Here is a 115,343-nt window from a genome sequence, read left to right on the forward strand (position 1 = left end):
TTCAAGCATCTGGTCATTGGCTTAAGCTCAATGAAGCAGCTCAACTCTTACAGACCTCTGAGATAACCTTGAGGAGGAAAGTTAAGTCAGGAAAAATCAAATCAGAGTTCAGAGATGGAAAATATTATATTTTTATTAAAGATGATTTATATAAAGAAAAAAAAGAGGAAATAATTCACTTTGAAAGCTATCTAAAGGATAAAGAAATAGAACTTCGTGAACTTAAAAAACAAATTATTGATCAAAAAATCCTTATAGAGATTCTTGAAAGAAAATTAAATTTAATATAAATCAACTCTCTTGACAAACTTTAATTACTTTGCTAATAACTCAATAAGTTTGTATAATAGTACTTTATTTTGTTAGAATTAATTTTTCCTAAATAATTACTTTTTAATAATTTAATATTAAATTAAAACAAGTATTATATAAAATTCCATTCTAAAATATTGCAAGAATATTATGAATAAAGTATTTTTCCACTTGAAAGGCATTGGTATTTCTAAAGATTATGATTTCACTAGGAGATGTAACCTGCTACTATGCAATTTAAAAAATATAATATTATAATAATTTTTTCATTTTTAATAACAACTATTTGTCATGCTCAAAAACCAATGGATAATAATTCCATTTCCAATCTCACATTAGATCAAGTTATGGAAATTGCAGATAAAAACTCAATGGATGTGAGATCCGCTGCAACTGAATTAAATTATCTAAAAGATTCTGAAGTTCTTACTTACTTTAATCTTGGTCCAAGCCTAAATGCGAGAGCAAATTTAAGTTTTGCGCCGGGACAAACTGAAAGCACGAATACAAATCAACCGAGTCAATCTGAAAATATCACTTTAACACTCACCCAGCCCATCACAGAAATTGTTCAAAATTCATTTAAAATTAATCAGAAAGCAAAATTAAGAAAAGCGGCTGAATTCGATCTTATAAGCGAACGTATTAAAGCGAGAGAAAAAGCGGCTGAACTTTATATTAACTCACAGCAAGCATATAGAAATATTGAAATAAAAAGAACAGAACAAACTCAGGTGGGTGAGCAACTAAACGAAACAAAAACACTTTACGAAAGTGGCGATGAAAATAAAACGAAAATTGATCTCCTACAATTACAAGCAAAATATATTGAAAGTGAGATAAGCCTAAGCCGAGCTGTCGTTGACTTGCAAAATAAAACAGCAGAATTAAAATCATTTTTAGCTCTTAACTCTAATATCACCCTTGCATTTGAAGATAAATCATATTGGGAAGCAAAAAATAAAACAATTGAAAATTTAAATGTCTTAATTGAAAAAGGAAAAAATGGTCGTTTTGAAATTAAAAACTTAGAAAATAAAATAAGTGCTGAAAAAAGTAATTTTATTCAATCTTCATTTGAATATCTTCCTAAAATTAATTTCTTTGCCTCATACGCATATGATAATTCTTCGCAAAGTAATAGTTCTGAAAACCCCAGTGTCTCTTTTTATCCGCAAAAGACCATTAAATATGGCTTAAATTTTAATTGGAATATTTGGGATGGTGGTATTGTGGCTGACTCCCAAATGTCTTCTCTTAATAAGAAAAGAAAGCTTATTATAGAAAAAGAAAAAACTGGATTTAAAATTAATCAAGAAATAGTGTTAGCATATAATGATTTTAAAAATTATAATACAAATTTATCTAAAGCAAAGTCCGTTGTAGAGGTTTCTGAAGAAGCATTAAAGCTTTCTCAAATAAAATATAAGTCAGGTGATTTAACTGCTTCTGAACTTATTTTAGTACAAAATGCACTGACAAATTCAAAAATAAATTTAGCACTCCTACGGAGTAATCTCGATATAACATGGGTTAAGTTACAAGCTTCCTTAGGCGAAATTCCTAAGATAAACTGACAAGGTGAATTATGAGACACAAAAAACATAAATTATTAGTATTACTTGTTTTACTTGGTATACTAAGCACTCATTCCTGCAAAAAATTTAGTAGCTCTGATAAAGTTTCACTACCAACGGATCTTCCCAACAAAGAAAACCTCGAAAAACAAAAGCTAGACGATATTAAAACAGATAATATAATTCAAGATAATAAGAGCAGCACAATCGATACTTCAATTGATTCAAACTCTGCTCCACGCATTCCTGCTTCAGTTAAAGCAGAAAACCAAAGTTCAATTGGTTTTTTAACTTCAGGAACAATTAACAATATTTATGTCAAAGCAGGCGATGAAGTAAAACAGGGTCAATTATTGGCTTCTTTAGCTGAAAAGCAAGCATCTATTGATGTGCGCTCAGCTCAAATTGATGTAGAAAATAAAAAACTCCTACTTGAGCAGCAAGAAAAAAAATTATTACGCATAACTCAACAGCAAAAAAATGGTATTGTTAATTTAGTTACGCTTGAAAATGAAAAAATAAATACAAAAGCTGCTATATTAAATTTAAAAAATGCTCAAACAAATCTTGAAAGCAAAGAATTTATTCTAAAATCAAATAAGCTTTATGCTCCATACTCTGGAGTCATTTCTAAATTATTTAAAAATGTTGGTGATTTTCTTTCCGAAGGCACTCCTGCTCTGCAAATTACACAAATGAGAAATCTTATGTTATTTGCTCAAATGCCCATAACATATTTTAATCAAATGAAAGTTGGATTACACTTTGAAGTTATAAATCCTATATCAGGTGACAAAGGCATTGCAGTCATAAAAAGAATTGTTCCTGTAATCGATCAAAGTACAAGAACCTTTGATGTTTATGCAGAAGTCAAAAATTATTCAGGACGACTTGTGCCAGGATCTTTTTTAGAAATAAATCTTAAATCAAATTAATACAATGAGAAATTTTTTATGCTTTTATCAAAAGTCTCTATTAAAAGACCTTTCTTTGCTTCAATCTTAAATATTTTAATTATTATTTTTGGGCTAATGGCATACCCTAAACTTGGTATCGAACTCGATCCCAATGTTGAATCATCGTATGTCGTTGTAAAAGTCATCTACAATGGATCAAATCCTTCTACCTCTGAAGAACTTTTACTAAAACCTATGGAAGAAAGTTTAAAAGGAATATCTGGAATAAAAAATATGTATGGCTCTGCATTTCAAAATGGAGCATATGTTCAGCTTGAATTTAACCTAGATATTAATATTAATAAAGCTGTTGAAGATGTAAGAAATAAAGTCAGTCAGATTTCTTTTCCAAAAGACTCTGAAACTCCAATGGTAGAAAAAGCAGAATATAAATCAGATTCATTCATGGGTTTATCAATAGCATCAAACAAACTAACTAAAAAAGAACTTTCAAATTATGCTATTTTTGATTTAAAGCCATTACTACAAAAAATTGATGGAGTTGGTGAAATAACTATTATAGGTGCACAAGAACGTGAGATTCATATTGAGCTAAACTCTGGATTAATCAATTCAATGAAACTTTCACCTCTTAAAATCAAAAATGAAATTCAAAATCAAATCGTTACTTTACCGGCAGGTATGTTAAGAACACCTACTAGCATCACAGGTGTTTCTACTTATAATATTCCAAATAATTTAGATAGTATTGCAAAAATGCCTTTAACTTTAGGTAGCAATAATATTATTCGCGTTGAAGATATTGCAAATGTAAACGACTCAGTTGTTGAAGCAAACTCTTATGGAGAATTCAATGGAAATCAATCTATTTTTATTTATATAAGCAAACAATCACAAAGTAATATGGTTAATATATCAAAAAATATCCGTGATCAAATCGAAAAATTAAATATTGAAAATGGTGAAAGACTCCATTTTTCAATTAATTATGATGAATCTCTTTTTATTAAAGATTCACTTTCTGCTGTAGAATTTGATTTATTTCTCGCCGCGATTTTAACTGTGCTTGTTGTGTTTATTTTCTTACACGATTGGCGTAACACTTTAATATGTGCGGTCGCTATTCCTACTTCAATTATTGGTACATTTATTGTTGCTAACTATCTGAACTTTACTTTAAATAGACTGACTTTGCTTGCTCTCACTCTCTCAATTGGAATTTTAGTTGACGATGCAATAGTTGTCATTGAAAATATTCACAGACACCGTTTACAAGGAAAAAGTGCATTAAGAGCGGCAAATGATGGAACGAGTGAAATAGGCGTTGCAGCTATTGCCGTTACTTTGGCAATTGTTTCAGTATTCATTCCAGTCGCATTTATGGATGGTATCGTTGGTAAATATTTCTATGAATTTGGAATAACTGTAACGACCTCTGTTCTTATATCACTCTTTGTTGCATTTACTCTTGTTCCAATGATGAGCAGTCGCATGCTAAAAAATATCGATCACAGTCAATCAAAAAGAAATAAATATGCAATTTTATTTGATAATAAATTCCTTCTTATACAAGAAAAATATCAAACTTTATTAAAATATTTATTGAATTATAAAAAGTCAACATTATTTGCAGCTCTTATAATTTTGATTGCAAGTGTTGTATTGCTTAAATTTGTCCCAATGACATTAAATATTGATACAGATGATAGTTTCACTCGCATTAATTATTCACTTTCTAAAGACACTCCATTGCAAATTTCAATTCAAAGAGGGCAAGAAATTCAGAAATATATTCGCTCTTATCCAGGTGTTGAAAGTGTTCTTATGAGAGTAGGTGGAAATCAAGCAGGCACAGCGAGTGATCTTAATTTCAATATAAAATTAATTGATCCCAAAAAGAGAGATTTTACTGAATCGCAATTTATGCAAAAAATCTCTGAAAGTCTTAAACGATTTATTCAAAATTCCGATGAAAAAGTTGGTTTTGGAAATAGAGATTATCCTGTACAAATCAGTCTACTTTCAAGCAACGGCCAAGCACTTGAAAAGTATTCAAAAGAACTTATACAATTTGTGAATACACTTCCAGAAATTAAAGATGCTTCAAGTAATGCAGAAAATACCACCTATGAATATAAAGTTATTCCAAACCGAATAAAGGCTGCTAATTTAGGAGTTACTTCAACAGACATTGCTAATACTTTAAAATATTTATACTCTGGAGAACAAGTTGGTAACTTTTATAGCGATGGACGTAATTATAATATTAAACTCATGCTACCAAATACAAATACTCAAAGTATTAATTCATTAGCAAGTGTCTATATACCTACTCAAAATGGTGATTCTGTTTTACTTTCAACAATTGCAACTATTGAAAAATCTAAGATTGATTCTGTCATTAATCACATTAATGGAGAAAAAGAATTAACCATTAAAGCAAAATATTTTGGGAAAGATCTATCTGGAATTACAAAAAAAATAGAAAGTTATATTGGAAAGACAAAACCATTTGGAATAAAAAATGAATTTGGTGGTAATTCAGAAATGCTAAAAGAAATGGTTAAAACTATTTCTTCAACTTTATTGCTTGCAGTTCTTTTTATTTTCTTGGTTTTATGCGCTCAATTTGAAAATTTCACTGGACCTTTTTCAATAATGCTGAGCGTTCCACTTGCATTTTCAGGCGCTTTCATTGCGCTTTTACTGATGGGTCAGCCTCTCTCCATAAATTCAATGATTGGTATTATTATGCTCATGGGGCTTGTAACAAAAAATGCAATTCTTTTAATCGAATTTGCACAACAGAGAATTAGTGAAGGCTTGAGTATTCAAAATGCATTATTAGAAGCTGCATATGTTCGCTTTCGTCCCATTATGATGACAACTTTAACAATGATAGTAGGAATGTCTCCACTTATATTTGGTACTGGAGCAGGCCATGAAGCAAGAACAAATATGGGTATAACAGTGATTGGCGGTCTTATCTCTTCGACTATTTTAACTTTAATGGTTGTTCCGTGCTTTTATAGTATTTTAGCTGATTCAAAATTAAAAATTAGAAACATATTTAAGAAAAAAAATTTACACACCTCTTTAAGTTAGGATAAATTCTTAAATATGGATTCATAAAGTTTAGAAAACATATTAGAAAAATATAAATATTATTTACAAAAATAATATTTATATTTTTCTAATATAGCCAATATATCCAGACATAAGTGAGTTTGACATTACAAATTCAAAGTCATCATTTACTTCACCACTAAATACTAATTTTGCGAAAGATTTTGAAAATATTTTTGGATTAAGCCCTTTTATCTCAATAATTTTGCAATTTAAATTACTAAATGCTTCTATAATTTCATTTGGCTTTATAAAAAAATTATATACATGCAAATATTTCGGAGTATTTTTTACAAAATATTCCATTCCCTTAATAACAAATAGTTTTGTAAACAAATTTCTATTAAAAGTATGAAAAAATATGAGACCGTTTTTCTTTACGCAGCGAGAGCATTCACTTAATACCTGTAAATAATCATCGACATGCTCCAATACATCTAAGGCGCAAATTATATCAAAATGCTCATTAGGAAATGGCAATGAGTGCGCATCTCCACATAAATAATCTACATTTTTAGATTCATTATATTTTTTTGCTATATGTAAAACTTCATTATGTATATCCATTCCAGTCACTTTAAAATTATGTTTTGCCAATTCATTTGTTAATAAACCTCCTCCACACCCCACATCAAGTATGGAAGGATATTCATATTTAATATTTTCATTTATTTTTTGTACTATCCATGGATTACGCGCCCGAGATTCTGCTCTTAACATTGCAATATAGTCATTACTTTCATACCAATCATTATTAAAATACTTATATATTTCATTATTAATTTGTATTTTTTTTGCCATAAACTTTACCTTTCCAAATAAAATTCCAAAATATTATTTGATAAAATAAAAATAATTTTATTGATACGAACTGAAAAATAATTAAATATTTTAGAAAAATCATATCACTTATAATCAGAAAACTGAAATAAGACTTTGAAAAAGTTGACCATGAAACAAAAATTAAAATTAATAAAATGGGGTGACATACAAATAAAAATGCATGTAAAAGATGCTCAACCTTATCACAATACTTTGCATGTACAAACTCATCTTTTGTAATAAGTACACACGAAACTAAAGCAATTATAATATATAAAATCATATTTGCTTTTGTCATAGGCAAAAATATAACTATGTAATAGCATATTAGGGTAAACAACGTATCAAATGGATGACCAATCCTTTCCCACTTATTCAAACCCCTCTTTTTATGAAAATAGAACTCATCGTAAAGAATAAGAAAAGAGTGAAATAAAATGAATATAAAAAAAATAACTTCAAGCATTTTATATAACTCTCATAACTGATCCTGAAATAGTTAACCCTGGGCCAAATGCAAGACTTACAATAAGAGTATCTTTTAGCACATTTGAACGAGAAATCCTTTCCCAAATATGCGGAAGAGTTGCAGATGACATATTTCCAAATTCGAATAAAATCTCTTGACTAAAACTAATTTGATCATCCATTAAATTTAAAATATCTCGAATATACTCTATTATTTTTGGGCCACCTGGATGAATTGCAAAAATAGCATTTTCTTTCTCTTCTGAAAATATTAATGAGGCTTTAATAAACATATTTTCAAGAAATTTTTCGATATTTTCTGCTATTATAGAAGGAACTCTTCTCGATATGGCCATTTGAAATCCAAAATCTGACAAACGCCAAGTCATAGCATCATGTGATTCCGAAAAAATAACTTCGTTTTGTGTTAATAATTCAAATGCACAATTTGAACTTTTTAAATTATAATCATTATAATCGCAAAGTGTATATTTTATATGCCCATCTGAAAATAAACTTTGCACAACTATTTGTTCAGGATCATGTAATGATGGGTTGAAATGCAAAGTACACATTTCGGTGTGGACAATATCAACTCTACTTTCTTTTTTTATATTATTTAGCAAAATATTTCGACTCTCATTTAAAAGAAAGCCCTCTGCCATTCGCACCGCAGGTAAAGATGCATAACAACCCATATGATATGCATTGGTCACTTGACATAAATTTCCCCAATCTTTATTTGCAACTAATTTTTGTGGTGCCGAAGGTGAAATATATCCAGTGCAAGAAACATGAATTAGATTTTGTGGGGGATCAAAAATATTATCATAAAATGTATTTATTAAATTTTGAGCTTTAGCGTCAAAGAATTGCATGCGCTGGTTCATATAAGCACCAGAAATTCCCTTATTAAGGTTGAATATTTCCATACTATCCCAATTAATATGAAGAAAATCTGCAATATCTGAACCCCGACTCCTTATTTTATCCGATTTGCATGCAAAGCGTTGAACTATTTTCCTCATTTGTTCGAAATATTCTTCATAACTTTTTCTATTTTCTGAAGAAAGATTTTCTTTATATTTAGAATAAGCATGTGCATGAACAATCCAATTTAAAGCATCTTCCTGCCTAGATTCATACTGTGGACGTAAAATACGAAAATCGCACATAATGAATCGCATAGAAACACCTCATGTAAATATTTCTGGAACTAGCGCTAAAACTGAGTCTACCAAATAATTAGATTTCAGGTCACTCATACAGCGAAAATGTTTTTGTGGACAAACCTTATGCCCATGCTTAGAACAGGGTTGACATGAAAGCGACTTATTAAGTGCATTTTTATAAGAAAGCACTACATTTTTCTCTGAAGCAGGTGCAAAACCACTTTCCCAATCCGTTGGACCAAAAATTCCAATTGAAGGTGTATTTGTACCTGAAGCAATGTGAAGAGGTGCAGAGTCATTGGCAATTATAAATTGAGCACGCGCAGTTAATGCAACGAGTTCATTTAAAGGTAAACAATCTAATGTATTATAAATTCTTTCTGATATTTCTTTATTACTATTTAATAATTCAATAAATTTTTCAATATCTTTTTTATCTTGTTCTCCGCCACTTACAATACAAGCAATTTCAATATTCATATTCATTAGAGTTTTTACAGCACTGAATAAATATTCTAAAGGATATTTTTTAGTTGCCCAAACAGAACCTGGATTCACAATAAAAAAATATTTATGTACTTTAAAAAAATTAGGAAATTTATTTAAAAAACTATTTAAATTATCTGTGGGTCTTAAAATTGGTCTATTGATTCTCATTAATTCATTTCGAATTTTTTCTGATATGAGCCATTCAGGAGCAAGATCTAAGCATCTAACAGACTCGTGATGCTTTACATTAAACTCTCTCAATTCTGTATAAAGAAATTTAAAGGAATTTTTATTATATGAAATTCTTTTTTTAATTTTTGAAAGAAAAGTTGAAAATGCACTTGTAGCCGATTGATGAGGAACTAAAATAACATCTAAATTTAATTTTTTTATTTCATCTGCAATATGTGAAATAGAACTTAGTTTTTTCAAACCTCTTTTTTTTTGAATAGATATAATATTCGTTAAACGAGTATCATTTTTATATAAAATAGCGCTTGGCTTCTTTACAATCAAATAAATTTCATGTTTTTCTAGGTATAACCCTTCAATTAATAATCCACATAGAGCTAGATCTCCAATAAATGCTGAATGAAAAATACCGACCTTCACAGAATTTTCTCCATTACAAAAGCATTTTCCATATTTTTATAATATTTGTTTCTTACAGCAATTTTTAAAAAGCCTAACTTCGTATAAAACGATGATGCAGCAATATTATTTTCACCAACCTCTAAAATAATTTTATTAACTTGAAAGTTTCCTAAATATTTATTTGAGTATTCAAAAATATTTAGTAATAATTCAGAGATACCCCTTCTTCTATAATCATTATTTACAAAGAGATAATCCATCTCAGATTCATTCATAATAATATTCATATTTAAAAATGCAATTAATTTATTTTCTTCAAAAATGGCATAAAAATTAGAGAAATATTTTTCGTTATTCACATGAATACATTGATTAAAAAAGTTTTCAAATGAATTTAATGATTGAGAATATGCATCTGCTAATGAAATTTCATACATTTTTTTTGCAATATGTTCTTCATTATCATTTATAAATAATGGATTATTTTCAACAAATGAAAGTTGAGCAAGATTTGAAATAAATGAATCAAAATATTCTTGATTTATTTTCTCTCCATCAATTTTTAAAGTTGCAGTAAAAATATTACCGCACCAAGAAAAAACTATATTCTTAATAATACTCTCCTATCCATTATTAGATTCTTTTTCACTTGTAGTGTTTATCATTCTCCAAGTAAAGGGAGTCGACCAAAGAGTTGGATTTTTATTAAATCCACCTTTAATAGATCTATAAACTTCTGAACGCAAAACAACATTAACAAAATCTCTAATAGTTTCTTCTGAAAAATTATTAAGTTGTTTTGCATCTTCTGCATTTAAATCTTGCCAAGGTTTTTGTTTCTTTACATTGCTTGTAATATTATCAATCGCAGCTTTTGGAATTTGAAAAAGCTTTAATTGAAAACTTTCATTCCAGGTCGTACAAATGTATAAGATTCTTTTTACATCATCTGGAAAATTTAATATATCTTTGTCATTTAACCCTGATGAAGAGGAATTATATTTCATTGGTAAAAATGAATGCCAATCAGTCGTCATTTTCACTTTTTCATCAGAGAGAAAATTTGAAATAGATAGTATTGCTTGAATATCAAGTGATGAATAAATATATAAACCCGATCTATCACCACAGCTCATAATAGATTTATTAATCGAAATAATTTTATGTTCAGGTATTTTTTCTCCCACAGGATTTGAAATAATACTTGTTTGGGCATTAGACTGAAAATGAGGAAGCAATAACACAAATATTAATTTAAATATTATCAACATCTCCAAACACAAGTTCCATGCGATACATTTGAGCATGGTATTCAGATGATTGAATACCCCGCCACCTTTCAAATGAAAATTTAAGCGCAATCGATTTTGGAAATGTAACACGAAAACCAACTCCATATGTTGCAGAAATTTCACCAAATGCAGATTTTGCTCGAGCAGCAAACCAAGATCTGTCATCAAAAAATATAGTATAACCTATTCCACCTGCAAAATAAGGGCGAAACATATTTCCTAAATCATTTCCAAGTAAATAATCTAAGCGTGGTGTACCTTCGATTTTTGAAAAAATAGACAATGGACTCGTATCTTGATTGGTAGAGCTCTGATTTTGTGCTGAATTATTCCCAAGCCAATCAGACCACCGTAAATCTATGCCTCCACTCCAAAAACCACGAATATGATGCTGCATTCCTAAAGAAAATCCATAACCTGACGCTCTATAAGAGTTAGCAGTCGAGTTAAGAACCTTTTCATTAAAAATTCCAAAGGAAAAAACAGTGCGCGGAAAAGTCATATTTTCATTTTTTTGTGGCACAAGTTGTGCAGAGATCCCATCGGTCATGGGATATGTCTCAATATGATTATTTTGAACGGGTGGCATTTCAGCTAGCATTCGAATATTCTTTCATGTCAACATTATTAAAAGCAATTGCATAACTTTCTGCATTGGCTTTTAGAGAGCAGAGTTCATATGACTTCACACGTTACACTTTACACAGATGGTGCATGTTCTGGAAATCCTGGCCCTGGTGGTTGGGGCTGTGTTCTACTTTATGCAGAGCATAAAAGAAGAATTTCTGGTTATGAGAGTCATACAACAAACAATAAAATGGAACTCATGGGAGTCATCAAAGGACTAGAAAGTTTATTACGCCCTATGCCAGTTCTTATTATCACTGACAGTCAGTATGTCAAAAATGCTTTTACAGAAGGTTGGCTTGAAAACTGGCAACGAAATGGTTGGAAAACAAAAAATGGCAAGCCAGTAAAAAATCAAGAAGAATGGATTCGTTTGAGTCTTTTACAAAGAAAACATGTTCTTTCATGGCAATGGGTTAAAGGGCATTCTGGTGATAAGTTCAATGAAATGTGTGATGAGCTGGCACGCAATGCAATCACTCAAAAAAAGGGTATTGATGAAAAGTTTTAATTAAGTATCACTTTTTTCATCTCTATATAAAAAATCCAAAGGAAGGCTCTCATCAATTTGATCGGGATCTTTATTAGGAATTAGGCATAAATCATTAACATTCACTCTATTAAAAAGATTATTAAATCCTTCATAAGAGCCTTCTAAATAAGAGAGATATAAATTTGCAGTTAACTTTTTGATAATATCGTTATTCCAATAATTATCTAGCTCATAATCATAACTTTGGACAAAATTTTCATTATTTTTCCAATTCGAATTTACAATATAAACAAGGCTCGAATCAAATTCGACATCAGCAGATTTTATATCTTCATCCTTATTTATCTCATCAATAATTACTTGTGTTTTATTTGGAACTGATTGAATAAGTGCTGTATAAATAATAAAATTATTCTGATTATTGATTACAAAAAGTTGATAAAACCCAATTGGAACATTATAAAAAAAACCGACTAAATCATTTACAAATTTATTTTCTACTGAAAAAAATTTTATATTATTATTTCCAGAAAAATCCCTTAGAAAAACAGATATTTTATCAGATCGTATTGTGCCTTGTAAATTCAACCCCAAGAAAACAGATCCTAAATCTTGAGTTTTAAGTGGGTTAAGATACTCTTGATTTTCTTTCATGAGATTAGGATTGAATATTTTTAAAATCACTGGAGAAAGTTTATCAACATAAACTTGTCCTGGCTGATAATCTTCCTTGAGATTTAACAAATTTCTTGTATAAAATTCTGAATTCATTTTCAAAATATAAAACCTACCGCTTTTCTCATATGGTAATTTATAATCAATTGTTAAAAGGTCATTGCCAAGCGGAAAATACACTAACTCATTTTTTAATTTATTTGAAACACTTACTGATGAGTAATTTGGAGATGTTTTTAATGATAATTTTGCCGGATTTGAATATGCAAAACTTCTTCCTCCAACAAGCTCCTTCACTTCAACAGGGCGAAATATTGAAGAATTCAAATCGAAAAATAAATCATCTGAAAATGAAAATGCAGACAATAAAACATCAAATGTATAAGATGCGCCAGTCCTTAAATTAAATTGTAACCTAAAATTATCGGACTCTAAATTACAATTAAACTCATTTTTTAGGCAAGAATTAACATTAAAAAAACAAAAATGTCCGCTTTGAGTCATCGCATTTAATTCACGAGATGGGAGATCATCTACAGTAAAGTATTTTGCAAAAAAACTTTTCCCATAATTATTTTTTAGAGTAACTTTTCCACCTTCTAAATCTACTGGTGAAACTCCTTGGGCATATCCACAAAAACCTGTGTTTTCAAAATACTGTTTTTTATCCTCACTAAATAATTGGGCTAAAGTAGAAGTAAAGCCATGACTTTTTAGTATTACATTATAAAAATTTGCATTTTCAGATACATAGACTGGCAAAATTCTTTTATTTAACAAACCACTTTGATCCCAAAAGTAGAGACTAAAAGAACTCCCAACGGGAACAACGTTTTTTGGAATTGAAAAACAACCATTATTATCAGGATAAAATTCAAATTCGTCACTATTTTTTCCTGAATATTGAATCCCACCAAACCGAATTACAATATTATTGTTGTATTTTTTAAAGTAATTATCGTCTTCTGGAATAATTATTTGTCCAGCAAGAGCTCCATCTCTTGAACAGTTATAAGTATTATAATCTATATTATTTTCGTTATCATTTAATTGATTTGTTTCTTTTATAAATGACCAAGATATACAACTAGGAAAAAAGGGGATAAGAAATAAAAATATTTTAATAAAACATTTTAAATTCAAAATTCATTACCCTTCAATGTTCTAAAATAATTTCTAAAGTACTTGAAAAAACATTTTCAAATGCTTTCTTTTCAATTGCTGCTTCATACATTTCAAGTTCAATATCCTGTCCTGCTCTCATATGCACCGATAAACTCATTTTAGATGTAAAAAATTCATTGAGTTTTATTTCATGAATTTTACCTTGCCGACCCCTGTCTAAGCTAACTGCTAAGCGTAAAATAGCTGCACAAATATTAACAGCTCGTTGCATATCTTTATCAAAATCACAATACACTTCGTCATTTTCTCTAGGCATACGCTTACGATGATAACGAACTATTGTTGCAATAATCTGCATCTCACGAGTTGTAAATCCAGGCAAGGTTGCATTGCGAATAAAGTAAAAGGTGTGCTTGTGATGTCCTGTATGCCCAATAAATAATCCACATTCATGTAAATATGCAGCAGATCGTAAATATTCACGCCATGAATTTGAAAGATTATGTTTTTCAATTAATTGATCAAATAAACTAACAGAAAAAGACGTAATATGAAAAGCATGGGCTTCATCTATATGAAATTTTTGTCCGAATGATCTTACTGAGCGCCAACGAACATCACTCGTGTCACCTTGTAACCACACACCATCACGTAACATCGTGTCGTATAATATGCCTTCACGAATTGCAGTTAATGATATTATCCATTCACGGATTCCAAGTATTTTAGTAATTGAACTTAATACAAATAAGCCCGCTACAATAATATCTGCACGCTTTGCATCTAATCCTGGTAACTGTCTTCTCTCTCTAAGAGAACGTGCTCTTAATATTGCTTCTTTCGCAATCCAAATTTCTTTCGCTGATAATACATTGCCATGCAATGATATAGGAATTTCAGAGTTTGTTAAACCTAATACTAAAGATTTAACTGCTTTTATCGTTCCGGATGAACCTACGGCACAATCAAATCCAATTCGTTCTACTTCTGATAAAACAGGCTCTAAGCGTGTGTTAATATAAAGCTCTAATGATCTTAAGTTCTCATCATTCAATGGGTCTGATTGTACAAAACCTTGTGTCAAACGAACACAGCCTAATTTTAATGAAGTTGCAAATCTTTCTTCACCCCACTGCCCCACGACAATTTCTGTGGAGCCTCCACCAATATCAACAATTAATGTCGACTTATCTTGAATTGGCAATCCCTGTTGCACACCTAAATAAACCAATCGTGCTTCTTCTTGGCCAGAAATAATTTCAATATCAATCCCAGTTTTTTTATAAATTTTAGCAACAAAGTCGATTCCATTTTTTGCTTCACGCAGAGCACTTGTTCCAACAGCACGAATGTGAGCCCCTCGAAAATCAGCAATTTCTTTCATTTTTTTCAGAACAGAAATTAGTCTATTTAGGGCATCATTATTTAAATTTCCATCGGAATCAAAAGATGCAGCTAAACGTACCTGATCTTTTTCTGAATCAATAATTGTGAAAGTTTCTGGAGATTCCATTTCAACAACAAGCATATGTACACTATTGGAACCAACATCAATTGCAGCAATTCTTTTTTTTTCAAAAATTTTTTTGGGAGGCAGATTAAACATTACTTTTTCTTCTTTTTCTTTGCCACGTTTTTTTTCTTCTCTTCAACAACCAAAGAAGGTATGAAACGCTCAGGAATGCGTTCAAAATCTTTTTTGTCAAAAAGCGGCTTTATTGCTTGATCATACGCAATAGATTTTACCCCATAACGTCGAGCTTCTTCAATAAATTTTTCTTGACATCGGAAGAGCGGCTCTCCATTTTGTGTTTGACTTTTTATATAAGAACCATTGCTTTGCATATAGTGGCTCTTACAGTTATCATTTAAGAAATTATTTAAAATTCCTGTAACTTTAGCTTTTAATTCTATATGATCAATAGGCCAAACAATTTCAATTCGTTTATCCATATTGCGCTGCATAAAATCAGCACTTCCACAATATATTAAAGGATCTCCTTTATTTTTAAACCAAAATATTCTAGAATGCTCTAAAAATCTATCAATAATACTAATGACTTTAATATTTTCTGAGACTCTTTTAATACCAGGCCTTAAAATACAAACTCCTCTAATAATTAAATCTATTTTTACACCTTTTTGACTTGCTTTGTAAAGTGCTTGGCAAAGTTTCGTATCAACCAAAGAATTCATTTTTAAAATAATATGAGCAGGGTTTTCAGGTGAATGAAGTTTTTTTTCATGCTCTATCAATTGAATAATTTGCTCTCTTAATCGAAAAGGAGCTACTTTTATTTTTTCGAAATCAGGGGCGCGAAAACGCGTCTTTTCTTGATCTCTTAAAATATTAAATCCAGTCAAAAAATTAAATAAATTTGCAACATCGTCACACAGTGCAGCATCTGCTGTTAAATGTCCAATATCGGTATATAATTTAGCTGTCGCGCTATTGTAATTACCTGTTGAAATATGCACATACTTTTGTAGATAATTATTTTTTTCTTTACGAATAACAAGTGTACATTTTGCATGCGTTTTTAAATCAATAAAACCAAAAACAACATGTGCTCCAGCGCGTTCAAGTCTTTTTGCCCATTCAATGTTATTGGCTTCATCAAATCTTGCCTTTAGCTCTACCACAACAGTAACTTGCTTTCCTCTTTCTGCTGCATTGGAAAGTGCTTCAATAATTGGAGAATCTCCACCTGAGCGATACAAAGTTTGCTTTATTGCAAGAACCTTTTCATCTTTTGCGGCACTTCTTAAGAAATCAAGCACACTAGCAAATGAATCATAAGGATGATGCAATAAAATATCTTTTTCTCTTATTATATCAAAAATATCCCGATTTTCATCTACAAGTACGACATTTAATCTTGGATTAAATGCGGGGTCTTTTAAAATAGGATCGACTCTTTCTACTTTTAGGAGCGGAACTAAATCACGATAATTAATTAATCCTTCAATTTCATATAAGTCAGAAGAGTCAAGCTCTAGAACTCCTGCAAGTTTATTTCTTAACCAATCAGGCATATTTTTTTCATATTCAAGTCGCACAACTGTTTTTTGTTCTCGATCTTTTAATTCATATTCAATTGATTTCATTAAATCTTTAACTTCTCCTTCAAGAAGTTGATAATCAAGATTTCGTGTCACGCGAAATGAATGGGCACCCGTAACTCGAGTCCATGGAAAAAGAGCTGGCATATAACTTTTAATAAGCTCTTCTACTAGAAAAAACCGATGTTTATTTGTTTTAATTGTTATAGGAATGAGTCTCTGTATTTTTTGTGGAATTTCAACCAAAGCAAGCAGTGGCTCTCCATTTTCAGAAATACCTTCAAAAGTTACGGCTAAATAAAGTGATAAATTAGATAAATAAGGAAATGGATGTGCGGGATCAATCGCTAATGGAGTGAGAACTGGAAAAATCTGACTTTCAAAATGTGCATCTAGTTTTTCTTCATCAGAACGAGTTAAATCTTCAATATTTGCAATTGAGATATGATGATTTGATAAAGCTGGAAATATTTGTGAGTATAAACATTTTTCAGCCCGCTTTATTAAACCACGAACTTTAATAGCAACTTCATCAAGTGTCTCATCAAATTCTTCTTCATCAAGATAAATATTATTAGGCTTAACAACAAGTTTTAATAATCCTGATAATCTTACCATAAAAAATTCATCTAAATTTGATGCAAAAATTGTACAAAATTTAAGTCTCTCAAATAAGGGAACACTCTTATTCTCAGCTTCTGTTAAAACTCTCTCGTTAAAAGAAAGCCAAGCAATTTCTCTATTTAAAAATAAATCATGATCATCTAAATGAATTTGCTTTAATTGAACAAGTTCTTTTATTTGATTTTGACTCGAATAAGGTATTAAATTTTTGTTTTTTTTTAATTCTGAACTAGATATTTTGCTCATTTTGGTCATCCATAAAATAAGATCTTGTTTTTTGGACGTCCTTTGCAATTTGTTCTTTCAATTGTTCCATTCCATTGAATTTCATTTCACCTCGTATAAATTTCTTTAGATGAAATTTGATTTTACGGGTGTATATATCATCAGAAAAATCGAGGATATGTGCTTCAATTTGTAACATTAAACCACTTGCAATTGTAGGACGAACACCACAGTTCATAACGGCTGGCAATAGTTTTCCACTAGAATCTAACTCAACATAACATGCGTATACACCATACTTTGGGACCACAAGTATATCATCAAGTAAAATATTAGCGGTTGGAAAACCAATTAATCGGCCGCGCTGATCTCCTTTTACTACCATGCCTGACAAAAAATAGGAATGGTCTAAAAGCTTCTCTGCGTATTCGGCATCACCTTGCAGTAAGGCTTCGCGCACTAAAGATGAGGAAACAATTTTTTCATTTGATAATTTATGGGCGGATGCTTGCTTAATTATCCATCCTACATTTTCAGCAAAATTTTTCATATGACTAAAATTGCCTTTTCTTTGCTTCCCATAACAAAAATCATGACCAATTAAAATAGTATTAATTTGAAAATGATTTTTAAGCCACCCACAAAAATCATCCGCCGTTAAAGAAGAAAATTCTTTTGAAAAAACTTGCACCATAACAAGATCTACTCCCGCATTTAATAATAATGCGGTTTTTTCTTTCAGAGATGTTAAAAGTGGCTTTGGGGAATCTGGTGAAAAAAATGTAGCTGGATGAGGATCAAATGTAATAACAGCAATTTTAGTATTCGGAGAATATTTTTTTAATTCTTGTATTAAGAATAAATGCCCCGAGTGCACACCGTCAAAATTACCAATTGTTAAAGAAAATCTTTCTTTATTTTTGAAAGCTTCCTTATCTCCAAAAATCTGAAATGAGTCTTTTAAAGACATAAATTATTGTACCTGAATGAGAGAAAAATCTGCCGCGTCTTCATAGAGAGAACGGATTCTCATTAAAAGGCAAAGTCTGTTTTTCTTCAATTCTCCATCCGGATCATTAACCATAACATTATCAAAAAATGAAGCCATTGGCTCTGCTAAACTTGCGAGCATAATTAGCAATTCTTCGTACCTTGCCCCTGCATGAAGTTCTTTTACCTTTAACTCAAGAGTGATGAGTTTTTCAAATAAAATTGCTTCTTCCTTTTCTTTAAATAAAGATGTGCTGATATTTTGATCATTCCAATTTAAAGTTAAATTTCTTGCTCTTCGATATGGTATAAGAGCTTCAAGTAATGACCCCTTGCCCGTTTGCTCAAGTGCTTTTGCAATAGCGTGTGCAAAACTTTTAACCTTAACAAGAGGTTCAGATATGAGTTTTAAAGACAGCGCTTCAAGAGAACGAATATCAAAATCTTCTTTTAAGGTTGCCTTTATTCTATCAAGAATAAAGGCATGGATTTTAACTTCACTCTCCGGTGCAATTTTGTGAGTTTCTTTTAAAATATTCAAAGTTAAAGCAACAGCCTCTTTAACTGAAATAGGAAGAGAATTTATTTCATCTTTTAAACCTAAGAGTCGCGCAATACCAAGTGCATATCGTCTCATACCATATGGGTCTTTGTTACCTTTAACTTCTGCTCCGTGATTAATCATAATACATAAAGAATCAAGCTTATCTGCAAGTGATAAAATAGCTCCAAATACTGTAGAGGGTAGCGATGCTTGAGCTCCTACTGGCATATAATGTTCTTCAATTGCTTTTGCGACCAATAAAGATTTATTAACATCAGAAAAAATATTTTGTTCCCTTACGAGAACTCCCCCCATTACACCTTGCATTTCATCTGGAAACTCTTGCACACATCCTGATTTTAAATCAGCTTTACAAAGCTCCGCAGCTCTTTCAATTAATTGTAAATCAACATTTTTTAATTGATCTGAAAATTTTGGACTTAAATTTGTATAAAGCTGTCTTGCTATTTTTTTTGCCCGCTCTGATTTATCGAAAAGCGACCCCATTCCAGATTGAAAGAGTTGATCATGTAATTTATTTCTAAATTCGTCAATTGGAGTTGCTAAATCCGTGTCATAATAAAATGCACCATCTTCAAGGCGCCCAACAACAACTGTTTTTGTACCTTCAATCATAGCTTCAACATCTGCGCATTTATAATTAGCTACACCAATATAAAATGGTAACAAATTTTTTTCATCTTTTGTTGTAACTGAAAAATAATTCATATGTTCACGTAAAACACTTTCAATTAAACGAGATGGTAAACGAAGATATTTTTTATCGAACTCAGCAATAAATACTTGAGGATTTTCAAACAAACCAATACACTTTGATAATAAACTCTCATCTTTAAATAATTTACCATCTACCTTATCAACCAATGCATGAACTTCTTTTAGTATTTTTTCTTCACGTGCCTCAATTGAGTTTAACACATATGCATTCTCAAGTGATTTATTATATTCATAAATATTTGCAATTAAAATTGCTTCTGGATGCAAAATTCTCTGTCCATAAGTTTTTCTTCCAGAAGCAATACCAAACATTTCAAGTGGAATAACTTTATCTTCTACCAAGGCAAGAATCCAGCGTACTGGACGAATAAAAGTTGGACTTAATTCAGCAGGCAACCACTTCATTTTTAAAGGAGCTGAAAGTGCATAGCACCACTCTTTAAAATTTTGTGCGAGTAAAGTTGGAAAGTCTTCCCCAACAATTTCTTTTACAGCATATAGAAATGTTCCATTCGCTTTCTCTTTAAATTTTACGCATGAAGAATCGATATTATTTTTCTTACAAAATCCAAGACCTGCTTGAGTTAAATTTCCATCAGAAGATTTAGCAACTTTTTCTGCAGGCCCCCATATTTCAATTTTTTGTTTTGGCTCCACTCTAGGAATATTAGTAAATTCTACGCTCAATCTTCTGGAAGATATTTGGACTGAATATTTTGCATCTTTTAAAGCTTTAATATATTCAGAAATATCATAAGGTATTTCTGAATAAGATTTATATGATTTTAAAATATTGTCTTGTTTTTGATTAATGAAATCTACGATCTTTTGCTTTAGCTCATCTCGCGCAGATACTTGAAATGAAGGTGGCATTTCTTCCACGCCTAGTTCGAATAATATATTTAATGATTTTTTATTTGAAAAATCATTATTACTATAAATTCTTTCTTCATTACTCTCACTCGATATTTTTACTAAATTATTTCTTGATGATAAGAGTGGCTTTCTTGCATCGGTATCGAGTATATTAAGCATTGGGTAGCCAAGTTTTTCTCTCTCTGCACGATATTGTACTGCACATTTTTTTGCGCAATCTCTAACACGAGCAATATACCTTTGACGTTCACTGACAGAAATAGCTCCACGCGCATCGAGCATGTTAAAAGCATGGGATGCTTGTAAGACAAAGTCATAGGCAGGCAAAACAAGGCCTTTTTCACATAATTCAAACACACGTTGTTCATATTTATTAAAGCAATCGAGTAACTCGTTAATATTTGCTTCTTTAAAATTATAATGAGAAAATTCATATTCATTCTGATAAAATATATCGCCATATGTAAAATAATCATTAAAAGGCATATCTAATGCATTTTTATAACCTTTTGCATACATAAAAAGCCGCTCAAGACCATATGTTATTTCCCCACAGACAACATCAATGTCGATGCCACCAAGTTGTTGAAAATAAGTAAACTGTGAAACTTCTTGCCCATTGGCACGAACTTCCCATCCAAGTCCCCAAGCCCCTAAGGTGGGACCTTTCCAATCATCTTCTAGTAAACCTATATCATTATTTTTTAAATTTATTCCTACATGTTCAAGTGACTTCAAAAATATATCGACAATATTTGAAGGTGATGGCTTTAATAAAACTTGCAATTGGTAATAATGTTGAAAGCGATATGGACTTTTACCATAACGCCCATCAACTGGACGACGGCACGGCTGAACATAAACACTACGCCATGGTTCAGGTCCAACGCCTTTCAAGAATGTGTGAGGATGAAAAGTACCAGCGCCCATATTTGCATCATGTGGCTGGCTCCAAATACAACCATGATCAACCCAGTAGTTGCATAGAGCGATAATAAATTCTTGAAAGTTTCTAATTTCCACAAGATTCACCTTTAACAAGAGAAATACTGCAATTGAATCAAATCTACTTTCTAGGTAGAAAAAATAATATAACACATTAATTTAACTATATATAATTAAATATCTTCAAAAATAGCCAAAACAGCATCCTTACAAAATCTTCTTGAAACTGCTTGCAGTTCAAAGAAATCCATCTTTTTGAAAGCAAAATTTGTACCAATTTAATATAGAAGTCCCTCATCTATGTAAAGTCCATTTTAAAAATAGCTTAAAAAATATTCACTTTTATTTTTTTTATTTATAACTATTAGTTTTGTTGTAAGGATGAACCCTCAAAGAGCAAATTTTATTCTTATTAATAATACGAGCCCTAAAAATAAGAATTTTTAATAAAAACATACAACTAGATTAGTTTTAATTTTAGATTAAGTATATTATTTGAAAAAAAAATGCTCAAAAATTACACAGAAATTATATAACATATGTGCTGCAAAAACTAAAATTATTCATTTTACTCTTTCAATAATCAAAAAAAGAGAATTTAAATTTTTAATAAATATCGCTAAGGATTTCTGAAAAATAAAGACTTTTATTTCTTTTAAACATATATTTTTACAAATAAATTTTAAATATTTAAAATGTAACAAATAAAATCAAACAAATAGTAACTAACTAAATGATTATTTACTATTTGAGTAACTATTTAATTTTACCCCTTCTGTGGAATAATATACTATAGCAATAACTGTCAATGGTATTATCTTCCAAAAAAAATTGGAATTGTAAATTTTAAACTAATACCGACCAATCATTAACAAGATAAAATTATGATTCAATATATTTTTATATTAGATATCATTTATTTAAAGAACTATACTTTTTTGTACTTTTCTTTTTAGTATTTTCATAATAAAATTTTTAATAATCTAATAATACATAAACATTTCATATATTTATGTATTGAATAATAGTAAAAAAAACATTCGAGATTTCTTGGACATTATTTAAAAAAAAGTTCGCAATGAGATTTGCTATAGCAAATCTATATTTTCTTTTATTTTTGTTTGAAGCCATAAAACCCAAGAATTTATCACTGTTATTTATTAAATATTATTCAGTTTTTATTTGAATCATTGATTCGATAAATTTAATTTAAATTATAGAGTTTCATATGAATATTTATTGACTTTTACAATTATACAGACATTTTTTTGTATTGTCATTCTACATGTATTATCTCAACAAAATATTATAAAAAAATCAGAAGTAGAAATGACATTTTCAATAATTGCAAACAATAATAATAAAACAGAATTCACCGTAGCAATTTGCTTAGCTATTCCATTTATTGAAAAATATAGTACATTTATATACCCAAACATTTGCGCTGTTACGGCTCAAGGAAAAATTGATCCATCAACTGCATATACAGTTAGAAACTTATTAATTGATAGCATTCCAGACTCTGATATTCTAACTTATCTTGAGAAAAATGATCTGTCATTACATAGAAAGCAACATTCATTTTTGAATTTTAAATACCAAAAATTTACTGCCTACACTGGAAATGAATTGAAATTTAATAGAAACGATTATTCAGAAATCATTGGCAAAACTATAATTGATGAAGATTTTGTAATTTCAGGAAATTGTTTAGTTTCTCTTAAAACATTATATAGAATGAAAGAAAATTTTTTGTCTTATTCTCATTTAGATCTGGACTTAAGAATATTAGAAGCTTTAAAGGCGGGTAATAATACTCTAGGGGATTACAGATGCAGACAATCTGCTTCTTTATATTATTATAAAAAAACAAATGAATTTCCACATCGCATTATAGATGTTGATGAACATACACATTCCGTTGAAGAATTGGAAAGAATTTTTAACTATGCCACATCAAACTGGCAAAATGTTGTTAATTACTGCTTTTACGATATGAATTTTAATAGAAAATTTAAAAACAAAAACGACTTTCCAAAAGAAGTAAAAATTTCTGTCGATAAATCAAGCAAACCAATCAATGACAGAAAATTAATTTTGAACTTGCAAAGAATTCTCCCATTCCCTTAATTTATTATTTTAGTAAAAGCAAAATCACCTCAATACCTTATAACTACAATAATCTTTCTCAAGAGAGATTATTTGCGAACACTTTCAAATTTAAGCAAAATATATAGAAACTTTCTTGCTTTGATGTGGAGGAAATTATATGAGTCTCAATTCGGGTAATTGAACTGCAGCGCGACCTGCAAAACAGGAGCGAGGAAAGTCCGGACTTCAAAGAGCAGAGTGCTGGCTAACGGCCAGGCGGGGTAACTCGACGGAAAGTGCAACAGAAAAAAAACAGCCTAAGCCGTAAGGCCGGCAATGGTGAAAACGTGAGGTAAGAGCTCACGGATTTGATTGGCAACAATCAGTCTGGCAAACCCCACTCGAAGCAAAGCCAAATAGGGGTGGAGAGCTGGCTCGGCTCATTATCACACTCGGGTTGGCTGCAAAGAATGTTTCGGCAACGTAACATCAAGAGAAATTGTAGTTAAAACAGAATCCGGCTTATAAATTGCCCGAATTTATTTTTTTTGTTACCTTTTGTAGTAATAAATAAAGGTAGCCTTGTTCGCAGCGGTTGATATGAAAGGAAACCATTATATGTTTCAACGCTCGCTTTTCTTGACCTCCTCTTCATCTCCAGAAATTACATATTTTACATCTGAAAGTGTCAGTGAAGGACACCCAGATAAAGTTGCTGATCAAATATCAGACGGTATTCTCGATGAATTATTAACATTCGATCCAAAAGCGCGTGTCGCTTGTGAAGCTTTATGCAAAACAGGTCTTGTGGTCATTGCCGGTGAAATCACTTTAAATCCTGAAACAGTACATAATAATGAGAAAAAACTTTCACGTAAAATAAAAAGCTATTCTGAAATTGCTCGTAATGTCATTAAAGAAATTGGGTATGATGATCCTAATAATGGCTTCGAATATAGAAGTTGTGGAGTTATTGTTTCTATAGATCAACAATCTCCAGATATTGCTCAAGGTGTAAATGAAGGCGAAGGATTGCATAAAGAACAAGGTGCCGGTGACCAAGGAATGATGTTTGGTTATGCAACCAACGAAACTCCTGAGTTTATGCCTGCAACAGTTCAGTACGCTCACTCCGTTCTAAGAAATTTATCAAAGGCTAGAAAAGAAGGTAGCGTAAACTGGTTACGGCCAGATGCAAAATCACAAGTGACAGTTGAGTATCATGATGGAAAAATGAAACGCATAGACACAGTTGTCGTTAGCACGATGCATGCTGAAGGAGTTTCTCAAGAGACCATCAGAAATTTTGTAATTGAAGATGTAATAAAAAAAACAATCCCAAGTTCTCTTCTCGACTCTAATACAAAATATCATATAAATCCTACTGGAAAATTCGTTATTGGCGGACCTCAAGGCGATTGCGGATTAACAGGGCGTAAAATTATTGTCGATACCTATGGCGGTCACGGAGCTCATGGCGGAGGGGCTTTTTCAGGAAAAGATCCTTCAAAAGTTGATCGTTCTGCAGCATACATGGGTCGTTATATTGCAAAAAATATTGTAGCTGCCGGCTTAGCAGAAAAAGCTTTAGTCCAAATAGCTTATGCAATTGGTGTCGCACAACCTGTAAGTGTGAATGTAAATACTTTTGGTACTGAAAAAGTTAATAGATCCAGCATAGAAAAAGCGGTTTGCAAAGTTTTTGATATGACTCCTTCAGGAATAGTAAAAACATTTGATCTCTTAAATCCACAAAAAAATAATTATACCTACCATGAAACAGCTTCTTATGGACATTTTGGTCGCAACCATTTCCCATGGGAAAAACTTAATAAAGTCGAAGAACTAAAAAGAAGTATTTAAATTATTATCAACATAATAATTTATTTACACTTCTATAAAAAAAATATACCCTATCAGAATTGAATTTAATTTTAAAATTATGGTAGGGGTTCTCATGACTTTCGTTTATAAAAAAATCAGAATTAAAAATAATTTAGTTTCAACAACTTTAATAATGTCAACATTTCTAGTTTCAAATATATTTGCTAATGAAATTCACACAGAGAATAATACGGAAGCCGAAACTTCACAAATCTCTATAAAATATCTTGATTCGTTATGGGAAAACAGACAAAATAAAGAAGTAGAAAAAGAAATTGTCCATCTTATAAAATCAGCTCCAAGCACTCCAAAAGATTTTGAAATAGCATGGAGAATAGGTCGTTTAGTATATTATGGTGGAAATTTTATCACGAGCAGCAATCTTACAAGTGAAAATAAAGTTAAAATATTTAAATATGGCTATAGTGCAGGAGAAATTGCAAAGAAATTAAATCCAAAGCGAGTCGAAGGTTTTTATTGGTATGCTATAAATTTAGGATCATATGGACTTGAAAAAGGAATCTTTACAGCCCTCAACAATGCCAAACCAGGCAGAGATGCTCTTATTGAAGCTGCGAAAATAGATCCAAAATATCATTGGGCAGGCCCTTTTCGTATTCTTGGTAGATATTACCAAGAAGTCCCAGGAGGGATCATTTCCTTTGGAGATAAGAAAATTGCAGAAGAATATTTTAATAAAGCAATAAAAACCAGCCCAGACTATCGATTAAATACAATGTATTTAGGTGTGCTCAAACAAAAAATTGGCGATAAAAATGAAGCATTAGAGCTTTATAAAAAAGCGCAAGCTTTACCAGATGTAGATGGAAAAACTGAAGAATTACGTTATGCAAAGGAGCTTGCCGAAAATATTAAAAGCGTGCAAAATAAATAGAGTTTGCTTGATTTGCCCTTCTTAAGTGCATAGGAAGGACTAAGCTCGTTTTTTATGCCTTTAAAAGGAGTATCCATGTCTTCAGGAAAATTTGTAATCGGTGGCGTCTTTATTATTGCAGCAATTGCAGGTTCTATTCCGCTTTTTTTTCATGACTACAAAAGATTTTCCAATAACACATCTTCTAGTACTATAAATATACCTAAAGGCTTAGATTTTTCACAAAGTTCTTCTTTAGACACAATAGGGACTTATAATAATATTACATTAAAACGCTCCGATTTAACTTCACAGGAACGACAAACTCTATTTGAAGCTGAAAGCCAGACATTTAGCGCAATTGAAAGCATTCTTGCAAAAAGATATTTTGATAATTTAATTAAAGATTATATGAAAAAGAAAAATATTGCGAACGTTTCTAGTGCAGAACAGCTTTATTTAAGAGAAAAATCTCAAATATCAAAAGAACTTTTAAAATCATTTATTGCACAAAATGCTGACAATCCTAAATTAAAGGGAAAATCTCAAGCAGAGCAAGAAGCTATTGTACTTCCTTATTTACAAAATCAAGCTGCAAGCTCTTATTTTAGAAGCCTCATTGCTGAGGCAGAAGCAAATGGAATTATTGAAGTAACGGGTGTTTCAAAACCATCCACTCCAAAAATTAAAATTGATATTGGTGATGCGCCCAGTAAAGGTCCTGCCAATGCGCCTATAACAATAGTTGAGTTTGCTGATTTTGAGTGCCCATTTTGCGCAAATGCTCAACCTGTTGTTGATGAAATTCTTAAAGAATATAAAGATAAAATTCGCTTTGTCTTTAAAAATTATCCTCTCGTTCAAATTCACCCTGAGGCCACGAATGCTGCAATTGCTGGAGAATGTGCAAATCAGCAAAAAAAATATTGGCAAATGCATGATGCGTTATTTGCAAACCATACGAGACTTGGCACACAAACATATAATAAAATTGCACAAAATATCGGCCTAAATATCAGTGAGTTTAATAAATGCAGAAACGATCGCTCAATTAAAGAAAAAATTACTTCTGAAATAGAATATGGGCAGAGTCTAGGAATTAATGCAACCCCTGCATTTTATATCAATGGAGTTCAATTGATGGGTGCACAGCCAAAAGCAGAGTTTGAAAAAATTATTAAAAAAGAATTGGCTACAAAAAATTAAAAATTAAAATTGATGATAACTCTTTAATAGCATAAAATAGGCCATAGTTTTAAGAACTATGGTTTTTCATATATGGAGAATTTTATGTCAGAAAATATTGTTCATTTTGAGATAAAAAATAAAAAAGCATATTTACAAATAAACCGTCCAAATGCATTAAATGCGCTAAATAAAAATGTCTTAACTGAAATTAGAGATTGCTGTGAAATATTAAAAGACAATAAGCAAATACAAGTTCTAATTGTCAGTGGAAGTGGTGATAAATCTTTTGTAGCAGGTGCAGACATAAAAGAGCTACAAGAATTGCATAATCAAAATAAAGAAGGTGAAAATTTTTCACAATGGGGAGCAGAAATATTTAGCAAACTTGAGCAACTTCCCCAAATAACAATTGCAAGAGTTCAAGGATTTGCACTTGGAGGTGGACTTGAACTTGCACTTGCCTGCGACTTTATAATTGCATCTGAAAAAGCTCGTTTTTCACTGCCAGAAGTAACGCTAGGCCTCATTCCTGGTTTTTCTGGAACTCAACGACTTGCAAAACGTATTGGCTCAGCAAAAGCTATTGAATGGATTGTAACTGCAGAAAGATACTCAGCAACCGAAGCTCTTGCTTGCGGACTTGTAAACCATGTTGTAAAAAGTGAAGATCTTATTGCTTTTACCGAACAAATTGCAGAGAAAATAATAAAAAATGCTCCGCTCGCTGTAAAAACAGCCAAAAAAGTCATTCAAGCCAGCGAAGATTCCACCTTTAAAGAAGGATGTGATATTGAATCTAAACATTTTGGGTTGCTTTTAAATCAATCCGAATCAGCAGAGGGAATAAGTGCTTTTATTGAGAAAAGGCCTGCTCAATTTTAAAATTATTTTATGAGATCATTTATGGAAAAAATTCCAACTAAAGAAACTCTTGCAAAATTGATCACAGTAACAGTTTTAAATAAAGCTGGGAATAAAATTGATGAATTTCAAATGCGAGGAGGAACAAATCTATGGGTATTCATACGAAAAAGAGGTCTTCCCATTGGTTCTGCTTGCTCAGGAGTTGGTGTGTGTGGAGCTTGTCATTTAAAAGTAACAGAGATTACTCCTCAATCAATCTCAATACAAAATGAATTTGAAAAAGAGACTTTAATAAAAAATCAAAAACCCACTGATGAACGTTTAGCCTGTCTTTGTCGAATCAGTGGAGATATCATAATTCAAGCTGATTATTGGTAAATTTAATCTTATAATTTTTTAAAAAAGAAGTTTATTTACAATAATTAAAAAATAAAATTGTCTATTATAAATTTTCATGCTATAATTACACTTTCCAGATGTATTTATTTTATACTATTGTTACGAAATTTTTAATCAAATATTTTATAATGAGGATTTTATGCAAAAAGAGTTTTCACAAAATGATAAAAATATTGCAGCATATGCTTTAAATACTTTTAAACCTGAAGATAATATTCTAAAAGAAGTGAGAGACAGGGCAAAAAAACTTGAAATACCTGCAATTCATGTCAATGATATGGATGGAAAACATTTAGAAGTTCTTATTGCAATGGCAAATGCAGAAAAAATTATCGAAGTAGGCACACTCGCTGGCTACTCTGCCATTTGCATAGCACGTGGTATGCAAAATAAAGGAATTTTACATACTATTGAAATTGAACAGAAACATTATGATGCAGCAAAAACTTCATTTAAAAATGCAAATATTTCACATTTAATTAAACAGCATTTAGGATCAGCATTAAATATCTTGAAAAGTCTTGAACAAGAAGGTTCTTTTGATGCTATTTTCATTGACGCTGATAAAGTTTCCTACCCAGATTATCTCACTTGGGCCGAGAAAAACATACGAATTGGAGGAATCATTATTGCTGATAATACCTTTGCATGGGGACATATAAATGATAGCCATTTTGAAACTCTTGAATTAGAAAAACAAGTGAAAGGTATTCGTGAATTTAATCAACGTATAGCAAATAACTCAAATTTTAAAGCAACAATATTACCAACAGGCGAGGGATTAACAGTTGCAGTGAGAATCTCTTAAGTTACAAAATTTAAATAATTTTTTTTAGGATAAAAATTGTTTGAGCGAAAGAAAATTTAGAACTTTTATTTTCATTATCATTTTTGCTTTTGCAGCAAGCTAAAATCCACATATATCACTTAAATATAAAAATTTTCTATCAATATTTAAAAATATATCAATAAAAACCATAATTAATAAATATGTTTTTTACAGAATTAATAAATTTAAAGAAGTAATATATTATTTAGCATAATCAATTGATTATATTTTAATCAAATATTCCTGCGTTGCTATGGTCATTTCTCTCTCTGTGATTTAAGAGAATATCTCCATATGTTTCTAAAACACCTGTGATTGGAGTGTTTTAATAACTATTAAATAATTAATGATATTTTTAAAAAGTATTCCTCTGTAGGAGTTTCAATGGCTAAATTTTCTGCTTTTTTTTCCTATTTTAAGCAACCTAAAGCTTTACCCGAAATTCAAGATGCACCCACAATTGAAAGCGATTATAAACATTGGAGAATAAGAATATTTTATTCGATGTATATTGGCTATGCTGTCTATTATGTCACACGAAAATCTTTTACTTTCGCAATTCCAAGTTTATCCGCAGATTTAAATATGGACAAAGCGAGTCTTGGCTGGCTCGGAAGTATGCTCGCTATTAGCTATGGACTTAGTAAGCTAATCAGTGGAATGCTTTCAGATAACGCAAATGCACGCTATTTTATGGCAGTAGGACTTATCTTAACAGGTGTTTTTAATATTATTTTTGGGACTGCATCAACCTTTTGGGTTTTTGCATTATGCTGGATGCTCAATGGCTGGTTTCAAGGTTTTGGCTGGCCCCCTTGCGCTAAATTTCTCACTTATTGGTATTCTCAATCAGAAAGAGGCCGTTGGTGGGGAGCATGGAATACTTCGCATAACTTAGGGGGAGCAATTATACCTATTTTGATTGCATTTTGTGCGGATACTTGGGGATGGCGCTCATCGATGTATGTCGCTGGTGGTATTGCCATCATAACAGGCTTATGGCTTATAAATCGCCTAAGAGACACTCCAGCAACCTTGGGATTACCCTCCATTGAGAAATATAAAAATGAAATTATTGTAAACGATAAAAATAATGAAAGCTCTGAAGAATCCTTAACCGTAAAAGAAATATTTATGAAATATATTTTAAAAAATAAATATATTTGGATTTTAGCTGGTGCTTATTTCTTTATTTATATTATAAGAATTGCGATAAATGACTGGACTATGCCATATTTAATGGAGAAAAAAGGTTATACGCGCACAATGGATGCAGGTAAGGTTATTTTTGCTTTTGAAATTGGTGGTGTCTTTGGCAGTCTTGTTGCAGGTTGGTTATCAGATAAATTATTTAAAGGCGGCAGAGGACCTGTAAATCTATTGTTTACAATTTGCATAACCATTTTAATTGCTATTTTTTGGCAAATGTCAGTAACGAATTTATATTTAGATATTCTCATTGTGGGTGCAATTGGCTTCTTTGTTTTTGGTCCACAAATGTTAATTGGTATTGCGGCAGTTGAACTTTCTCATAAAAAAGCAGCAGCAACTTCAACTGGATTTATCGGTTGGATTGGATATTTAGGTGCAGTCGTGGCGGGTGGCCCCATTGGCATGCTTCTTGATAAATTTGGCTGGAATAGCTTCTTCATAACAACAGTTATATGTGGTATAATTGCTTGTGTATTTTTAGCCTTTCTTTATAATGCACGTGTTTATAAACCAAATAAAAGCTCAGCAATTGTTTCAGAAAAAGCGGCTTAAATTAGTCTGCTTTTTTTCTTATAATGAGAGCATAATAACTTAAAATTAATAACAAACACGAAACAAACATAACCGAAGCCATGGGCAATTGGTTTTCAGATTTAAATGAACCAGAAATATAACCAGCAAATACACCAAACATAATTTCAATAAAGAAAAACAAACCCGATGCAATTCCTAACATTTTTGGAAATATGTCCATCATTCCAACTTGAGTTAATGGAAATATGATCCCGATTCCAAACATTAAAACAATGATAGGGAAAAGTATAACACCAACAGATATAAAGTTAAAAATAGCAAAAATAAATAAAATTAAAGAACTTAATAGACAAATTATTGCGGCAAAAAATAAAATATAATTCATATGAAATTTTACAGATAGCTTTCTTGCCATAATTGTTCCACAAATATACCCAAAAGAAACTAAAGCAAAAATAACGCCATAAATTACTGAAGAAACTCCAATTATATCTTGAAAAATAAAAGAAGATGAAGAAATAAATGAAAAGTAAGCACACCATGCAAAAGAAATCGTCAAAGTATATCCCAAATAAGTTCTATTAGACAAAATCTCTTTATAATTTTTTAGGAGTGTAAAAAAATGAGTTGCTTTAGGATTTAAGTTTTTATTAGTTTCTTCAACCTTATAATAGACCATTACAAGAATAATTGCAGACAAAATTATTAATAATAGAAAAGAAGATCTCCAACCAAAATATGTTTGTAGCACCCCACCAATAATAGGAGCTATTGCAGGTGAAATTGCCATTCCTGTTGCCATATATGTTAAAACTTTTACTTGATCTTTTTTTTCAAATGAATCTCTTACAATTGTTCTACCTAAAACAATACCACAACAACCTCCTAATGCTTGAAAAAAGCGAGCAATAATTAGAAACCAAACATTAGGAGCAAACATACAGGCAATAGAGGATATTAAAAATAAAGAGAGTCCAATTAATAAAATGGGTCTTCGCCCAAACCTGTCAGATAATGACCCGCAAGTTAACATAGAAATAGCAAATCCTATCATATAAAAACTCAATGTTAATTGTATGAGAGGTTGCGTAGTATTTAAATCTTCAATCATATGGGGAAGAGAAGGAATATAAGAGTCAGTCGAAAACGAAGGAAGAGAAATAACGAGAATTAAAATAAAAATTTTAAGAATATCGGAACACTTTTTCAAGAAATTTCTCCTCAGATAGCACTTCATTACAAAATAAAATACAAGCAATCCACACTAGATCCGCAGTTAACAAATGAATTATTTGCATCCAAACAGGAGCTAATAAAGCAATATTTGCAAAACCACACAAAATTTGAATTACAACAATAAAAGTTACAAAGTAAGCTAATTTTTTTATTCTTTTTGGAGAATTTTTTGGCGTAAAATTCCATGTCATTACAACTATGTAAATTGACACAAGAATAGCAAAAATAGGGTGATAAACCCTAAGAGATTTTAAGAAATGCTCTGCACTTTTTAAATCTGAAACTAACCCTTCACCTACATAATTAGGTTTAAAAAGAGTATCACCAAGTGCTGTAATTGCACCACTAATTCCTACTAGAAATAATCCCAGAACTGCAATTGAAATATAAATTAATTTTTTGTCTTGACCTCTAAACTTTGCAACACCAAAACCAGAAGAATAATAAGCTGTTAAAGCAATTGCAGCTAACAATATAAAAGTACTTACTAAATGCAAGGACATTACAAAAGCCCGTAATACCGAAGAGTTATTTGTAACCAAGCCAAATAAAACAAGCCCTGCCCCAAGAAGAGCTTCAAAAACCATAAAGCCAAAAGTTAAAGATGCTGTTTTTCTTATTGGATTTCCTTTTTGAGTCACTCTAAAAGCCCAAATTAACAGGAGAATAGAGCCTAATCCTACAATTCCACTCGAAACCCTATGAGTAAATTCAATTATTGTGTGTAAAACAGAAAAATCGGGAACAACTTCACCATTACAAAGTGGCCAGTGTTCTCCGCAACCTGCTCCTGACCCAGTTGCCCGCACATAAGCCCCACCTAAAACAACATAAAAATTAAACACAAGAAAAAACCAACTGTAAAATGCAAAATATTTTATATTTTTCATAATATTTCCGACTTGGTGAGAGAACAAAAACTGCTCAAAGATGGACAATAGCGAAGTGTATGATGAGAATCAACTTGGTTGCTAATATTTAACTTGATTTTAAAAGTTTATCAATCATCCCATCAACATCTTCTTGATCGAGTTTTTTATTTCGAGGATCTGGCAAGCTAGAAATCATAGTTATATAGTTTCGATAAATCTCATCTTCTTCTGAAGAAAATTGCTTTCTTCTCAAATCTCTATGTAAAAATGAATGGAGAATTTCAGCTCCTTTTCTAACTACATACAATGGATTTGGATAAAGAGCTTCATTTTTTACTAAAAACTCTTTATTAAAGGCACAATTCATCCAATTTGAAATTTCGACTATTGCATTTCTGTATTGATTATCTGATTCAAACTGAGCTGAGCTCATTATACTATTAATTAAGTTTGAAATTACTGCAAAAGATTTATCATCAGGAATAGGGTTAATTTTTTCTGGTTCATAGCGACCAAACATGCTTAATATTAAGCGAATTCTTTGCTTTGCTTCATTGTAAAGATCTTTAATGGATTCTTTTCCAGCAACATTTTCAGAATTCAACCGCATTCTCCTTTTGCAGAGAAAGGAACCAGAAAAATAAACATTATCTTAAGTAATTAAGAAACAACACTCAGGACAATTTCATCAACAGAATGCCTTGGCGCCTCTAGACATGAAAGTTTTCCACGCAATTTTGCACCTTCTTCAACGATCAACTTGTAAGAAGATATTTCACCTTCGACACGCGCCGAAGCAGTGAGACGAAGAGTATCAGCTGCATAGAGATTGCCTTCAAAAATTCCGCTGATTTCTACAATCACACCATGTATTTCACCTTTTATAAGGGCAGATTCTTCCAAAATTAAAATATCTTCAGAAATAATCGTTCCTTCTACATGCCCAGCTAATCTTGCCTCTCCCTTTAATATGACTTTTCCTTGAAAAAAAGTTTGATTGCCTAAGAGAGAAAACGGCACTCCTTTATATTTTTTTGAAACATTCTCAATACTTTGAACTGACGACAAGACTTTAGCATCTTTTACTTTTGAAAACACCTTTTAACTCCTAAAATGATAGTATTAAGGAATATAGATTCAACAACAAAAAGAATCGGCATTTTAAAAATATAAATTTGTTGAAAAAACTGCGAGCTTAAAAATGTTATAGGACAACATAATGACTCATGAAGCACGAATTGCAGCAAACAGATTATTTGACTATTTACCCTATTCAAAAATTTTACCAAATCTCTGGAAAGAAAATCTGTTACTTAATAATTTTGTCTTAAGTAGAAAAGCGGTCTGTCATTGTGAGGATTATTTAACTACAAATATCCCAGTTATATATCCGATTTTCCCAAGTACAGGGGAATCAGCCAAAGGCCTGTTCTCGTCATTATCCTTTGCCTATATCTCTTGGATAGTTAATTCAAGAACCCTTCCACACATCGAAGTTATTGAAGTACCAATATTTATGAATGAAATTCTATTTGAGAATCAAGAAAGAGAGAAGTTAGAAAGGTCACTGTCTCCTCAAGGAATTACGGTTATAGGTAGCTATACTAAAGTAACTAATGAAAATTATATTTTTGAGCTTTTACAAATCAGAAAAAGGGTTCTAACAAAAATCTTTGAGTTTTCGCACAATACCTCGTATATTTATCTTTCTATTTTTTCAAATCTGCCGAAATCTCTTGTTGAGGAGAAAGATTCAAGATATTTATCGGCAATTGACGAACTTGAAAACAAAACTTCATGGGCGTTTCAATCACAAAGATTAATGCCGATAACGTACCAAAAGGAAGTTTTACTTTTCTCTTTAAAGTGCTGGATTCTTACTAAAAAAGATTTAAAGCTTGAATGATTAGAATCCAAAACATATCGAAAATATGATAAGATATCGAAAACGGAGTTCGGGGAAATAAAAATGGATTTTTCAATATTTTGTAGTATAAAAAAGCCTTTAAAATACATAATAATTACATTAGTTTTCTTTCAAAACCCCTCACACGCTCAAGAATATAATTTAAAAAGTAATTTGATTTCACAAAATAAAATCGTCAGTAGATCAAAAGATAAAAAAATTGCTAGACCAAAAGTAACAAAGTTAAAAGCAAAACCAAGAAAGAACTACAATTCGAGATCACATACAAGATCAAAAGTCAGCAAAATTGAACGTTACGGTAGAAATGATTTAAAAACAAATTATGTAACCGCACAACCTGTACTTTTTTCAGCATATACAGGCTCTACTCTTATCAATTCAAAAAGATTAAACCCAAACACTGTAAAAGTGAAATCTTATACGGATCCACGTGAATCGCTGAATAATAATAGCACTCCATTAAATACTCCTTTTGGACAGGTAGATTGGCCAGATATATCTTCTAAAATGTTTATAAAAAATGGAAAAATATATTCGTATTATAAAAGTTATAAATTAGAATTGACAATTGATCCGCAACTACAAGATGCTTCTGAAAAGTACTTAAGCCAATCACGTATATTAAATGGCTCAACAGCAATAATTGACCCTAAAACGGGAAAAATACTCGCTCTATCACAAAATGGAGGCAATCGAAATGCGAGCGTATCAGTTAGTTCACGCGCTCCTGCAGCAAGTCTAATGAAAATAATCACCGCATCAGCAGCGATTGAAAAAAGAAACTTAAATCCATACGACGAAATTGCTTTTCGTGGGGGATGCGGAAATTTAAGAAATGGCAATTGGCTTGCAGATCCTGCAAGAGACAAACAACGAATGACCTTTGCAAAAGCCTTTGGCTCGAGTTGTAACACCGCATTCGCACGTTTAGCACTCTATGATGTAGGCCTTGCCTCCTTAAAATTATATGCTGAAAAGTTTATGTTTAATAAACCCATTCCAAGTGATTTAAAGCTTCAAACAAGTATGTTCCTACTCCCAGATCCAGACACAGCCACCCCTCAAGAAGTGGCTGAAGCAGGCGCAGGATTTGGAGCAACAAAATTAAACCCTGTTCATGCAGCTCTTTTATCTGCAACCGTCAATAATCATGGTATTATGATGGCTCCTTATTTAGTTGAAGCCGCATACAATTCTGATGGAAAGGAAGTTTACAGGGCAAAACCAATGCAAATAGGAAGAATTATCTCTCAACAAACTGCTTCAAAAATAGAAACCTTAATGTTAGCAACGATATCATCTGGTACGAGCCGAAGGACTTTTCACAAAGCAGGAACCCGTGCAGATGCTAATGAAATTGGTGGAAAAACAGGAACACTCCTGGATCCTGAAAATAGAGATGTTCTTTACACATGGTTTAGTGGTATTGCTCCACTTAACTCTCCTAATAGCATTGCGATTGGGACCGTTGTAGCGAGCCCTCAAAATTGGGTTGTGCGTGCAAGTTCAGTTGCACAAACAACTCTTGCAGACTATTTAAAGTTTGAAAAAAATGACAGTCGAGTAGCGAGTCGCAGTAACTAATTCGCTATTCTAATTCCTATTATCACCACAAGTTTTATGTGAAAACATATAACTTAAGGCAAAAATTTAGACAGAATAAAAATGACTTCTCATTCGTTTATTGATTTCGTATTTCCGCAATTCCTTGCTAATAATTGGCAAAATGGAATTTCAATTTTTAGATCGGGTGGAGTACATAACTTCAATTCCTATGGCGAACTCTTAAGCGGAAGAGTGAAAGCTGGAATTGGAGAAAATTATGAAGTGCGCATGAAAATTCACGCGCAGGGTAGATTCGTCCAATGGATGGAGTGCACCTGTCAAGCCAATCGCAGAAGAGCTGAAAAATGTGCTCATATAGCAGCCTTTTGCATTTATCTAGATCAAGAAAAACCTATTTTTCTCCAAAGAATGAATCTAGGTACAGGTGGTTCTGAACTTCACCTTAATAGCACATCGCCTAGACCTAAGCTTTTACAAGCTGATGATCAGAAAAACTCAATTTTTAATGCTCAAGAAAAATGGGAAATTATCAATGATGCAAAGCAAACATTAGAAAGTAATAGTTTCGAAAATATTTTTTCTTCAAATGCAACAGAACTTGTTTCAATTGATGTCGATAAGGAAGAGCCTTGGTTAAATGTAACTGTAAAAATTGATTTTGCAAAAAAACTCAATTACCGATTTGGGATTGACGACACTTGTAAATTATTATTTAACACGAAGCATTATGAAAAAGCATCAAAAAATGTCCTTAATCTCATTAAACATGGAGTAACAGCAAAAAGATATTTTGATATTAAAAATCATAAAAATTCAGGCTTCTTAATTCAAAAAAACATTGAGATTATTAAAGATAATAAAGCTATAAAAAAAATTCATGTGAGCGATCTACAACCTTCACATTTAGGAAAATATGGTTTATTTTTTAATAAAATAGGTTATATCCCATTTTCAGACAAAATGAATTCAACTCAAATTTCGCGATGGCATGAGTACCCTAAATCAGGAATTGTTGAAGGTGATACTGCCGCTACTCTTATTGAAAATGATTTCGTCAGATTAAAAGAGACGGCTGACGTTCTCTTACATAGTAGCTTATCAAAAGTAAAAGTTTATAATAAAATAATAATTCCTGAGTTTACTTTAAATAAATCTTTAGATGGCGCTATCTTAATTGATGCAAAATTTAATTCAAAAGCTGAAGATAAAATTGAAGGAAAAACTTCAGGAACATTATTACAAATTTTGAGAGCCCGAGCGGAAGGAAAGCAATATTTACAAACTGAAAAAGGATTTGTAAAAATAAATGCGGATTTTGATTGGTTACAAAATAAAATTCAAAATGATGGACAATTAAAGCTTTCTACCCTTGAGTTTATACGGTTTCATGAACAATTTGGTGCAGAAAGTAAAGTTAAAGGCAAGGCTGATATTATCGATAAAATTCGCGCAGGTTTAATTTCGCGCGAAAAACTCACTTTACCCTCCTTAAAAGAAACTCAACTTAGCTTACGACCATACCAAGAAGATGGTTTAAAATGGCTTTGGTGGCTATATAGCAACCAACTCGGAGGATTGCTTGCTGATGAAATGGGACTGGGCAAAACTCACCAAGCAATGGGACTTATTTCAAGCATTGCCAAACGAGATGACTTCTCACTTACCTTAGTCGTTTGTCCTACAAGTGTTATAGATCATTGGTTAGACAAAATGAGTAAATATATTCCAAAAGTAAAATGTATTTGCTATCATGGGGCAATTCGTAAGAATTATTTAATTGATGTACAAAAACAAGCTAAAGGCCATCATGTATTTGTAACAAGCTATGGTATATTGCTCAGAGATATACAAATAATAATGCAAAAAAAATGGAATTTAGTAATACTTGATGAAGCACATTTAGTAAAAAATCAAAGCACAAGAACATATAAAGCTGCCTGCAAAATTGACAGCAATATGCGTCTTTGCTTAACAGGAACTCCATTAGAAAATGATTTAATGGAATTAAAAAATTTATTTGATTATATTGCGCCAAGCTATCTTGGAAGCGATAGTGAATTTAAAAAGAAATATATGTCAAATGATGAAAACAATGATCCTATTGCTGACATTGAGCTCCATAGGCTTATTCACCCCTTTAAAATGAGAAGAAATAAACTCGATGTTCTTACTGATTTGCCTGATAAGGTTGAAGACATTCGCTATTGTCATTTAAATTCTGCGCAAAAGAAATTATACAACGAGGTTCTAAATTTAAAAGGTAAAAAATTAATTGATGACCTACAAGATGAAAAGAATCCTGTTCCTTATATTCATATTTTTAGCTTAATAAGTCTTTTAAAACAAATTTGCGATGATCCTTCTATTATTGATCCAAGATATTCTCAGCTAGGGAGTGGTAAACTTAAAGTATTTGACGAATTACTTGGAGAAGCTCTAGAGAGCGAACAAAAAGTTGTTGTATTTTCTCAATATGCAAAGATGGTTACAAAGCTTTCTGAAAGGTTAAATGCGCGAGGCATTCAGCATGTTATCCTAACAGGTCAATCAATAAATCGTGGAAGCATTGTTAGAGAGTTTCAAGAAAATAATAATGTCAAAGTCTTTATTGGTTCATTATTAGCAGGCGGAACAGGGATCGATTTAACATCAGCCAGTGTCGTTATACATTTTGACAGATGGTGGAATGCGGCAAAGGAAAATCAAGCAACTGATAGAATTCATCGCATCGGTCAAACAAGAAATGTCCAAGTTTACAAACTTGTCACAAGAGGCACTCTAGAAGAAAGAATTGATGATATTATCAGTCGTAAAAGAATGATTTTTGAAAGATTTGTCGAGCAAGATGAGGAAGTCTTTAAGCATTTATCTAGAGAAGATCTCTTGCAACTTCTTAAAGCGCCTTCCGATGACTCTGAGCTAGAACCAAATGAAGACGACAGTATAGAGATATATAATATTTAAATAGAAGTTTTCATTTTGACAATTGCCAAGTTTGTGGAAATTCTTTTAAAACATATCCATGATCAATTATATATTTTATTATTCTTAAATTATTTTTGCTTACTTTTTTAAATTCAATACCAATCAAATATATATTAGATTTATCAATATATTTAACTTCTCCCAAAATGGGATCTATTTTAAAACTAACACTTTTTTTTACAAAATTATCTTCAACATGTATTTCTAAAATATCATTTAACTGAAAGTTATAATTATTTGTTAGAAGCACCGCACAACCACCTAATGAAAAATTTTTCACAATATTATTTGGAGCAACGGGTTTATTATTTTTATAAATTGAAATTACAAATTCAATATCATGCCTTTCATGCTTTCTTTTCTCATGTTGTTTTTTTACCATAATGTCACCATTGATAAAATTAAAGTTTAAAGGAAACTTCATCTGTTAAGTTTCCTTGTTTTCTTAATACACGAGCAGATTGAAGCAAAAATTCAAAACATTTTTGGGAAGATGGATATACTCCAATACAGGGATGTAATGCTGAATCGGCTAAAAACCATAAAAACTCTTCAGTTACTTTTTTTTGCAAATCCATTTCTGAATAATTTAAAATAGATTCTTTCAAACCAACTAATTCATACTTTTCTATGAGCCACATAAAAAAAGCACGAATATAATCACACAGCATTCTTATATCAAAAAGAAATAAAATAGACTGAGCTCTGACTTCTTGAATATTTGGAAATAAATATCCCAAATATACCTGCATAAACTCTTCGGGAGTTCTCACGCCCATAAGCTCTTTAATTGGTAAATATCTTAAGACATCAATACGAGGTGAGGAAAATAAACTTAAATGCTGACCGACTAAAAACCATCTTGAAATTGGAATACTTTTATGATTTTCTTCTCCTACTTGTAACAAAAGTGAATCTTGCTCAAAAACAGAAAAGTGACCTAATATCACACTTTCCGACAATTCTTTTTCAAGAAATGCTGGAGAAGAAAGAATAATTATACCTTTTTCAGTGTCTTTTAATTTTTGACTGGAGAAAGTTCCTATCCCCAAAAATGTTTCTAAAGAATATCCTTGTGAAATTCGTTCTAAAACAAATTTTGAGCAGGCTTCTGTATTTTCAAGGAGGTAAATTTCTCTCATTAAATAATATGCCTTTTTGATTAATATTTACTATTCAATCAAACAGAACGCACAGTTTTAGCAATTGCATCTAAAATACCATTTACAAAAGAAGCTGAGTTTGAAGAACCATATTCTTGAGCAATAGAAGCTGCCTCGGAAATGACAACACCAATATCAGTGTCGTTACGCTCTAAAAGCTCTGTTGTAGCAATACGAAGAACAGCTAAATCAACCCGAGCTATACGAGAGATTCTCCAATTTTTTGCATTTTTTTCAATTAAATCATCAATTTTTTTGCTATTTTCAAAGACCGCGCTTAACAGAGAGCGTAAGAAAGGTCTTTGAATTTCAACAACTTCAGACTGCTTCATAAATTGTTCTAAAGCAGTTTTTTGCATAACAAATTGTTGATTTACATCCTGCTGGTATGCAAATTGAACAGCAAACCTTCTTACTTGTTTAAAATCAGCTGGTTTGAGTCCAGTTACACCTTCAATCATAATGACAAATTTCCTAATAATGAGGATCTTAGCAAGATCATTTCTAATACAGTATCTGCAACATCTGCACCTTTATTACCCGATTTTCCACCCGCTCTATCAATAGCTTGTTCCATTGTATCGCAAGTGAGTATGCCAAAACAAACAGGGACAGAACGTGTGAGCTGTACATTCATAAGGCCAGACGATACAGAAGAACAAACATAGTTGTAATGATCCGTTGAACCACGAATAACAGCCCCAAGAGCCACGACACCTTGCACCTTCTTATTATCTATTAAAAGCTGAGCAGCAAGCGGAGTTTCAAAAGCTCCAGGGACTTCAATTTCAATTATATTTTCAGCCTTCACTCCTCGTCGTATAAGGAGATTTTTTGCACCCAATGCAAGACGAGAGGTAATGACCTCATTAAATCTTGCAACAACAATTCCGATTTTTGCTTCTGAGGGCTTTATCATCTTGCCACCAAATCTTTCTAAAAAATAAAATAACGAGAAACCAATCCGCCTGGGGTTTAGCACATTAATTCATTTATTTAAAGAATTCTTTAGACATCTAAAAGCATTCTTCCGACAATCATACGTTGAATTTGAGAAGTACCTTCATAAATCTGGAAGATTTTTGCATCTCTCATTAACATTTCCACTGGATATTCACGATTATAACCATATCCACCAAAAATTTGCACAGCATCCGTTGTAATTCTCATACAGGCATCGGCTGCAAACATTTTTGCGATCGAAGCATAATATGTATTTTTTCTCCCAGCGTCGACTTCATCAGCCGCTTTCCATACGAGCAACCTTGCGGCTTCTATATCCCGTGCCATTTCTGCAATTATAAAGCTAACACCTTGATTTTCAGATATTGTTTTACCAAAAGCCTGTCGTTGCTTTGCATAGTCAATCGAACACATCATAGCCCGCTGACTCAAGCCCAGAGCTTCTGCGGCAACTGCAGGTCGAGTTCTATCAAACGCACCCATAGCGAGCTTAAACCCATCTCCTTCTTTACCTAATAAATATTTTGCAGGGACTTCTACATTGTCAAAAGTAACTCCACGTGTGTCACTACAACGCTGTCCCATGTTATCTTCTTTACGCCCTATGGTAATTCCTGGTGACTTTGCTGAAACAATAAATCCAGACATGCCTTTATGCCCCTTAGATGGATCGGTCTTTGCTAGGACAAAAAACCACGAAGCATAATTAGCATTCGTAATCCACATTTTAGCACCGTTTAATATGTATTTGTCTCCAGATTTCTTTGCCGTTGTTTTAATCCCAGCAACGTCACTCCCAGCACCAGGTTCAGTTACGCAATAAGAAGCCATCTGACACTCTTCAACCATAGGAGCTAAAAAATCTTTCCATGCATGCTTATTTTCAGATAAAATAACAGGGACAGCAGCTAAATCATTTGCCAAAGCGGCCGTGCAAAATCCGGCACTCCCCATTGCGAGCGCTTCAGAAATTAAGCAATGATCAAATGTACCAAGTCCAAGTCCACCTACTTCTTCAGGCACAAATGCATTTAACATTCCAAGTTCATGAGTCTTTTTTAATAATTCCATTGGAAATTTTGCAGTTTCATCTAATTCTCTCGCTTTAGGCCACACTTCCTTGTTTGAAAAATCTTTAGCCATTTCAAACAATTGCTTCTGAGTTTCATTTAAATCAAACATAGCCATATTTTGATCTCCTAAAATAAATAAAATAAAATTCTCTATCTCTCAAAATATGTTTAATTTTTTAAACTAGCAATGCTTACAATACATTTTAAGTGACATTGACAGTTACTACAGTTTGCATTTCAAACAATTTGCTCTCTTCATTCAATTCAGATAATTTATTAATGTAAAGTTCACTTATCCAGAATGAAAATTGATTAATCGAGGAGGCTTTATGTCTGGAAATGCAAAATTTAGTTTTATGAAAAGTATATTTAATGGTCATATTTCTGAAAAGTCTCTGCATCATTATCCATTTTTTAATACAAATCGTGAAAATGATTATACTCTCATGGCCAATTCAATTAATGATTGGATGAAACAAAATGTCGATAGTTTAAAATTCGATCAAGAAAAAAAGTTGCCAAAAGAAATAATCCAAGGGATGAAAGAAATGGGTCTCTTTGGACTTATTATCCCAGAAGCATTTGGCGGAAGCGAATTTACTCAAACATTTTATACAAGAACTCTTGAACTTTTAAATAAACATGATGCATCTGTAACGTTAACAGCAGGTGCACACAGCTCAATTGGTTTAAAAGGTCTTTATCTATATGGCAATGAAAAGCAAAAAGCAAAATATATGCCTAAACTCGCAACTGGCGAAATGATAGCGTCATTTGCTTTAACAGAGCCCACCGCAGGAAGTGATGCTGCTGGAATTAAAACAAGAGTTGTAAAAAGTGATGACCATTATATACTTAATGGATCAAAATTGTGGATAACAAATGGAGGTTTCGCCGATTTTTTTACAGTCTTTGCAAAAGAAGAAGTGAATGGTGAAGATAAAATAACAGCATTTATTGTCACACGTGATATGGGTGGAGTTTCTCATGGATCAGAGGAACTTAAACTTGGTATAAAAGCATCATCAACAGTTGAAGTTTTCTTTAAAGATGTAAAAGTTCCTGCAGAAAATATTCTTGGGAAATCAGGTGATGGCTTTAAAATTGCAATGGGAATATTAAATCAAGGTCGTCTAGGCTTAGCAGGTGGAGCTCTCGGAGCTATGAAATCTGTAATGGATGAATGTATAACTTATACAAAAAATAGAAAAGCTTTTGGCCATAGTATATCCGATTTTGGCCTTATCCAAAATATGTTAAGCGAAATGGCTATGCATATTTATGCTTCTGAATCAGTAACTTTTTTCTCTACAAATTTAGTTGACTCAGGGGATACCGACTACAGTATTGAAGCTGCAATTTGTAAAGTATTTGTTACAGAAGCTGGCTGGGCAACAATAAATACAGCTATGCAAATTCATGGCGGCAATGGTTATATGGTAGAATATGGTATTGAAAGGAAACTTCGTGATGGGCGTATTGGCCTTATTTTTGAAGGTACAAATGAAATCTTAAGACTCTTTATTGCTATGACAGGTTTAAAAGAGCCTGCTTCGCAATATCAACGTTTAGGAAAAGAACTTCAATCATTACAAAATATTAAAAGTGTAGATTTCCTAAATAATGCAATTGAAAAAATAGGTTTTCTATCTGAATTTGCATTTAGTGAAGTTAAAAAAAGTGTGCTCACTGAAAAACTAGAAGGATTTCATCCTGCACTCGAAAAAGAGTGTGAAAGACTTTCAACAGCTACCCATGCTCTTACAACTTCTGCCTCAAAACTTATCCGTACATATGGCCATAAACTCGTAGATGAGCAACAGCAATTGGCTCGTTTAGCAGATATAGCAATAGATACTTATGTTATTTCTTCAGTACTTTCTCGCATTAATTCTGTTTTAGAAAAACATGGTGGACCTGAAAAAAATGAGACTGAACTTACAATGGCAAAATTAATTATTAGAAATGCGAAAGCACGCATTAATCAAAATATTTATAATTTAAAAGCAAACCATGATGATGACATTAAAAATATTGCTAAAAAATTAATTGATACTGAAAAATATCCATACGCAATAGATAATGTTAAATAATTAATCTTAACATTATCTAGATTTACTAAGGTGTGAAAAATTTAAGACCCAATATTCCAATAATTATAAACGATAGACAAACTAATCTTTTGTAGTTTGCAGATTCGGACAAAAAGAAAATTCCATACAATGCAACTCCAACTGCACCAATGCCTGTCCAAATGGCATAAGCTGTCCCAATAGGCAGCGCTTTTAGTGCTAAACTTAGAAAGCCAAAACTTATAATCATTCCCACAATTGTAATAATAAGTGGCTTTGGTTTAGAGAAACCATCAACATATTTTAAAGAAACTGCCCATACAATTTCAAATAACCCAGCAATAATTATAAAAAGCCACGCCATATTTTACTCCATTATTTCAAAATTCAATTTAACTCATAATAATTTAAATTAATTTTTTTGTTGAGTAAAGAATTTAACACCCAGTATACCAATTACTATAAGAGCTAGACAAATAATTCTTATTATATTTGTTGATTCTGCTTGAAAAATTATTCCGTATATTGCGACTCCAACTGCACCAATGCCTGTCCAAATAGCATAACCCGTTCCGATCGGTATTTTTTTTAAAGCAATAGATAGAAAACTAAAACTTATAATCATTCCCACCATTGTAATAACTATTGGTTTTATATTTGAGATACTATCAATATCTTTTAAAGTAACTGCCCATATTATTTCAAATAATCCTGCAATGAACAATTGAAACCAAGCCATACAATAATTACCTTTCATAAGCAAAAAGTAAATTCAAAAGAGCTTCGCTTATAGAATTTTTTTTAAAATAAATCCATTTGATATTATAATAATTTTTAACTGTTTCCTGAACAAAATATTTTGCTTTTTCATCTGGAATTGTTTCCATAAAAACGGCATCATCATTAATTTGAGATTTATGTTTAAGCCACTCGTTAGTTAAATCTACTCCAACTAAATAAGCAGATAAAGAATTAACTATTCCATTTTTATAGATATTTAATCTTGTTTTTAGTAAACAAGTTTTTTTTAATATTGAATCTTTATTTTCAATATTAAAGTTATAAAATTCTTCTTGTCTAAGGATTGCATAAATTAAATCTGGATCCACCGGACATTGTTTAATAGCTAAGTTAACTTCACTTTTATACAATCTTGGATAAAATAAAAAGTATAAAAAATTATTATTTTCTGAAAACGGATCCAAAGAGTTTTTTATATGAGAGACAAATATTATCGACTGAACATGTTGACCTGTCAAAAATAATAACCATGAAATATTATTTCCTATAACATCTGGCTTTTCATTAATTGGCCAATGCTTATATTCCTCTTGCCATTTTTTCTTGAGCCAATTAATTTCATCTTTTAAAAGAAAACTTTCAATACTTTCATGTTTACCTATGTAATCCTGATAATCATCTAATCTTGAAATATTATTTTCTAATTTAATTTTTGAAGCTAATATAATTGCAGATTTTAATGAAATAATAATATCGGAATTTGAAACAAATGTTGGATAAGAAATCCACTTTTCCATTTCTCTTTCCCATGATTCAGCAAATGGAGAAAGCTCTGTAGTTGACGAACGTCCAGATGAATTTTTTACTATTTGTCCCGATAAAGAGTCATATAAACTTAATGGATTTTCAATTCCAGACTTTAAAAAATATTTTTTAGCTTCAGCACTATTATTCTGTGCACTGTAAATCCTTCCAATCCAATAATAATAATTTGATTTTTCAAGTGAGTTACTTGTATTTTCAACTAGATTTAAAAATAAATTTTTTGATTTTTGAAATTCACCATTCAAAAAATAATTAAGAGCAATCTTCTCTTCTTTACTTCTCTTTTCATTCTCTAAAGAATCCTCTGTATCTAAATTTATTTCAGATACTCTCTTTATATTTACCAATCTTTTATCATAACTCTTAAATGATGATGCATTTTCTTGAAAGAATAGCGATTCAGATATCCAGTGTGGTTTTTCTTTATTTACAAATGCAAAAAAATCTTCTGACAAAAGTTCCTCTTGATATCCTTTTTGAGAAAATAAAGAAGAATTATCATGCGCTAAAACTTTCCAACCAAAGCTATCACAAAGGATTTCACATTGATTATTTTGAAAAGAAAAGAAATCAAAACCTTCATTCAGTTTTTTATTTGAAATATTTTCATTTATCATTAAAATGGATGAAATTGAATACGCTTTAAAAGCAAACTTATAGGTTGATGCAGATAAGCCTTTTGTATATAATATATTTTTTGAAATATTATTTGCTTTTTCAAAATTATTTTCTCTTATATTTTGAAATGCAGTGAACACTGAATATGTAGATGAAACTAAATCAAAATCTTGCTGATTAAATTTATTTTGAAAAAGTGCTTCCAAATTATTTTTAAGATCTTGTTTTTTCTGAATTATAGATCGTTCGGAACTTAAAAAAGTTGTTGAGCATGAGGTAATAAATACTGCCATAAATAAAATTGCAATATTTGATATAAATCGCATTTTTTTTTGAGCGATATGAATAAAACTCAAATGAGTTAAGCCCTCTTTGCCCCTAGCTTATTGACTAATATATCATCAACCATTTTCTCAACTTCAGCTGTAAATGGCTTATGCATCATAGCAATATTACGCTTTACTTCATTAATTTGAACCTTGTTATCAACTTCTTTGAAAGCAATATTAATTTTACTCGATCCCATTTTTTTTATTTCAATAATAAGATCGTTATTATCCCAAGAAGTATGAACATAGTCTTTCTTTATTTCTCTGGCAAGAATTTCTATTAACTCATTCTTAACAGAAGATAACCCTTTATAAATAACATAATTGATACCCATACAAAAATCCTTTTGATAATTTTTAAAATAATCTATAAATGATTTTATATTTTATAAAATAGCATTCATCTAAATCACTGACCTTCTATAACTACACTTAATATCCAGCCTTTTGAAGCTGTTCAAGAGTTTCTTTTAATTCCAGATTTATTTCACTCTCGTTTGGGACCTTAACTGCAAGAATAGCATAAAGATCTCCATTTTCTTGAGTATTCATAATTGGAAAACCAAGGCCTTTTAATCGAATTTTAATGCCGCTTTGCATTCCTGAGCGAATCTTTACATTCTTAATACCTTGTGGAGTTTTTACTTCAATCTGCCCACCTAAACAAAGTGTGCTGAAAGGTACGCTGATTTCAACCTCAATGTCATTTTCTTTTCTTACAAAATCAGGGTGGGACATTATCTTTACTTTTAAATAAAGATCTCCTCTACGTCCATCAGGAGCCGTTTGACCATGCCCTCTAATTCTCAACTTTTTTCCAGAATCAATGCCAGCAGGTATTTTAATTCTAGAATCTATTTTTTCTCCATTACTTAAGGAAAAACTGACATGTCTTTCGGAACCATTATAAGCATCCATAAAACCAATTTCGAGGTCATGCTCTAAATCATAGCGAGAGTAATCTTCAGGTTCAGCACGCATACCTCCACGCCGCCCCCCTCTTGTTCCATAATTTTTTCCGCCAAATCCCCCAAAACGGGTGCCCCCCATGCCCCCAAAGCCAGAAAAGCCCATATCTTTAAAAATACTTTCGAAATCCATATTCTTAAAAATATCTTCTTGAAAACCAGCTCCTTGTTGCTGTGAAAAATGAGTGTCGCCCAACATATCGTATTGACGTTTTTTCTCAGGATCCGATAAAACAGCATAAGCCTCTGACATTTCTTTAAATTTATCTTCAGAAGCTTTGTTCCCTGGATTTCTATCAGGATGATATTGCATAGCTAATTTTCTATAAGCTTTTTTAATTTCATCTGAACTTGCGGATTTATTTAATCCAAGAATTTCATAGTATTTCATTTCTATCTCCGAATAACCAACGCTCTAGCCACCACGCGCGCTGCGTTTTGGAGAAATTTAATGCTCATTTGATTGATGGCAAGGGTATGTCATGCTTTTTTAATGAGTTGTTCTATATAAATGAACTCATGCTCTGGAACTTCTTCAAGAAGTTCTTCATCTTCAAAACCAAAAAACTCAAACCAATTGATTCCAACGAGCTCAGGTGTCGGAGTCACCTTCTCTTCTCCATCATCGGTCTCATAATACTCAAAAGCCTTTTGTACAAAGCCATCTCCAAGCATTTCAAAATAATGATATCCATCACCATTTACATATTGCCCATCACGAGAATCACCACTCCAGTACTCTCTACAATACCAAATATCACCTATTTGTCTCTTGGTACGCTTATGTAAGTTCTCTATATTTTCCATATTCACCTGATGTCCTTTTGTTAGGAGATCTCTTTCTGTGTATTTTCACATGAAGAATCTTTTCTAGGAAGCGACTTTAACAATTTTTCAACGTGAATCAATCTTTCTACTCTCGGCTTTAATCTCTTTTCCCCGATAGGAAATAAAAAGGTATGAAAAAAACTCTGCTGTCTGATTAATTGTTCACCAATCTTTCTAATATCCAAGAGAAGAGGGAGAAGAGCAATAGCCTGTTCATGGGAGTGATCACCATTTTTTAATGCTTCTAAAATATCTAACAAAACTCTCTCCGACAAATTTTCAAAGTTTTTAATCCGTTGGATCCTATTATTAAATACGAAAAAACGAATTTTTTTATTTTTCTTACGAAAACTTTTCTTAAAAGATTTTACAAAATAAAAATTAATTATGAGTGTAAATATCAAAAAAATTATTAATATAAATTCTAATAAGTCAAACTTCATGGATCAAAAAATAACCCCCTCCATACCTACCAAGTTATTGAAGTATCGCCACAATATGAAGGGTAATTAAAATGAAATTATGAGTCATTAAAGTGACTCTCTTGGTTAAAAAAAACGAATGTTTTTAAATTCTAGGACCTATAAAATAGTCAGACATAAAAAACTCTTTAGCTGAAACCGGTAAGCAGCCGAGATTTTGTGGTTCGACTTCCGAAGAGTCATTCAAGTGCTCTATATCTTCATGATTATATAAAGCATTTTGAAAACTATCAATCTCTTCTTGGTGAACAATTTCATCTTTCGGGTTCTCAAAATATGAAATATCTGCAATATTTGTATTAAAATCAACTTCAATTGGCTTTGTTAATTCCGAAAGTTCTTGTTTTTCAATATCAAAATTAATGCTTCGCTGAACGTCGGTTTTAACTTCATGCCAAGACTGTTGAACATCTCCAGCCACTTTTTTTGCATGGTTGATACCTTTCAGAAACTTTTTCATATTTTCTGGCAACTTCTCATTACCAAAGAGTATGAGTGCTATAAATGCTATCAGAAGGATTTCACCACCACTGAATCCAAACACTTTTAATTACCTCAAAGCAAAGCTGCTCAATCAATAATAATAAACTATTATCAGATAGCAAGCATATAAATTGAAAGCAAGTTCATTTGTCTCTTGCTTGCCACCCAGATATCTTTTTTTCAATAAAAAACTCATCTAGATATGATTTTTTTATTGTCGTTTCATTTTTATAAAATAATCTTGAATTTTTAACATTTTTATTTTTTCGAACTTGAACTAAAATATCATATTTTTCCCAATTGTCTAAACTCCAAATTGAGAGTACTGTTTTGCCTAACTCTAAACCACATAGGACAATATTATTTGATATTAAATCCTTTTTAATAAAAACTTTCTTTGAATTTTTTGAAGAAATTTGAATAACATTTTTGCTTGAGAAATTTTTACACTCCCCATTGGAAATATTTAAGTTAAGATAATACGCATAAGAATCGCATGATTTAAGTAAAACAACAAGAGAACTAATTATTTTTAATTTTAACCCAATTTTTACAGCTTTGACGACTTTTTTCTGCATTAAAACTTCTTTCATCAAATATATTAATAAATATTTTTTCATTTATAAAGCGTGCATAGTTAAGAAAACGAGTAGCATTAGGAATGTTAAGTGCTTTAAAGACAAGTTGATTATACTCGCTCTTAAGAAAATGAAAATCCCCATAAAAACATTTATCAGTATTAAATAAAGTCAAGAATAAATAATATTTCTGACCTATTATCAAATCTGCTTGCTTATTTGACACTTTAAAGCTATCAAAATCAATAAATAGCTCCTTTTTATTCCAATAAATACTTTCTGAAATAGACTTATGACTATTAATTTTTTTATAGCCATTATTTTTATTAACTTCTATATTCGATGATTTTATACTTCCTTCATTATTTATATTTAAAATAAACTTAAAAATGGAATAAAAAATCAATGTAATTATAAAAAAAGCAAAAATTATAGACGCATATTTTCTCATATAATTCCTTACTAAAATCCTACTTAAAATTTATAGACGATTTAAATTTAGAAATTATAAAATAAAAAAAACTGAACAATATTTTATTAAATTGTTCAGTTTTTAGCTCATATTTAGCTTCACTTTTTCTTTATATAAGTGCGACTTGGCATAGGAATTCGCTTCACATTCCCTTTTGTTCCATACTCAGCATGAAATGGATAACTAACGCTTTTATTTACAACATTATCTGACTTTGAAGATTTTAACACTTCCGTTGCTGGAGCTGCAAAACGATTGACTCCAGAAAGAGGTATAGAAGGTCTTTTACGTGTCTCTACGACTTGAGGTAACATACCTTCAAATAAAGTTCGACCACGCTCAAAGGACTCATCTACCTTTTCTTTTAATAATAATTTCTTTTCAAAAGACTCTTCTAATGAATAGAGGTGGCAAAGTTCCGTATGAATTTGAATCCATTCATAAACCTGTCTCAAAACTTTAATGTTTTCGAATCCCAAACTGGCAATAAAATTTTTATCTAATAATTTCGGCTGCATACACCACCTCCTTTCTTTTAATTTATAAAACATTTATTTTAAACATTTTATCAAATAAATCAATGATCTATCGTTCTACCTTACTTTTCCTTAATATTTAAGCACTTTTTTTAAATATGCTGACATTTTGAGGCTTTACAAAGCACAACGAAGGTCATAGGAGTAGTATATCACATCTTTATGATAAGTGTGTCTGTCTATTAAATAAAAATCACACTTATATTTATAATTTTTTAAGACGTAACAGATTCCTTTTTTCTAGCATCTAAAATTGCACGTATTTGCCCTGCACTCAATCGAGCAAAGAGCAGTCCCACTCCTGTAATAGCCAAAAGATTGACAGTTGTTTGTAAAAGCTGAGCAGAGCTAGCTATTTGCGGGGAAATATTAAATATAGAGAAAAGCAGCACTGCAGTGAGCTGCATACCTCCAACCCCTCCAAAACCCATTGGTATTAAAGATGCGATGGACAGTAAAGAAACAGTCGCAAAAATAGCTTCTAATGGGATATTACTTGAAATTGCAATTCCTGAAAAATATGTACCAAAAACTGCTAAAACAAGACAAACTATACTATAAATAACCGGCATCCAAAATGATTTAATACTTCTTATTCCCAATGATATTACATCTAATACTGAATTTAATTCAGCAAAAATCTTTTTTAAGAAAAGATTAATAACTCTATTTCTAAAGACAGTTAAAAAGAGTCGCTCAATACGCGCTAAAATTCTTCTAAATAAAAGTGATTTAGCCAAATAGGGCACTATGATAATCAAAATCATTAAGAAAAATGAAATCAAAAATAGAATTAATAAATTTGAATCTGATTTAGAATTATTTATATTAAAAGATTTCATATACACAAAAAATGTCATTAAGCATCCAAAAAATAGCATCACAAAAAGTCCAATTAATCTATCAAATAATGAAGCTGCAGCTAATTTAGATTTAGTCGCTAACTCTTCAAGATTATTATTTAATTTATTAATTTTAGGTGTATAAGAGCCATTCAACTTATGATTTGCACCTAACATAAGACTTATTCTAATAAACTCAATAATAGCCATTGAGCCAGGCATCCAAAGTCCAATTCCATTGCTTACATAAGTTGCAGCGGTTACGTTTTGTAGATTGGCTTTAATGCCAAATAATTTTAGTAAACTGTGATAACGAAAGGTCATAAACAAGCAGTTCAAAATTTGTAAAAACGCAATTAATACCAAATATTTCTTATTATTTTCAAAAGCATATGAAAATGTTTGGAAATTAAGAATATTTTTCGAATGCATAAAATAGACTAATGCAAATGAAATAAATAATAATAAAAATATTTTAATAAATGATTTCATTCAGTCTTATCCTCATCTACCAATTTTTCAGATTCATTTATTAATCCAAGTTGCTTCATTTTACGATACAGATGACTTCTCTCCATACCCATAGACTCCGCTGTTTTTGACACATTTCCTTCAAAACTTTCAAGCTTTTTTTGAATAAATATTTTTTCAAAACGCGATCTCGCTTCTCGAAAGTCTGAAGAAGAAAATAAAAAGTACTCTTCTTCAGACTTTTCAGCTCTTTGAGAATGAATTGGGAAAGGTAAATGAATCGGTTCAATGGTATCGTCTTTAACCATTATTGACAATCTTTCCATTATATTTTTCAACTCACGAACATTACCTGGCCAAGAGTATGATTTTAGAACTTGAATAGATTGAGGTGAAAGTATTTTATTTTTTATGCTGTTTTCAACAGAATAAAGCGATAAATAATGGGATGAAATTAATTCGATATCCTCTTTACGACTCCTTAAAGGTGGCAAATGTATAGGAATAACATTTATCCTATAATAAAGATCTTCTCTAAAGTTTCCTTTTTTTATTTCCTCTTCAATATTCTTATTTGTTGCAGCTATTATTCTTGCATCAACAGATATAGTCTCATCAGAGCCAAGTCTCTCAATTTTGTGCTCTTGTAAGGCTCTTAAAAGCTTACTTTGTGTTTTTAAACTCATATCTCCAATTTCATCAAGAAATAGGGTGCCATTATGGGCAAGTTCAAATTTACCGCGTTTTATAGCTATTGCACCAGTAAAAGCACCTTTCTCGTGTCCAAATAATTCACTTTCAATTAAATCTTCAGGAATTGCAGCACAATTAATTGCAATAAATGGCTTATTATTTCTATTTGATTTTTCATGAATTAAGCGTGCTACATTTTCCTTACCAGTTCCATTCTCACCTGTAATTAAAATTGTTGTACTCTTTTTAGCAACCATATTAACTGTTAAAATAATATCATTTAATTCCTTTGACTCTCCTAAAAGTGTATATTTTTTTTCAACACGATTTTTTAAATTTTGATTTTCAAATTGCAGATTTTTAATACGCAATAAGTTCTGAACACATAATAAAACCTTATCTAAACTCAATGGTTTTTCAATAAAATCCATTGCACCTAGACGAGTGCATTTAACTGCAGTTTCAATATTTGCATGTCCGCTCATCATAATTATTAATAAATCTGGATTTGCTAATTTTAACTTTTCAAGAACTTCGGTCCCTTCAATATCAGGTAACCAAACATCTAAAAAACAAACATCAGGTAATTCTTTTTTTGCTATTTTCAAACCTATTTCTGCATTATTTGCAGTTAAAACTTTATATCCTTCATCACATAAAATACCAGATAAGGTCGAACAAATATCTTTTTCATCATCTATGACAAGAATTTTTCCAAAGCTTTCACACATAATCAATTTATTTTTTCCTCTTTTTCAATATTAATTTCAATAGGCAATGTAACAGTAAAAATTGTTCCATTTGGATGATTTTCTTCAACTGAAATCTGACCAAAATGTTCATCAACAATTTGTTTAACAATCGCAAGGCCTAATCCCATTCCTGTTTTTTTAGTACTAAAATACGGCTCGAAAATTCTCGACTTCACCTCTGTCGACAGACCTGTTCCAAAATCTTTTACCATTATTTTCAGAATATTATCATTTGTTTTATTATAAATTGAAACAGTGACTGGCGTGTTTTTTTCTGTAGACACAGTGACAGCATTAGCTATCAAATTAATAAAAAGTCGGGTTATTTGATTTCTATCAAAATAACATTTTATTTGTGGTAAGTAATCAAATTTTTCTTCATTTTGGTATCGATAAAATTTATCATTTATAAAAACTTCAAGAATAAGGAATATATTTTCTGGATTTCCAATAAATCCACGCATAGACATATAAATAGCCTCAACAATATTTCCAAAATTTAATTTTGAATGCGGCATTCTTGCGTATTTTATAAATTCATCAACCAAAATTTTAATGCTATCTGTACTTTGCAAAATAATCTGAATTGATTCTTTAAAAACTTGTTTATCATTGCCTATAAAATTATTAGTAAATTTTTTTTCAAGCCTTTGTGCTCCAAGTTTTATTGGCGTTAATGGATTTTTAATCTCGTGAGCGATTCGACTTGCAACATCTTTCCAAGCGGCTAATCTCTGTGCCTTTGCGAAGTCAGAAATATCATTTACAAAAATAATTTTCCCAACTTTTCCTCTTGGCGAGCAGATTAAACTCACAGATATCTGTAATTGAAATTCTTTTTCATATAAAAATCCACTCCATTCCATTTCAACTCTTTTTAAAACAGACAAAGATGCATCTTCAAGTGCATGTAAAATAATTTTTTGAAAATCATTATCTGCAAAAACCTTTGAAATATGAGTGCCAAGCACATCCTTTTCTTTATTGTTAAATAAGTTCTCTGCTCTTTGGTTCCACGATTCAATAAAGAGCTCTGCACTCAATACAATAACTCCAGCATTTACATTCTTTAATAAAACTTCATTATATTCTGATTTAATTGAAAGCTCTTCGGCTTTTCTTTTAAGTTCATCAGAAAATAAATCAACCCTTTCCTTTTCTCTTTTCAAGTCACTTACCATCGATCTAAAGCTAAGTGCAAGTTTTCCCATCTCATCATCAGAAACGATATCATCTATTTTAACTGAATAGTTACCATGTGAAACACTTTCTGTTGCATTTGCTAAAATTTGTAAAGGCACAGTGATTTCTCGTGCAAGTGTAAAGCCTAACCAAGTTGCAGAAAATATAATGAGAAGCGTAATAACACCAAGCATTACATAATATGAAAGGCGAATCATTTTTGCAGCATTTGTTAAACCAGGATATTCATTTTTTAATTGTAACCACTTAGGTTGAAGTATTTTTGGCGATATAATCCCGTAAATTAAAAAATTATTTTCAATAATTAAAATTTTTCTTTCATTACCAAACTCATGCCATACAGGCTTTATTTTATGGCTAGCTTTATAACTTAAGAGAGTTCGCTTGATCTCACTCTCATTTATTTTTTTAGAAATATAAATCATTTTATTCTTTTTTTTATCAACAACAAAGTCAAATATATCTATATTATCTTTATTTGGAAATTGATTTATTAAAAGCGAATATATTTTTGCTTGATATGCCGCTTCGCTATTAAGTGTTTCTTCAGTCGTCTCAACAAGATTATCTGGTAACCATTTTTCAAAGTTAGTATTAACAAACTTTGTTGACATATATAATAAAACGACAGTTGGTAATAGCGAAAAAAATAGAAAAGCAGTCACTAATTTTGTATTTAATTTACTTCCAAATACTCCTCGAGAATTATCGACAATTAACTTTACACCACTTCTAAAAGTCAAAAAAACAAAGAGAAGTAAAAGTATAACATTTAATATAACTGCAGAGAAAAATAGATAGACTGAATTACCAAAAAATTTATTACTAAAAATAGCCCCTTGATTTACAATACTATTCTCTAAAAAACTCCCTGAAACTGCTATAAATATAGAAAATAAAACCCATAAGATTAATTTATAAAATCTTGTATGAAGGTTCATAGGCAATTTTTTTCTCCTTAACAATCTTCCGAATTCCAATAATCATAAATATACTGTATTATTAATAATATTTATTTATTTCATAAATCCAACTTGGAAAATCTATAAAACCAAGTTATTAACTGTTTTTTTGTTTCACCCTTAGATGAGAGAGTGACATGGACTATAAGACAGCAATCACGCAATTAATACCTTTTATAGATAATATATATACAGAATATGATGAAGCTAGTAAAATATCCCTAAAAGAGTTTCAAATAGATTTTTCTAATGAAAAAATAACATGTCAAAAAGGTTGCGGTGCTTGTTGTCATTTCCCAATAATTCCCGTAACAGCTGGAGAAGCTTTTGTTTTACTCAATAAATTACTAGCAACAGGCTATGATCTAAACAGTTTGGCTGAAATGCTTTTTAAATATAAAGATGAATATTTTAAATTTACAAAAAAAAATGGTAAACTTCCTATTACTAATTCTGATCAGAAATTATTTTTAAAAGAAAATATTCCTTGCCCGTTTCTTTTAAAAAAAGATTCCTCAATTCATTCTGGATCCTGTGGAATCTTTGATTTTCGACCTTTAATTTGTGATTTTTATAATAGCATTGATTCTCCCAAGCTTTGCGAATTAAAGCTTGAACATAGAAGTATTGAAAGCATTGCTTCAAATGGGTCAGTTGCGCAAGACAAAATAAGAGAATTTGAAAGAAATCTCTTTGGCAGAAGCTCAATTGGACATCTACCTCTCTTATTAGCTTCATTTTGTACACAAAATGGATTGAATTCTTTTCTTACAATTAAAAAACTCACAGCAGATGAACTTAGTGAAGAATATGCTCAAGAATTAAATGATTTTTCACTTTATCATGAACTTTTAAGCAGTATTGATTATATTTTAACTGAAAAAGATATATTAGCTATAGAAGAGGCTCAATCTGATTTAATGAAAAGACTTGCTTGCCCAACGTAAATTCCATTTTTTAAAAATGTTTTACAAGTAATTTTTTTTGCTTCTTTTATATTTGGAAAGAATTTTTTGCACGAAAAAGTCTTATATCTATCATTATTTTTTAGCCCGACTATTGTTGGCAATGAAATTTTATCAACAAATTGATCATCAACATACCATTCATGGACAATTTCATATGAAATACCTATAGGTGCAATTATTGGAGAAATAGAGCATAAATAAATATCTGAATTTAATTTATTTAATAAAAAATTTCTATTAACTTGATCTTCACTCATTATTTGAAACCTTGCTGTTCGAGGTTTTTCAAATGAAAAATGCGCATTTTCCATCCAAATCGAGAGCAACGGGAACTTTAAATCATTTGGTAAAAAAAGATGTGCTATCATTAATATTGATATAAAAAAAGTAGATAATATTTCACTTCTTTTTAATTTTTTTTGAATAAAAGTTCCACTCCAAGGAAACACAATCACAAAACTTACAACAGCAAGCCAAATATAAAAAGTATCTAAATTTTTTGGAAAAAGAACTGCATATGAAAATGAGAAGGCCATACAAAATGCCAAAAGTCTAAGTAAAAGACGAAAAAATGAATAACGAAACAGCTTTGTCCAAAGTGGATCCCAAATTGTAAAGAGTGCAAAAACAATTAAAAATATAAACCATATCCATTCCTGTTTGAAATACATAAATGGAATACAAAACATAAAAATATACTGAACAAAATATTGAGTTGCCGTTGAGCCAAGAAATTCTAAAAGATCTTTTCTCTTATGAAGACTTTTTTGTATTTTTTTTAAATTATTAATTTTCTCATGAGTGCTATTTTTTATAAAACTATACCATGTAGACATAGTTACGATAAAAAAAAGAAAGGCAAAAGTAAAAACTGAAAGACGAATTGTTTTGGTGTAATCTCGAGTCAAAAGAAAACTCGAAATCACACCCCAAAGCAAACTCACCCAAGGTAAAAGAAATGAGTATTTGCTGTAAAGTGATTTAGCTTGAATTAAGAATTTTGAATCATTCTTATATTGCATTCAATCACAAATTCGCAATAATTGCCTTAGCAAAATCAGAACATTTTACTTCTTTTGCACCTTCAAGTTGACGTGCAAAATCATAAGTTACAATTTTTTGTTCCAAAGTTTTTTCAAATGCTTTTTCTATCATCTGAACAACTTCGGTCCAGCCTAGATATTCAAACATCATATTTCCACTCAAAATAACGGAGCCTGGGTTCACTTTATCTTGTCCAGCATATTTTGGAGCAGTTCCATGAGTTGCTTCAAACAATGCATAGCCATCACCAATATTTGCACCTGGTGCAATTCCAAGACCACCCACTTGCGCTGCTAGAGCATCAGAGAGATAGTCCCCATTTAAGTTTGTACAAGCAAGAACTTCGTACTCATCAGGACGCAATAATGCTTGCTGGAACATATTATCGGCAATAGCATCTTTGACAATTATTTTTCCAGCTGGAGCTTTTCCACCACATTCTTCCCAAGTCACACATTGATCGCGAAATTCTGTTTTAGCAACTTCATATCCCCAGTCACGAAATGCGCCTTCAGTAAATTTCATGATGTTACCTTTATGCACTAAAGTAACGCTCTTACATTTATTTTTTATTGCATAATTTATTGCAGCACGAACAAGTCTTTTTGATCCAAACTCACTTATTGGCTTAATGCCAAGACCAGAGTCTTCACGAACTTTTTTGCCAAGAGTATTGACTAAAAAATCACGAAGTTTTTTCTGCTCATCCGTTCCTGCTTTGAATTCAATACCAGCATAAATATCTTCTGTATTTTCACGAAAAATACACATATTCACTTTTTGTGGCTCACGCACAGGGGAAGGAACATTTGTATACCAACGTACTGGACGAATACATTGATAAAGATCAAGAATTTGGCGAAGTGCAACGTTAAGACTTCTAATCCCCCCTCCAACTGGAGTGGTTAAAGGACCTTTAATTGCAACACGATATTCTTTAATTGCATCAATTGTTTCATCTGGAAGCCAATTTCCATTGCCATTAAAAGATTTTTCGCCTGCCGGAACTTCCATCCAATGAATTTTTTTCTTACCACCATATGCTTTTAAAACTGCAGCATCAAAAACGAGTTGTGAAGCTTTCCAGATATCTGGACCTGTGCCATCCCCTTCAATAAAAGGTATAATTGGATTTTCTGGAACTTGTAATTTTCCGCTTGAATCAACTTTTATTGCTGCTCCACCTTGTGGAACCGTAATGAGTTTATAAGCCATGAAGAATATCCTCCTCTTCTTTTAATAAGATATAGGTTTGATCGCTTGCACTTTCAAAATCAAAGAAACAAGTCTTATTTCTGATAAGTCTATCTAATCATATTTTCAAGTTTCAATGAAATTTTTACCAGATATAAAAATTATTGTTTGCCTTCCACAATTTTTATTATACGTCGAAAATCCTCTGGCAAAGAAACATTAAAATCAAATTTTTCTCCATCCATTTCAAAAAGGAGATGACTTGCATGCAGCATATGCCTCAATGCAATTTGTAAAAATCGATGTCCATGAATATTTTGCGAATACGTTTTGTCACCAAGAAGTGGACAACCAACGGCCGCCAGATGAACTCGAATTTGATGAGTTCTTCCTGTTTTTGGTTTACAATTAATTAATGAAACTTCATTTTTTCCAAACACTTTTTCTACATTATAAAATGTTTCCGCTTGTTTAACATCTTTTACTCTCGAATTTGGATTAATTACAGCAAAGTAACAATTTTTTCTTGAATTATCTTTCGCTATTGGAAAACTTATTTTACCCTCTGATTTAGCAGGAGCAAAAAATGTCAATGCTTGATATGTCTTTTCAACATTTTTATCTTTGAAAAGTTGTTCGAATTTATTTTGTGTATCTTTATTTTTAGCAATAACCATTAAACCTGATGTGTCTTTATCAAGCCGATGTACAAGAAACATTTTATCAACATTATATTTATTTGAATCAAAAGCATTCAAAGCATAAAAAATAGTATCTTTACTTGACGACAGTGTCGATTGTGAGGCAATTCCTGCAGGTTTATTAATAATAAAAAAATTACTATTTTCAAAAATAAGTGTATCTTTTGAAATTATTGTTCCAATTGTATTATTAATTTTAAAGTCTTGAATTTGAAGATCTGAATTATTTATTTTATGTTCTTCCCAAAAAATTTCAATTTTATCCCCAATTTTTAGTTGAGTTTTCGCAATTAAAATTCTTTTTTTATTTATATATGCACCACCAGCATCTATAATTGATTTAATTTTTTTTCTACTTAATTCCTTAAACAAAGCAGCTGCAGCAATATCTAATCTTTCTCCAACATATAATTCTGTAATTTTCGCACTCTTTGACTTTAACATTAAAAATACCTTTGGTAACAAGGGTTTCAAAAAAAAACAACAAACTGGATGACAGGCCAATAATTTTATAGCATACGATAACAACTCTTGTTCTAGTCGACTCACATGACTGAACCATGATAAAACTATTCAACAGGTAAGAGATAATATGCAACTTAAAAGAAATATATCAAAAACCAGTCTTCTTTTTTTATCGATTGGCTCAATTGTCGGATCGGGATGGCTCTTTGGATCATTCTATACAGCACAATTAGCTGGACCAGCTGCAATCATTGCTTGGGTGTTGGGGGGTCTTTTTGTTGCCATTATTGCCCTCACATTTGCTGAGCTTTCAACTATGCTCCCCCTAAGTGGTGGTTCAATTGCATATTCACTTATGAGCCACGGAAAAATGGCAGGAGCAATATTTGGTTGGATCACCTGGCTTTGGACAATGGTCGTAGTGCCAATTGAAGTTCAAGCAGTTATGCAATATGCATCAAATTACATTCCAAATGTCACTGAAAGAGTCAATAATGCAGAAGAACTCACCACAAAAGGTTTATTATTAGCCACAGTTCTTATGGCATTATTGTCTATCATCAATGTTATTGGTGTGAAAATTATGGCTGAAACTAATAAAATGGTAGTTATATGGAAACTTATTATCCCGGTTGCGGTTGCATATCTGCTTCTAACAACAAAAATTCATCCTGAAAACTTAACTTCCCAAGGCTTTGCACCATTTGGTTTCAATGGAATACTTTCAGGAATTGCAATTGGTGGTGTAAGTTTCTCTTTTTTTGGTTTTCAAACAGCAATTTTTCTTGCGGGAGAAGCAAAAAATCCGCAAAAATCAATTCCTTTTGCCCTATTTGGCTCTATTTTAGCTTGTATGATTTTATATGCTGTATTGCAATTAGGTTTTATTTTATCTCTTGATCCAAAATCTATTGAAAATGGTTGGCAACAAATTAATTTCACGGGCGATGCAGGTCCATTTGCAGGAATTTTTGTTGGATTAGGATTGGCATTTATGGTAAAAGTTCTCTACTTTGATGCAGTTTTATCTCCTTTAGGAACAGCAGTAGGTTTTGTTGCTTCATCATCACGAATTTTATACTCTATGAGCTTACAAAATGATGCTCCTAAAGCTTTAGCAAAAGTTAATAGATATTCAATCCCTTGGCTTGCTATTCTTGCAAATTTTGTTCTTGGTATGCTTTTCTTTTTACCTTTTTCAGGTTGGCAGTCAATGGTTGCTTTTTTATCCGCAGCAATCGTCGTATCTTTAGCATGTGGCCCAATTTGTCTGCCAATATTTAGAAAAAAATTTCCAAACATACCTCGTCCTTTTAATCTTCCATATGCAAATTTTATTTCATTTGTTGCTTTCTATATTTGTAATCTTCTCCTTCAATGGACAGGATGGAGTACAGTGTGGAAGCTACAGTTTGCAGTAGCATTAGGCGTACTCATCTTTTTAGGATCCTATTTCTTTTCAAATGGTTTAAAAAAAGAAAAGCTTCATATTAAGTCTTTTTCATGGATTGTCCTATATCTTGCGCTATCAACGCTAACTTCATATTTAGGCACTTTCGGAGGAGGAGTTGGAATAATAAGTATGCAAATGGATTTTATTGTTATTTTAATAACAAGTGCCATCATATTTATGACGGCACAAAAGACAGCTCTTTCTGATGAAGAATCAAATATTTTATATGATAAGCTTATATCTGAACATTTAAAAAATAAAATTTCTTAGAAAATCATCTATCTTCAAAAGAAGATTGGAATATTTCAATAAATTCTTTTTGCTCTTTTGTATATGAATTATTTTTTGAACCATACTTTTCTTTTCCAATTCCAAATTTATCTTGAGGATTTAATAATTTTGAATCCTCATTTTTGATTGCAAAAATAAAAACTAAAAACCAAAATCCACCTGCTAAAATGAATATGACTAATGACTTTTTGACATCCATTTCTACACCTATATTGATTTACCATTCATTCATTGATTTAATTAGACATCATTAAATGTTAGCAGATTAAATTATTGTATATTATTCTGCATAAATAAAATTGACACTCAGTTGGTAACACTCCTCTATGAAAAAAATTATCTTAGTATCTTGCTTCTTTTTAAGTCTATCAGCATCTGCTCGAAATTTAAAAGATATTATTAGTTCAGGGGTATTCTATGCTGCAGTATTAAATCCAGAAAAAGACGAATTTGATACATCAAAGAGCATAGAAAAAAACAAATTAATTAATAAATTTTTTGAAAATTATACTCTGAGAAAATTCAATAAAAAAATATCAATTAAATACATTTATGCAAACAAATTTTCTGAGTTTTGGACAAATAAAAATGGTGTAATTATCAAAGAAGATACCTATAGCCCAAATTTATTTAAGTCAGCTGATGCTTATTTTGAGTTTATGAGTATGAGTGATTGGAGAGTTAACAAAGCAACTCCTGTTTCAATATTCAAATCAAATCTTTCATTAGTTTGTAACTTTAAGCCAGATAATACTGATTCAAACTTAAAATCAATCGCACTTATTATGAAAGTCATGTATGATAAAACTGTTAACTTTATTGCAATTAAGCATACTAAACTTGATAATTCTTTGGAAAGATTAAAAATTCCACAAAATAGAATCATGTATGTAAATTCACGCTTGGGCCTTGTCAATGGCATGTTACAAACAAATAAAAGAGAATGCACTTTAGCAGAAACCATGCTAGTTTTAAATTTAATTACTAAAGGAAAAATATATTTTATTGGTCAAGTAACACCTTATAAAAATAGAGCTCTTGCATGGTGGATAGAAAAAAATAATCTTGAATTGAGAGATTTCATTCAAGAACTTACCTCTCAGCTTAAGAACTCCGCAGAATGGGATACAATATTCCTTGAACTTTTTGGAGTTAAATATAATTTATATGATTTTATTATGAGAAACTCTGATGAAAATTAAGGAATATTCTCAAACTTTCTTTTAATTCTTCAAACAGTTGCTTCAAATTTCATAAGAATTTATTTTCTTCCTTCTTTTAATTCAAATATACTCACTACTTAACCAAAAAAATCTTTTTAACTAACACAAATTTAATTAGGAAATATATAATATCTTATAATAATTTTATTATGATGTGTTCTCAAATACTGAAGAAATCTTGATTCTTAGTATGTTTCCCGTAAAAGTTGGATTACCATATCTTACGAAGGTAAGAAGATCATATTGAGGACAATAATAACAGATTAATTATGGATAATGCTAGCAACAAAATTAAAAGAATTTAAAATTCATTTTTTCAGATAATAAATAGAATTTTATTTATTCAACATGTAAAAAGAAGTAATATATCAGTCGAAAATGACCAAAATAAAAAATATAATAACTTTTTTGAAAGTATAAATGATGCTTTCTCTTGGATAAAAAGTAATAAATTATTTACAATAATGCTCTTATTAACGTCTATCAATATTTTTTTGTATCCAATTTTATATCTCACTATTATATTTTCATTGAAGTCTATGAATATTGGATATGATATAACTGGATATATTATTTCTGGTCTGGGAGTTGGTGGTATAATTGGAGGCATGATAGCTGGTTTTCTATCACTTCACTTTAATCTTAGAAGTTTAGTCTTAAGTGCTAATATTTTAAGAATAATTGTATTTGCTGGTTTTATAATTTTCCCCGCACCTATTGGTTATTTTTCTTTTTTTATGATGAAAGAAATACTTGGTGGAATTTGGAATGTATGTTATAATATTTATTCAATTACTGAGATACCAAATGATTATATCGCTCGTGTTTCTGCGCTAAGTGGTATTTTGAAATAGGTATGCACGACATTAGGAGGAATTATGGCAGGATATTTAATAAATTATTCTGGAATTGAATTCTCACTATATCTTCTCTTAGCGCTTACGCTCCTTATGTTTATCTGCACTATCTCTTTTAAGAGCATATATCTTTCAAGAATATTAATAGCTGCTCCACCCAAATAAAATAACTTTGTCACAGAATTTAATTTTCATTTAGATTTTTTTTATTTAGCGAAGTGGTTCTAAATTTTCTTTGCCTTTGACCATTTCTTGATCAATCTTATCACGATTTATTATTTTCCATGCAGATAAAATAACAACAAGTATGAACATAATAAATAAAATATAAAATATAGCATGCAAAAATACAGAGAGCGTCAAACTTATAAATGCAAGGGTTCCACAGACAAGCATATTTGTCATTACTTTATCCGAAGAATTCAATGGCAATTCGGCATCTAAAACTGCTTTAGTATATCCCTGTACAAGAAGACGCCTCTCTCTTGCAGTTGTAAAATATTTAAAAACGCTCTTAGGGGTGAAAGAATAACGTATAATCCAAAATGGAATATGGACTATATGTAGGCCAATCACTTCAATTTCAGTGCGGTGCTCATATAGAGTTCCAATTTTTGTTTTAGAAATCCTTCTATGATATTCATTAATTTGATCTTTTGCACGCGTGACTGCCGATAACTCTTTTGTTTGAATTCCCATAATTGCAATTTCGTTTGCCAGTTCATATTTAAATGGTTGTTTAGAATCGTATAGAGAAGCCATACCTTCATCTGGCACACCAAGCGATTCATCTAGTGGAAAACCATCCCAATCGACCATTAATTTTTCCTTAGGGTTATGTAATCTCTCCAAACCCCAATGTTCTTTTGGAGATCTCCTTGCTAATATACTCCATCGATATCTCCTACTAAAACGCCCCTCTTCTTTCATAAAACCTGATGCCATATCTCGGGCTTGACCGGCGTAACGAGTCTGTTTTGCACTGTGTCCACTCCAAAATGTATGAGCTTCAGCAGAAATTACCCAAAATGGAAGCATAACACCATAAGAACCTAAAATTGAAAATTCACTCTTAACTCTCTCTGGTCGATGGTATCTTTTTGTTATCCACTCGTTAAATATTTCTTCAATGTTACTTTTCTGAATATTTGAAGAAACGATATAGTGATCCCCAATTAAATCTTTGGCTCCTTCTTCAGGATCAATAACAAATCCAGATGAGCAGAATGGACACAGATGTATATAATCATCAGGATTGAATTCAAAGGAAGACTGGCAAGAGGCACAAGACACTTCAAACATCTTGTTAATTCTCCAATTTACAAAATAAAATAATATGAGTTACTTTTATTTTATAAGGATTTATGAAATATGAAATGTCAAAATATCAATTAAGAAATTTTTGCTCTTAGGAAATTAATAAGTTGATCGATTGCTTTTTCAAGTTTATCTTGGGTTAAGGAGTTATCAACGACAAAATCGGCAAATTTCACTTTTTCTGCATCTGGCATTTGAGTATTCATAATTTTGAGAGCATCAGCTTCGGACAACTTCCGATTCAAACTCAATCGATTTAATTTTATTTTTTCTTCCGCAATAACAACAATACAAGCATCAAAAGAAGATTTTCTTCCAAGTTCCAAAATTAAAGAAGCTTCATAAAAAACCCATGCAGATGGAGCACATTCTTTCATTGCATTCACTTTAGATTTTAAAAGCTCTGCAATAGCTGGATGCAAAATTCCTTCAAGAGATTCCTTTAATTTTGGTGAGGAAAAAATTTGATTTCTAATAAATTCTCTATCAAGAATTCCATTTTCTAAAAAAACGGAATCCCCAAATACAGATTTAATTCGTGCTTGAATTTGAGGAAAAAATAAAACGTCTCTTGAAAAAATATCAGCATCCCAAACGCAATAACCCCTCTGTGCAAGACTTTTTGCGAGAGTTGATTTTCCAGAGCCTATTCCACCTGTAATAGCAATCAGTTTATGCATAAGTTATGCTTAACGTTTATTATGATCGCGCTGAGTTCTATTATATGTGTTACCTTGTTGTGTATTTGAGGAATCTTCATAAAATCTTTGAGAGTTATTATTATTATTTGGACGAGCATTAAAACGGGATTGTGAATTATTATTATATTGGTTTCTAAAACCATTTTGTCCATTTTGCTGCTGACGATTGTTATTATTCTGTTGATAATTTCTGTTATTATTTGGATTGCGATTCTGTTGCTGATGCTGCATATTTCTTTGTTGGAAATTAAATCTATTACGATTTTGTAAATTATTGGGCTGCTGACGATTATTATTATTCATCGCATGATGACTTAAATGCGGTTGTGGAGCAACTTGATTGCCATCTGAATGAACATATCCCGTTCTCGTCATTAAATGACTTGGCATAGGACGATTTTGATCTTCAAAAACGCGTTTAGCAACACCTTCAGCAACTAATTCTACGAGTAAATCCTCAACAGCTATACCTTCCATTTTAGACATTTGACGTAATTGATTCATTAGGGACCAAGAAAAACTTAAAGAAACATGATTTTGAGAAAAATCTCGAGCTTCAGACATTTGCTGAGCAGCATCTTCTTCAGAAAAATCTTCTTCAAACTGTTGTTCCAAATTATCATCAAACGCTTGCATATCATCTTCGCCATCAAATGAATTTATTTGTTCTAAATCCCATTGATTTGAAGAAATTTCTTCTAAATTATTAGAATCAAGATCGGAATTTAAAGAAACAATATTTTCAGCGTCTTCAATTTGATCGTCTTGAATATCAATTTTCTTTTGCATTGAAGTAGACATTACATCCTCTATATTTGATTTTTTTTCAACTAGATCAGAGGTAACAGCCTTCAACTTTGGCGGACGACCTCTTCCTCGTTTTACGGGTACAGAAGGAGATTCACTCGAAGATTCTTCAAACAATGATAAATTAATTTGTGGACGGGTGTGAAAATAAATCACGTGCAAGCTCCAATAAAGAGATAACAACAATAATGAACAATATTTAAAAATTTAATAAGTTCAGGTTTAAACTCAATGAAAAATTCCTACGCTGTTAGAAGGAAACTTGAAATTATAGAAGGAGAGATTTTTCTCACTTCTTAAAGACTCTCATAAATAAAAATAGAGTTCAAGCTGCAAAAAAACATTACATTAGGAAATTATTGCCCTAGTCAAATTTTGAATTATTTTGAAAAGGAACTATTTTACATCATCTGGCTCTTGCAAACTTGCAAATTCCAATAACATATTTGAATTTTCGGTCCATCCTAGTTTAACTTTAACAAAGAGTTCCAAGAAAACCTTTCTTTCAAGATGACGCTCAAGCGAAATTCTCGCATCGGTTCCAAGGCTTTTAATACGGGAACCGTTTTTACCTATAACAATGCCCTTATGAGAATCCCTATCGACAACTATTGTGGCTGAAATATCTGTAACATTTTTTTTATGCTCAAATAGCTCAATAATAACTGCGATTTTATAAGGAAGCTCTTGACCTAATTGACGAAAAATTTGCTCTCTTATAATCTCTGCACATACAAATTTCTGCGGTCTATCGGTGAGATCATCTTCCGCATATAACCAATCTGCTTGAGGCAGTTGATCTAAGATAAAATGTCTCAATTTTGCAATTTCTTCGGGTCTTTTAGAGGAAATTGCTTGAGGAATATCTCCAATAAATTGACACTTAATTTCATCATTAGAAGCGATTTTTTCAGATAACGCTTGAAATCCTTCTGCAATGTTGATCATACCTTGTTCTACTTCTTCCATTTTAACCTTATCTGTCTTAGTTGCAAGAAGCAGGGCCTTTTTATTGTACTTTTTTAATATACCTTCTATCCAATTTGCGTCTTCTTCACTCCATCCTTGAGTAACATCAATTAGGTAACAGACAAAATCCGCATCACCAAGGACGCTCCAAGCAACTTTATTCATCACTTGATTCATTTTTGGCAATCCATGAGATTTATGAATACCAGGGGTATCTAATAGCAAGGCTTGATTATCACCTTCAGTATAAACACCTAATATTTTATTTCGAGTTGTTTGAGGCTTATTGCTCACAACAGCAAGCTTAGTACCTAAAAACGCATTTAGAAAGGTACTTTTACCTGCATTAGGCCGACCTAAAAGAGCTATATAACCACATTTTTTATTCATTTTTCTTTTCCAAAAAAACTTACAATCATTTCTTTTGTTAACTCACCACACTCAATTTTTTCAACAATCTTGTCTGCGACCTTTTTACTGGCTTCTCTTTTACTAGCTGCAGATGCTCTACCAATTTCAGTTTCACCAATAAATGCAGCAACAATGAAAAAGGTTTCTTGTGGAGTTCCTTCGGTTCCGATTGCTTTATAAACGGGAGGAACACCAATAATTCCTTGTGTCCATTGCTGAAGTTTACTTTTTGCATCAAACTTCAATAAAGTATCTTTTCCTGCAAGGAGATCTTCTGAAAATATTTTTAAAAGCCATGCCCGCGCTTTTTCTTCTCCGGCGTCTAATAGCAATGCTGCTGTAACGGCTTCAAAGGCATCTGCAAGCACATTGTCACGACGCTGAGGGTTGGAATTCATTTCAGCTTTACCAACAAGTAAACATTCACCAATTCCAAGATCACGGCTTTTTAATGCGAGATTTTCTGTACCGACGAGTGCAGCTCTAAGACGAGACAAATCGCCTTCTTGAAGAGTTCTGTGTTCTATCATTGCCTCAGATGCAACAAAAAAACTTAAAAAAGCATCCCCTAAAAACTCAAGTCTTTCGTTGGAAAAAATTCCTGACTTGTCTGTAGGCCAATAAACCAGAGATGAACGATGCACAAGAGAAATTGCTGCCAATTTTTTATCCTGATAACGATGCCCTTGAATTTCTCCAAGCTTATCAATATTTGCTTCGATCTGGGGAAATACACGACTTAATTTATTAAAATTAAGTTCTTTAAAGTGCGTCCTAAGTAAGGTAAGACGTTTTTCTAGCATTAGACAAAGACCTTATCAATAAAACCGCCACCAACAACTTCATCACCAACATATAAAACCGCAATTTGTCCGGGTGTCACAGATTTTTGTTGATTCACAAATTTTAAAGTAACAATTTCGTCATTTTTTTCTAAAATTGCTGGGCAAGGTTGTGAACGGTAACGAATTTTCACTTCAAAATTAATATTATTTCCAAAATTGCGAATCATATGAAATTTTTTAAATGAAAATCCTGAGCGATAAAGGTATTTATCTTCACCAGCAAAAACGATTCCTGTCTCAGAGTCAATACGAGTCACATACAATGGATATTCAGAAGAAATTTTTAATCCTTTACGCTGTCCAACAGTAAATTGATGAATTCCTGCATGAACTCCAAGTAAACGACCATCTTCATGACGAATTTCGCCTTTGATGAGATCTTCATCACGTGCTCTATCTGCAATAAATTTAGCATAATCATTATTAGGAATAAAGCAGATTTCCATGCTTTCTTTTTTAGCCGCATTTACAAGACCATACTTCTCAGCAATATTTCGTACTTCTGTTTTTGTTAGATCACCAACAGGAAAAAGCACTTTTGAAAGTCGATCTTGAGTCATGGAATATAAAAAATAACTTTGATCTTTCTTTGGATCAAGCCCCTTGACTAATTTATATTGTCCATACACTTCATCATATTGAATTTGCGCATAGTGTCCTGTGGCAACATAATCACAACCAAGTCGCTGTGCTCTATCTAGTAAATGATCAAATTTTAAAAAGGTATTGCAAGCTACACAAGGATTTGGCGTGCGGCCTTTTAAATATTCGTCAGTAAAATAGTCGACAACATTTTCTTTAAAATCATCTTGATAATCAAAAACGTAAAATGGAATTCCCAATTTATGTGCAACCATCCGCGCATCAGCTACGTCATCTAGACTGCAACAGGTATCAAACTTACTATTTGGATCACAACTGCTTTCGTTCTGAGTATAATCCCATAATTGCATAGTCACACCTATAACATCATATCCTTGCTCAACAAGCATTGCTGCTGCAACTGAGCTATCAACACCGCCAGACATTGCAATTAAAACTCTCTTTTTCATGCTCTTAAGTCTCAGATGAAATAAATTGTATATCGTAGTCCCCAAACCCATGCTGAGCTAAAAAGCTTTCGGCTTGCTCCTCAAGTTGAATATTACGAACAAATCCTCTTAAATAAAAATGAGTGCCTTCAAATTCATGTTTGCTCCAGTCAAGTGGAACAAAAATATCACGTTCTTCGATAAAATAATCTGCCCAATAGAGATCAAGATAATCAATCATGTTAATAGCAATATTACTATAGTTTATTTTATCTCCAAATTCTTTAACATAAAGACATTCAATAGGATATAAAACACTGTTGTCATTCTTTCTTAAAGAAACTTTGACTTGAACCTGTTCATTAGAAAACCCAGCTTCAATTTCAAATTCTTCATTCTCTAAATAAGCTGCATGCTTTTTATTTAAAATTTTTACAATATTCAAATATTCTTCTTGAGACCAAATATTTTCAATTTTATTTTGAGGTAAAAATGATAATTTTTTCATTTTCTTACTCCTTGCTTAAATTTCTATAAAAATTCTTAAGAAATAATTTTACCTTCTCAATATCATCTAAAGTCTCAAAAGGCTTTCTAGACTGAGTAAATTTTAATGTATCATTTATTTTATCAAAAGAAAGAATTTCAGGACACATAGGAATTCTGCTCAATAAAGACTCAATTACAAAGAATATTGTAGATGATAAATCACTTTCTATTGAGCTTAGCCAGACATTTACATCTGAATATTTTTGATTTTCAATTAATTTCACAAGAGAGACTTCTAAAACTGAAGAATCACTTAATGAAATACGGTGAACTGTTTTAAGACTATTTTTCAAGCCTGAGTCACTCGAATCTATTTCACAAAGAACCTGCGCTGTTTCTTTAGATATATTGAGTAACACATTCCAACCAACCTGAAAAAGAAACTCCGGTCCAACTAAATTAAGGCAATAGACACTTTTTTCTAAATCGTTTTTTTCTTCATCTAAATTAATATTATAATCAGAAGGAGTTAATAAACATAATTCTAAACCTATATTTAATACACCTTTGACAATAGCAAGCGAACGAACCAACGAATCATTGCTAATAGAACTCATAACTCCAGACAATAAAACATTAGAAATATGAGCAACTCTTTCTTTAAGATAAATACCTTTGACATGATCACTGTTCGTTATCTCATGAAAAGCTTTTTCAATTAATAAATTCATTTTATTAACTGAACGTGAATAAACAAACTCAGATCTAATAAGCAATTTCTGACATTTTTCAATAATTTTATCGGTAGATTCATTGATAAAATCTTTATCTTCATAAAAATATTCTGGTGAAATATTTTCAGACCCAGTGATTTGCTTTAAAGTTACATCCCCTAAAGCAAGTTGCATATAACGAACACCTTCTTCACAGTCTAACTTAGATAAAAACTCTGCAATTCCTTCATGAATTTCAGGATCAAATTTATGATCATGCACAACTGGCGCAGAGTTTTTATTCATTTTATTTAATGCTTCAATTCTTTTTTCTTCAAGTTTTCTAGCTTCATTGATAATTTGTTTTAAAGCATTTTTGCTCTTAGGTGCAAGAACTTTTAAAGCCTCGTCTTTTGCAACAAATCCTTGATCGGCTAGGCGCCCATTTTTCCAACGCAAACCATCTTCCAATGATTCTTGCCTTACAAGCATCGCAGAATGGGCAAATACAGACGCAGCTAAGCGCGCATTGTGTTTATAAAGAGAATCTACAAATGGTTTTATTTGTTCAAATGTTTCTGGATCCTCATCACGCAAACGTAAAAAGAACTTTTTATCTTCTGTAACCCACCAATTTTCTCTTACTTCTTCTGTTACTTGTGAAACACCATCAGGTATAATTTCAAATATTTTCGAGAAAATAAGAACTATTGTTTCTTCTTCAAGTTCAAGAAACCTCTCAACGGCAAATTCAGAACTTATTTGTAACCACAATCTGAGCCAAGACATAAATTTTTCATAAGAAATATCTTCTGATTGCAATTCATAGGATTTTTCCCAGAGATCAAAATCTAAAACTTTTTGAAGTTGCGTGCCGCGAATCCACTCAATCACTTCAATAGAGTCTTCCATTCCGTGCGCCATAATACTGCGATAAAGCAAATGAGCTGGAGCAACATGGGTGAGAAATGGCAACATAGGCTGCGCTGTGAGCCAATCTATATTCAATAATGCGGGTGCTAATGGATTTTCTGAGTCAGGCTTCCATGCAATACTGCGCAAACCTTCATCGGCAGCGCTCGCTAAATGATAGGAGCTTGCTTGATAAGTTTCTTGAGATAAATATTTTGGCGTACGTAGCATGAACATTTTTACCAACTCCTTGACCAAATTACCTTGCAACAGGCAGTCTTATAAAAAGAGTATTTATATATAAAGCGGATAACACATCTGTACAGAGGGACGAAAAACCGAGGTATCAACTTCAAACAGTTTGGCCGTAGCATGTAATAAAGGATTGCGGAAGGAGAATTTGTGGCTCATCGCTCGCAAAAGAGCAAATCTCCAAAAAAAACAGTGTTATCTACTAACAGTTCTCTTCCAGGTACTGAGCAATTTGTTACCTTTTGGGGTGTCCGAGGAACTATTCCTATCCCAGATCAAAATATGCTGAAATATGGAGGAAATACTTCATGCATTGAAGTCCTTAACATTTCTCCTACGAAACATAATTCTATTATATTTGATGCGGGTACAGGGATTATAAAGTGCTGTGAAAACGCACTCTTACGGGGAGATAGAGTCTTCCACCTATTTTTTTCCCATATGCATTACGACCATATCATAGGTTTGACAAAATTCATCCCTTTTTTTAGAAAAGATTGCAAAATTCATATTTATGGACAGGCTAAGATATCAAAATCACTGAAGGAAATTATTCAGCACTTTTTTATTTCACCATTCTTTCCAGTCGAATTCTATCAACTTCCATCCTTAAACAATATATTTTTTCACGAGCTCAATGGCTTAAATCACATTGATATCGAAGGTATTCGCATTGATATTCAACCCTTAAATCACCCTCAAGAAGCTCTTGCCTATAGAATTTGGAGTGAGGATAAGAAAACAAGCATCGTCTATGCAACAGACCATGAACATGGCTCAAATCTTGATATTGAATTGGAAAAATTTATTAAAGGAACAGATATTTTTATTTACGATTCTACATTTTCTGAAAATAATTACAAAAATCATATTGGCTGGGGGCACTCCACAGCAAAAGAAGGGGCTACGTTAGCTAAAAGTGCAGACGTCAAAAGTTACATAATATTTCATCATGATCCTTCAAGCACAGATATATTTCTTGAAGAAAAAATATTATGTGAAGCAAAAAAAATATTCGAACAGAGTTTTCTTGCAACCGAATATCAAACCATAAACGTCAGCGAGCTACATACGTTATTGACGACAAAGTAATATTATGGGAGATAAGAGGCGTGGATGACGGCATTTACTATCGTCCGTTAGCCCCTTTCTTTACTTCGCTTGGAATGATATCAAATGACGTTTCAAAATAAGCACAATCGCTCATTTAAGCCTGGATTTAAAACCCTGAGGAAAGAGCAAACCCTTCCCACAGAAATCATTGCGAACCCAAATCGTCCGCAATGGCTCAGTCAATTACCGGCTCAAATTGATATTGTTTTTTTCGATCTAGAAACAACGGGCGGTAATCCACAAAACAGCTCAATTATTGAAATTGGTGCAATTAAATATAAACAAGGCAAAGAAGTTGGACGTTTTGAAACTTTAGTAAATCCCAGAAGACACATTCCAAGTATTGTGCAAAAAATCACTCATATTAATAATGAAATGATAAAAAATGCACCCACATTGGAAGATATTTTTGACGATTTTATAAATTTTATTGGAGACTCTGTCATTGTAGCACATGGTGCACAAGGAGATATCGCTTATTTAATTTATCACATGAAAGAATTAAAAAATTTAGAGTTTAAAAATTTCTATTTTTGCACCCACCTTATTGTTTCAAATATTCTACCAGAGGCTCCTTCAAAGACTTTATCTGGCGTTGCTGAATATTTTGAAATTCCAGTTTTAGATGCGCACAAGGCTCTCGATGACGCTGAAATGACGGCTTCTGTCTTCTGGAAATTACTCGAAGTTTGTGAAAAAAATGGTTTTAAGACTTGTGAAGACATCTTAAAAATACAGGCCGATGCCGAAACTATTCGTAAACTTGGCCCCGGAATTAATCCTTCTATCGTAGAAATTGTTCCTACTACACCAGGGTTACTTTATATTTTAAATTCCCATCATGAAATTTCATATATTACAGCAAGCGCAAATATAAGAAAATCTCTACAGCAAATGACTGAAATTAGTCTCGATAAAGAGATGAATCGAATTATTGTTGACGCATCAGGTTTTAAATTTGAACGCACCAATAATTTATTAGAGTCTCTTATTCAAGAAAAACGTGAACTTAAAAGACTTTCTTTAACAATTGATCCCAGAAAAAGCCAAAGCAGAAGCGAAAATTTCTTACAAATATTTATTCCAGAAGATATGCTTGAGTATGCTCGAGAATTTCCTCACAAAGTTCCTTTTATTATTTCTCAACATGAAGAAATTCACAATGGTGATTTTGAAGAGGAAGAAAATTATTTTGAAGACAATAAAATAAATAATAATTTATATGCAACATTTGGCGAACAAGATGACTCCATTATTCCAATTACAAAAACAAGAAAAATTTTAAGCAACTCACGTACTGATAAATTTAAAGTATTAAGAAGACGAAATCATGAAAATGAGTCTTGCATTCGAATAGGTCATTTAAAAGAAGGGATAGGTTATTGCTTTGGGCCATTTGCTCAACCTAAAGCAGTACTTCAAGAAGTTCAAGAACTCAATAATCTCTTTCCATTTGAATTTAACAATTTCACCATGCAAGAACGCTTTGCTCATTTGCGAGTTATTATCTCATTATTAAATGGAAATATTGATCTAGAAATCAAAAAAATTGAAAGAGAAAATAAAAAAATACAAGCCTTTAAAAACTTTTCAAATTATTTACGCAATCTAAAACTCATTAAAGACGCCACACATGTTTCAGACTTCTTTCAATCAAATTTTATTGGAAATATACCTAAGTCAGGCATTTGTTTAATTTCTAATAATGACTTTAAAGAGTTTGATATTGCTGTTGTCGTAAGAGGAAGAGTCGCTAAAAAAACACGACTCCCTTTTGAACAAGGCGAAAGACTCAAAAGCCCTCGTTATTTTACAAGACTGTTTGAAAATTATTATGATGAAATCATAACTCCACTTTCCCCAATCATCTTTACCGATGATCATTGCTCAGATATGGAATTATTTTCATATTGGCTACAAAATAAAAAAGGTGAGGGAGAATGGGTTGAGTTCTCTGAATTAGAACCATTATTTAATACAACATTGCTTTAAATATTCAGAATTTTATTTCAAAAAATTCTGAATATTTAATTTAATTCCTGGAAAATTTTTTCCCACTTCGCTAAAATAAATTCTTCTTTAAATTCATGTATTCGAATCAATCCACTTTCAATATAAGACTCTCGTTCCATATTTGAAAGATTGATTGCCTCTTCTAGTTTTTTAGTTAAGCTTTTCTCATCATATTCTTCTAAAACAATGCCGCATTTTCCATTTAAAAGTATTTCTGAAAATGGACTATTTTTGGTTTTATATGCTGCCATAATAGGTACTTTTAAAAACATTGCTTCAGCCAAAACAAGAGGAAGTCCCTCAAAATAACTTGCCATCACAAATAATTTAGCATGTTTTAAATAGCGAAAAACATTTGAATCAAACCCCATTAAAAAAACCTGATTTAAAAGTCCAAGTTCACAAATTAATTTTTCGAGTTTATCATAGTCTTGACCATCTCCAAAAATCAAAAACTTTTCCTTACAAATTTTTTCTGAATATAAATTCGCATATGCTCTAATGAGGGTTTCAAAATCTTTTGGATATTCAAGTCTTCCAATTCCAATAATATAATTATTATCTCTATATTTACTGTTATCTAATGGAAGATCACTCATACTTTGTATTAAATTAAAATCTATAATATTATATATGAGTTGTCTCTTATTAGAAACAAAATTTTTCTCAAAAGAATCTAGACTGTTTTGCGAGACTAGGATTGTACAATCAGTATATTTATAACATAATTTTGAAAAATATTTTATATAAAATCTTTGCTTTTCAAGATGTTTCACTAAGTTTGTATGAATCCATGCAATGGTTTTTTTCCGCAATATTTTTGCAATTAACACACTAAAAAATGTCGGCCAATATTCTAAAGATCCAATTATTATATCAGATTTAAACGCAGACTTAAGTAACTTAAAAATTAAAAAATGAAAATTTTTATATAGACTACCTTTTCCCTCAACACCTGTTATTATTTTAAAATCCTTTGAAATCTCAGTATTATATTGAATATTATTTCTTATCAGAAATAATGTTATTTCATATTTATTTTTATCTAATTTTCTAATTAAATTCAAAAGAGCTCTTTCTGCACCACCTATTCTTAAATCCATAATTATAAAAAATAATTTAATTTTATTTGATTTCTGAAAGCTCATTTTTTAAAGAATCTCTTTTCATATTTGGGGTATAAAACATAAAAACACATAGGAATGATTGTCCAATTATATAAGAAAAAATTGCACCATTTGTACCATAAAACTTCGTAAGAATAAAATTCAATATAATTGTGATTATTATTGAAATAAACTTTAATACAGTTACTAAACCTTCTTTTTTTAAACTAATTAAATAATCATTAAAAGGAGTATAAATAGCCTGAAAGATAAGAACTATGCTCATATAGCGTAAAATTAAATTTGTTCCCTCATAATTTTCTCCAAGAAAGAACTCAATAAAAAACGAAAATATAATTAAAGAAGAAATTGCAAATAAAGCATATAAAATAGTATATTTTTGAATTTGAAAAGCGTATCTTCTACATTCTAATTTATTTTTTTTTGCTAAATCAAAAAACTTTCTATACGCAATAGTTAAAATTGAATTAAGTGGTAAATATGCGATGAAAACAAATCGAAATGCAGATGAATATTTTCCTAATTCTGAATATCCAATCAGTGATACTAAAATAACTTTATCTAAATTAGCATATAATGACTCTGTTAGTGTCATTAAAGAAAACCACCGCCCATTTTTTATATGCTCTTTGATATTATTAAAATCTACATTAAATTTTCCAAATTTTTTAGAAATTATATAATTACACACAAGAAAAACGATAAAATTTGAAAGCAATAAAAGAAAACTCCAATATACTAATAAATTATCATCAAGAGCATTATAAATGGGAAACGTATAAAGTATTATAGCTGCTACACATCTTACAATACCACTCAAAATTTGAATAAAAGAGGAGTAATTAAAGAAAGATTGAGAAATGAAAACCGAGGAAGCATTAACTAATGTTGAAGTAAAAAATATTTCAGAAATCAATAAAAGAAAAAATGGAAAAGCATTAATTTCTTTAAACCATATATAATTAATTAATAAACCAATTATTACCAAAATAACCGTCAAAGCTGATGTAATAACTAATGTTGAAGTATATGAAGTCTGAGGATCTTTATTATTACTTACATCTCTCACAATAAGTGGATAGCCACCCCAACCAGATATACTTGACAAAATGGAAGCTATACATATTGCTGCACTAAACTGGCCAAATAAATTTGCACCAAATTGATGCGCAATAATCCAAAATGAAACAATTTGGAATAAATATCTAAAAATGTACCCAGAACTCACATTGATTAAATTTTTAAACATATTAGTATGTTATCTTTCCTTTAAATTAAAGTCTCTTTCAAAACAGAGTTCTTATTTAAACCATTCCCAAACAAATAGACAATGTTTTTTGATGTTTTATCATTAAACCCATCTCGATATTTTTTTTATTTTATAATTGACGTAAATGTCTGTAACTATAAAACTTTACTATACACATATTCTATAATTAAATTTTCAGTATGACTTATTTCAATAAATTAATTTACAGTTTTAGAATTCTAAACTTGTCCTTCCCTTAAAAGAAAATCAATATGATTCTCATGATAGTCTGAAATCATATCGATTTTTGTCGCCCCTCTTCATGGTGAAAAAAAGTCGACTTGAAATAGGGGTTACGATCATAATAATATTTTTATAAATAGATTGACTGAAAATAATATAATAATATCGCTATTTAAATTTCTCAAAAATACATTCTTTAACTCACAAAAAATTGAATTTTTCGGAGATCCGTTAAAGTTTTATTTGTCAAATATATTCACAAATAATTATAATTATCGAGGAATTTATTGGAAAAAAATCTTTTATTAAAAAATAAAATTATTAAAAAATCAAAAGATGAGACGTTTATTATTATATTTGTTTCTATAATTCTTTCCTTAGGTTCATTTACCTTTTATTTATATGAAAAATATATAATTATTCCAGATAAAATAATTAATTTGACAATACCAAGTTTACTGCACTCTTTTCAAAGAGGTGATGATTTTTCATTGAAAAATAAATTATCCAATTTAGAAAGCAGCGACATCTTTTCTGCAATCTGGTTCGAAAATCAAAATAATTATAGTATCAAATTTGAACCAAAATTTTTACCAGAAATTTTGGTTCAAAATATAATTTGAAAATAAATAATTATAAATTATATTTGATACATAAAAATAAACTTCATGAAAAAAGAAACACATATATTCATTCAGCTCAAGAAGTAAATATATTTTCCATTTTAGTTCCCTATATTTTAATATTATTATTTTTAATATTTACCGCGAAAAGAATAATGAATTTACGTTACAAAAATTATAATTATATCATCTCACAAGTAAAAGAAGCAGTGATCAAAGGCATAATGTCCTCTGTACGTATACATGCCCATGATATATGAGAACCCTTTTCAAAATTAAAATTATTTTTGAATTTGCTAGAAACAAATTCAAAAAACAAGAACATTAATAACTTAGTGCCCAATATTAAGGATGATTTACACTATTCAATATCAAAAGTTGATTTTATGCTTAATAGTTTTATGTATTTTGGGGACATTAAAAATAATAGTGCAGATTCAATTGATTTCGAGACATTATTATTTCAATTACTTATGGATTTTACTAAATTTTCCTCAAATATCAAACTTTCATTTCGCTTTAAATTTAATCATAAAAGTAAAATTTATTTTAATAAAATTCAATTAAAAAGAGTAATTATAAATTTATTAATTAACGCAATAGAGACAATGAATAACCATGGCGAAATATGGATTGAAACACAAGAATTATCATTAAAGGATCAAAATTTTATCCAAATTACTTTTGGAAATTCTAACTCCTATATAGAGGATCAATATTTAGATAAATTATTTGAATTAAGTTTTACAATGGGAAAAGAAAACGGAAATAGCATTGGATTATATAGTGTAAAATCAATTATAAATTCATTTGGAGGAAATATTAAATGCTTAAGTAGCAAAAACATAGGAACTGAATTCATATTTACTGTCCCTAAAATAAATCAACTTAAAAGCAATGAATTTAGTTATTTATTACCTAAGAATTCAGTAAATATAATTGAATATAAAAATTTGAAAATGATTAAAAATAACAACACCACTCAAAGTAAGATTATTAAATTTATCAATTTAAATTTCAAAAGAATGAGTATACTCATTCTTGAAGATTGTGAAGTATATTTAAAATCAATACAGTCAATTATGTATAAATCAATGCAAATATACAAAAGTGATATTTATTTTTACACAGCAAATAACTATCATGATGCTGTAAAAATTTGCGACAAAGAAAATCCACAAATTATAATAACTGATATTGACTTAAAAGACATGCTTCATGATGGATTTGAATTTAATAAATATATTAGAAAAAAAAATGATGATACATATATTTTCGTACATACGAATCATATATTTTCAGAAGAGCGTTCGTTTGAACTTGGTGTAATTTTATTTAGATATGTGGAAAAATTCACTTAAATACAATAAGATACTTACATATAATAATCCAGAAAGTCTATTTAATGATATATTTTAAGACAATTCATTTCTTAGCAAAACTGAATGTATAATACTAGATTATTACTTTGATGGTATAAAGAAAAATATCGTACAAATGAACTTTATCAGTCTTTTGAGAAGATATGATTATAAGAATCCATGTTTTTTATCCTCAGTAGTTAAGTGCAGTGAGGAAGAGTTATTAGATTTTGATGGTTTTATTGAAAAAAAACCTCATACATTTGAAGAAATCAAAAATATTTTCCACAAAAATTTAAGGCGCATCATTATGAAAAAAGTTTTAACTGATGAACAAAAAAATTATTATTCTAAGTGAATTACCCATTTCTTGAAAGGGTTTAGAAGTCGCTCACAATATAACCTGTATGATACAGCGCAAATATTAGGCATGTCAGAATCAAACTATAGAAAATTAGAAATAGATGGCTATCCTGAAGAAAGCAAATTTATGAGTGCAATTAAAACGCTATATGCACTTGGTAGACTCGAAAACATGTCACTTCATGAATTCTCGTATTATTTAGAAAATCCAAATACACTTTCATTTTCTGAAATAAAAATCAATAAGACTGAATATGACAGGGCACTTTTTGGATGGGAAAAGTTATTACTTGAAAATTTTCATAACATTGATATTGACACAAGAACAGAATATATGGCTATTTTTTTATTAAAAAACGATAAAAATAATAATCTTGAACGAATAATCAAAATTTCCATTTTGATTAATGAATTTTTTATAAAAAAAATGGGCATGGATAATTTAAAAATTTTCGTTGCTATTATAGATTATGTTACAGCAAAAAATAAAGATAATAAGTTTAATATTGAAACATCTAAAAATTATTATTAAAAATATTCTCAATCTAATCTATATATTAAATAAATTTTTTATCCTCTTTTTTAAATTTTGTGTCCATCAATTTTTCCATTTCAATTTCTTTCTGCACTCTCAATTCATTTTCAATTTTTAAATTGAATGTATACTTATCCAAAGCTTTTAGGCGTAAATATTTAACCATCATAGTATGCTTTTTTATCTCTCTATTTAAAAAATAGAGATTCTCAAAATATTTGCGTTCATATTCGATTCTTAGAAGCTCTTTTTTTTGAGCATCTCGAATTGCTTCTGCATTAAAAAGCATATCCATAATTATTTTCTTTAGAGCTTCTTTATCAAGATATTTCTCTTTTAATCTTTCTTGATTTCGCACCTCAGTCAAATTATCAAAATGTCTAACATCTCGACGCCCTCGTGCCATAGCATATTGATGTTGTAATTCTGCAAATCTTTCCCAAGTGTAAGAAAGAGGAGAAAAGACATTTACCCTCATAAATTACACCTCCAATTATAAATCGGATATTTTTTAATATAAACTTAAATTTTAGGTTAAATCCTTTATTATTAATATATTATAATTAAATATAACTAGTTTTTTGCAAAAAAACTCATATTAATTTTTATTAATCATCGTATATCTATGGGAAATCACATAAATATATAAAAGGTCTTTGCTTTTATAAATATAATGATTTATGAAAATCTTCTTGACCAAGCAATTTAACCCTAACTTTGGCAAGGCAGGTCTGGAGAGTAATATTACAATGAAAAAATTTATTTTTCTTGCGTTTTTAGGTTCAACTCATTTATTAAACTCATGTATTTCAAGCAATAACATGAACCAAAGTCTAGAAACAAATGAGCCCATTATTACCTTAGCCCCAAACACTCCATTTGATTCAAATACCATTGATGGAATTCTTGCCACCGTTGGAGATCAAGTCATTTTATTTAGCGATTTTCAACAAGCAATACAAGTTGCTACCCAAGGCCAAAGCAACGTTCTTCCTAGCGGCCAAATTGTGGGAGGTAGCTTGACACCCGCTCAGGCTAATCAAGTGCTTGATGGCCTTATAAACCAGAAAGTTCTTCAAGTTAAGGCTGTGGAACTTGGCTTTGACATTTCTGAAGATGAACTTGAAAGCCGTATTCAAGAATTTCTTAAACAGAGAGGACTCACTGAAAGCAGTTTACAAAGTCAGTTATCCCAAATGGGCAGAAGCGTTGATGATTATAGAAGTGAATTTAAAAATGAGCTCTTAAAACAGCAAGTTATTGGTCGAATCATCAGTCCTCAAGTGACTGTAACAGATGATGAAATTAATAATTTTTATCTTCAGCAGACTGGCAGCGTGAAACAGGTGAGCACAGTGAAATTAAGAAGCTTACTTCTTAAAATTCCTGAAAATCTATCATCGAATCCTAACAGTTTCAGACCAATCCAAGATATTGAAAAAGGAATTAGCGCTGGAGAAGATTTTACAGATCTTGTCAAAAAATACTCAATGGCATCCGATGCAACTGAAACAGAAGGATTACTTCCTCCGCGTTCACTCTCAGAACTTCCTCCTGTTCTCAGAGAAAAACTATCTAATTTAAAAATAAATCAAGTCGTTGGCCCCATATATATCGGTAGTTCAGCTTTTTTCTTCCAATATCTTGGCGCTAATTTTTCTACAGGAAGTGATTTAGAAAAGAATTATGGTAATTGGAAAGCAAAACTACAAGAAATTAAATTCACTGAAAGACTTGGTGAATATTTAAACGCTGAAAGATCAAAATTAAGAGCAAATGTTCGTCCATTTGTTTTAGCAAAGTAACTTATATTAATTTACAATTTTAAAAAAATAACTTAATAAAAAATCAATAATTTTATTTTTCCATAATTGAAATCAATTTTTTGATATTTAGATTCAATCAAATCTCTTTTTTGTTCAATTCGAGTTACCTTAGTGATAGCATCAAATAATATTTGTACTTTTCCTTTATCTTTAAGGAATAAGATTGTGGATACAGAATCTTCAGAAGAAGTGGACAATTTAGTTATTGGGCTTGGAGCTGCAGGAATAGCAACTTCAAAACTATTAAGTTTGAGTAATCCAAATGAAATAAACCTTGCGATAGACCATCACTTTGAACCAGGAGGATGCGCAGGTTATTTTGCAAGAGGTCACCCGAGGAGACTTTTTGATGTGGGCGCAACTCAATTGATAGAAGTTGAAAAAAATGGCTTACAGTATAAATTGTTTAATTTAGGAGAACTTCATCCAGAGAATACACTTAAAAGCAACAAAATTGATTATATATCATTTCATTTGACAGAATATAATTTAAAATTAATTTTAAATTCAAATGGAGAAATTAAAGTAACAGAAGGAATCATTGATGAAAATGAGTTAAAAAATTTAATTAAGTTTTTTAGATTTACAAATAAAAACTCAAAGTATCTTTGGGGCTTATTGAAAAGAATACCAAAATTTCCGATGATTACAAAAAGGGAGATATTTGAAAATATTTCAATGTTTTTAACTCTAAATATAGCCGCTCAAATTAAGATAATTTTAACTATTTTCTTAAAAACATCAACTATTGTTTCATTATTCAAGATAAAGAAAGAGAACATAATTTCCCATAAAATTATTAATTCCTTACTAATGGATACTGCGCAAACCGATATGTATAACACTCCTTGGATTGTCGGCTGTATGGGATTAAGTATTTTAAACAAAGGAATTTATAGATTAGATGGAGGGATGAGAAGTTATTTTAAATCAATGTCAAGCCAAATATCTAAAAGAAAAATGAAAATTATGTATGCACAAGAGGTAAAAGAAATTACTCATTTTGATGATGGATATTTTATAAAAACTTTAGATAGAAATAAAAATCAAAAAAATTATGTTGTAAAAGACAATTTATTTATAAACTCTTCTGTGTGGAATGTTATAAATTTATTTAAAGAAGATCCTTTTTTATATAATCATAAAACATTCAAGAAATGGAAAGAAAAAAGTTCTCACGCTAGAGGCTGGGGAGCTCTTGCAATTTATGGATATTTTAATGATGATTTAGCATATCCAAAAGAACCATGGTATCATCAAATCTTTCCATTAAAAAATGAAGAAACAGAAATTAATTCCCCTTTATATTTGTCTATCTATCAAAAAGAAAATGAGTCAAATATTAGATGTTTCACTGCAACAATTCATATTGAAATTGATTCCTATAAAAGCAATTTAAAAGAAAAATATTTAGATCAATTAAAAAAGCGCATTGAAAATTCAATAAATCTTGAAATTGTGAATTGTGAATTAGCAACCCCTATAACATTCGAAAAATATACTCTCAGGAATAAAGGTCAAGTTGGAGGCCTCATTGCAAACTTTAATAATTTCTTATTTAGACCAACTCCATCAAATATTGAACACTATAATAATAAGTCTAAACTCTATTTAATTGGTGATTGTGTTTTTCCAGGTCAAGGGGTTATTTCATCAACAGTCAGTGGAATAATAGCTTGGGAAAGAGCCACGGGACATAAATTTAGTCGCTTTTTAAAGGGATTATACTAATAATTAATATTATAAAATAAATATAAATAAACCATAAATGTATGCTAAATATTTTTTTAAAATCAATTGATTTTTATATTTTTTTGGCTATAGTTTATTTATTATTCTAGTATTCTATCACTAAAGAACATTTTTAAAATTTTTCAAATACTTTAAATTCTCGAAATTGTTATTAAAATAATTAAATATGAAAGGAGGAAAATTTCATTGTAAATTTCTGCCACACAAACTCACATTATTGCAAGGAGAAACCTATGTTTCGTAAAATAAATTCATGCTTTATTTTTACAGTTTTCTTTTTCATGTGTTTAAGTTCTTATGGTCAGGAAAATAATTCAGCATTTGTAACAATTGATGGTACACAAGAGTTTGAAATAAGAGTTGATAAAGAAGTTATAATTAACAATGATTCAATTGAAATTATTCCTGAAGAAATATTAAAGTTTAGGTTCCTTAAAATTAAACCTACACATGCAATGTTAGAACAAAATAGAATTGCAAATCTTGAAATAGAGAAAATGGGTGAAAATGATTATAGGGATGGAATTATTCCTTTTTCAGAATCACAAGGAGCCATTGATTTAAGCATGAACCAAGTTCCAGTTTTAAATCAAGGAGCAGATGGTACATGCGTAACTTTTGCAGTCACTGCAGCACTTGATGCTAAAGATAAGCTTGGAGATTACATAGATCAGCAGTGCGCTCTTGCATTAGCTCGTGGTTTAAATATGAATTTATGGAATGGAACGTTTGCAAAAATTGTTTTAAATATGATCTGGAAAAATGGATATATTAAAAAAGGAAGCTGCTTTGGCTCAACTTATCCGAATAGTCGACAGGTTGTGAATCCACAGAAGTATAGAGATATGAGTGATAAAAGATATTCTGAAAATATGACTTGGTATTATGAAAAAAGAGGAAATATTGAAGCACTCAAAAATGCGATTGATAGAGGTTACAGAGTCTTACTAGGAATAGATATACCACAACTCAATGGTTTTAATGTTAAAATCAATGGAAAAAATTATAATGGTGGATTATGGGCATGCCAACAAGGTAACTCACGTAATTATTGTTCAATGAGTGGAATTGGTCACGAAGTTTTAGCATATGGTTATGATGACAAACAAAAGTTGATTAAAATTCGAAATTCTTGGGGGCAACGATTGGGCGAGTCCGGAGATTTTTATATGACTTACAATTTCTTAAATGCCATGACTTGGGATCAAATTACTTTACTCAATTAAGCTTTAAATTTAGATATGAGATTTAGATATATTTAACCTGCTTTTCTATCTGAGTATTTTGATTCTGAATCATTATTCTCAGAGTGCCTTTGCATTGTATTTAAACTATTGGAATCATCATGCTCATTGTTTTCAATATCCACATTCACTCTTCCAATTAGCTGAATTTCTTTAATTTCTCTCATAAGAGAGCTAATTGGAAAATTGAGTGAATTAGCAATGAACAAACTTTTTTCCAAATAATTTAAAGACATTTTTTTCAAATCTTCATCAAAATCTTTTTCAATTATTTTTCTTAAAATATGGCCTAATAGATAGTAATAGTCATAATTGTGCGAATAAAACTTATCATTGTTTCTTACTAATAGATTCAATGCTGCTGGGAGATTATCGACTTCTTCATAGCATTGAGCCAATGCTAATATTGCATTTATATTGTTTGGATTGTCGCGAAGAAGCTGATTTAACATTCGCATTGCTTCAGGCCAATTTTTCTCATCAATTGCAATTAAACTTGATACAATATAAGGTTCTTGTGCAAAGGGATACCTTAAATGCATTGCATTGTAAGTCCAAGACATTTCATTTTCTTTATCTTTCTGCGAAAGACATCTTAAATAATTTCTCCAACTAAAATAGCTCGCATTTTTTTCAAGACACGTTTTTTTCAGTAGATTAAAACCTTTAGATACTTCATTTTTATCATTTTGGTTTACTAAATACAGACCACAAGCTTCAAAAGCAAATCTATTGTGCACATCTTTATTTTTCCTCAGATAATTGAAAATCTTTAAACATGTTTTTTGACATCCAGCAAAGTGAAAAGAAATCAATGCAAGAGCGATAAACACTGGATGTAAATGACGCATTCTAACCAAATGCGTGCCTAATTCAATTAAAGATTTACTATCAAAGGTTTCATTTAAAGCACACATCCAAATATGATAAAAATCAGCTCTATCATAGTTTTTGCTTAAGTGTAAAACAGCTCTAGATGATAAATTAATCACAACTTCCCATTCTTCTTTAGCTGCATACACTTCTAAGAGTTTCTTTAAACTTGTACAAGATTTTGCAGATGGGTTAATTTCTCTCCAAAAAGAGTTTGATTCCGTTTCTAAATGGAAAGTATTATAATTTGAGTAATTTTTCTGCATAAACCCTCCAGAAAATCTTTTAATGATTTACTTAAAATATTTTCGGTGGCTTATTTATTTTTTTTAATTTAATAGCAGTAAAAAAATGCAACAATGAAAATAATTCTAGGCAATACTTTCTAATTCATATTTTAAATTCGATTATATTATCAGCGAATTTAGTAAATTCATCACGATTTTCTACTAAAATAAAAGTCGCTCCTCGTTCTGTCATAACACGCATAAGTTCACCCAAAATATCAATATCTGGACCATGTAATCCAGTGCTGGGATGAGTTAGAATAAACCATGCTCCATCAAGTGTTGCTCTTTTTAATTCAATAGTTAAATTTAAACGCTGCAATTCTCCGCCACTTAAAGACTCCATCCCCTGCCCCAACTGAACATAACCTAAACCAAATTGGCATGCGCGTGCGACTTTACTTGCAATATGTTTATGATTTTCAAAAATTTCAAGAGCCTGATCAAGGGTTAAATTCATAATATCTGCTAAATTTACACCTTTAAACCTTGGGAGCAGACTGCGCGAATTTAATTTTGCACCAAGGCAGATTTCACACTCAACTCGAACGGGCTGAGCATATCTTTGCGGAAGTTCAATATATCCCCTACCCTCACATTTATCACAACGACCAAGCTTAGAATTCCAAGAAAAATGACTTTCAGTTAATCCCATAACCTGACTTGCAGGTAATTTTGCAAATAATTCACGTAAGGGAACTATAACATCTAATGCTGATGCCACACTGCGCCTTGAACTGCGCGTCATACTCCCAGGTTTCACATAACCAATTATATTAATAAATATATCGCCTACTTTATTAACTTTACAAAATTTTTCAAATTTAGGGAGATTTAAAGAATCAGTTTCAAGATTTCTACCACCCATCGAGTAAAGAGCTGGAAGTAAGCAAATATCAAGAAAAGTTGACTTTCCGCTCCCTGATTCTCCTCTTAGAACTGTTATAACACCTTGTTTTATAGAGATATTTTTTGTTTTTAAGTTTCGCAAACAAATATCCGAAAATATAATAAGAGCAGACTCTTGCTTCTTCGGAGACATTTCTAATGAAATATCACTCTTCTTCACTTTTAAATTCTTCTTTACTTGCTTTGGTATTCTCACCGGCATGGATGGTGGAAGCTCAATCTTGGGCACAACTTTTTGCAATTGCTGCTTGGCAAGAAGGTCCTTTAAATGCTCGGGGTCAGTGGTTTTGGCAACTATTTGTCCACCATGCACACCTGCGCCCGGGCCCATTAAAAATAAAATCTCGCATTCAAAAAGAAAAGATGGGTGGTGTTCAACAGCGATTATGCTTGCGCCATCTTTTATAATTTCCTTAAATATTTGAATTATTTTTTTTACTTCATTTGTTGTTAATCCCTGACAAGGTTCATCAACCGCATACATAACTCCAGATAGTTTATTTGAAATCATAGAAGAGAGTCTTAATCTTTGTAAATCTCCAGGGGAAAGAGATGCACCCGATCGATTGAGAATTAAATGATTTAATCCAACTTTTTTTATGCTATTAATTGATCTGAAGACCTCTGAAAAAACTTTTTCTTTTGATTTATCATTGAAAGAATAATTTTTTAAATCACTATCTATAAATTCATATAAATAATTCATGGTGAGTGAATGAATTTCTTCATAAGTTTTACCGCAAACTCTTACAATTGGCCGTAGAGGATTGAGTCTCGTTCCATTACATAATTTACAGGGAAAGAGATCTGCAGGCAATCCACTCTGTTCACTCCCCTCCCCTTCACATTTTTCACATTGACCAATTGATGAGTGACTAAAGTAACGAGGATCTATTTTAGGTGAACTTTCCCCACATTGAGGGCAACTAGACTTTGTATTAAATATGAATATTTTATTTGCGTATTCTACTTTTAAAATACCCTTTCCATAGTCAAGTGCCTGAAATATAGCTCTATCAATTCGTTGTTTTTTATCATTACTAATTAATAAAAAATCTATTATAATATCTATTGTATTAAGTTTTTTAGCATCAATATTTATTTTAATAGACTCGTCTTGTAAATCAAATATCTCTCCATTAATACGCAGTTTTGAAAAACCAAGTTCTCTAAATTTTTCAATTTCATGTTTAAATAAACCTTTTCTTTTTTCAGCAATAGGAGCAATAAACATTATTTTTTTCGAATTGAATTCTTCTATTATTTTTTTTGAAACTTCATTAAACGACAAAGCTTTTAATGGTATATCACATTTTCTACAGAAAAATTCCCCAAAAGCAGCAAAATAAACACGAAACAAATCAGATATTCCAGAAATTGTCCCGACTGTCGATATCTTACCTGCAACACCTTGTCTTTGTGAGAGACCAAGAGCAGGGGGCAATCCTAAAATGGAACGAAAGCGTGGACGAGACATTTTTGCAAATTGAGAGCTTCCCATAACGTAGTATGAAGCCTGACTCGAGTCAGCAAAACGACGAAAAGCTTCTACATAGACTGTGTCAAAAACCAAACTACTTTTTCCAGAACCACTCACTCCAGTAAACACAACAAGCGAGTTTTTAGGAATGTCTACATCAATGTTTTTTAAATTATGCTCTTGAGCACCACGGACAGAAATGGTTTTCACTCTGAAACCTTTCACTAGGGTTGACGAAATACACACCTATATACCACAATTATAATTGCGCATCACTTGTGATCACAAACACGCTCAACGCACACCTTCTGATTTTTGAAGCCAAGGAAATGCAAATGACAGGAATTTCTTCAATAGAAATGGAATCGGATCAACTCATGCTTAGAATTCATGATTTTAAAATATTTAACGCAGAACAAGCAGTCAACATTCAAGAACCTATCTTATTACTCATAGCGGGCGATGCCAGTGATCGCAAATTTTTTAGATTGTTGAATGATCCAAAAAGTTTAATCTGCATGCAGTTCCCTAAATGGGAAGGTGGTTATGGAGGAGATCCTATCAGTTGGATAGGGATGCACAATGCACTCAGCCAAATGGAATTACCAATACCTCAGATTGTAGAAATAGATGAAACAAATTCATGTATTTGGACAGAGGACTTGGGTGATACTTTTTTAAGTTCAGCCTTAACTGAACCTGAATTAGATATCAAAAGTGTAAACTGTTCTGAAGTTATACAATTTTATAAAGATTCATTATCTCTTCTCGTAAAAGCACAATATCCAAAAGTGAAAATAGATCACCCTGCGGCGCAACGATATTTTGACTTTGATAAACTTTTCTATGAACTTAATTTTTTTGTCATTCATTTTTTAAATGGATTTTTACAATTAAATATCAGTGAGAATAATGATAATTATTCTGAATTATTTCAGGATATAAAACTGCTTGCAAATCGTCTTGACAGTTATGAAAGAGTTTTGTGTCATCGAGATTATCATGTAAGAAATATTATGATAAAAAATAAAAAAATATACTGGATAGATTTTCAAGATGCTAGAATGGGTCCCCACACTTATGATGTTGTCAGTCTTGTAAGAGATAGTTATGTTAATATAACTTGGGAAACCCGAAAAGAACTTTTTAATTATTACTTAAATGAGCTCAATATTGCCCGTAGAAAAAATAATAAAAATATAATTTCTGAAAGTGATTTAAATTTAGAACTGCTACTGATGGGGTTACAAAGAAATATAAAGGCTATAGGTAGCTTTGGTTATCTTGCCACAAAAAAAGGGAAAACAAATTATTTACAGTACGTAAAACATACTCTAAAAATTCTTAACTCAAAAGAAGCTCAAATTCATGAAGAGACTGATCTAAAAATGATGTTACCTCAATTGTTTAATTTGTTAGAAAGCCTTTACACAGGTGATCTTTCTACAAAACTTGACGATCTTATAACAAAATATACTTCTGAAAATTAATATGACACATAAAATTGATACAAATAAATATATTCCAATTGTCTTATGCGCAGGATTTGGCAAACGACTTAAGCCATTAACACGCTATTTACCTAAGGTAGTTTGTCCTATTTTAGACACCCCCATTTCTTTTATGAGTATAGAACTCTTTTTTAATGCTGGGTTTGAAAAAGTTCATTGCAACACCCATTATCTAAGTGAAGAAGTCAAAAATGAGCTGCAAATGACTGCTCAGAGCAGAGGCTATGACCCCACAAGAATTGTCTTTTGGCATGAAGATGAATTACTTGATACGGGCGGAGGTATAGCGCGAATATTTCATGAACTTGCTAAAAAAGATTCTAAAAATATAGAAAAAGATCTTATTATTGTTTCAGGAGACATTGCAGCTCAATTTCCAATAAACAATATGATTGATAAGTGGGAAAAAAGACAATCTGACGAATTAGCTCTCATGTGTACTAAAGAATTAAATTATTTTCGCAAAGATGCCACATGGGTATCAAAAGATTTAAAATATATTTTAGGATTTGGAGAAAAGTTCCAATCTGATGAAGAAAAAATTGCACGTTTATTCACAAATCATCAGATTTTAAGCCATAATATACTTCAAAACACTCCCGTTGAAAAAAAATCAAGCATTGATCTCTATTATAGAAGTGTACTTGCTAATAAATTTAAAGTAATTCATCTTGATTATCCAATTGATAATTATTGGTTTGACATTGGAACTCCCAAACAATATCTTGAATGCATTCAATATTTTGACTCTATTGACAAAAAATTAACTAATAATATTGTTATTAACAATACACATTATACACCAAAATTAATAAAAGAAAAAATTAATAAATTTTTATTAGAGAACCCAAATTTCGAATTAGACAAAGAATCACTCTCTCAAAAAATTATTATTTGCCTAAATAATTTTGGACATAAAAAAAATAATATATTTATCCCTTTAAATTTTATTGAAGAAAATGAAGGAGATAATAATTTTATTTTATGCATAAAAAGTTAAAATATATTAACTACATTTCTGCCTTACTCTCTTTTGTTCCTTCATCCTCGTTTTGTTTTATCGGTGCAGCTGGTTGAATGATATTATCATTTCTAGTCTCAATTATTGAACTTGAAAATGAACTTGCATCTGCTGTCAGTGCTTTTGGTCTAAAATAAATAACTTCACCAACTTTTAATTTATCTGGATTTGTAATTTGAGGATTTTCTTTCCAAAGAACTCGCCAGTCTTTTGCTTTACCAAAAACAGCTTTTGAAATATGTGTAAGAGTATCTCCCTTTTTTACAATAATTTTTGCTCTTGGAGCACCCTCATATGTTTCAGAGAATGTCTTTGTTTTATTTGTTAAACTATAATAAATTACATCTCCAGCGTATATTTTGTGAGGATCTATTAAATTATTTAGTTCCGCAAGCTTAATCCACTCCTTTTTATCACCATATATTTTTTTTGCAATTATGGCTAAATTATCACCATCTTGTACATAATATGCAAGCATTATATTTTGATTTGTAGGTGGTACTAGACCCTCAGCATATTCTAAATTTTCATTCGTATTGTTTTTATTTTGAGAATTATCTATATTTTGCTCTTGCTTTGATGGCCCATCTTTTTGCTCTTGATTATTTGATACACATCCAAACATTGCCATGCTAATGATCAGACACATTATAAGCAATTTGAGATTCTTATAAAATGAACTCATTTTTTGCATAATAAATTTCTTCATGGCACATTTATCCCTTAAGCAGTGAACTTCTTTTGCTGGTTCATTATCGGACTTGCTAAAATGAAGTTGAATGCTTTAGGCACAAAAGAGAGTGCCACGCTTTTGACAAGATGTTAAAACCATAGCACAACATTATATACCTACGTTAGAAAATAAAGAGGTTATCATTGAAACACGAGTTTCTTCATACAACAGTTTTAAAAGCCGAAACCATAGAACATGTTCTTCCTTCAGAAAAACTTTTACAATCACTCAAATCCGATAGTTCTAAAAATCTAATATATGTCGATTGCACCTTAGGCGGAGCTGGTCACTCAATTCAATTAATTGAAATATTTGCAGAAAGAAATTTATTTCAAAACTTTGATTTAACTCTAATTGCCTTTGACCATGATGATAACGCAATAAATCATGCAAAAATACTTTTAAATAAGCTAAAAGAGAAATATAATAGATTTCATTTTCATATTTTTAATGAAAATTTCGGCAATGTCAAATCTGCTATAGAAACTCATTTTCCAAACCAAAAAATACATGGATTGATTGCTGACTTTGGTGTGAGCTCACCTCAACTTGATTGGGCTGAAAGAGGCTTTTCTATTCACCACGAAGGCCCATTAGATATGCGAATGAACCCTCAAGAAAATTTTACTGCCCTAGATATTTTGAACAATTATTCAGAAAAAGATCTCACTCGAATCTTCTTTGATTATGGAGAAGAGCCAAAGGCACGCAAACTTGCTAAAGCAATTATTCAAGATCGTAAAATTGGAAAACTTCAAATTACAAATACGGTAGAATTTGCTGCATATATTAAAAGAATTCTCGCATATCCAAAAGGTAAAGTACACCCTGCCACACGCACTTTTCAAGCACTGCGAATAGAAGTGAACAATGAACTTGCTTCCATTGAAAATTTACTTCAAGATCTCCCAAAAGTGATTCATCCAAATGGAAAAACAGGTTTTATCTCATTCCACTCACTTGAAGACAGGATAGTAAAGCATGCAATGCGAAATTGGCAAAAAGGAAAAAATGCAAAAGAAAAAATGGAAGAGAAAAAAGAACACAATATCCCCTTGCATCTCATGATTCATTTAGAAGAAAATCAAAGTAAAGGATTTGGTAAAGAAATACCAAGAGGCGGCATAGTTGCTTCAGAAGAAGAATGCAAAAGGAACAATCGTTCTCGCTCAGCAAGATTGCGCTGTTTTGAGTTTTGCTTTTCCTTGGAGACATAATAAATGATGAAACTATTCAAGCAATTCGATGCAATCATTGCAATTATTTTTCTTACAATTCTTGTAGGAGTGGTTGTAATAACAATGAGATCAAAGACTTATTCAGTAGGATATGAAATCGCATCTCTTAAAGCCAAAGAAAAATCTTTGAGACAAAGACAGGTAGAACTCCAATCTGAGCTTGCAGCAACCGAAAGAACAGTGCGCGACAATCTTCTTGCTCAAAAAGATAAAACAGGTAAACCAAAATATATATTACCAGACCCAAAACGTGTTATGAGAATGGATCAAACATTGCATTAACTCTATAGGTAAATAAAGTGGCAAATAAAACTGAAAGTAACAGTCGTTTGTTTGTTAGATTAAAATATATATTAATTCCGCCTACAGTTTATAATATCCCAAATTATCGCATACGCGCTTATGCAATGGGTTTTATAAGCTGTATTTTTTTGTTTTTAATCCTTATTCGATACGCTTGGATAAGCTTTTTTCCAACTCCTCTCAGAAATAAACTTGTTGAAACAGCTTCAAAACAATTTGAAACAGTACTCACTTTAGCCAAACCCAGAGCAACTATCACCGATAGAAACGGTAGAATATTAGCAGTAAGCGTTTCAAGACCAAGTCTTTTTTTACTTACAAAAAAAATGCCTACAGATCCTGAGTTTTTAGAAAAGGTTTCTAAGCAAATAAATATTCCAAAAGAACAATTATATAATTATATAAATGAAAAAAGAAACTTTATTTGGCTAAAAAGGCAAATGAGTTTAAGTGAATTCCATAAAATGGGCTCCCTTAAAAAGTGGCAAGATTTTATTGGCGTTGTTGATGAACCAAAAAGATTTTATCCTGAAAAAGAGATTGCATCTCAATTAATTGGTTTTGTGGGTACTGAGGGGAATGGTCTTGAAGGAATAGAAAAAATTTACAATTCTCGTCTAAATATTAAACCAACTAAAATAGAAGTAATGCGCGATGCACGTGGAAGACTCGTTATGGTTACCCCAAATAATGCATCCAAACCAGAAACATTGAGTCAAAGCTTAAAACTTTCAATCGATATTTCAATTCAAGAGTTTGCACAAAACGCTTTAAAAGAAGGAGTTGTAAGAGCAAAAGCAAAAGGCGGAAGCGCAATTGTAATGGATGTTAAAACAGGAGAAATTCTTGCAATTGCAAGTTACCCTTCTTATGATTTAAACTCCCCCCCTGAAAATGATCCCTCAGCAAGACGCTTTCGCCCCATCATGGATGCAATTGAACTTGGATCAGTCGTAAAACCAATGTGGATTGCCAAAGCTCTCGACATGGGCGTGATAAATTCAGAATCTAAAATTTATGCTGAGAATGGTAAAATGGCACTTCTTGGAGGCTATATCCATGACACACATGCGCATGGCTGGCTCACTCCTGAAGAAATATTGAAAGTAAGTAGCAATATTGGCGCATATAAAGTTGTACAAAAAATAGGGCGTGAAAATTTTTATGATTCTCTCATGAAAATTGGATTTGGCCGCCAACCAGGCACAGGAATTCCCGGTGAGTGGGGAGGGAGAATTAAAAAAACTGAAAATTGGCGTGAAATGAATTTTGCAAATATGGCCTTTGGACAAGGCTTTGCCATATCTCCATTACAGCTTGCTCATGGACTATCAATCATTGTGGGTGGAGGAACAGACCATGGAGTTAATTTACTTGCAGTTGATGAAGTAAGACAAATAAAAAATGAAAATCCTCCATTGCAATTCATTAAACCAGAAACCAGTCGACTTATTTCTCAAATGATGCAATCCGTTGTTGAGGAAAATGGAGGAACAGGTTCACCTGCACGCATACCTGGCGTGTTAGTTGCGGGAAAAACAGGCACGGCCCAAATTTGGTCAAATAAAGATCGTGCTTACTCTGGCAGAACCGCAGTCTTTGAAGGAATTATTCCTGCAAATGATCCAAAACTTGCTATTGTTGTTGTAATTGATGAAGCTAGCATTAGACCTGCTTATGGAGGACCTCTTGCAGGACCCGTATTTGCAGATATTGGAAAAAAAACCGTTCAATATTTAAACTCACAAGGCATATTTAACGTAAAGCCGTATGAAAACGCATATCTCAAAAAATTCAAACCTAATAATCCATCCTCTCTTAAGAGAAGGACATCAGCTGTCTCAGCTTTCGGATCTTCAGAGAATTCCAAAAAGGAACATTAGAAAAATGTCCGCAAAATTTAAAATTAATTGCCCTAAAATAAAGATACAAGATATTTTTTTAATTCAAGATTTAAATAATATTATTATTAAAAAAGAAAAATACACGGCTCATAATAACCTATGCGAAATTTATCTAAATACAAAAGATGTTGATGGATTTTTAAAAAATACACCCTCAACAAAAGAACCTCTCTTCATTTATATTGCTAGAAAAGGTAATAAATTTGATGGCCATACTTATGCAGAGAAAGTATTAAATTCTGGAAATATATTTATTGGCAATCCAGATCTTATCCATGAATTACAAATAAAACAAAAGAAGAATACAGTTTGGGCAATAGAAATCATTTCAAACCCTAACTTTATTGCTGTTAATGAAATAGAATTAGCAATTAATATAATTATTGAAAATTCTTATAAAATCGATCAAAATAAATTCACAACAATTGGAATAACTGGCACAAATGGTAAAACTTCAGTAACTCAAATAGCAGGTCAAATTATTGAAGAATTAGCTACAGAAACAGTTTTAAGAATTGGTACTTTAGGTATGCAAGTTGGCTCAGAAACCTTTGCTAGCTCACACGTTACGACTCCTGATTACCCTACATTATTAAGTATAATCAACACTATAGAAAAAAATAATATAAATAAAATAATCATGGAAACAACTTCGCATGGTTTAAAAGAAAACAGACTAGGCAATTGGAAAGTTGATATTGCAGTCTTTACAAATTTAACTCAAGATCACTTAGATTATCATAAAACCATGGAAGATTATAGGATATCTAAAGAAAAACTCTTTTCACACTATTTAAAAGATAATGGCACAGCCATAATATGTACAAAAAATGAAAATTGGTCTTCATTTGTAGAAAAGTCCATTCATAAAGATAGAACATTAATTGGAATTGGAGATGAACCTTTAGAAAATCAATTTATTAAAAGTTACTCAAAATATTTTTCTAAAATATTTTATTTGAGTGTTAAAGATAAAAAATCAAGTCTATTTGGTATTTCAGGCTTACTTACTCTAACATCAAATAATAATTTAAAACTAGAAGAATACTTTGATTGTCCACTGATCGGTGATTTCCAACTTTATAATACTCTTTGTTCCATAGCCTGCGCTCTTTCACTTAATTATGATCTCAAAAAAATTATTCCAATTATAAAAAAAATAAAAAATATCCCTGGAAGGCTGGAAGTTGTCAGGATACAAGAAAATAATGTTCCTGAAAACCTACCCACTGTTCTTATTGATTACGCACACACTCCTGACGCCCTTGAAAAAGCGGTTTTAGTTTGCAAAAATATCTTAAATTATGAAAATAAAGGAAAGTTAATTACTGTTTTTGGATGTGGCGGAGATAGAGATAAAACAAAGAGAGCACTTATGGGTAAAATTGCTTCTGAATTGTCTGACATAACAATTGTTACTTCAGACAATCCAAGAACCGAAAAACCAGAAGAGATAATAAATGATATATTCTCAGGAATTAAAAATAGAAAAAATTGTTTTAAAGAACCTGATAGAGAAAATGCAATCAAATTGGCTATTCAAAAGGGATCTGAATTTGATCTCATTCTAGTTGCAGGAAAAGGACATGAGGATTATCAAATTATTGGTGAAACAAAGCTTCCCTTTTCTGATTCACAAGTGGCAAGATCTGTACTACTCAAGGAGAAGAAATAAGAATGATCTATATACTTATAAATAAACTGATTTTGCTTAACCCAAAACTTTCTGGACTCAAAGCATTTTCTTATCTTTCGAGCCGTGCAATTTTAGCTCTTATTACAAGTATTATTATTTCTATGTTTTTATATCCTAGGGCTATAAAAGTCTTACGATCTTTAAAAGCGGGTCAACCTATTCGTGAACTGGGTCTTGAAGAACAGATGTTAAAAAAAGGCACTCCTACCATGGGTGGAATAGTTATTATTTTTGCTACTCTATTTAGTGCTCTCCTTTGGATGGATCCTACAAACAGGCATTTTATAACACTTTTTATAATTACAGTTGGTTATGGATTCATTGGTTTTTTAGATGATTATTTAAAAATAACAAAAAAAAATACTGATGGACTTTCTAGTAGAAAAAAAATGTTAGGACTGCTACTTTTCGGCGGCATTGCAATTGCGTGGCATTTATGGGCAGCAGAACATTTAGTTAATCCAAAATCAATTTCAATGAATCCAACTTTTGTTAATATTCCTTTTTTAAAAAATATGGTTCTCAACCTCGGCCTTCTGTATGCTCCTTTTGCAATTATTGTAATTGTAGGCTGTAGCAATGCTGTTAACTTAACTGATGGCCTTGATGGATTGGCAATAGGTCCAGTCATCACATGCGCTTTAACCTTAACAATATTAAGTTATGTCACAGGTAATGTAGTAATATCAAAATATCTTTATTATCATTCCATCGCTGGATCTGGTGAAATTAGCATTTTTCTATCAGGTCTAATAGGCTCTTCAATTGGTTTTCTATGGTATAATACCTTCCCAGCTCAAATATTTATGGGAGACTCTGGTGCGCTTGCACTGGGAGGAATTCTAGGTGCTGTAGCAGTTATTACAGGCCATGAAATTCTACTCGTCCTAATGGGCGGCGTATTTGTTGCAGAAGCTTTAAGCGTCATAATTCAAGTTGCTTCTTTTAAAACAAGGGGAAAAAGAGTATTTCGCATGGCACCCGTTCATCATCATTACCAAAAAAAGGGGTGGCCTGAACAAAAGATAACTGTCCGAATTTGGATTATTAGTTTTATTCTTGCATTATTAAGTATTTTGACTTTGAAGTTACGTTAAAGGTTATATTATGGCTCACAGACCAAAAATTGAAGGTGTACATTTTTATATTGCTGGTGCTGCTAAGAGTGGTGTTTCAGCTGCAAAGATCTTAAAAAAACATGGCGCTAATGTTTTTGTAACAGAAGAAAATTTAATATCAAAAAATATTGAAAATGAACTTATTTTGCACCAAATTCCTTATGAATATGGTTTTCATTCCATTGAAAAAATTAAAAATAATTGTGATGTACTTGTTATTTCTCCAGGTATTTCTTTAAATAAAGAAATTGCTATTATCTGTAAAAAAAATAAAATTCCAATTGTAAGTGAAATTGAAGTTGCTTCTTGGTTTATTCCCGAAAAGTGCATTATCCTTGGTATTACTGGTACAAATGGAAAGAGCACCACAACCCATTATGCCGCTCAGCTTTTTGAAAGAGCAGGATATAAAGCTATTTCTTGCGGTAATATTGGAATATCAATGTCTCAAGCAGTTTTTGAAAACATCTCAATAAATTTACTTTCTGTTGAGTTGAGTAGTTACCAACTTGAAACTACATATTCAATGCGCCCTACTTGCACAGTTTTTTTAAATTTACAAAACGATCATCTTGGTCGTTATGAAAATATTCAAGAATACATAAAAGCTAAATGGCGACTTGTATTGTTAACTCACGACTCAGGTATAGCAATTATTGACAAAGACGTTATGCATTTAGCTGTAAATATGGGATTGAGTTTGCCTAGAGCAAAAATAATATTAATCGAATCTAGCTCGCCAAAAAAATTTGATGATAAATTAAATACCCCAATAAAAGCTCGCAGAGAGTATGATATTAGGAATCAAATTTCATTTGGAAAAATTTTGCCTTCCGCAATTTATCATGAGCTAAAAAAACTCACCATCAATGAGTTAATGTCAGAAAATGAATTAGAAATTGCCTATGCTAAATACGATAATAAAGATACTTCGGTTAATATATTCATAAAACTTAAAAGCTCTACAAAAACATGGGAAATTAGAAATCCTTGTCTCCCAGGCGAACACAATATGATAAATATATTATGCGCAAGTCTCATGGCAATGCATTTAGGAATTGATGATAATATAATTCTATCCCAATGGGAATCAGAGACAACAGAGTACAATCATTTACCGCATCGTTTAGAGTTTATATCTAATACTGAAAAAACATATATCGATAAAAATGGTGATGAAAAAAGTTTAATACTTATTAATGATTCAAAAGCAACAAATGTTGAAAGCACTTTAGTAGCCTTAAAATCATTAAATAGACCCATTCATCTTTTACTTGGTGGGCTGCCCAAAGGAGATAATTACTTACCCATTGGGACATTTTTTAGAAAAAATTTAGTTCAAATTTATCCTTTTGGAAAAGCTGCAGAAAACATTCAACTAGATCTAAAGTCATATAAAAATAAAGTTGCAGATAGTTCAGAAAATATGCTCGCTGCAGCAGATCTTGCACTAAATAAAGCAAAAAATGGAGACATTATTTTACTTTCACCTGCATGCAGTAGCTTTGATGAATTTAGAAATTTTGAACACAGAGGAAATGTATTTCGAGAGTGGACTTTTTCTTGCTTAAAGGAAAATAAAAAGTGACATCATCTGACAAATATAAAACAAATAAAGACACGCTAGATGATTCTAAAAAAATTGAAAATATACTCGATAATTCAAAACCAAGCACATGGATTACATATGGTGGAAATGTTTTATGGATTCCCGTTATTGCTTTAACTGGATTTGGAATTTTATTCGTTTATAGCGCTTCTTCTGTATATTCCGCACAACATTACGGTACCGAGTTTTATTTTGCAAAAAAGCAAGCGTTTTTTCTTTTACCATCTTTGTTAGCTGCAATCGCAGGAGCAATGATACCTTTTGAAATGTATTATAGATTTATAAAGTATTTATTTTTTATTCTTGTTACTATGACTTTTGCAACCCATTTACCAGGAATTGGTCGAAAAGTTTATGGAGCATCCCGTTGGTTAAACTTAGGAATTATGCCTATTCAGCCATCTGAATTTTTAAGAGTCTTTACCATAATATTTATGGTATGGATAATTTCAAAGCAAAATACAGAAAATAAAAAATTAAATGAACCCAAAAAATACCCCTTATTAGTTGAATATAGTTGTCTTTTATTAGCACCCATTGCAATTATTGCGCAAAAAGATTTAGGTACCACAGTGGTTGTAATTACAGGATGCCTTGGAATTTTATTTATAAATGGCTTACCAAAACGATATTTTGCAGGCATATTTGGTATACTTTTATTTGGTTTAATTTCAGCAATTTTGTTTGAACCCTATCGTATTGCCAGAGTAATGACATTTTTAAATCCATTTAAAGATCCGCTTGGTTCTGGTTTTCAGGTTATTCAAAGCTTTGTAGCGGTTGCAAATGGTGGATTATTTGGTAGAGGAATTGGAGAAAGTCAACAAAAATTATTTTTTCTTCCCGAAGCTCATACAGACTTTATCCTCGCAGTTATTACTGAAGAAATGGGATTTATAGGTATCCTTGTCCTTACAATATTATATTCTGTTTTATACTATGCAATTCTACGCCTTGTCATTTATGGAAGCACTCATAGAGATCGTTTACTCGCAACTGGAGCTTTTTCTATGTTAGTTGTAACTACTATTATAAATATGGGCGTAGTTGCTGGCGCACTTCCTACAAAAGGACTTCCTTTACCTTTTATCTCAAATGGTGGATCTGCATTAATTGCAAATTATTTTATAATTGGATTGATGTCACAAATATCAAGAAGAATATATTTACAAAGTAACTTAAATAAAAAGGTAATATAATTTATGTTTAATGCAATAAAAAAAATTCATTTTGTTGGTATTGGCGGCAGCGGAATGTCAGGCATTGCTGAAGTGCTTCTAAATTCTGGTTATAAAATTTCAGGGAGTGATATAAAAAAATCAGCTATAATTGAAAAATTAGAGGAACTTGGTGCGAAAATATTTATTGGCCATCAACCAGAAAATGTAAAAAATGCACAAGTTCTTGTTATCAGCAGTGCAATTAATAAACATAATCCTGAAATAATTGAAGCACAAAATTTAAGAATTCCGATTATTCATAGAAGTGAAATGCTAGCAGAGCTTATGCGTATGAAATATGGTGTTATAGTAGCAGGTACGCACGGGAAAACGACTACGACAAGTATATTAGCATCTTCATTACACAATGCAGGTCTTGATCCAACTGTTGTGATTGGTGGAAAATTAAATTCATTTGGGAGCAATGCAAAACTTGGTAAAGGAGATCTTTTTGTTGCCGAAGCCGATGAAAGTGACGGGAGTTTTTTAAAACTAACTCCAACAATTGCAATAATAACGAATATAGATAAAGATCATCTTGATCATTATGCTAGCCTTGATGACATTGTAAAAGCATTCGAAGCGTTTATTGAAAAAGTTCCTTTTTATGGAGCAGTTTGTGCATGTATTGACGACCCAATTGTCCAAATGGTTCTTCCAAAAATAAGACGTAAAATTGTGACTTATGGTCTCAGACAAGATGCAGATATTTCTGCAATCGATAAATTTACTGATGGAATAAATACAACATATACCCCTGTTATATATGGAAAACCACAGCATCAAGTCACAATAAAAATGCCGGGTTTATATAACTTAACAAATTCTTTAGCAACATTTGCCGTTGCTTCTTTACTTGATTTAAATATGAATTTAATTTGCAAATCAATCTCTGAATTTGAAGGCGTACAGCATCGATTTTCTATTTTAGCTGATATCAATAATATTCTTATTGTTGATGATTATGCTCATAATCCAAAGAAAATTGAAACTGTTTTAAAAGGTACCAAAGAGAGTTTTCCAGATAAACAAATTATCGCTATTTTTCAACCTCACCGTTACTCTAGAATAAAATTTCAAATGGAAGAGTTTGCAAAATGCTTTATTGATGCAGATAAAGTTATTGTGACACCAATCTATGCTGCTGGTGAGTCCCCAATTAATGGAATCAATAAAGAAAATATAGCGCATCAAATTAAATTAAAAAGTTTTAATAATACCCCAGGGACAACGTACGTTGTCGAATCACTTGAAGAAGCGTCAGAATCCGCTTTAAATATATTAATTCATGCCACTCCTGCAAAGGGAGCAATTGTGATAACCTTAGGTGCTGGGAATGTAAGACAAGCTGGTCACATGATATTGGAGAAGCTCAATCTTGAATGGAAATAAAAAGCAAAGAAGAGTTAATTTATTAGCCTCTCAAAAACCAGGCCCACGTAATAGAAAGGGAATTAAAAAGCAAGAAAAGACTATTTTCATTGCTAAAGTATTTTTTCTTTTAAAAACTGTTTTTTTAAAAATAAATAACTCCATTTTTGTAATTTATTCTTTTTTAAAGAAGAGACCCCGAACTTCCTATATTCTTTCAATTGTCGTTATTTTTCTTATTGTACTTAAAGTTAGTATCTACTATGTAGATATTTATAGTGAAAAAATCCTCCCAAATCATATTCAAATAAATACAGATAATCCTAAAATAACAAGTGAACTCTATGCAAGCATTAATAAAGAATTGATAAAATCAATAAAAAATCAGGAAAAGCGTTCGCATTTTTTAGAGTCTGTCGACAATATCCTTAATTCACTTGATATCGTTGATCAATACTGGATTCGTTTAGGCCTTGATGGAAAATTGCAAATCAACGCAATAATGGAAATACCAGTGATGATTATAGAAGCAAAAAATAATGAGCGTTACATTATCAGCAATAATATGAAAATAATTTTTAAAAATCCTCCTCAAAATGAATATTCCTCACTTCTGAAAATTGAAGCCCCTGAAGTGAAAATCAATTGGCATTCTAAAAATTATTATATTAAATTGAAAAAAAATAGATCAATATCAAATGTAAGCAATTCATTAGAAACAAGCGGTCCAGTAAATTTTCCTTGGTTAATCAAGCAAATCCGACTTATTAATTCAGAAATTCAAAATGTTGGTTCAGGTTACTCATTGGTAAAAATAAGCTGGTCATCACAATCTGGTTTTTCTTTAAAAATTAATAGAAACATCCAAATGTTAAAGAATAAAAAATTAATTCCTCAAAAATCTGAAACACGAGAACTCCCTTCTAAAGATTTAACAAACACAGAATTAATAGAGTTTAATGCTTTACTTGGAGATGGCCAAATTAGAGACAAAATGGATCGACTTAAAATTCTGTTAATTGATCTCTCAAATAAAAATATTTATCCAAGTGAAGTCGATCTTGACTTTTCAGATAAAGCAACATTCAAGATCCTTGGATCAAATCCCAGTCCATCTATTTAGTGTTTTTTAATTTCAACTAATGACTTTTTTTTTCTCATTGTGTAAGTTTAATGAGATCGCGTTCACAAAATGCTTTTTAAACATTTTGCATGCAAAGTTAAATTGAAATGAAAACATCTTTAAATAAAAATATCTGTATTTCTCTTTCACTTGGTTCAACACATACAAGTCTTATTGCTGCGAGTTATGAAAATAAAGAATTGCAAGAAAGCCATGAAGATCTTCCTTTTTATGAAAAAGAATCAAATCGAATTCAAATTCTTGGGGCTGCTCGAATTGCAAACAATGGAGCTGTTAAAAAAGGAGTTGTCTCAAGTATTGATGCTGTAACTGCTTCAATATTAGAAACAATTGATGAAGTTGAAAGGCAATCTGGAATCGAAATTGAATCCGTTCGTGCTTGCATTGCAGGCACAGCAGCTCAATTTGATAACCATGTAGAAACATGCACAATCAAAGGCGAAGAAATTCGTGTTTCTGATTTGGAAAAAGTTTCAGCTGCCGTGCGTAATCAAAAGCCACCTATGGGCTTTGATTTCGTTCATATGATACCCAGTTCATATTCAGTAGACGGCAAACACGGTATTCAAAACCCAATTGGAATGAGAGGCTCAACTCTTTCGATTATGCATCACAGAGTTTTTTATCCACAAGCAGATCTTCATAATATTGTTCGAGCATGTAACAATGCAGGTGTAAGAGTGCAAAGTTTTGCATTTGAACCACTCGCAGCGGCTGAAGGTGTGCTTACGCGCGATGAAAAAGAATTTGGCTGTATTTCATTATCAATTGGTGCTCATTTAACACATGCATCTGTTTACTTAGGAAATATTCCTGTTTATTCTAAAGAATATCCTATTGGATCGCATCATATAACAAAAGATCTATCTATAGGCTTAAGAACAACACAAGCTGAAGCAGAAAGAGTAAAAAAAGAAATTGGAAAAGCAATTGAAACATCTTCAAAAGATATAAATGAAAAAATTGAAATTAGCAGCATAGACGGAAATGCAATTCGCTTCGTTACGCGAAAAGAAATAAATCAAGTCATTGAACCTAGAGTTCGTGAAATATTACATACCGTTTATGCAGATTTGAGAAGATCAAGATTGATTGCAAGAACTTCTAAAGGAATTGTCTTATCGGGTGGAGGGGCTTTGTTAAGTGGTATGACACTTGCAACTGAAGAAATATTTTCTTTACATGCAAGAATTGGAATGCCAACAAACATTATTGGCGCAATTGAAGGTCTTAAATCACCAATTTGGGCATCCAGTATTGGTACTTTATCTCCTCTTTTTGCATCGCTTCATGGTGATAACTCAGCACAGCAAACTGAAGAAATTTCTGGAATCAGTTCATTTGCAACAAAAATATGGCATCGATTAAAGGAACCATTTGCTTCTCGATAATGTATAATATTAACTGTTAAGAATGATGGAGGACATTTAAAATGAACGAAAAATCAGACAAAGGTAATAAATATTCATCAAATGCAATTATTAAAGTAATTGGAGTTGGTGGAGGTGGCGGAAATGCTCTCAATACCATGATTGAATCAGGATTATCTGGAGTTGAATTTATTGCTGCAAATACAGATGTTCAAGCCCTACAATCAAATCTCGCACCAATTAAAATTCAACTCGGAAGAGAATTGACAAAAGGTCTTGGTGCAGGAGCAAATCCTGAAACGGGACGCAACGCAGCACTTGAAGACAAAGCAATTTTGCAAGAAGTTCTGAGTGGTGCTGATATGGTTTTTGTCACAGGTGGTATGGGTGGTGGAACTGGGACAGGAGCAGCTCCAATTATTGCACAAGTTGCTCGCGAATTAGGAGCTCTCACTGTTGGAGTTGTTACAAAACCTTTTACATTTGAAGGTAAACGCAGAAAACAACAGTCTGAGCATGGCATACAATCCTTACGTCAATCCGTCGATACACTTATCACAATTCCAAATCAAAGACTTCTCAGCATTGCTTCTCCTGAGATGTCAATGCTTGATGGGTTTAAATTAGCTGATGAAGTTCTTTTAAACGCAGTAAAAGGTATTTCAGATATCATAAATATTCCGGGACGCGTAAACGTTGACTTTGCAGACGTTAAAACAATTATGTCCGAGATGGGTATGGCACTTATGGGTATTGGCGATGCAACTGGACCTAATCGTGCAGCTGAAGCCGCGCGTCTTGCCATAAATTCTCCGTTACTTGAAGATATAGATATTGAAGGTGCAACCGGAATTCTTATAAATATTACTGGAACAAGCACAATGACACTTCATGAAATCAGTGAAGCATCAACTCTCATTCAAGAAGCTGCTCATGAAGATGCGAACATTATTTTTGGTGCTGTAATTGATGAAAATATGGAAGATAGAATTCGAGTCACAGTCATTGCAACAGGATTTGATCAAGCAAGGGTTGCGTTTCCTGAATCAGCTCACGGATTCGCAAATATTCCTCAGCAAAATCAATTCATGCAAACAAATGTGAATAGTCAACCACAGCAAGCTATTCCACAACAACCATTTGCTGGCATGAACTCTCAACGTCCTCAAAATAATTTTACGCAAAATATTCCTGCAGTAAATCCATATGATGTTAGAAATCAAGCTCAAAATATTCAACAACAACCGATTAGTCAAAACCAATTTAACCAAAACTCCCAACCACCAAATCATTTCCCTCGCCCTCAATATGGGAGAGAGCCTCAATCTGGTTTTGGAGGAAATTCTGGGTTAAATGCGCAATCTCAACATATGAATCGGCAATCACCCGAACTAAATAACAATCATAATAATATCAATTCTGGTTTTCGTAATATACCACAACCAGAAATAAGAAATACAACTCAACAACAACATCATCAACCGGCAGCTAAAAATCAAGAAACTCAAACAAATCTAAACTGGAATACACCTAAACCTGTTCATTCTAATGAAAACCATCAAAATAACTCTCAAGCGCAAAATTCTGTATCAAAAAATGAAAATGCGACAGAGCTTGAAGATTTAACAAAATGGACTTTTGATATGGCAAATCAACAACAAAATGCAAATCGAGATTCAAAAGTAGTTGGTGCGACATCAAATAAAAGTGAAGAGCTTCTCCAAGAAGATGCTGCTGAAAGCGCATTAAAACTTGCTAAAGAGCTTTCAGATATTGAAATTGATGATTCTGATTTTGAAACACCTGCTTTTATGCGTAGAAAGGATGATTCACACAGAAATGCGTGAAAAAATCATCTCGGTTTCCTTAGATTCTTCACTCGCAATATCTAAAAAATTCTGTTTATATTCAATTATTCCTAAATAAATACACCAAAGAAGAATTTTTAATTCTTCTTTAGATTTAATTTTATAAAACCTATCGATAGAAGTTGTTAAATTAAAGTTTAAAATTTTTTTATTATTTTTTTTACTTTCTTTAAAATGTGTGTTTAAAATATCAGAGTTAATAACATTTTTGAAATTACTCATATATTCTCTACTTTTATACAACTGAATACCTTCGCTAACTTCAACTATTTTTGCGACTAATTCTTCTAAAAACTTTTTATCACTTAAAAAAGACGCTGGGAAACCTCTTAGTAAATTAGGTACAAAAGTAAAAAAACTTATTTCTTTTTTATGAAGAAAATCTTGTCTACACAATTTATTTAAGAATGAAATACTAGGTGCCGAAGAAAGTATCGCTATTGACGAGGGACTATTCAATACCAATTCATAAAAAACTTTCACTTTAGAAAATATATCAGTCGTTTTATCTAAAATTGAATTAAGTTTCTTACTATTCTTTCTAAGATATAAATCATTATAATATTTTGGCATATAAATAATAAACTGAAATGACATCTTTAATATTATTTTGAAATAATTTATTTTTTCTAAGTATTTCTTAGAAAATAAAAATGGCCAAAAATCAATAACAACTATAATATTTTTTTTATCATTTTTCTGCAGCCATAATTGAAGCGAGTTCAAATCATCATACTCACATCTAATTATTTCTTCTGGAAAAATATCCATTAAAGAAATTGTTTTCTCATGCGTTGATATCTGAATATACACATCACGAATTTGGTTATTTTTTTTCAATTTTTTTGCGCATTCTGCTGTTAAATTTATATCTTTAAATCCCCAAAATAAAATACCTGTTTTCATAAGTTCCTCAGCAACGCCTTAATTATCCAGTCGTAATAGATTTCTTATTAACTTTTTTTAATATATCAGATCCTTGAATTAGCCAATCTAACAGAGAAATCGCTGATTCTTTCCATTCAAAACTCCTACCATTTGCTCGTTCAATTATAAATTTTCGAGTTGATTCTGCATTTTGAAGACCAATATAAAACTCAGAATCTTTTTTATCTAATAATATTTTTTCTATTTGCTTTACCCAAATTGCTGGATAACTTGAATCACTCCCAAGCCAATAATTACTTGGTAAAATCCCAGGAGAAAAATGCAAATCAACAGCTGTCGAAGTTCTATAAATAACGGGAGTACCACTTAATGCAGCTTCAAGCGGTGGAAGCCCAAAACCTTCTGCAATCGAAGGATGAACTAAAAGATCTGATATTCTGTATATCTCTGCTAATTCTTCATCGGATAAGATTGGCAATACCACTATTTTTAAACTATCAAAAACTTTAATTTCTCCTACTTCTCGCGGAATACTTTTTTTAAGATAACTCGAAATTTCTTTATTATCCGCACCAATTCTTATAAACCAAGCTTCTAATCCTGTTTCTGGAGTAATTTTTTGTATAGCTTGTGCCGCAAGATCCCAAAGCTTATATTTTTGATTCCTCCCCACTCCTATTATCCACTTATCTTTTAAAAACTTATTTATCACATTCTTAAATTTTTCTTGTTCTTCAGAGTCAACAAGCTGTTCTAAAAATCTTTCTCTACGCTCATAAAGTTCGCGAGTTTGCCTTATTTTAGGCTGACTTCCAAATTCTAAATCAACAGCATCTCCAATAATATGTAGTGGATTTATACGCTTTTTTACTAAATTTTGTAATAACTTTGCCGAATGTGGTGAAACAGTAGTAACAAAAGGAAGTCTAGAAAGCGTCCGTTTTACTAAAAATCTAAACTGTCTTTTAAATAAAAAACCAACTCCTTTAATAGGCATAAATGGAATGCTATCATGAATGACTTGTACCACTCGAGATGACATTGAGTTTCTAGAGATAAACAAAGGCCTATCAAAATTAGCCGGTGCAAACCAAATTATCTGGTTATGGGTGAGTTTTTGAATTCGTTTTAAGGTAAAAGTTGGCCAAAGCCAAATTGGTTTATCATAAGACTTTTGCAGTGCACCAGGTCCGCCGCTCCAATATGAAATAATATCAGGATAATTATGAACAAGCTCTACAACCCATGGTGCAGGCTCTGATTTTGAAACAATTAAAAGCTTTATTCTCTTACTGCCCGTTAAGTTTTTTTTTCTATTTTCTAGCTCATGTGCCAAGGCTTTAGTCAATCCAATTACAAATCTAGAAATACCTGATACAACACCTTGCTGTGCAGATCTCGCATCAATGGCAAGCCACACGATATCTGAATTAACATTATAAGTGGCATCTTCCACTAAACTCTTTTGTGAGACCATTTTCACACCATTATATTTTAGGTAAAAAAAGGAAGAGCTTTATTCAAACCCTTCCAAAAATACTAACATAATAATATTGGGTAAGCTTCTAGCTAACTCTATCACAATAATCAAAAAAATTACTGTCATTAGCTGGAATCTTAATCTACACAGACTTTTTCTCTTTTGAATTCTTATTTGCATGAAGCTCAACGGCTTCAATACGAGCTTGCGCTCTGGCTAGTGAAGTTTCAGCCCTTTTGACATCTACATTACCAAGTTCTTTTGCAGCTAATCTTCCTTCAGCTCTTTCAAGAGCTCTTTTTGCTCTGTCTAAATCAATGGTTGTAGCTTCTTCACCCACATCAACCAATAAAGTTACAGAACTACAAGTGATTTCTGCAACTCCACCAGCCACCTTAAAAAATCCGGAAACATCATTTTGGGAATATAAAACCACGCCCGTTCCTACAGCAGTAACCATAGGAGCATGCCCTGGTAAAACTCCCACAGCTCCATGTTCCGAAGGAAAATAAAGCTCGGAGACACCAGATAAATCAAGAAGACGTTTAGATGGAGTGAGAAGTACAACTCTCATTTTATCTTTTGCTTCGATCATAATAATTTAGCACCCCAAATTAAACGCTAACACCCATCTTCTTAGCTTTTTCGATTGCTTGGTCAATTCCACCAACCATATAAAATGCTGATTCAGGAAGATGATCCCATTTTCCATCACAAAGCTCTTTAAAACTGCGAACGGTATCCGCAACTTTAACATAACAACCAGGATTTCCAGTAAAGACTTCTGCAACATGGAAAGGCTGTGACAAAAAGCGCTCAATACGGCGCGCACGTGCAACAACAAGTTTATCATCTTCAGAAAGTTCATCCATACCTAGAATTGCAATAATATCTTGTAATTCTTTGTAGCGTTGCAAAATTTGCTGAACACGACGAGCTGTATCATAGTGTTCATCACCCACAATTTGCGCATCGAGAATACGACTTGTTGAATTTAAAGGGTGAACAGCAGGATAAATTCCTTTTTCAGTTAAAGAACGATCCAAATTTGTAGTTGCATCGAGGTGCGCAAATGCAGTTGCTGGAGCTGGGTCTGTATAGTCATCCGCAGGTACGTAAATAGCTTGAACAGATGTAATGGATCCTGTGTTTGTAGAAGTGATTCGCTCTTGGAGCTCACCCATTTCTGTTGCAAGGTTAGGTTGGTAACCCACGGCAGAAGGAATACGACCAAGCAATGCAGAAACTTCTGCACCCGCCTGAGTAAAGCGAAAGATATTATCCACAAAAAATAGAACATCTTGATTTTGTTCATCACGGAAATATTCTGCAACAGAAAGTCCTGAAAGAGCAACACGTGCACGCGCCCCTGGAGGTTCATTCATCTGACCGTAAACCAGAGCAACTTTGTCAAGAACTCCAGAATCTTTCATTTCATGATAAAGGTCATTACCTTCACGAGTACGCTCACCAACACCAGCAAATACAGAATATCCGCCATGTTGTTTTGCGATATTGTTAATTAATTCCATAATAAGAACGGTTTTGCCCACTCCTGCACCACCAAAAAGACCAATTTTTCCACCTTTTTGGTATGGAGCAAGTAGATCCACAACCTTAATTCCAGTTTCAAGCATTTCAAGTTTTGTACTTTGACGAGTGAAGTCAGGTGCTTTTCTGTGGATTTGATAACGTCTTTCAGAAAGTACATCACCTTTTCCATCAATAGGATCTCCAGTCACATTTAAAATGCGACCAAGAACTGGCTTTCCAACTGGAACAGTGATTTGATCTTTAGTATTACGAACATCAACACCACGACAGAGTCCTTCTGTCGAATCCATTGCAATTGTTCTCACAGTATTTTCACCCAAATGTTGGGCAACTTCAAGAACAAGATTTTCTTTGGAAGAATTGATAGATACATTTGTTGTACGTAATGCGTGATAAATTTCTGGGAGATTGCCTTGCGGGAATTGAACGTCCACAACTGGCCCCATAACTTGAATAATTTTTCCTAATTCAGACATAAAAAGCTCCAAATTTTTTAAATTTACAATGCCTCAGCACCGCTGATAATTTCAATAAGTTCGTTTGTAATTGCTGCTTGACGAGCTCGTTGGTAAGTAATTTGAAGTTTACGCTCCATTTCCTTTGCATTTCGAGTTGCATTATCCATTGCCGTCATACGCGCCCCTTGCTCACTTGCGACAGACTCGAGCAGTGTTTGAAAAAGTCTAGAAGTCATATAACGAGGAATCACATGCTCAAGTAGTTCGTCTATCTCTGGTTCAAAAATAGGTTCTGCTTCAATTGAAGCGGAGCCAACATGAAGAGGCAATACAATATCAGCAGTCGGAATTTGAGACATTGCGGACTGGAACTTATTATAAACAATTACAAATTTTCCAATTTTTTCATCTGTATAAAGTTTTGCAAATGCCTCTGACAAACGAGTTGCCATTGCATTTGTAGGTTTATCAAAAGGAGTTGTAATAGAAACTAAACCTTCGCCTGGAACGAGTACGTTAGCGTCTGCTGCATATTCGTTTTCAGTTACAAATATTGGTTCATCTTTCTTTTTTAATACAAGCTTTCTTCTTCTATTTAAGGTTTGAAAAGCTTTTTTCCCAATACAAACAGCAGTGACTTTAAATCCCTCTAATTCTAATTCGTCAATAGTTTTTATTGCCTGCTTAGAAACATTAGAATTATAGCCACCACACAATCCTCTTTCAGAAGAAATAACAAGCACAATAGCAACTTTGCTTGAAACATCATTCATAAGTGGGTGAGCGCTTCCACCACTTACAAGACCTGCAAGTTTTGCCGTAAGCTGCGCAAGAGAAAGAGCATAAGGACGCGCATTAACAACATTATGTTGTGCACGCCCAAACTTAGCAGCAGAAACAAGCTTCATTGCTTTTGTAATTTGCTGGGTGCTTTTAACACTTTTAATTCTATTGCGTAGATCCTTAAGATTTACTGGCATTTGGTTCAAACCTCTTCGCGAAGTCATCGAGAGCTATTTTAATTTCTGCTTGCAGCTCATTACTCATTTTCTTACCTGTTGCAATTTCAGCCATTATTTTTGGAAAAGATGCTTCAAAGTAATTCAACATTTGGCGCTCGTAAGCACGAACATGACGAACTTCTGTATTATCAAGAAAACCATTAATAGCTGCAAAAATCGTAAGAACTTGTTTTTCCATAGTTAATGGAGAGTATTGAGCTTGCTTAAGCAATTCAGTTAAGCGTTGCCCTCTGTTAATTTGTTTACGAGTCGTAGCATCGAGATCTGAGCCAAATTGTGCAAAGGCTGCAAGTTCGCGATATTGAGCAAGCTCAAGGCGCATATTTCCTGCAACTTGTTTCATTGCACCAGTTTGAGCGGCTCCACCCACACGAGAAACAGAAAGACCTGCATTTACTGCGGGACGCATACCTGCATTGAATAAATCTGCTTCCAAAAAGATTTGTCCATCTGTAATAGAAATCACGTTAGTTGGAATATATGCAGAAATGTCGTTTGCTTGTGTTTCAATAATTGGAAATGCAGTTAAACTGCCTGCTCCAAGCTCATCATTTAATTTACATGCACGCTCAAGAAGACGGCTGTGTAGATAGAAAACATCCCCTGGATAAGCTTCACGACCTGGTGGTCGACGAAGCAATAGAGAAAGTTCGCGATAAGCCTGTGCGTGTTTTGTCAAGTCATCATAAAAGATAACTGCATGCTGTCCGCGATCACGGAAATACTCGCCAATTGTACAGCCTGTATAAGGAGCCATAAATTGGAGTGTTGCTGCCTCAGAAGCACCAGCAACGACAATAGTTGTATACTCAAGAGCGCCTGCACGACGAAGTTTTTCAACAATTTGAGCAATTGTTGAGTATTTTTGGCCAATAGCTACATAGACACATTTTACGCCATTGCCTTTTTGATTTATAATTGTATCGATTGCAATTGCTGTTTTTCCAGTTTGGCGGTCACCAATGATTAATTCACGTTGACCACG

General features: G+C 31.5%; 100 protein-coding genes and 1 other RNA gene (2 of these 101 only partly in view). 43 read left to right on the top strand and 58 right to left on the bottom strand.

The genetic code is table 11. The features are described 5' to 3' along the window. The 4 genes from GCL57_RS07370 to GCL57_RS07385 form a co-directional block, all read left to right on the top strand. Window positions 1-290, top strand: partial view of a helix-turn-helix domain-containing protein gene (locus GCL57_RS07370; RefSeq protein WP_152212712.1) — the 3' portion only. Its footprint begins 34 nt before the window's first position; 290 of the gene's 324 nt are visible here — the last part of the coding sequence; its start codon lies beyond the left edge, outside the window; its stop codon occupies window positions 288-290. A 252-nt stretch (window positions 291-542) separates the two neighbouring features. Then, a complete protein-coding gene (locus GCL57_RS07375) occupies window positions 543-1,889 on the top strand; it encodes a TolC family protein (RefSeq protein WP_152212713.1) in 1,347 nt (448 codons plus the stop codon). Between the two features lie 11 nt (window positions 1,890-1,900). Further along, on the top strand, window positions 1,901-2,824 hold the full coding sequence (locus GCL57_RS07380; protein WP_152212714.1) for an efflux RND transporter periplasmic adaptor subunit: 924 nt from the start codon (window positions 1,901-1,903) through the stop codon (window positions 2,822-2,824). An 18-nt stretch (window positions 2,825-2,842) separates the two neighbouring features. Next, the gene (locus tag GCL57_RS07385; RefSeq protein WP_152212715.1) at window positions 2,843-5,911 is read left to right on the top strand and encodes an efflux RND transporter permease subunit; all 3,069 of its coding nucleotides are present in this window, start codon (window positions 2,843-2,845) and stop codon (window positions 5,909-5,911) included. Window positions 5,912-5,989: 78 nt separating this feature from the next. On the opposite strand, the gene ubiG is transcribed toward GCL57_RS07385, so the two are convergent. From ubiG to GCL57_RS07415, 6 genes are all read right to left on the bottom strand, one after another. Further along, the gene (gene ubiG / locus GCL57_RS07390; RefSeq protein ID WP_152212716.1) at window positions 5,990-6,733 is read right to left on the bottom strand and encodes a bifunctional 2-polyprenyl-6-hydroxyphenol methylase/3-demethylubiquinol 3-O-methyltransferase UbiG; all 744 of its coding nucleotides are present in this window, start codon (window positions 6,731-6,733) and stop codon (window positions 5,990-5,992) included. Window positions 6,734-7,221: 488 nt separating this feature from the next. After that, window positions 7,222-8,409 (bottom strand): 3-oxoacyl-[acyl-carrier-protein] synthase III C-terminal domain-containing protein, encoded by a 1,188-nt coding sequence (locus tag GCL57_RS07395; protein ID WP_152212717.1) that lies wholly within the window; start codon window positions 8,407-8,409, stop codon window positions 7,222-7,224. Window positions 8,410-8,418: 9 nt separating this feature from the next. Then, window positions 8,419-9,495: a glycosyltransferase family 9 protein gene (locus tag GCL57_RS07400; protein WP_152212718.1), complete on the bottom strand. Its 1,077-nt coding sequence runs from the start codon at window positions 9,493-9,495 to the stop codon at window positions 8,419-8,421. Beyond that, window positions 9,492-9,914, bottom strand: a complete 423-nt coding sequence (locus tag GCL57_RS07405) for a GNAT family N-acetyltransferase (protein ID WP_152212719.1) — start codon at window positions 9,912-9,914, stop codon at window positions 9,492-9,494. Before GCL57_RS07405 ends, GCL57_RS07400 begins: the two co-directional genes overlap by 4 nt. Window positions 9,915-10,100: 186 nt before the next feature. After that, window positions 10,101-10,748, bottom strand: coding sequence for a hypothetical protein (locus GCL57_RS07410; protein ID WP_152212720.1), 648 nt, complete (start codon window positions 10,746-10,748; stop codon window positions 10,101-10,103). Continuing rightward, on the bottom strand, window positions 10,732-11,370 hold the full coding sequence (locus GCL57_RS07415) for an outer membrane beta-barrel protein (RefSeq protein WP_152212721.1): 639 nt from the start codon (window positions 11,368-11,370) through the stop codon (window positions 10,732-10,734). The genes GCL57_RS07410 and GCL57_RS07415 overlap by 17 nt, the downstream gene beginning before the upstream one ends. A 78-nt stretch (window positions 11,371-11,448) precedes the next feature. Between GCL57_RS07415 and rnhA the strand changes: the two genes are divergently transcribed. Beyond that, the gene (rnhA, locus tag GCL57_RS07420; protein WP_152212722.1) at window positions 11,449-11,907 is read left to right on the top strand and encodes a ribonuclease HI; all 459 of its coding nucleotides are present in this window, start codon (window positions 11,449-11,451) and stop codon (window positions 11,905-11,907) included. Here rnhA and GCL57_RS07425 read toward each other — a convergent pair whose 3' ends face one another. From GCL57_RS07425 to glyS, 5 genes are read right to left on the bottom strand one after another with little or no spacing between them, the layout of a single operon-like run. After that, complete coding sequence (locus GCL57_RS07425; RefSeq protein ID WP_152212723.1) at window positions 11,908-13,707, bottom strand: hypothetical protein; 1,800 nt, start codon at window positions 13,705-13,707, stop codon at window positions 11,908-11,910. It abuts the gene before it with no gap. A 13-nt stretch (window positions 13,708-13,720) separates the two neighbouring features. Then, window positions 13,721-15,295 (bottom strand): Ppx/GppA phosphatase family protein, encoded by a 1,575-nt coding sequence (locus tag GCL57_RS07430; RefSeq protein ID WP_152212724.1) that lies wholly within the window; start codon window positions 15,293-15,295, stop codon window positions 13,721-13,723. Further along, window positions 15,295-17,622, bottom strand: a complete 2,328-nt coding sequence (gene ppk1 / locus GCL57_RS07435; RefSeq protein ID WP_161597652.1) for a polyphosphate kinase 1 — start codon at window positions 17,620-17,622, stop codon at window positions 15,295-15,297. The genes GCL57_RS07430 and ppk1 overlap by 1 nt, the downstream gene beginning before the upstream one ends. Beyond that, window positions 17,606-18,571 (bottom strand): bifunctional riboflavin kinase/FAD synthetase, encoded by a 966-nt coding sequence (locus tag GCL57_RS07440; protein ID WP_152212726.1) that lies wholly within the window; start codon window positions 18,569-18,571, stop codon window positions 17,606-17,608. The genes ppk1 and GCL57_RS07440 overlap by 17 nt, the downstream gene beginning before the upstream one ends. A 3-nt stretch (window positions 18,572-18,574) precedes the next feature. Next, complete coding sequence (gene glyS, locus GCL57_RS07445; protein ID WP_152212727.1) at window positions 18,575-21,772, bottom strand: glycine--tRNA ligase subunit beta; 3,198 nt, start codon at window positions 21,770-21,772, stop codon at window positions 18,575-18,577. Between the two features lie 1,251 nt (window positions 21,773-23,023). Between glyS and GCL57_RS07450 the strand changes: the two genes are divergently transcribed. From GCL57_RS07450 to pgtP, 9 genes are all read left to right on the top strand, one after another. After that, entirely contained in the window at window positions 23,024-23,824 is an 801-nt protein-coding gene (locus GCL57_RS07450; protein ID WP_152212728.1) for a DUF1028 domain-containing protein, read from the top strand. 151 nt (window positions 23,825-23,975) lie between these two features. Beyond that, window positions 23,976-24,326, top strand: an RNA gene (gene rnpB, locus GCL57_RS07455) — RNase P RNA component class A. Between the two features lie 77 nt (window positions 24,327-24,403). Further along, the gene (gene metK, locus GCL57_RS07460) at window positions 24,404-25,648 is read left to right on the top strand and encodes a methionine adenosyltransferase (RefSeq protein WP_152212729.1); all 1,245 of its coding nucleotides are present in this window, start codon (window positions 24,404-24,406) and stop codon (window positions 25,646-25,648) included. Window positions 25,649-25,742: 94 nt separating this feature from the next. Beyond that, complete coding sequence (locus tag GCL57_RS07465; protein ID WP_152212730.1) at window positions 25,743-26,564, top strand: tetratricopeptide repeat protein; 822 nt, start codon at window positions 25,743-25,745, stop codon at window positions 26,562-26,564. A 75-nt stretch (window positions 26,565-26,639) separates the two neighbouring features. Continuing rightward, window positions 26,640-27,749: a DsbA family protein gene (locus GCL57_RS07470; RefSeq protein WP_161597653.1), complete on the top strand. Its 1,110-nt coding sequence runs from the start codon at window positions 26,640-26,642 to the stop codon at window positions 27,747-27,749. An 84-nt stretch (window positions 27,750-27,833) separates the two neighbouring features. After that, window positions 27,834-28,613 (top strand): enoyl-CoA hydratase/isomerase family protein, encoded by a 780-nt coding sequence (locus tag GCL57_RS07475; RefSeq protein ID WP_152212732.1) that lies wholly within the window; start codon window positions 27,834-27,836, stop codon window positions 28,611-28,613. Window positions 28,614-28,634: 21 nt separating this feature from the next. Next, window positions 28,635-28,973: a 2Fe-2S iron-sulfur cluster-binding protein gene (locus GCL57_RS07480; protein WP_161597654.1), complete on the top strand. Its 339-nt coding sequence runs from the start codon at window positions 28,635-28,637 to the stop codon at window positions 28,971-28,973. 160 nt (window positions 28,974-29,133) lie between these two features. Further along, window positions 29,134-29,802 carry an O-methyltransferase gene (locus tag GCL57_RS07485; RefSeq protein WP_152212734.1) on the top strand — a complete coding sequence of 223 codons (669 nt, stop codon included), beginning with the start codon at window positions 29,134-29,136 and terminating at the stop codon, window positions 29,800-29,802. A 405-nt stretch (window positions 29,803-30,207) separates the two neighbouring features. Further along, window positions 30,208-31,587 carry a phosphoglycerate transporter protein PgtP gene (gene pgtP / locus GCL57_RS07490; RefSeq protein WP_152212735.1) on the top strand — a complete coding sequence of 460 codons (1,380 nt, stop codon included), beginning with the start codon at window positions 30,208-30,210 and terminating at the stop codon, window positions 31,585-31,587. 1 nt (window position 31,588) lies between these two features. Here pgtP and GCL57_RS07495 read toward each other — a convergent pair whose 3' ends face one another. The 4 genes from GCL57_RS07495 to GCL57_RS07510 all read right to left on the bottom strand — a co-directional run bounded on the left by GCL57_RS07495 (window position 31,589) and on the right by GCL57_RS07510 (window position 34,775). Beyond that, entirely contained in the window at window positions 31,589-32,779 is a 1,191-nt protein-coding gene (locus GCL57_RS07495; protein WP_161597655.1) for a multidrug effflux MFS transporter, read from the bottom strand. Beyond that, window positions 32,754-33,695 (bottom strand): COX15/CtaA family protein, encoded by a 942-nt coding sequence (locus GCL57_RS07500; RefSeq protein ID WP_152212737.1) that lies wholly within the window; start codon window positions 33,693-33,695, stop codon window positions 32,754-32,756. The genes GCL57_RS07495 and GCL57_RS07500 overlap by 26 nt, the downstream gene beginning before the upstream one ends. An 88-nt stretch (window positions 33,696-33,783) precedes the next feature. Further along, a complete protein-coding gene (locus tag GCL57_RS07505) occupies window positions 33,784-34,281 on the bottom strand; it encodes a hypothetical protein (protein WP_152212738.1) in 498 nt (165 codons plus the stop codon). A gap of 56 nt (window positions 34,282-34,337) precedes the next feature. Next, window positions 34,338-34,775 carry a bactofilin family protein gene (locus GCL57_RS07510; protein ID WP_152212739.1) on the bottom strand — a complete coding sequence of 146 codons (438 nt, stop codon included), beginning with the start codon at window positions 34,773-34,775 and terminating at the stop codon, window positions 34,338-34,340. Window positions 34,776-34,896: 121 nt separating this feature from the next. Between GCL57_RS07510 and GCL57_RS07515 the strand changes: the two genes are divergently transcribed. From GCL57_RS07515 to GCL57_RS07525, 3 genes are all read left to right on the top strand, one after another. Beyond that, window positions 34,897-35,583, top strand: coding sequence for a hypothetical protein (locus GCL57_RS07515; RefSeq protein WP_152212740.1), 687 nt, complete (start codon window positions 34,897-34,899; stop codon window positions 35,581-35,583). Between the two features lie 63 nt (window positions 35,584-35,646). Then, window positions 35,647-37,188: a penicillin-binding transpeptidase domain-containing protein gene (locus GCL57_RS07520; RefSeq protein ID WP_152212741.1), complete on the top strand. Its 1,542-nt coding sequence runs from the start codon at window positions 35,647-35,649 to the stop codon at window positions 37,186-37,188. A gap of 81 nt (window positions 37,189-37,269) precedes the next feature. Then, complete coding sequence (locus GCL57_RS07525) at window positions 37,270-40,134, top strand: DEAD/DEAH box helicase (RefSeq protein WP_152212742.1); 2,865 nt, start codon at window positions 37,270-37,272, stop codon at window positions 40,132-40,134. A gap of 10 nt (window positions 40,135-40,144) precedes the next feature. Here GCL57_RS07525 and GCL57_RS07530 read toward each other — a convergent pair whose 3' ends face one another. The 5 genes from GCL57_RS07530 to GCL57_RS07550 form a co-directional block, all read right to left on the bottom strand. Further along, window positions 40,145-40,537: a PilZ domain-containing protein gene (locus tag GCL57_RS07530; RefSeq protein WP_161597656.1), complete on the bottom strand. Its 393-nt coding sequence runs from the start codon at window positions 40,535-40,537 to the stop codon at window positions 40,145-40,147. A 19-nt stretch (window positions 40,538-40,556) separates the two neighbouring features. After that, window positions 40,557-41,297 carry a hypothetical protein gene (locus tag GCL57_RS07535; RefSeq protein ID WP_152212744.1) on the bottom strand — a complete coding sequence of 247 codons (741 nt, stop codon included), beginning with the start codon at window positions 41,295-41,297 and terminating at the stop codon, window positions 40,557-40,559. Window positions 41,298-41,335: 38 nt separating this feature from the next. After that, a complete protein-coding gene (gene nusB / locus GCL57_RS07540; RefSeq protein ID WP_152212745.1) occupies window positions 41,336-41,779 on the bottom strand; it encodes a transcription antitermination factor NusB in 444 nt (147 codons plus the stop codon). Beyond that, window positions 41,776-42,237, bottom strand: coding sequence for a 6,7-dimethyl-8-ribityllumazine synthase (gene ribH / locus GCL57_RS07545; RefSeq protein ID WP_152212746.1), 462 nt, complete (start codon window positions 42,235-42,237; stop codon window positions 41,776-41,778). The genes nusB and ribH overlap by 4 nt, the downstream gene beginning before the upstream one ends. An 89-nt stretch (window positions 42,238-42,326) precedes the next feature. Further along, complete coding sequence (locus tag GCL57_RS07550; protein WP_152212747.1) at window positions 42,327-43,469, bottom strand: acyl-CoA dehydrogenase family protein; 1,143 nt, start codon at window positions 43,467-43,469, stop codon at window positions 42,327-42,329. 214 nt (window positions 43,470-43,683) lie between these two features. On the opposite strand from GCL57_RS07550, the gene GCL57_RS07555 reads away from it, so the two are divergent. Next, the gene (locus GCL57_RS07555) at window positions 43,684-45,447 is read left to right on the top strand and encodes an acyl-CoA dehydrogenase family protein (protein ID WP_152212748.1); all 1,764 of its coding nucleotides are present in this window, start codon (window positions 43,684-43,686) and stop codon (window positions 45,445-45,447) included. A gap of 25 nt (window positions 45,448-45,472) precedes the next feature. On the opposite strand, the gene sugE is transcribed toward GCL57_RS07555, so the two are convergent. The 14 genes from sugE to GCL57_RS07625 form a co-directional block, all read right to left on the bottom strand. Beyond that, on the bottom strand, window positions 45,473-45,790 hold the full coding sequence (gene sugE, locus GCL57_RS07560; RefSeq protein WP_152212749.1) for a quaternary ammonium compound efflux SMR transporter SugE: 318 nt from the start codon (window positions 45,788-45,790) through the stop codon (window positions 45,473-45,475). A 48-nt stretch (window positions 45,791-45,838) separates the two neighbouring features. Continuing rightward, entirely contained in the window at window positions 45,839-46,165 is a 327-nt protein-coding gene (locus tag GCL57_RS07565; protein ID WP_152212750.1) for a DMT family transporter, read from the bottom strand. A gap of 7 nt (window positions 46,166-46,172) precedes the next feature. After that, entirely contained in the window at window positions 46,173-47,966 is a 1,794-nt protein-coding gene (locus tag GCL57_RS07570; RefSeq protein WP_152212751.1) for a hypothetical protein, read from the bottom strand. 5 nt (window positions 47,967-47,971) lie between these two features. Then, on the bottom strand, window positions 47,972-48,274 hold the full coding sequence (locus GCL57_RS07575; protein WP_152212752.1) for a hypothetical protein: 303 nt from the start codon (window positions 48,272-48,274) through the stop codon (window positions 47,972-47,974). A gap of 97 nt (window positions 48,275-48,371) precedes the next feature. Further along, complete coding sequence (locus GCL57_RS07580) at window positions 48,372-49,298, bottom strand: DnaJ C-terminal domain-containing protein (RefSeq protein WP_152212753.1); 927 nt, start codon at window positions 49,296-49,298, stop codon at window positions 48,372-48,374. Between the two features lie 89 nt (window positions 49,299-49,387). Beyond that, window positions 49,388-49,714, bottom strand: coding sequence for a hypothetical protein (locus tag GCL57_RS07585; RefSeq protein WP_152212754.1), 327 nt, complete (start codon window positions 49,712-49,714; stop codon window positions 49,388-49,390). Window positions 49,715-49,734: 20 nt separating this feature from the next. After that, window positions 49,735-49,995 (bottom strand): hypothetical protein, encoded by a 261-nt coding sequence (locus tag GCL57_RS07590; protein WP_152212755.1) that lies wholly within the window; start codon window positions 49,993-49,995, stop codon window positions 49,735-49,737. Between the two features lie 307 nt (window positions 49,996-50,302). Continuing rightward, window positions 50,303-50,761, bottom strand: coding sequence for a Sec-independent protein translocase subunit TatA/TatB (locus GCL57_RS07595; RefSeq protein ID WP_152212756.1), 459 nt, complete (start codon window positions 50,759-50,761; stop codon window positions 50,303-50,305). A gap of 82 nt (window positions 50,762-50,843) precedes the next feature. Continuing rightward, window positions 50,844-51,278: a hypothetical protein gene (locus GCL57_RS07600; protein ID WP_152212757.1), complete on the bottom strand. Its 435-nt coding sequence runs from the start codon at window positions 51,276-51,278 to the stop codon at window positions 50,844-50,846. Beyond that, on the bottom strand, window positions 51,223-51,729 hold the full coding sequence (locus GCL57_RS07605; protein ID WP_152212758.1) for a hypothetical protein: 507 nt from the start codon (window positions 51,727-51,729) through the stop codon (window positions 51,223-51,225). The genes GCL57_RS07600 and GCL57_RS07605 overlap by 56 nt, the downstream gene beginning before the upstream one ends. Window positions 51,730-51,848: 119 nt before the next feature. Beyond that, window positions 51,849-52,268, bottom strand: coding sequence for a hypothetical protein (locus GCL57_RS07610; protein ID WP_152212759.1), 420 nt, complete (start codon window positions 52,266-52,268; stop codon window positions 51,849-51,851). A 233-nt stretch (window positions 52,269-52,501) separates the two neighbouring features. Continuing rightward, window positions 52,502-53,620 carry a lysylphosphatidylglycerol synthase domain-containing protein gene (locus GCL57_RS07615; RefSeq protein ID WP_152212760.1) on the bottom strand — a complete coding sequence of 373 codons (1,119 nt, stop codon included), beginning with the start codon at window positions 53,618-53,620 and terminating at the stop codon, window positions 52,502-52,504. After that, entirely contained in the window at window positions 53,617-55,023 is a 1,407-nt protein-coding gene (locus GCL57_RS07620) for a sigma-54-dependent transcriptional regulator (protein ID WP_152212761.1), read from the bottom strand. The genes GCL57_RS07615 and GCL57_RS07620 overlap by 4 nt, the downstream gene beginning before the upstream one ends. 2 nt (window positions 55,024-55,025) lie before the next feature. Then, window positions 55,026-57,188: a sensor histidine kinase gene (locus GCL57_RS07625; RefSeq protein WP_152212762.1), complete on the bottom strand. Its 2,163-nt coding sequence runs from the start codon at window positions 57,186-57,188 to the stop codon at window positions 55,026-55,028. Window positions 57,189-57,346: 158 nt separating this feature from the next. Here GCL57_RS07625 and GCL57_RS07630 point away from each other — a divergent pair, with 158 nt between their 5' ends. Further along, on the top strand, window positions 57,347-58,156 hold the full coding sequence (locus GCL57_RS07630) for a YkgJ family cysteine cluster protein (protein ID WP_152212763.1): 810 nt from the start codon (window positions 57,347-57,349) through the stop codon (window positions 58,154-58,156). Here GCL57_RS07630 and GCL57_RS07635 read toward each other — a convergent pair. From GCL57_RS07635 to GCL57_RS07645, 3 genes are all read right to left on the bottom strand, one after another. Further along, window positions 58,117-59,199: a DUF2914 domain-containing protein gene (locus tag GCL57_RS07635; protein ID WP_152212764.1), complete on the bottom strand. Its 1,083-nt coding sequence runs from the start codon at window positions 59,197-59,199 to the stop codon at window positions 58,117-58,119. The genes GCL57_RS07630 and GCL57_RS07635 overlap by 40 nt on opposite strands. A 4-nt stretch (window positions 59,200-59,203) precedes the next feature. After that, entirely contained in the window at window positions 59,204-60,436 is a 1,233-nt protein-coding gene (icd, locus tag GCL57_RS07640) for an isocitrate dehydrogenase (NADP(+)) (protein WP_152212765.1), read from the bottom strand. 140 nt (window positions 60,437-60,576) lie between these two features. Beyond that, window positions 60,577-61,560 carry an RluA family pseudouridine synthase gene (locus GCL57_RS07645; protein ID WP_152212766.1) on the bottom strand — a complete coding sequence of 328 codons (984 nt, stop codon included), beginning with the start codon at window positions 61,558-61,560 and terminating at the stop codon, window positions 60,577-60,579. A 148-nt stretch (window positions 61,561-61,708) separates the two neighbouring features. On the opposite strand from GCL57_RS07645, the gene GCL57_RS07650 reads away from it, so the two are divergent. Continuing rightward, complete coding sequence (locus GCL57_RS07650; protein WP_152212767.1) at window positions 61,709-63,304, top strand: APC family permease; 1,596 nt, start codon at window positions 61,709-61,711, stop codon at window positions 63,302-63,304. 4 nt (window positions 63,305-63,308) lie between these two features. Here GCL57_RS07650 and GCL57_RS07655 read toward each other — a convergent pair whose 3' ends face one another. Beyond that, a complete protein-coding gene (locus tag GCL57_RS07655) occupies window positions 63,309-63,524 on the bottom strand; it encodes a hypothetical protein (RefSeq protein WP_152212768.1) in 216 nt (71 codons plus the stop codon). Window positions 63,525-63,651: 127 nt separating this feature from the next. On the opposite strand from GCL57_RS07655, the gene GCL57_RS07660 reads away from it, so the two are divergent. After that, window positions 63,652-64,527, top strand: coding sequence for a hypothetical protein (locus tag GCL57_RS07660; RefSeq protein ID WP_152212769.1), 876 nt, complete (start codon window positions 63,652-63,654; stop codon window positions 64,525-64,527). Between the two features lie 386 nt (window positions 64,528-64,913). Continuing rightward, window positions 64,914-65,402 carry a hypothetical protein gene (locus GCL57_RS15120; RefSeq protein ID WP_343034443.1) on the top strand — a complete coding sequence of 163 codons (489 nt, stop codon included), beginning with the start codon at window positions 64,914-64,916 and terminating at the stop codon, window positions 65,400-65,402. A gap of 213 nt (window positions 65,403-65,615) precedes the next feature. Here the strand turns inward: GCL57_RS15120 and GCL57_RS07670 are convergent, their stop codons facing one another. From GCL57_RS07670 to GCL57_RS07705, 8 genes are all read right to left on the bottom strand, one after another. Next, the gene (locus GCL57_RS07670; protein WP_152212771.1) at window positions 65,616-66,707 is read right to left on the bottom strand and encodes a hypothetical protein; all 1,092 of its coding nucleotides are present in this window, start codon (window positions 66,705-66,707) and stop codon (window positions 65,616-65,618) included. Between the two features lie 89 nt (window positions 66,708-66,796). Next, window positions 66,797-67,402, bottom strand: coding sequence for a dephospho-CoA kinase (coaE, locus tag GCL57_RS07675; RefSeq protein WP_152212772.1), 606 nt, complete (start codon window positions 67,400-67,402; stop codon window positions 66,797-66,799). A gap of 9 nt (window positions 67,403-67,411) precedes the next feature. Beyond that, window positions 67,412-68,386 (bottom strand): hypothetical protein, encoded by a 975-nt coding sequence (locus GCL57_RS07680; RefSeq protein ID WP_152212773.1) that lies wholly within the window; start codon window positions 68,384-68,386, stop codon window positions 67,412-67,414. 240 nt (window positions 68,387-68,626) lie between these two features. After that, window positions 68,627-69,589 carry a GTPase Era gene (era, locus tag GCL57_RS07685; protein WP_152212774.1) on the bottom strand — a complete coding sequence of 321 codons (963 nt, stop codon included), beginning with the start codon at window positions 69,587-69,589 and terminating at the stop codon, window positions 68,627-68,629. Next, on the bottom strand, window positions 69,586-70,413 hold the full coding sequence (locus GCL57_RS07690) for a ribonuclease III family protein (RefSeq protein WP_152212775.1): 828 nt from the start codon (window positions 70,411-70,413) through the stop codon (window positions 69,586-69,588). The genes era and GCL57_RS07690 overlap by 4 nt, the downstream gene beginning before the upstream one ends. Beyond that, entirely contained in the window at window positions 70,413-71,507 is a 1,095-nt protein-coding gene (gene mnmA, locus GCL57_RS07695; RefSeq protein ID WP_211363242.1) for a tRNA 2-thiouridine(34) synthase MnmA, read from the bottom strand. Before mnmA ends, GCL57_RS07690 begins: the two co-directional genes overlap by 1 nt. 4 nt (window positions 71,508-71,511) lie before the next feature. Next, window positions 71,512-71,994 carry a hypothetical protein gene (locus tag GCL57_RS07700; RefSeq protein WP_152212776.1) on the bottom strand — a complete coding sequence of 161 codons (483 nt, stop codon included), beginning with the start codon at window positions 71,992-71,994 and terminating at the stop codon, window positions 71,512-71,514. Between the two features lie 4 nt (window positions 71,995-71,998). Next, entirely contained in the window at window positions 71,999-73,837 is a 1,839-nt protein-coding gene (locus GCL57_RS07705; RefSeq protein ID WP_152212777.1) for a DUF6178 family protein, read from the bottom strand. A 165-nt stretch (window positions 73,838-74,002) separates the two neighbouring features. Here GCL57_RS07705 and GCL57_RS07710 point away from each other — a divergent pair, with 165 nt between their 5' ends. Both GCL57_RS07710 and GCL57_RS07715 read left to right on the top strand, forming a co-directional pair. Continuing rightward, entirely contained in the window at window positions 74,003-74,944 is a 942-nt protein-coding gene (locus GCL57_RS07710; RefSeq protein WP_152212778.1) for an MBL fold metallo-hydrolase, read from the top strand. Window positions 74,945-75,028: 84 nt separating this feature from the next. Next, window positions 75,029-76,957, top strand: a complete 1,929-nt coding sequence (locus GCL57_RS07715; protein WP_152212779.1) for an exonuclease domain-containing protein — start codon at window positions 75,029-75,031, stop codon at window positions 76,955-76,957. Between the two features lie 35 nt (window positions 76,958-76,992). On the opposite strand, the gene GCL57_RS07720 is transcribed toward GCL57_RS07715, so the two are convergent. Then, a complete protein-coding gene (locus GCL57_RS07720; RefSeq protein ID WP_152212780.1) occupies window positions 76,993-78,126 on the bottom strand; it encodes a glycosyltransferase in 1,134 nt (377 codons plus the stop codon). After that, window positions 78,104-79,354 (bottom strand): oligosaccharide flippase family protein, encoded by a 1,251-nt coding sequence (locus GCL57_RS07725; RefSeq protein WP_152212781.1) that lies wholly within the window; start codon window positions 79,352-79,354, stop codon window positions 78,104-78,106. Before GCL57_RS07725 ends, GCL57_RS07720 begins: the two co-directional genes overlap by 23 nt. A 530-nt stretch (window positions 79,355-79,884) precedes the next feature. On the opposite strand from GCL57_RS07725, the gene GCL57_RS07730 reads away from it, so the two are divergent. The 3 genes from GCL57_RS07730 to GCL57_RS07740 all read left to right on the top strand — a co-directional run bounded on the left by GCL57_RS07730 (window position 79,885) and on the right by GCL57_RS07740 (window position 82,476). Then, the gene (locus GCL57_RS07730) at window positions 79,885-80,220 is read left to right on the top strand and encodes a hypothetical protein (protein ID WP_152212782.1); all 336 of its coding nucleotides are present in this window, start codon (window positions 79,885-79,887) and stop codon (window positions 80,218-80,220) included. 386 nt (window positions 80,221-80,606) lie between these two features. Continuing rightward, a complete protein-coding gene (locus GCL57_RS07735) occupies window positions 80,607-81,581 on the top strand; it encodes a hybrid sensor histidine kinase/response regulator (RefSeq protein WP_152212783.1) in 975 nt (324 codons plus the stop codon). 430 nt (window positions 81,582-82,011) lie between these two features. Next, complete coding sequence (locus tag GCL57_RS07740) at window positions 82,012-82,476, top strand: hypothetical protein (RefSeq protein WP_152212784.1); 465 nt, start codon at window positions 82,012-82,014, stop codon at window positions 82,474-82,476. Window positions 82,477-82,501: 25 nt separating this feature from the next. On the opposite strand, the gene GCL57_RS07745 is transcribed toward GCL57_RS07740, so the two are convergent. Next, window positions 82,502-82,957, bottom strand: a complete 456-nt coding sequence (locus GCL57_RS07745; RefSeq protein WP_152212785.1) for a hypothetical protein — start codon at window positions 82,955-82,957, stop codon at window positions 82,502-82,504. 271 nt (window positions 82,958-83,228) lie between these two features. Between GCL57_RS07745 and GCL57_RS07750 the strand changes: the two genes are divergently transcribed. The 3 genes from GCL57_RS07750 (at window position 83,229) to GCL57_RS07760 (ending at window position 87,283) form a co-directional block, all read left to right on the top strand. Continuing rightward, window positions 83,229-84,284, top strand: coding sequence for a SurA N-terminal domain-containing protein (locus GCL57_RS07750; protein WP_161597657.1), 1,056 nt, complete (start codon window positions 83,229-83,231; stop codon window positions 84,282-84,284). A 186-nt stretch (window positions 84,285-84,470) separates the two neighbouring features. After that, window positions 84,471-86,036 (top strand): phytoene desaturase family protein, encoded by a 1,566-nt coding sequence (locus tag GCL57_RS07755; protein ID WP_152212787.1) that lies wholly within the window; start codon window positions 84,471-84,473, stop codon window positions 86,034-86,036. Window positions 86,037-86,290: 254 nt separating this feature from the next. Next, on the top strand, window positions 86,291-87,283 hold the full coding sequence (locus GCL57_RS07760; RefSeq protein WP_152212788.1) for a C1 family peptidase: 993 nt from the start codon (window positions 86,291-86,293) through the stop codon (window positions 87,281-87,283). Between the two features lie 32 nt (window positions 87,284-87,315). On the opposite strand, the gene GCL57_RS07765 is transcribed toward GCL57_RS07760, so the two are convergent. Further along, window positions 87,316-88,440 (bottom strand): tetratricopeptide repeat protein, encoded by a 1,125-nt coding sequence (locus tag GCL57_RS07765; RefSeq protein ID WP_152212789.1) that lies wholly within the window; start codon window positions 88,438-88,440, stop codon window positions 87,316-87,318. Between the two features lie 124 nt (window positions 88,441-88,564). Continuing rightward, window positions 88,565-91,060 carry an excinuclease ABC subunit UvrA gene (locus GCL57_RS07770; RefSeq protein WP_152212790.1) on the bottom strand — a complete coding sequence of 832 codons (2,496 nt, stop codon included), beginning with the start codon at window positions 91,058-91,060 and terminating at the stop codon, window positions 88,565-88,567. Window positions 91,061-91,185: 125 nt separating this feature from the next. Between GCL57_RS07770 and GCL57_RS07775 the strand changes: the two genes are divergently transcribed. Both GCL57_RS07775 and GCL57_RS07780 read left to right on the top strand, forming a co-directional pair. Beyond that, on the top strand, window positions 91,186-92,340 hold the full coding sequence (locus GCL57_RS07775) for an aminoglycoside phosphotransferase family protein (protein ID WP_161597658.1): 1,155 nt from the start codon (window positions 91,186-91,188) through the stop codon (window positions 92,338-92,340). A 1-nt stretch (window position 92,341) separates the two neighbouring features. Then, window positions 92,342-93,361 (top strand): nucleotidyltransferase family protein, encoded by a 1,020-nt coding sequence (locus tag GCL57_RS07780; protein WP_152212792.1) that lies wholly within the window; start codon window positions 92,342-92,344, stop codon window positions 93,359-93,361. A gap of 10 nt (window positions 93,362-93,371) precedes the next feature. On the opposite strand, the gene GCL57_RS07785 is transcribed toward GCL57_RS07780, so the two are convergent. Continuing rightward, complete coding sequence (locus GCL57_RS07785; protein WP_152212793.1) at window positions 93,372-94,091, bottom strand: LysM peptidoglycan-binding domain-containing protein; 720 nt, start codon at window positions 94,089-94,091, stop codon at window positions 93,372-93,374. A 167-nt stretch (window positions 94,092-94,258) separates the two neighbouring features. On the opposite strand from GCL57_RS07785, the gene rsmH reads away from it, so the two are divergent. From rsmH to ftsZ, 11 genes are all read left to right on the top strand, one after another. Next, window positions 94,259-95,332: a 16S rRNA (cytosine(1402)-N(4))-methyltransferase RsmH gene (rsmH, locus tag GCL57_RS07790; RefSeq protein ID WP_161597659.1), complete on the top strand. Its 1,074-nt coding sequence runs from the start codon at window positions 94,259-94,261 to the stop codon at window positions 95,330-95,332. Window positions 95,333-95,335: 3 nt separating this feature from the next. Then, window positions 95,336-95,635: a hypothetical protein gene (locus tag GCL57_RS07795; protein WP_152212795.1), complete on the top strand. Its 300-nt coding sequence runs from the start codon at window positions 95,336-95,338 to the stop codon at window positions 95,633-95,635. Window positions 95,636-95,652: 17 nt separating this feature from the next. Beyond that, on the top strand, window positions 95,653-97,539 hold the full coding sequence (locus GCL57_RS07800) for a peptidoglycan D,D-transpeptidase FtsI family protein (RefSeq protein ID WP_152212796.1): 1,887 nt from the start codon (window positions 95,653-95,655) through the stop codon (window positions 97,537-97,539). 4 nt (window positions 97,540-97,543) lie between these two features. Next, window positions 97,544-99,235, top strand: coding sequence for a UDP-N-acetylmuramoyl-L-alanyl-D-glutamate--2,6-diaminopimelate ligase (locus GCL57_RS07805; RefSeq protein ID WP_161597660.1), 1,692 nt, complete (start codon window positions 97,544-97,546; stop codon window positions 99,233-99,235). Between the two features lie 2 nt (window positions 99,236-99,237). Further along, complete coding sequence (gene mraY, locus GCL57_RS07810; protein ID WP_152212798.1) at window positions 99,238-100,353, top strand: phospho-N-acetylmuramoyl-pentapeptide-transferase; 1,116 nt, start codon at window positions 99,238-99,240, stop codon at window positions 100,351-100,353. A 10-nt stretch (window positions 100,354-100,363) separates the two neighbouring features. Continuing rightward, window positions 100,364-101,962 carry a UDP-N-acetylmuramoyl-L-alanine--D-glutamate ligase gene (gene murD / locus GCL57_RS07815; protein WP_152212799.1) on the top strand — a complete coding sequence of 533 codons (1,599 nt, stop codon included), beginning with the start codon at window positions 100,364-100,366 and terminating at the stop codon, window positions 101,960-101,962. Then, the gene (ftsW, locus tag GCL57_RS07820; RefSeq protein ID WP_152212800.1) at window positions 101,959-103,182 is read left to right on the top strand and encodes a putative lipid II flippase FtsW; all 1,224 of its coding nucleotides are present in this window, start codon (window positions 101,959-101,961) and stop codon (window positions 103,180-103,182) included. The genes murD and ftsW overlap by 4 nt, the downstream gene beginning before the upstream one ends. Window positions 103,183-103,185: 3 nt before the next feature. Next, window positions 103,186-104,595 (top strand): UDP-N-acetylmuramate--L-alanine ligase, encoded by a 1,410-nt coding sequence (murC, locus tag GCL57_RS07825; protein WP_152212801.1) that lies wholly within the window; start codon window positions 103,186-103,188, stop codon window positions 104,593-104,595. Next, window positions 104,582-105,697, top strand: coding sequence for a hypothetical protein (locus GCL57_RS07830; protein WP_152212802.1), 1,116 nt, complete (start codon window positions 104,582-104,584; stop codon window positions 105,695-105,697). Before murC ends, GCL57_RS07830 begins: the two co-directional genes overlap by 14 nt. Window positions 105,698-105,804: 107 nt before the next feature. Beyond that, on the top strand, window positions 105,805-107,109 hold the full coding sequence (ftsA, locus tag GCL57_RS07835) for a cell division protein FtsA (RefSeq protein WP_152212803.1): 1,305 nt from the start codon (window positions 105,805-105,807) through the stop codon (window positions 107,107-107,109). 41 nt (window positions 107,110-107,150) lie between these two features. Further along, window positions 107,151-108,935 carry a cell division protein FtsZ gene (ftsZ, locus tag GCL57_RS15195; protein WP_152212804.1) on the top strand — a complete coding sequence of 595 codons (1,785 nt, stop codon included), beginning with the start codon at window positions 107,151-107,153 and terminating at the stop codon, window positions 108,933-108,935. Here ftsZ and GCL57_RS07845 read toward each other — a convergent pair. The 6 genes from GCL57_RS07845 to atpA all read right to left on the bottom strand — a co-directional run. Further along, on the bottom strand, window positions 108,918-109,862 hold the full coding sequence (locus GCL57_RS07845; protein ID WP_152212805.1) for a hypothetical protein: 945 nt from the start codon (window positions 109,860-109,862) through the stop codon (window positions 108,918-108,920). The two genes, ftsZ and GCL57_RS07845, sit on opposite strands and share 18 nt — an antisense overlap. A 22-nt stretch (window positions 109,863-109,884) precedes the next feature. Then, the gene (locus GCL57_RS07850; protein WP_152212806.1) at window positions 109,885-111,321 is read right to left on the bottom strand and encodes a glycosyltransferase; all 1,437 of its coding nucleotides are present in this window, start codon (window positions 111,319-111,321) and stop codon (window positions 109,885-109,887) included. Window positions 111,322-111,466: 145 nt separating this feature from the next. Further along, on the bottom strand, window positions 111,467-111,919 hold the full coding sequence (gene atpC, locus GCL57_RS07855) for an ATP synthase F1 subunit epsilon (RefSeq protein WP_152212807.1): 453 nt from the start codon (window positions 111,917-111,919) through the stop codon (window positions 111,467-111,469). A gap of 19 nt (window positions 111,920-111,938) precedes the next feature. Further along, the gene (gene atpD, locus GCL57_RS07860) at window positions 111,939-113,354 is read right to left on the bottom strand and encodes a F0F1 ATP synthase subunit beta (RefSeq protein ID WP_152212808.1); all 1,416 of its coding nucleotides are present in this window, start codon (window positions 113,352-113,354) and stop codon (window positions 111,939-111,941) included. A 23-nt stretch (window positions 113,355-113,377) separates the two neighbouring features. Further along, window positions 113,378-114,316, bottom strand: coding sequence for a F0F1 ATP synthase subunit gamma (locus GCL57_RS07865; protein WP_161597661.1), 939 nt, complete (start codon window positions 114,314-114,316; stop codon window positions 113,378-113,380). After that, window positions 114,300-115,343, bottom strand: the 3' portion of a protein-coding gene (atpA, locus tag GCL57_RS07870; protein ID WP_152212810.1) for a F0F1 ATP synthase subunit alpha. It continues 483 nt past the right edge of the window; 1,044 of the gene's 1,527 nt are visible here — the last part of the coding sequence; its start codon lies off the right edge, out of view; the stop codon is at window positions 114,300-114,302. The genes GCL57_RS07865 and atpA overlap by 17 nt, the downstream gene beginning before the upstream one ends.

The organism is Fluviispira multicolorata (genome assembly GCF_009208585.1).
In the GTDB taxonomy this organism is placed as follows: Bacteria; Bdellovibrionota_B; Oligoflexia; order Silvanigrellales; family Silvanigrellaceae; genus Silvanigrella; species Silvanigrella multicolorata.

Coding starts and splice junctions, on each gene's coding strand:
- GCL57_RS07375 (WP_152212713.1), top strand. CDS start 543: ATGCAATTTAAAAAATATAATATTATAATAATTTTTTCATTTTTAATA.
- GCL57_RS07380 (WP_152212714.1), top strand. CDS start 1,901: ATGAGACACAAAAAACATAAATTATTAGTATTACTTGTTTTACTTGGT.
- GCL57_RS07385 (WP_152212715.1), top strand. CDS start 2,843: ATGCTTTTATCAAAAGTCTCTATTAAAAGACCTTTCTTTGCTTCAATC.
- ubiG (WP_152212716.1), bottom strand. CDS start 6,733: ATGGCAAAAAAAATACAAATTAATAATGAAATATATAAGTATTTTAAT.
- GCL57_RS07395 (WP_152212717.1), bottom strand. CDS start 8,409: ATGCGATTCATTATGTGCGATTTTCGTATTTTACGTCCACAGTATGAA.
- GCL57_RS07405 (WP_152212719.1), bottom strand. CDS start 9,914: ATGTATGAAATTTCATTAGCAGATGCATATTCTCAATCATTAAATTCA.
- GCL57_RS07410 (WP_152212720.1), bottom strand. CDS start 10,748: ATGTTGATAATATTTAAATTAATATTTGTGTTATTGCTTCCTCATTTT.
- GCL57_RS07415 (WP_152212721.1), bottom strand. CDS start 11,370: ATGCTAGCTGAAATGCCACCCGTTCAAAATAATCATATTGAGACATAT.
- rnhA (WP_152212722.1), top strand. CDS start 11,449: ATGACTTCACACGTTACACTTTACACAGATGGTGCATGTTCTGGAAAT.
- GCL57_RS07430 (WP_152212724.1), bottom strand. CDS start 15,295: ATGTTTAATCTGCCTCCCAAAAAAATTTTTGAAAAAAAAAGAATTGCT.
- ppk1 (WP_161597652.1), bottom strand. CDS start 17,622: ATGAGCAAAATATCTAGTTCAGAATTAAAAAAAAACAAAAATTTAATA.
- GCL57_RS07440 (WP_152212726.1), bottom strand. CDS start 18,571: ATGTCTTTAAAAGACTCATTTCAGATTTTTGGAGATAAGGAAGCTTTC.
- GCL57_RS07450 (WP_152212728.1), top strand. CDS start 23,024: ATGACATTTTCAATAATTGCAAACAATAATAATAAAACAGAATTCACC.
- metK (WP_152212729.1), top strand. CDS start 24,404: ATGTTTCAACGCTCGCTTTTCTTGACCTCCTCTTCATCTCCAGAAATT.
- GCL57_RS07465 (WP_152212730.1), top strand. CDS start 25,743: ATGACTTTCGTTTATAAAAAAATCAGAATTAAAAATAATTTAGTTTCA.
- GCL57_RS07470 (WP_161597653.1), top strand. CDS start 26,640: ATGTCTTCAGGAAAATTTGTAATCGGTGGCGTCTTTATTATTGCAGCA.
- GCL57_RS07475 (WP_152212732.1), top strand. CDS start 27,834: ATGTCAGAAAATATTGTTCATTTTGAGATAAAAAATAAAAAAGCATAT.
- GCL57_RS07480 (WP_161597654.1), top strand. CDS start 28,635: ATGGAAAAAATTCCAACTAAAGAAACTCTTGCAAAATTGATCACAGTA.
- GCL57_RS07485 (WP_152212734.1), top strand. CDS start 29,134: ATGCAAAAAGAGTTTTCACAAAATGATAAAAATATTGCAGCATATGCT.
- pgtP (WP_152212735.1), top strand. CDS start 30,208: ATGGCTAAATTTTCTGCTTTTTTTTCCTATTTTAAGCAACCTAAAGCT.
- GCL57_RS07500 (WP_152212737.1), bottom strand. CDS start 33,695: ATGAAAAATATAAAATATTTTGCATTTTACAGTTGGTTTTTTCTTGTG.
- GCL57_RS07515 (WP_152212740.1), top strand. CDS start 34,897: ATGACTCATGAAGCACGAATTGCAGCAAACAGATTATTTGACTATTTA.
- GCL57_RS07520 (WP_152212741.1), top strand. CDS start 35,647: ATGGATTTTTCAATATTTTGTAGTATAAAAAAGCCTTTAAAATACATA.
- GCL57_RS07525 (WP_152212742.1), top strand. CDS start 37,270: ATGACTTCTCATTCGTTTATTGATTTCGTATTTCCGCAATTCCTTGCT.
- GCL57_RS07530 (WP_161597656.1), bottom strand. CDS start 40,537: ATGGTAAAAAAACAACATGAGAAAAGAAAGCATGAAAGGCATGATATT.
- GCL57_RS07535 (WP_152212744.1), bottom strand. CDS start 41,297: ATGAGAGAAATTTACCTCCTTGAAAATACAGAAGCCTGCTCAAAATTT.
- nusB (WP_152212745.1), bottom strand. CDS start 41,779: ATGATTGAAGGTGTAACTGGACTCAAACCAGCTGATTTTAAACAAGTA.
- ribH (WP_152212746.1), bottom strand. CDS start 42,237: ATGATAAAGCCCTCAGAAGCAAAAATCGGAATTGTTGTTGCAAGATTT.
- GCL57_RS07550 (WP_152212747.1), bottom strand. CDS start 43,469: ATGGCTATGTTTGATTTAAATGAAACTCAGAAGCAATTGTTTGAAATG.
- GCL57_RS07555 (WP_152212748.1), top strand. CDS start 43,684: ATGTCTGGAAATGCAAAATTTAGTTTTATGAAAAGTATATTTAATGGT.
- sugE (WP_152212749.1), bottom strand. CDS start 45,790: ATGGCGTGGCTTTTTATAATTATTGCTGGGTTATTTGAAATTGTATGG.
- GCL57_RS07565 (WP_152212750.1), bottom strand. CDS start 46,165: ATGGCTTGGTTTCAATTGTTCATTGCAGGATTATTTGAAATAATATGG.
- GCL57_RS07575 (WP_152212752.1), bottom strand. CDS start 48,274: ATGGGTATCAATTATGTTATTTATAAAGGGTTATCTTCTGTTAAGAAT.
- GCL57_RS07580 (WP_152212753.1), bottom strand. CDS start 49,298: ATGAAATACTATGAAATTCTTGGATTAAATAAATCCGCAAGTTCAGAT.
- GCL57_RS07585 (WP_152212754.1), bottom strand. CDS start 49,714: ATGGAAAATATAGAGAACTTACATAAGCGTACCAAGAGACAAATAGGT.
- GCL57_RS07600 (WP_152212757.1), bottom strand. CDS start 51,278: ATGCAGAAAAAAGTCGTCAAAGCTGTAAAAATTGGGTTAAAATTAAAA.
- GCL57_RS07605 (WP_152212758.1), bottom strand. CDS start 51,729: ATGAGAAAATATGCGTCTATAATTTTTGCTTTTTTTATAATTACATTG.
- GCL57_RS07610 (WP_152212759.1), bottom strand. CDS start 52,268: ATGCAGCCGAAATTATTAGATAAAAATTTTATTGCCAGTTTGGGATTC.
- GCL57_RS07615 (WP_152212760.1), bottom strand. CDS start 53,620: ATGAAATCATTTATTAAAATATTTTTATTATTATTTATTTCATTTGCA.
- GCL57_RS07620 (WP_152212761.1), bottom strand. CDS start 55,023: ATGTGTGAAAGCTTTGGAAAAATTCTTGTCATAGATGATGAAAAAGAT.
- GCL57_RS07625 (WP_152212762.1), bottom strand. CDS start 57,188: ATGAACCTTCATACAAGATTTTATAAATTAATCTTATGGGTTTTATTT.
- GCL57_RS07630 (WP_152212763.1), top strand. CDS start 57,347: ATGGACTATAAGACAGCAATCACGCAATTAATACCTTTTATAGATAAT.
- GCL57_RS07635 (WP_152212764.1), bottom strand. CDS start 59,199: ATGCAATATAAGAATGATTCAAAATTCTTAATTCAAGCTAAATCACTT.
- icd (WP_152212765.1), bottom strand. CDS start 60,436: ATGGCTTATAAACTCATTACGGTTCCACAAGGTGGAGCAGCAATAAAA.
- GCL57_RS07645 (WP_152212766.1), bottom strand. CDS start 61,560: ATGTTAAAGTCAAAGAGTGCGAAAATTACAGAATTATATGTTGGAGAA.
- GCL57_RS07650 (WP_152212767.1), top strand. CDS start 61,709: ATGCAACTTAAAAGAAATATATCAAAAACCAGTCTTCTTTTTTTATCG.
- GCL57_RS07655 (WP_152212768.1), bottom strand. CDS start 63,524: ATGGATGTCAAAAAGTCATTAGTCATATTCATTTTAGCAGGTGGATTT.
- GCL57_RS07660 (WP_152212769.1), top strand. CDS start 63,652: ATGAAAAAAATTATCTTAGTATCTTGCTTCTTTTTAAGTCTATCAGCA.
- GCL57_RS07670 (WP_152212771.1), bottom strand. CDS start 66,707: ATGTTTGAAGTGTCTTGTGCCTCTTGCCAGTCTTCCTTTGAATTCAAT.
- coaE (WP_152212772.1), bottom strand. CDS start 67,402: ATGCATAAACTGATTGCTATTACAGGTGGAATAGGCTCTGGAAAATCA.
- era (WP_152212774.1), bottom strand. CDS start 69,589: ATGAATAAAAAATGTGGTTATATAGCTCTTTTAGGTCGGCCTAATGCA.
- GCL57_RS07690 (WP_152212775.1), bottom strand. CDS start 70,413: ATGCTAGAAAAACGTCTTACCTTACTTAGGACGCACTTTAAAGAACTT.
- mnmA (WP_211363242.1), bottom strand. CDS start 71,507: ATGAAAAAGAGAGTTTTAATTGCAATGTCTGGCGGTGTTGATAGCTCA.
- GCL57_RS07700 (WP_152212776.1), bottom strand. CDS start 71,994: ATGAAAAAATTATCATTTTTACCTCAAAATAAAATTGAAAATATTTGG.
- GCL57_RS07705 (WP_152212777.1), bottom strand. CDS start 73,837: ATGTTCATGCTACGTACGCCAAAATATTTATCTCAAGAAACTTATCAA.
- GCL57_RS07715 (WP_152212779.1), top strand. CDS start 75,029: ATGACGTTTCAAAATAAGCACAATCGCTCATTTAAGCCTGGATTTAAA.
- GCL57_RS07720 (WP_152212780.1), bottom strand. CDS start 78,126: ATGAGCTTTCAGAAATCAAATAAAATTAAATTATTTTTTATAATTATG.
- GCL57_RS07725 (WP_152212781.1), bottom strand. CDS start 79,354: ATGTTTAAAAATTTAATCAATGTGAGTTCTGGGTACATTTTTAGATAT.
- GCL57_RS07735 (WP_152212783.1), top strand. CDS start 80,607: ATGCTTAATAGTTTTATGTATTTTGGGGACATTAAAAATAATAGTGCA.
- GCL57_RS07740 (WP_152212784.1), top strand. CDS start 82,012: ATGTCAGAATCAAACTATAGAAAATTAGAAATAGATGGCTATCCTGAA.
- GCL57_RS07745 (WP_152212785.1), bottom strand. CDS start 82,957: ATGAGGGTAAATGTCTTTTCTCCTCTTTCTTACACTTGGGAAAGATTT.
- GCL57_RS07750 (WP_161597657.1), top strand. CDS start 83,229: ATGAAAAAATTTATTTTTCTTGCGTTTTTAGGTTCAACTCATTTATTA.
- GCL57_RS07760 (WP_152212788.1), top strand. CDS start 86,291: ATGTTTCGTAAAATAAATTCATGCTTTATTTTTACAGTTTTCTTTTTC.
- GCL57_RS07765 (WP_152212789.1), bottom strand. CDS start 88,440: ATGCAGAAAAATTACTCAAATTATAATACTTTCCATTTAGAAACGGAA.
- GCL57_RS07775 (WP_161597658.1), top strand. CDS start 91,186: ATGACAGGAATTTCTTCAATAGAAATGGAATCGGATCAACTCATGCTT.
- GCL57_RS07780 (WP_152212792.1), top strand. CDS start 92,342: ATGACACATAAAATTGATACAAATAAATATATTCCAATTGTCTTATGC.
- GCL57_RS07785 (WP_152212793.1), bottom strand. CDS start 94,091: ATGAAGAAATTTATTATGCAAAAAATGAGTTCATTTTATAAGAATCTC.
- GCL57_RS07795 (WP_152212795.1), top strand. CDS start 95,336: ATGATGAAACTATTCAAGCAATTCGATGCAATCATTGCAATTATTTTT.
- GCL57_RS07805 (WP_161597660.1), top strand. CDS start 97,544: ATGTCCGCAAAATTTAAAATTAATTGCCCTAAAATAAAGATACAAGAT.
- mraY (WP_152212798.1), top strand. CDS start 99,238: ATGATCTATATACTTATAAATAAACTGATTTTGCTTAACCCAAAACTT.
- murD (WP_152212799.1), top strand. CDS start 100,364: ATGGCTCACAGACCAAAAATTGAAGGTGTACATTTTTATATTGCTGGT.
- murC (WP_152212801.1), top strand. CDS start 103,186: ATGTTTAATGCAATAAAAAAAATTCATTTTGTTGGTATTGGCGGCAGC.
- ftsA (WP_152212803.1), top strand. CDS start 105,805: ATGAAAACATCTTTAAATAAAAATATCTGTATTTCTCTTTCACTTGGT.
- ftsZ (WP_152212804.1), top strand. CDS start 107,151: ATGAACGAAAAATCAGACAAAGGTAATAAATATTCATCAAATGCAATT.
- GCL57_RS07845 (WP_152212805.1), bottom strand. CDS start 109,862: ATGAAAACAGGTATTTTATTTTGGGGATTTAAAGATATAAATTTAACA.
- GCL57_RS07850 (WP_152212806.1), bottom strand. CDS start 111,321: ATGGTCTCACAAAAGAGTTTAGTGGAAGATGCCACTTATAATGTTAAT.
- atpC (WP_152212807.1), bottom strand. CDS start 111,919: ATGATCGAAGCAAAAGATAAAATGAGAGTTGTACTTCTCACTCCATCT.
- atpD (WP_152212808.1), bottom strand. CDS start 113,354: ATGTCTGAATTAGGAAAAATTATTCAAGTTATGGGGCCAGTTGTGGAC.
- GCL57_RS07865 (WP_161597661.1), bottom strand. CDS start 114,316: ATGCCAGTAAATCTTAAGGATCTACGCAATAGAATTAAAAGTGTTAAA.